This is a genomic window from Caballeronia sordidicola, assembly GCF_000729995.1.
Lineage (GTDB): Bacteria > Pseudomonadota > Gammaproteobacteria > Burkholderiales > Burkholderiaceae > Caballeronia > Caballeronia sordidicola_A.
Genome location: NZ_JNFG01000002.1, coordinates 115,343 through 228,862, shown reverse-complemented (window position 1 = coordinate 228,862; position 113,520 = coordinate 115,343). Strand labels below are relative to the sequence as shown.

Here is a 113,520-nt window from a genome sequence, read left to right as displayed (position 1 = left end):
CGGCCGGGTCGGCAAGGTACGCCTCATATTGCTCCTCGACATAAGGAGCATTGCCTCCAAACAGGAAGGAGGTATTCCGATTGCGCATCATCATGATGACTCTGTCCTCAGTCGGGCACATGCCCGGTATCTGCCACGAATTTACTCAAGGCAGCACGCATTGCTGCCCTGGTCAACCCAGTGCGTCCACAGGTACACGAAGACAAAATCCCACTGCGAAAGAAGGCAAGCTTCACTGCCATCCAGTCCGCGTCAACTTGTGCAAGACCCCGCAACTCTTGTCGCCAGGTCCCTGTGCCCACCAGGACCGGCAATCTTTTGACCACCGGTAAGAACAGTTTATGTTTTACGGGCGTTCGCTGATGCTCTAGCTGCGATGGTTCTGGGACATTTTTCGCTGCTTTCCGGCCATCACGTCAAAATTTCCAGGACTTCGTGTATGACGAGGCCGGTTACTTTTGCCACACGAAGGCACCGGCAACCGACTATGCTTCCACAATGACCACGTCATAGTTTTCGTCATCGAAAGCGACGAAAAACTCTTCGGGCATAAGCCACGAATCCACACTCACCGTCTTCGTGTCAACGTCGACGCTGACCTTCGCATCGCCGTCGACGCTCTTCATTGCAAGCTCGATCGCCGGAATATCGGCTGAGCGGATTTCATTTTTCACTGAGAATTTCATTTTCATTTCTCCATTCGATAACGCTTAATATTGACCGGCACCCCGGTCGATCAAACAGCGGCTACAGATGCAACCTGATCTCTGCCGCAAAGTCCCGAATAACTGCTTCATTGCGCGATAGAAACATCCACTGACCAACGCGGGTCGAAACAAGCAGTCCCGCCTCGATCAATGCCGCGACGTGCGCTGACACGGTCGATTGAGACAACCCGCTACGCGCGTGGATTGCATTTGACGGCACCCCGCAACCCAGGTCGATGCACCCTCGCGCAAAGAATTCGCCCGGCGTCTTTAACCACTTCAAGATCTCGCGCCGGAACGGGTTCGCGAGTGCCTTATAGATTAAGTTCTCGTCAGCCATTTTCAACAAGCACCACGATAGAAACTGAACAAACATGCGGGACCCAGCTACGACGCACAATGCGAATCGCGCCGCCCCTCCTTCGTGTCACGCTTTGCGACACCGGAACTCGATTTCGCTAGAACATATCCGCAGCACTCTTACGTCCTGCGCCCTGAGACTCCGTTTCCTGCGCGTTTCGAGAAGGGATAAAGGGACCGGTAATCATGTTCGCGTAGCTTTGGCCCGGGCCCACCATCGGGAATACGTTGGCGTTGTAGTCGATCATCACCTCGAGAAACGCAGGGCCGTCAAACTCCACAAACTCCCTCAGCGTGTCCTCAAGTTCGTCTATTGCCTGAACGCGACGGGCGAATTCAAAGCCATCCGCCTGTGCCGCCATCACAAAGTCCTTGCGATGCAGCGCCTTGTCGCTGGTAAACATACGCCCTTCATAGAAGAGACGCTGCCACTGCCGGATCATTCCATCACCGCGATTGTTGAGCAGCAATACCTTGACAGGGACGCCATATGTGCTTGCCGTCTCCAGTTCGCCCATATTCATCCGGATGCTGCCGTCACCGTCGATGTCGACCACAAGGGCATCTGGCCGCGCCAGTTGCGCGCCGATCGCCGCGGGCAGCCCAAAACCCATCGTGCCCATACTCCCTGAGGTCAGGAAGCTTCGAGGCTCGACAAATTCAAAGAACTGCGCGGCCCACATCTGATGCTGGCCGACGCCCGTGGTGATGATTGCTCGTCCGCCAGTGATTTCACTAAGCTTTTCGACAACGAACTGCGGCTGGATCGCAGTGCTTTTCCGGTCGTAGTTCATCCCGAACGTCCGCTTCAGCTCCTTCACGTGCTCGATCCAGTCGGACGCCGGCGGCCTCGCTGGGCTGTGCTCTATCAAGGACAATAAGGCATCCTTTGCATCTCCAACGTGACTCCACTGTACCCGTTTGACCTTGTTGATCTCCGCCTCGTCTATATCGATATGAGCGACATGGCGGGCGCCGCGGGCGAATGATTCAGGGCGGCCACCGGCAACCCGGTCGTCGAATCGGGCACCCACCGCGATGAGGAAGTCGCAGTCTTCAACCGCGTAGTTCGCGCAGGCGGCGCCATGCATGCCGAGCATGCCAAGACACAACTCATGTTTCGCCGGGATGGCGCCGAGACCCATGAGCGTCGTCACGATCGGAATTGCGTTGCGCTCGGAAAACTCACGCAGTTCCGCGGTCGCGCGTGCAGTGATCACGCCGCCGCCAACATAAAGCAGCGGCCGCTTGCTCTGTTGCAAAAGATCGAAGAAGGCGTCGACCTTCTCTCCGTCAAGACGCGCGCTTTTCGCCACCATCCGCAGACGATCGGAGTAACCGCGAAAATGCAGCGTGCCTTGCCCATGATAGGGACCGGTCCAGTTCTGGATATCTTTCGGCACGTCCACGACGACCGGGCCCGGCCGGCCGCTGCGGGCAATTTCAAATGCGGCTCGCAGCGTTTGTTCGAGCTTCGTGGGGTCGGTCACCAGAAACACGTGCTTCGCGCACGCCGACATGATGTTGAAGACGGGCGCTTCCTGGAACGCGTCGCTGCCAATCGCGGCACGCGGCACTTGTCCGCAGATGAGGACGACGGGGATCGAATCGCCATAACAGTCGGCGATCGGCGTCAAGGCGTTAGTCGCGCCCGGCCCCGACGTGACCATGAAGACGCCGACTTTGCCGCTGGCGCGTGCATAACCGGCGGCCATGAAACCCGCCGCCTGTTCATTGGCGGGCACCACAAACTTGATTTGACGCTCGGCGTGCGCCGCGTTCATTTCGTTATAGCGAAACACGGCGTCGTAGGTCGGCAGGATCGCGCCGCCGCTGTATCCGAACACCGTGTCGACGCCTTGCTCGGCGAGTACGCGCAGGATGATGTCGGCGCCCGACAGCGTTTCGCCCGGATTCGTTGGGCTCAGGTCGGGTGGTGAAGCAATGATCGGATTTCGGGTCATGATGGGCTCAAGTTGGCTATAGGCCAGATCGGCGCTGAGAAGAACAGCGGCCAGGATCAAAGGATGATTTCCCTTCCAACTCAAGAACAGCGTATGTTCGACTTCAGCTCATGGACAGTTGCTCAGACGGGTTCTCCGCACTGCGCCTCTTCCATCCAGCACGCTCGTGAGGTGCTTTTGCTTCGGCAAGAATGGTGAGGAATGACACAATCATTGTGCCAACGATTGAACCGGCACGGTCTCTTCTGATGGTCGTGCCTGAGCCAAAATTGGCTACATCTGGGCCATGAGCCGGGATTCAGCCGGATGCCGCCGCGTTGCGACGAGCGGCATCTTGACCGACTGGCGGGCTTGGCGTTGTGCTTACCCAAGCTGCCTCGACAATGACTTTTTAATGCTTCTGGCAAACTCTTCGCCAAGATCCTCCCTGACCAGAGCCAAGGCCACCTGCATACCGTCACTTACCCCGCACGACGAGTAAAGGTTGCCATCCTTCACATACCGTTGATTGCTCATGACGTGGACCAAGGGATACTCGGCGGAGAGCCGTTGCGCATCGCGCCAATGCGTGGTCAACGCGCGATGGTCGGCAAGGCCGGAGCGCGCGACTAAAAAAGCGCCATTGGACACCGACGCGAGCCTTCGCACGCTGCGTCCGGCATCGCTAAGCCAGTCCACCAGTTCGCGATGCTCACGCCCCGGGCTGATGACCGGCGAACCTGGCACGACGACAATGTCGAATGAAGTGTCCAGATCCAGCAGGGATTCCGTCGTGCCTACCGCTACGCCATTCGAGCACAGGACCGGTCCCGGCAACGGCCCCACGAGATGCTGCTCGTAAAGCGTTGCGCCGCATAGACGGTTCGCTTCGTGGAAAACGTCCATCGGCCCTGTCACTTCGAGCAACCGGAATCCTGCGTACAGCATCATCGCAACATGCATGCGCCGTTGCTCCTCAAATTCACTGCATACGAGCGCCCCGCATCAACGATGTGCGCGACGTTTGAAGAGGCGGCCGTGGCCGCATCCATGGAAACTCAAGTCTAATCAGCCGACATGGGAGAGGAAACACGTGGATGTCGCCATGACGGGCCAATCAACGTGAGATTTGGGCCAACGGCGCCGCTGCGATAACGTCATACGTTTAGTTGCGCTGCGTCGAGAAAGCTAATGTCCGTCGCGCACCGCTCCAGTCCAGTTTTATTACCCACACGCAAAAGACTCTTACCGGTTAGCCCATCACCGTTTTCGGGCTATTGCGGTAACCTCGCGTATCGCTCGTGAATACAGGTTGGTCGGCTTGGGTCCAGTCGTTTGGGTGAAGCCAATCAAATCGCCGGTATCGGAAACGGGCTTACCCACTCCAAGAAGGTCACGGCATGAAAGTCGCCATTGTCATGTTCGATGGTGTGCAGGCGCTCGATGTTGCGGGCCCCCTCGACGTGTTCGCTGAAGCAAACACGATGCTTCCCGAGCATCAAAAATATAAAGTCTCCCTTGTAGGACTTCGGGCCGGCACCGTGACCTGCTCGAACGGGATGGGTCTTTCCGTTCCGTTCGGGTATGCGGATCTCGATACGCAATGGGACCTGATCCTGGTCGCAGGCGGCCCACAGTTGCCCGATGATCATCAATCAACTGACTTTCTGACGTGGCTGCAAAATCAGGCTAAAGGCGCGACCCGGTTCGGCTCGGTTTGCAATGGGGCATTCGTGCTTGCGCATGCGGGACTGCTTGACGGCAAGGAAGTGACAACCCACTGGGCGAACGCGGACCGCCTCGCCCGCGAATTTCCGCAGGCACGTGTGCAGCCCGACAAGATCTTCGTTCGTGATGGACGCCTCTTTACCTCGGCAGGCGTGACGGCTGGCATCGATCTGTGCCTGTCGCTCGTTGCCGAAGACTGGGGACACGAATTGGCGGTGCATGTTGCAAAGCGTCTTGTGGTCTACATCCAGCGGGAAGGCGGCCAGTCGCAGTACAGCCCGTATGTTGGGTCAGGGAAGGAAGAAGATCCGGTTATCCGCAAAGTGCATCGCTATGTGACCGAGCATATAACCGATGCACTATCGATCGAACAGCTGGCGGGCGCGGTAGCAGTGAGCCGACGGACCTTCTCCAGATTATTTGCGAAGTATGCAAAGGTGACGCCGTCTGTGTTTGTTGAGCAGGTTCGCGTCGATAGCGCGAGGAAGCTGCTCGAAGACACGGATGCACCGCTGAAGACCGTGGCATTTAAATGCGGTTTCCGCAGTGCCACGCATATGCGCACGACTTTCTCGCGACGGCTGGACGTAACACCCAAACAATACCGCCAACGATTCCGCGGCGAGGCAGGCAAAGAGTCATGGGCGGGGAACAGCGCCGGCAAGCAAGTCTCTTTTCAAGGGCTGGGTGGTCTGTCGGCCGGAGTGGGGGCTTGACGGCCTTACTCCGTTCCCGTGCAAGGGGGTTGCTATGAGTGAGGTCGTTTTCCCACCGTCCCTTCCCGATCTGCTTGAACCGGGCTTGTCGCTGATATTCTGCGGAATCAATCCCGGTTTGCGCGCGGCAGCGACAGGTCATCACTTCGAGGGCAGAGGCAACCGGTTCTGGCGAGTCATGCATCTGGCGGGCTTTACTCCCGAACAGATTCGTCCCGAAGACGACCGCACGGTGCTTCAGTACGGCTGCGGTCTCACCACGGTCGTTCCACGAGCCACAGCGCAGGCCGCGGAACTGTCGCGCTCGGAGATTGAACTGGCCGGGGATGATTTCCGGCGGAAGATCGAGCACTACTCACCACGGAACATTGCCTTCCTTGGAAAGATGGCGCTCTCGGCAATCTCGGGCACGAGCAATATCGATTGGGGTTTGCAAACCGAACCGTTCGGCGGCGCACGCGCGTGGGTCTTGCCCAATCCAAGCGGACTGAACCGGGCCTTCGATCTCGCTTCGCTGGTGACCGCCTATCGGGAAGTTCGCATTGCAGTAGCGTCCACGCCCTGAAGGTGCGCATTCTTGCGTAGCGTCTCGGTAACGAATTCGACGAAAGCGCGAATCTTGCCGCTCGTGCTTCGCCGCTCCACATGCAGCAGGCTCACCGGGACCGACTCGGGCTCGAATGAGGTGAGGATGGCCTGAAGCCTGCCATCGTCTACCTCAGGCGCGGCCTGATACGACAGAAACTGCGTTATCCCCACACCGTCGACAGCGGCGAGAACGGCAGCGGGACCCAGGTCGACAATCATCCGAGGCCGAAGCCTGACCGGCAACCTCGCACCGTTCTCGTTGAACACCCACTCGAGCGGCGGCGAGACCCCCGTGAAGGACACACAGTGGTGACTGGCCAGATCCCTGGGGTGAAGGGGTTCCCCATGCTCGGCGAGATACGACGGAGCCGCGTAGGTCCGACGCCGCACGAAACCCAATGGAATCGCGAATGTGGAAGAGTCGCCAAGGTGGCCGACACGGATGGCGATATCCACCCCTTCCTCCAGAAGCCGCGTGGTTCGATCGGCATACACCGCATTGATGCTGACGTCCGGGTAACGCAGCGCGAACGCGTTGACCAGCGGCGCAACATATCGCTGGCCAAACAAGACCGGTGCGGAAATGGTCAACGTACCGACGGGATTGAGTTGATCCGCCGCAATGTTCGCTTCCGCGTCCGTGATGGCGTCCAACACCGTCCTGCAGGCTTCGAGGTAGGTCATGCCTGCATCGGTCGGACGAACCGATCGAGTCGTCCGGGCAAGAAGCGGTGTGCCAAGGCGCGCTTCCAGAGAACTGACCGCCCGTGAAACGGCGGCGGATGACATGCCAACTTTGTCGGCCGCGGCAGTAAAGCTGCCTCGGTCGACGATGGCTACAAAAATCTCCATCTCACGCAATTTGTCCATTTCGTTTCCCCGGGTCCCCGCGTTCATATGTCGTGATTTTATGCGTTGTGATCCGCATGGTCACGATTCGCGCCATGGGGTCCCTCAAAGAAAAACGTTAAATAGCCAGGGCTCAACTCTTTCGACATGGCGAGAGATGGCTATTTATCTTTTGTTCGTATCAGGGGAGTTTGCCTTATCGGCTTGCAAAGGACTCTTTCAGACCGTGATGGGTATCAGGAGATCGGGGAACCGGTTGGCAAGATTCATCCACTCTTTGGCCTAATACCTGACTAGCTTGGACGCCTGTGGACGGGCCTATCTCCGACAATTACAGCACGTTGTAAAGCCCAACCAACCCGAGAGAGGCGCCCATGTTTACCGCAATGCTTGAAGTCCACCCCATCCCTGAACAGTTCGATGCCTATCTCGGCATGGCCAAGATGCTGCGTCCTGAACTCGAGAAAATCGACGGGTTTATCGACAACAATCGCTATGCAAGTCTTACACGTGACGGCTGGCTTCTTTCGCTGTCGAGCTGGCGCGACGAGAAGTCGCTCATCCGCTGGCGTAGCCAGGAGACCCACCACAAGATCATGCAAGCTGCGCGTGACCGGGTGTTTTCCGACTATCGCTTGCGCATTGGCCAGACCGTCAGCGACACCCACCTGCCCGCCGGGCAGGTGTTGCGTGAGCAGCGCCTGGACGTCACCGAGACGGGTCAAGGTTCAACCGTGTCCCTCCATGATGGGGAATTTTCGGCGGAGTGGGTCAAGGAGGCAGGCGCCGCAGCAGTGGCGTCAGCACTTGGCGTGGATACCAGCGCGCCTGGCCTCGTTTCCTGGGACGTCTTCGATCACCTGGTGACACCGGGGGTCGTGATCGCGGTCGTGACGTGGCGCGACCATGCGGCATTTGAAGCGTTCGAACGCGATGCGGCGAGCTCGGAGCGCTCGCGCCTGCGCAATATCCGCATTATCCGGGAGTACGGCATGTTCGATCGCCGGGAAGCACCGCAATACTTTAAAGAGGTGCAAGCGAAGGCATAAAGCGGTCGCGTTGCGTTATAGGTGTGGGAGGTTCTTCGTTTGCCGTGTGACCTCCCACTGAAACTATTTAGATACCCTATCTAACCAGAATAACAACGGGAGTTCCATGAGTACAGGCAACTCTTTGATCGGTGAAACGGAAACGCCGACCGTCGCACAGCTGCCGGCATCCGTTTCAGTGCCAGGGACAAAGGCTCCTGCGCAGCCGACGCCCACACAATCCGCGCTTTCGCTTCGTCTTGCGGTTGGCCTCGTCGGGATGTTGCTTGCGTCTCTCCTGGCCATTCTCAACGAACAGGTCACCGCAGTGTCGCTGGCGGACATTCAGGGTGCATTCTCAATTGGGCATGACGATGGAACCTGGCTGACCGCTTTGTTCGAAGCGGCTAACGTGGCGACGATGGTGTTTGCCCCATGGTTCGGGATCACGTTCACGCTCAAGCGGTTCACGATCGGCGCCGTGATCGCGACGATGCTCTTCGGCATCCTTTGCCCCTTCGCACCGAACCTGCTTACGCTCTACGTGTTGCGCGTCTTGCAGGGGATTGCCGGTGGATGTCTTCCCCCCATGCTGATCATTGTGGCGTTGCGTTATCTTCCGCCCAAAGTGAAGCTATACGGGCTCGCAGGCTACGCGCTCACAGCAACCTTTGGGCCGGCGCTCGGTACACCCCTCGCCGCTTTGTGGACCGAGTATGTCGGTTGGCAAATGGCCTTCTGGCAAATCGTGCCACTTGGTATTGCATGCTGTGTGGCGATCCAGCAGGGACTTCCGCCCGATCCGCTGAAACTCGAACGACTCAAGGCATTCAACTGGACCGGGTTTCTGACAGGATTTCCGGCTGTCGCCATGCTCGTGACGGGCCTTCTGCAAGGGGACCGTCTCGACTGGCTCAATTCCGATTTCATTCGCTTGATGTTTATTGGCGGGACGCTCCTGCTAGCGACATTCCTCGCCAACGAGTGGTTTCACCCGCTGCCCTTTTTCAAGTTGCAGTTGCTGTCACGCAGAAACTTTACGCACGGACTGATGACACTCGTGGGCGCGGTCATTCTGCTGGTTGGCGTGGCGGCCATACCCGGCCAATATCTCGCCAGGGTTCACGGCTACCGGCCGCTGCAGACTGCGCCTTTGTCGTTGCTGGTGGCAATCCCTCTGTTGATCGCGCTGCCTTTGACGGCTGCTCTGTTGAACCTGCGACGCGTCGACCACCGGTGGGTCATGGCGATTGGATTGTGCCTCATGACCAGCACGTGCCTGATGGGCAGCTTCATCACGTCCGAGTGGATCCGCAACAACTTCTACTGGCTTCAGTCCATACAGATCGTCGCGCAGCCGATGGTGATCCTGGGAATCCTGATGGGCGTGACGACGGGCCTGGCCCCGACAGACGGTCCGTTTGCTTCAGCGATGTTCAACTCGATCAAAACATTTTCCGCGGCCTTGGCGACGGGTCTTATCGAAGGCTTGGGTACCGATCGCGAACGTCTTCATTCGAACACGCTCGTGGACCACTTGGGCAATCACGCGCTGGTGACGAGCCAAAGCATCAACGCGGCTCATGGTCTCGGCGAACTTGCACACCGGATCCACGAGCAGGCTGTGGTGCTGACCTCGGCTGATCTTTATTGCGTCATGGCAGGTGTTGCCATCGCCGTTCTCTTCCTCGTGCCAGTGTTGCCCGTGCGTATTTATCCGCCGTGGTGCACCCCGGCTCCTCTTCCCACCAAGGGACGGTAATCATGTCATCCGCTACTCAATCTCCCCTCAAGATTATTCGTGTTGCCGCTTTGGTTGTCGCAGTCGGTGTTGGCGCATTGGCATGCTCGGGCCTGTTAAGCCACTCGAATAGCGAATCCACGAACGATGCCTATGTGGAGGCCGATTTCACCCTCGTGGCGCCGCGGGTCGCCGGCCAGATATCCGACGTATTCGTCGATGACAACCAATCCGTCAAAGCCGGGCAATTGCTGGTGCGGATTGATGACCGGGACTTCAAGGCTGCATTGATGAGTGCGGAAGCGGACGTCACTGCGGCAAGGGCGTCGGTTGCGAACTACGATGCCGAGATCGCGCGGCAGCCCTCGCTCGTCGAGCAGGCGCGCGCGACGCTTAAGTCCGACGATGCGTCGATCCAGTTTGCACGAGCGAACGCCGCGCGGTATCAGAATCTCTCGGACGCCGGTGCAGGAACGGCTCAGGAGCAACAGCACGCGTCCAGCACGCTTGCCGAGCTGCTCGCGCAGCAGGCCCGCAACCAGGCCGCGCTGGCATCGACCGAGCAGAACCTGGGCGTATTGAACACCCAGCGCGATAAGGCAGCCGGCGCGCAGGCACGCGCCGAGGCGGCGCTCGAGCAGGCAAAGCTCAACCTGTCTTACACGGAAATTCACGCGCCGGTCGACGGCAAGGTCGGGCGACGTTCTGCGCGAGTTGGCGCATTCGTGACGCCCGGTGCGCCGGTTCTCGCGATCGTGCCGCTTTCCGATGCCTATATCGTCGCGAACTTTCAGGAAAACCAGATCACCCGCATGCGGCCGGGCGAAAGCGTGCGGATCAAGGTCGACAGCTTTCCTGGCACGGTGATTCACGGCCGCGTCGATAGTCTCGCTCCGGCAACCGGCGTGAGCTTTGCGCCTATCGCGCCCGACAATGCGACGGGCAACTTCACGAAGGTCGTCCAGCGCGTACCCGTCAAGATCACCATTGACCGCGGTCAGGAAGCGGCGTCTGCGTTGAGCGTGGGGCTGTCTGTGGAAACAGAGGTGGCTGTCGGTCAGCATGGCGACAAGCCGGCCGAAGGGGGAGATGCAAAATGAACGCGAAAGACTTTTCCCTCAGCACCTTAGTGTTGGAGATATTGGCGTGCCTTGTGATAGCAGGCTGCACCGTGGGGCCGAATTTCGAAGCGCCAACAACTTCCGCGCCGCCGCAAGTCTTTGATCGTACCCAAGCTGCGCAAGCGCCCAGCAAAGCCGTCGAAGCCGGCTTCAATACAGAGTGGTGGACACTGTTTAACGACCCCACGTTGAACTCGCTTGAACAGCAACTCGCCGATGCGAACCTCGACGTGGCCGCGGCGTCGGCGCGCCTTCGGCAAAGCCGGGCCGAACAGCGCGTGGCCGGCGCGGCGGAATATCCCACGCTGGACGGCGCTGCGTCGTACGACCGCGAGCGCGGAAGTCCGAACGGCATCCTGTCGTTGCTCGGGGTCAGCCCAACCGAAACCCAGTCGCAATCCGCTTCGGGCGCCACGCCGCTTGGCGTGGCGCCGTTGCCGGGCTCCAAGGGTTCGCCGGCTTACAACCTCTATCAAGCAGGCTTCGATGCATCCTGGGAACTCGATATCTGGGGCCGGAATCGACGCGGTGTCGAAGCCGCATCCGCCCTGGCCGATGCTTCTTACGAAGACCGGAACGCGGTCTTGTTGTCTGCCCGTGCGGAACTTGCGCGAGACTATATCGAGTTACGCGACACACAGTCGTTGCTTCGGATAGCGAATCAAAACCTTGAGCTTGCCCGCAATACCACGAAGCTCACGCAGGTACGGGTGCATGAAGGCGTGACGACGGATCTGGATGTGGCCAACGCATCCGCGCAGGCGGAGTCAATCGAAAGCCTGCTTCCGACGCTCGAATCGCGATGCGAGACCACGATCAACGCGATTGGCGTATTGCTCGCCGAGGAGCCGGGCGCGCTTAAGCAAACACTCGACGAAGCGCTCGACGTGCCCGAGTTGCCTGCACAGGTGCCTATCGGCTTTCCGTCGGAGTTGGTGCAGCGCAGGCCCGATATAAGGCGAGCGGAAGCGCAGTTGCACGCGGCCACGGCGTCGATCGGCATGGCGAAAGCAGACTTTTATCCGCGCATTTCGCTGAACGGCAGCGCGGGTTTCCAGACGCTTCAGCTCTCGAGCCTCGCGAACTGGGCGTCGGGACAGTTTGTTGTCGGACCGTCCATTACCATGCCGATCTTCGAAGGCGGACGCCTCAAGGGGACACTGCACCTGCGCGAGGCGCAACAACAGGAGGCCGCGATCGTCTACAAACACACGGTACTCGACGCCTGGCGCGAGGTGGACGATGCACTTGTTGTCTACGATGCCGAGCAGCGGCGCCGCGATCGGCTGACGGAGGTGGTTGCGCTGAACCAGCGCGCACTGTCGGTCGCGCAGCAGCGCTATAAGGCCGGGGCGGTTGACTATATCGACGTGCTGAACGTGCAGAAGCAATTGCTCGACGGCCAGAGCAACCTCGAACAAAGCAAGGCGACCGCTGCTGCGAATCTCATCACTCTGTGCAAGGCGCTCGGCGGCGGCTGGGAATCGACTTACGCCTCGCGTTAACGAGGCACTGAATGCAGTGCTTTCGTGGGGTTCGCTGGCAAGCCGCGGTCCCCTCTTCAATACGATCGCATCCGGGTTGACGAAGCCGGATGTCATCGCCTAGCATCCGGATTAGCGGTGCAGGCCGCTTCCGGGTCCGCGGAAAGGGTTGAACCCACCTGTAAGCAGCGCGTCAGAAATCACACCATCCTTTGTGCTGGCGGTATTGCGGACCTTCGGCCATCAAACGCACGAGGATCCGTCATGAAAAAGCTGCCCCTCAAGGCCAATCTCGACCATCTGAAGAAGCAGGCGAAGGAGTTGTTGCGTCTCTACCGCAACGGCGACGCAACAGCGATTGCCCGCTTCGCCCATCACCTTCCCGCCGCCGCGCACCGCTCAGAGAGTGAAATCACAACGCTTGAATTTCGCCTCCACGATGCACATTCCTGTATCGCGCGCGAGTATGGCTTTTCCTCCTGGGCGGATCTCGCCCTCTATGTTGAGACAAGCGCCTTCGCGCATCAGGATCTCGCGGGGCTGAAGCGGCGCTGGCTTGGAATAGTCTATGGCGGCGATGTTACCGGCACCTATGACGCGGCACGGCCACGCGTCGCGGTCCAGCTTCTGCAGGAACATCCCGACCTTCTCGCAACGGACGCTTACGCCTCCTGCGCGGCTGGCCAGCTCGACGTGGTGTCTCGGACAATCACAGCCGATCCCGATTGGACCCACCGCGCGGGGGGAATGCTAAACCTCCCGCCGCTTGTCGCGGTGACCCACTCGCGCCTGGGACAACTGCCGGAGTTCATTGGACGGCTACGCGAATGTGCGCAGCATCTCCTTCAGGCCGGTGCCGATCCCAACCAACATATTGGTAACCGCTTTCCACCGGCGTCTCTTGCAGCCCCCGACGAAACGGGTCCACTGTCCGCCCTTTACGGTGCGGCTGGCGTTATCCGCGATCCGGCGCTCACGGAAATGCTTCTGAAAGCCGGCGCCAATCCTGATGACGGTGAATCGCTCTATCACTCGCTGGAAAACCTCGACTGCACCCGTCTGTTGCTTCGATACGGCGCGCGCGTCGCCGGCACGAATGCGTTGCGGCGAGCGCTCGACATGCCCGACCCGGCAGCGCTCGAACTGCTGCTGGCTCATGGCGGCGACGCTAACGAACCGGCCGGAGAAGGACCCACGAAAACCTGGGGGGCTCCGCTACTGCGCGCGATTGCGGTGAGCAGATCGCCTCGCCATATCGCCGCATTGCTTGCGGCCGGTGCCGATCCCACGGCGCAGACGGCCGCGGGTGTCAGTGCTTATCGGTTGGCGGCGCAGGTCGGTCTGACGGAGGTCGTGCAGCTCTTGCGCACCTACGGGGTGGCCGAAAATCTAAGCGCGGAAGATGATTTCGTGGCGGCCTGTGCCCGCGCTGACGCGATCGAGGCGCGCCGCATTCAGGCACGGCATCCTGAACTGCCAGGCTCGCTGCCGGAAGACCGCTTTCGGTTGCTGCCCGACGCCGCAGCATGGGGATCCAGCGCGGCGGTCAAGGTCATGGTCGAACTCGGCTGGCCAGTAGCCGTGCGTGGCGGAGACTGGGACGCGTCAGCGCTGAACCACGCGGTATTTCGTGGCGACGCGGAGCTCACGGACTTTCTGCTCGCTAGCGGAGCCAGCTGGCGTGAGATACAAGGCTTCGGAGACGACGTGCTCGGCACACTGTCCTGGGCCTCGGTCAACGAGCCGACAGTGCCCGTGAACCCCGACTGGATCGGCTGCGCCCGCGCGCTCATGGCTCACGGACTTCCCAACGTAGAGCGGGATCCATCAAACCTGGAACGGCTACTCATCGAAGGTCGGCCCAGACGGTTCTCCGAGGGAGTAACGGAGGTTTTGCTGGAACGTGGAGGCGCAAGCCCTGAATCGAGCTGACCTGTGTCGTTGCTTGGCTTTTGAATGCGAAGTTACGGACTGGGATCGCCAAGACTGGCTGCACGCAATCGATCGAAATCCAGAATGGCGATTTCCCCGGACTTCAGGCTCACTATCCGTTGATTTTCGAGGTTCCTGAGCAACTGGTTCGTGGTTTGCCGCGACAACGACACCATTGAAGCGAGGCTGTCTTGCGACAGCCTTATTCTGTTCTGCGTGGCGTTGAGTCCGCCATACCCTCCGGCGATCACCAACAGCCGGCTCGCCACGCGCTGCGCCGCGGGCAACAGCGCAACCGCCTCGGTGTTTTCGAACAAAACCCGCAGTCTTTGCGCCATCAGCAGCGCAAAATCGCGCCAATAGCGGGGCGTGGAGTCAAGCAGGCTTCGCAGCGCGGACTCGGGCACGTGCAGCAAAAGCGTCCTGCTGACGGCAGTGGCATCGTTCGGACGCGGCAGCCCATCGAACAGCGAGATTTCCCCTATCCATGCAGTCGGTCCGAGCACCGCGAGCAGCGCCTCTTTCCCCTCCGCACCAACGGTGCCAATAGCAAGTGCCCCGCCGAGTACAGCGTACAGACCATCAGACAGTTCGTCGCGCCGATACAGGGATTGGCCCTTTTCCAGTGTGAGAAGGTTGGCATGACCGATCAGATAGTCCTGCAACTCGACAGGCAGGCCCCGGAACCACGAGGTCGTTTCGAGCTGTGACCGGTAGCGGTGCTGACTGGATTCCATTGGCATGTCGACTTGTCGTGTATCTGACAGATTTTAGGCAGGTTCGCGAACATCATGGGGACTCGCATCTGACCCGCTCGCTATGCCGCCGCGACCGAATGCGCGATTTCGCAGGGCGCTGTCCCGGGTTATTCCGTCGCTTGAATTATCGAACAAGTCATCGAACAAGGAGTGTCGACATGGTCTCATCTGATCTCAGTCTGAAAAACGACGTATCACCTGCCGAATGGGAAGCGCGAGTCAATCTCGCAGCCGCGTACCGTCTCACTGCGCTGTTCGGATGGGATGACCTGGTGTTTACCCACATCTCGGCGCGCGTGCCCGGTCCGGAGCACCATTTCCTGATCAACCCATACGGCATGATGTTCGAAGAAATCACCGCGTCGTCGCTGGTCAAGATCGACCTACATGGCCGCAAGGTTTCCGAGTCGCCGTACGACGTCAATCCAGCCGGCTTCACGATCCACAGCGCCGTGCATGCAGCACGCGAAGACGCTCATTGCGTGATGCACACTCACTCGGTCAACGGCGTTGCCGTGTCGGCGCAGGTGGCGGGGTTACTGCCGCTTTCGCAGCAGTCACTGGGTGTGCTGGCGTCGCTCAGTTATCACGATTACGAGGGCATCGCCCTCAACGAAGGCGAGAAGCCTCGTCTCGTTCAGGACCTTGGCAGCAACAATTATCTGATGCTGCGCAACCACGGCCTGTTGACGGTCGGCGCTACGGCTGCAGACGCCTTCGTCGCCATGTATTTCTTTGAAGCGTCCTGCATGATTCAGGTACGCGCCCAGTCGGGTGGTGGACAGCTGACAGACATCCCTCAGCCGATTCTCGCCGGTATCAAGGAGCAGATTCGCGCGGTGACGAGCGGCTCTCCGGGAAAGCTGGTGTGGCCTGGATTGCTGCGTCGGCTGGACCGCCGCAACCCTGGATATGCTGACTAGGGCTGAGCGAACGGCGTAAGCATCACGGACCGCGTTTGCCGATTCAACGCATCGCGGATGTGTGGGTGGGTTACTGAGAACCTGTATGGCAAAGATCTTTATCTACGGCGCCGGCTCGATTGGCTGCTATGTCGGCGGACGGCTTCTTGCGGGCGGCAACGACGTCACTTTCATCGGGCGGGCGCGCGTGGCCGACCAGTTGCGCCGCCAGGGCATCACGCTGTCGAGGCACGACGATAGCCGCTGGCATGTGCCGCCGGAGCACATCAACGTGTCGACGGACGCGGCCAGCGCCGCCGCAGCCGATCTCGTGCTCGTCACCGTGAAGTCTGCTGCGACACCCACGGCCGCGGCAGAACTGGCGGCTGTGCTTCGGCCCGGCGCGATCGTGGTGAGCTTCCAGAACGGCATTGGCAATGCAGACGTCCTGCGCGCCGCCCTGCCGCATCACATAGTGCTGGAGGGGATGGTGCCATTCAATGTTGTCGAACGCGGGCCTGGCGGATTCCACCAGGGTTCAGCGGGCGAACTGGAGATCCGGCATACGCCGGCCATGCAGCCGTTCATCGACGCGTTCAGGCAAGCGGGTCTGCCTTTGCACCAGCACGTCGACATGTTGCCGGTGCAGTGGGCGAAGCTGTTGCTCAATCTCAACAATGCCATCAACGCGCTGGCGAACCGGCCGTTGAAGGAGGAGCTCTCGCTACGCGCCTACCGGCGCTGCCTGGCCATGGCGCAGAAGGAAGCGCTCGCGCTGCTGAAGCGGGCTGGCATACGGCCAGCCAAAGTAACGCCGCTTCCCACCTCCTGGATACCGCACGTTCTCGGCGTACCCGATGCGTTGTTCGAACGGCTGGGCCGCACCATGCTGACGATCGATCCGCTCGCGCGTTCGTCGATGTCCGACGACCTGGCAATGGGGCGCGCGACCGAAATCGACTGGATCAACGGCGAGGTCGTGCGCCTCGCTCGGCGCCTTGGGCAAAGGGCACCGGTGAACGAACGGTTATGCGAGCTCGTTCGGGAAGCCGAGCGAAGCGAGGTGCGCCCTTCATGGTCGGGCGAAGCGCTGCTGGCCGAGCTACGGGCTGCAGCAAGCGCCTTATCGCCTGTGCACGCAAGGATCTGATCACCGCATAGATCGCCGTGGCAGGCATCACGATCGACACTCCTCGCTTCATCAGATGTCCAGACACGCGCGCAACGTCCGCGCGAGACGGCCTGCTTCATCCGCATCAGCAATGTTGGCGAAGCCCATCACGAGGCCGCGCCGCGTGCGCCGCGCGCGGCTATTCGCGTACCAGATCGAAAGCGGCAGCACCGCGAGCCCGGCCTCGCGGGCGCGCGAAGCGACGGCGACGTCGTCGACCGGACCATCAGGGCCTTCGGTGAACTGCACCGCGAACTGGATTCCGCCTGGCGGCAAGTCGACAATCAGTCTTTCGCCAAACGCCCGCTCGAGCGCATGCACGATCAGCATGCGCCGCTCGCCGTACAACGCACGCATCCGCTTCAGATGCCGCGCAAAATGCCCCTGCTCAATGAAATCCGCCACGGCCGCCTGCAATAGCGTCGGCGATCCGGCGTTCATGCTATGCGCCACCCGCCCGACGCGCTCGACGGCCCGCTCCGGCACCACCGCATACGCGAGCCTCAAACCGGGAAACAGCACCTTGCTGAATGTGCCGCAATAGATCACGCGATCGCGCCGGTCGAGGCTCTTCAAAGCAGGTAGTGGCCGGCCCAGATAACGGAACTCGCTGTCGTAGTCGTCCTCGATGATCCAGCTGGACGCTTTCTCGGCCCACTCCAGCAGCGCCACGCGTCTTGCGAGCGACAGCGTGTGCCCGAGCGGGCTCTGATGCGACGGCGTGACCACTGCGAAGCGCGCCTGGGCATCCAGCAGCATGCCTCGCTCCACGTCGATCCCCTCGCCGTCCACTGGCACCGGCACGAGCTGCACGCCAGTCTCTGCCAGAAAACCGCGCGCGAGCAGATAGCCGGGATCCTCGTACCACACGCGATCGTCCGGACAGGCAAGACTGCGCAACACGAGTTCGAGCGTCGCACGATAGCCGCCGGTGACGAACACCTGTTCCGGCCGGCAGGTCACGCCGCGCGACAGCCCCAGATAGGTGGCGATATGTTCCCGCAGCGGCCGGTAGCCAGCCGGATCCGGGTACGCGAACATTTCACGTTCGCCGCTGCGGGCGCGATGAGCAACGAGCCTGTTCCACACCTTGCCCGGAAACGCGTCGAGCGCGGGCATGCCTGGTTGCAACGGCCGCGGCGCGCCGCTCATAGCGACGGCTACGGCCAACTGGCGCAGCGCCGGTTGAGCGCCGCACGATTCGCCTGGCGTCTCCCGCGTGCCGGTTCCAGCAGTGCTCCGGCTGCCGCTCGCGTCCTCAACCCCTTGCGCACGCGGCAAGCGCATCACCGATGCCGGCAGCGACGGTGATACGACCGTGCCCGCCGCGCCGCGCATCTGCAGGTAGCCCTCGTCGACGAGGATCGTGTAGGCCAGCTCGACCGTGCCGCGCGCCGTGCTCAGCTGCGTGGCGAGGCTGCGCAGCGCGGGCACGCGCTCGCCGGGACGCAGATGCCCCGCGGCGATCGCGGTCCTGAAACGCTCGCAGATTTGCAGGTAGATCGGCAACTGCTGCCGCCGATCGATTTCGATGGTCAAAGCGGGGTTCAGCGCGGTCATGACGGTCTCGCGGGCAAGAGGAGCGGAACGACTTGGACTAGTCAGATCGACTGTTCTTGTCACTTTTCGATAGAACATGATTCTTCCACACTAGCCCCACGCGATGTAACGGCGGCGAACACTTTCACTCGATACAACAACCGCCGTTTGCCCCGCGCGTTCACTCACTATCATCTGGAGAATCTGTCATGAAGATCATCGTAATTGGAGGTTCCGGCCTGATCGGGTCGCGGGTCGTCACGCTGCTCAACGAAGCGGGTCATGAGGCGATCGCGGCGTCGCCGCGTAACGGCGTGAACACCGTTACCGGCGAAGGCCTGAGCAATGCGCTCGGCGACGCGGACGTCGTAGTGGATGCGACCAACGCGCCGTCATGGGAGCCGCAGGCCGTGCTCGACTTCTTCCGCACTTCGGCGCGCAACCTTGGCAAGGCCGAAGTGGCCGCAGGGGTGCGCCATCACGTTGCGCTATCAATCGTCGGATGCGACCGCACGCCAGAGAACGCGTATTTCGTTGCCAAGGTCGCGCAGGAAGATGTGATCGAAGCGGCGGGCGTGCCGTACACGATCGTGCGTGCGACCCAGTTCATGGAGTTCATTGGCGGTATCGCGGATTTCAGCACGGTGGACGGCACGGTGCGTATCGGCGAAGGACTGTTTCAGCCGATCGCCGTGGACGATGTCGCGGCGATCCTCGCGCAGACCGCGCTCGCCGCGCCGCTGAACGGCAGGGTCGACATCGCCGGACCGGACCGCGCGCCCTTTGCGGATATCGTCACGCGTTATCTGAAATCGGTCGGCGACGCGCGCCCGGTGGTGACGGATCGCGATGCGCAGTACTACGGCGGCCGTGTCGAAGAACAATCACTCGTGCCGCTCGGCGACGCGCGGATCGGCCGCGTCAGTCTCGACCAGTGGCTGGCGCAAGCTAAAAAGGGTTGATTGTGGGTTGATGTGAAACCCGAATCAACGCGTCTACATTTGCCTTGATCGCCGTCGAAGCCAAATAAAAATTTCGGAGTAAAGCATGAGCACGTCACAAAAGGTCGTCATCGTTACCGGCGCGTCGCAAGGCATTGGGGCCGAAGTTGTCAGAGCGTTTCGCAAGCTCGATTACCGCGTAGTGGCTACCTCACGTTCGATCAAGCCATCGGAAGATCCGAACATTCTCACGGTAGCGGGTGACATTGGGGACCCCACAACCGCCCGGCGTGTCATCTCTGAAGGTGTAGCGCGATTTGGCCGGATCGATACGCTGGTGAACAACGCCGGCATTTACATCGGCAAGCCTTTCACCGAACACACCGCGGAAGATTACGCCGCGGTGATGAATGTGAATATGGCGGGTTTCTATTACGTCACGCAACTCGCCATTGCCGAAATGGAAAGGCATTCGAGCGGCCACGTGGTTAGCGTGACCTCCAGCACCGCCGACAATGCGATCAGCGGCGGGTATTCGGTACTGGCCGCCCTGACGAAGGGTGGTCTGAACGCCGCCACGAAGTCGCTGGCGATTGAGTACGCAAGGAAAGGTATTCGCGTGAATGCCGTGGCGCCGGGGATCATCAAGACGCCGATGCACGCGCCAGAAACCCATGAAGCGCTGGGCGCTTTCCATCCGCTCGGGCGCATGGGCGAGATGAGCGATATAGCCGACGCAATTCTGTTCCTTGATTCCGCACCGTTCATCACGGGAGAAATCCTGCACGTTGACGGTGGCCAGAGCGCCGGTCGTTAAGATTCATCGGGCGCCGCAAACTGGTGCTCCCTCCCATTCCCACAGCAATTAAATCAAGGAAAAGCTGGATGCAGTTTCATGTAATAACGCTCAGACATCTTGCCAGCTAACATCGAAGTCGGGTAGAACGCTATAAGTCCCTCACCCAAGGAGATCGAACTGCCAACCATGAGTTCCATAGCATTCTTCTAAAAACCTCGATTAACCTTTCAACGACAGGTGAATACATGTACTTGAAAAATCTGGTGATTGTCCTGGCAGCAACGGCCCTGCTTTCTTCCGTTAGTTATGCGCAAACCGCGGCATCAGACTCGGCTACCAACGCCGCGGCATCAGATCAAGCGCCCTCGTCGAAAAAAGCCGATCGTGCAGCGAATCGGGCCCTCGCGAAGCGGATCAAGCAAACGCTCAACAAAACCAAAGGTCTGGAGAACACAGACATCGTAGTCTTCGCGATGACAAAGACGGGCCAGGTCACGCTGGCGGGATTCATCCAGAGTGAGGACCAGGATCAGATTGCCCAGGCTGCCGCCGGCAAGGTTCAAGGTGTCACCTCGGTGACGAGCAAGCTGACGCTGCAGGAAGAAGGTCGCTAAGCGGGCCAATAGCCAATACCCCGCCTGTCGTCCTCAACCACAACAGGCGGGTTCGTTCGCGGATTCCATGAAACTCCCCCGTGGCCGGGATCGGTGGCGCTGTCGGCCACCGATAGACCCGATGAACGTGTCTCCCAGGCGCGCGTGTGCCGATGATCTGACGACACGCGCACCCCTTACTGCTGCGGCAAAGCATAGGCAATGACATAGTCGCCGAGCTTTGTGCCGAACGAGCCATGGCCGCCCGCCGCGATCACGACGTACTGACGGCCGTTGATCGAATAGCTCATCGGTGTGGCCTGCCCCCCTGCGGGGAGGCGGCCCTGCCAGAGCTGCTTGCCATTGTTCACATCGAACGCGCGGATGTAGTTGTCCGCCGTCGCGCCAATGAACACGACACCGCCCGCAGTAACAATCGGACCGCCCAGCATCGGCATGCCCATCTTGAACGGCAGCGGAATCGGCGAACTGTCGCGCACAGTGCCAATGCGCTTCTTCCACACGATCTCATTGGTCTTGAGATCAATCGCCGATATGTAGCCCCACGCCGGTTGCTTGCACGGCAAGCCCAGCGGTGAGAGGAACGCGTTGATCGTCACCCCGTACGGCACGCCGTATTGCGGCTGGATGCCTGACTCCGTGCCGCTGCCCTTGGCGCCAGGGACCGGCTGCAACGGGTTACCCGGTCCGCGCGGAATCAGACGCGAGACGAACGGCAAGCCGATCGGGTTCGCAACCGCGATCTGGCGGTCGGTGTCGATGGCAAGACCGCCCCACTCAAACACGCCCAGGTTGCCCGGGAACACGAGCGTGCCCTGTAGCGACGGCGGCGTGAACGTGCCCTCGTAGCGCAGCTGGTGGAACATCACGCGGCACACAAGCTGGTCGAACATCGTCGCGCCCCACATGTCGGCGTCGGTCAGGTTCTTCGACGGACGATACGTGAGCTGTGAGAACGGCTGTGTCGGCGCAACGTGGTCGCCGGGCGCCGCGCCCTGCGGCACGGGAGTTTCAGGCGCCGGCACGACCGGCACGCCGGTGCGGCGGTCGAGCACGAACAGGTTGCCGGTCTTGGCCGGCGCGTACACGACCGGCACGGTCTGACCATCCTTGCCGGTGATGTCGGCGATCGTGGGCTGCGACGGCTGGTCCATGTCCCACAGATCGTGGTGCACGCTCTGGTAGAACCAGGCGAGCTTGCCGGTCGAGGCGTTGAGTGCGAGCAGCCCGGTGGCGTACTTCTCCATCTCCGGCGTGCGGTCGCCGCCCCAGATATCCGGCGTCTTCACACCCATCGGCAGATAGACAATGTCGAGCTTCGCGTCATAGGCGGCGGGTGCCCACGAGTTGGGCGAATTCCATGTGTAGTGTTCGCCCGGGCCCGGAATGTGATTCGGGTCCTTCGCGCCCGGATCGAACGCCCAGAGCAATTCGCCCGTGCGTACGTCGAAGCCGCGGATGACACCCGACGGCTCGCGGTTTGAGAAGTTGTCCTCCACTGCGCCCGCCACGACGATCACCTTGCTGGTGATGATCGACGGCGAGGTAGGCTCGTACATGCCCGGCGTTGTGATCGGTTGGGCATGTTGAAGGTCGAGGTCGCCCTTGTTGCCGAAGCCCTCGCAACGTTGGCCCGTCAGCGCGTCGAGCGCGTAGAGGTGGCCGTCGTTGACCGGCAGGTAGATGCGGCGCGTACAGGCGCTGTTGGCGGACGATGCCACCGTTGCTGCCGGGGCGGCGTCGCTCGCGGGCGCGGCCGTCGCGGCTGTTGCGGCTGTTGCTGCGCTTGCCGAGAGATCGACATACGACACACCGCGGCAAGTCACGTGCTGGAACGACGGATCGGCTTGCAGTTTCGGATCGAACTTCCACTTCTGCTCGCCCGTCTTTGCATCGAGCGCGAACAGGATCTGATGCGGCGAGCACAGGTAAAGCAGGTCGCCGATCTTGATCGGCGTGACTTCATTGGTGAGCTCGACCGGATCGTTCGGACCTTTCATGTCGCCCGTGCGGAAAGTCCAGGCCACCTGCAGGTTCTTCGCGTTTTCCGGCGTGATCTGCTGCAGCGGTGAATAGCGCGTGCCTTCCTGGGTGCGGCCATAGGCGGGCCAGTCGGCAGGATCGATGCCGTCGGGGTTCGCCACGGGCGCTCCGGCCGCAACGCTCAGCGCGCCGTTGATCGTTTGCGGATCGTTGAAGCCCGCATAGACCAGCACGCCCGCCCAGATCACGAGCGCGCCGATGAGCGACGTCACCCCGAGTTTGCGCGGCGCGTCGAGGCGCCAGCTCACCAGCAGCAACCACACGCCGAAGATGACGAGCACACCGGAGCGCGGCGCGAGCGCCCAGAAGTCGGGACCCGACTCCCACAGCGCCCAGATCGCCGTGCCGACGAGCACGAGCGCGTAGAGCACGAGTGCCGCCGGACTGCGGCGGTACAGCAGCCAGGACACGCCGAGCAGCACGACGCCGGTCACGACGTAATACGCCGATCCGCCGAGCGAGAGCAGCCATGCGCCGCCTATCAGCAGATAGAGGGCGGTTAGCGCGGTGAACAGCAGTGTGATGACGCCGATGAAACCCGGTGATGCCGATTGTCTGGACATGATGATCTCAACCTTCCTTGGAAGACGTTGCTCGCACCGCCTGTCGCGCGGTGCCCGCAGCACGGGCATACCTGGAATGCGGGGAAACTGGTCACGTCAGAACAAGTGCATCACTCCGACGTACGCGCCGGTCTGCGATTCGCCAGCAATCGGGCTCGTCGGCGAGCTCGAATCACGCGGCGTCGCGAACACCGAAAACGTGCCGTTCTTGCTGTTGTTCACGTACGCGACGGTGCCGTACAGGAACGTGCGCGCGCTCAGGTTGTAGGTGGTCCCGAGCGCATAGAGCATGGCGTGGCTGCCCGGATCATGCGAGACGTCGCCGCCGCCGTCGCCCACGCGAATGTAGAAGCCCGCCGCCGTCACGGCCCAATGGGTTGTGGCCTGATACGTGGCGCCTAGCCAGTAGTAGTCGGCGCTGTCGGCCACGCCCACGGGTGAATCCGGCGCCGCCAGGTGCGTGTAGGCGGCCTGGAACTTGAACTTCTGCACGGGCACGTTCGCGCCCACGAAGTACTCGCGCGAGGCCGTGAAGATGTTGGAGAGGCGGCCATTCGAATCGCGCAGCTCGTCGTAGATGCCACGCAGCTCGAAGAGCGTCGAGTGATAGCTCAGCATGATGCCGTCCGAGCGGCCAAACTGGCCTTCGGCGCCATTGTTGAAACCGTTCGTCTGGTTGCCGAACGCATACTGCCCCTGCACGTCGACGCCATGCCAGACGGGGCTGTGATATTCGACGTTGTTGCTGGTCTGCTGCCAGTTGCGCCCGCGCACGAGCGAGGCTGACGAGACCGCCTGCTGCACGAACGGATCGTATGCCCACACGCCGTCACTGTCGATGAAGAGATTGCGGCCCGCCTGCAACTGGCCCCACGTGTCATTCTTCAAACCGACGTACGCGCGGCGCGAGAACATCAGGCCGCCGCTTGTGGTGCCGTTCATGATCTGCAGCGCGGTTTCGAGGTCGAACAGCGCGCTGGTGCCGCCGCCCAGATCCTCGGTCCCCTTGAAGCCGAGCATGCTCGTGCCCCAGTCGCCCCCTTCAGCGTTCCAGCGGCTCAAGTTGCCCCCCGTGCCGTTGGAGATGTGATTGATGTATTCGATACCGCCGTCCATACGGCCATAGATCGTCACGCTCGACTGTGCCGATGCGGCCGTGCTGGCTGCGAGCAGTACGAGCGCGCTCAATTGATATTTCATGTTGTCTCCCAGGCGGATTATTCTTTCGTTCTCCTTTCCGTCCACGCCCCCGCTGCGTTGGTAGATAGCGTTGTCAGGGACGAGTCAAACTTGGAGCACCGCTCAATTGCCAGCTCCAGCTCTCGTTGTCATTCGCGCAGATCACGGAACACTACCATGACGTTCCGGAACATGGAATGCACCCTGACCAAGCATATTAGGAGGCGCAGCGGCCACCTGGTATGACATGTTTGTTGTAGTCGAATACGCTGCCTCGCTTGCAGGTCTGCAGGAACCCCGACGCCCACGGTAATTTAGAATAGCCCTAAAATCGCGATTTCGCTCTAATGCGAAAGAACCTATTCGACTCCCTCGCGGCAACCGTCATGGAATCTCAGTGAAAACGCTGTCGCGCCGCTGTTCGAACATGTCGAGGAGATAGCGCTCCAGTGGCTTTTCCGAGGCGGTCTTGGGAATCTCGGGCACGACTTGCAAGAAGGAGATCACCGAACTCGCTTCGAGCTTCGCGCGGCAGAGGCGGAACACCTGCTGCGGGTCGAAGCCCGACGCACGTTTCAGCACGACGGCAGCGACCACATCCTTCTCACCCGGCGCACCGGATGACGCCTTGACGCCGTAGACATAGACGTCCTCGACTGCGCCCGACTCGGCAATCACCTTCTCGATTGGCGCGGGATTGATGAATTCACCGTTATGCCGGATCCCGCCTCCTTTCCGGTATTCGAAGAAGAGCCAGCCGTTCTCGTCTTCACGCACAACGTCGCCCATATGCAGCCAGCCGTCCTTGCTTTTCTTCGCTGATGCGTCCGGGTTGCCAAAATATTCGATCTTGAACGGCGATCCGTCCGCCGGCCGGAAAAGCAATTCGCCAGGCAGCCCAGGTGCGCAGTCGCGGCCGTCGTCGTCGACTATGCGATGCTTGAGCGTAGGCACCGGCTTGCCAATACTGCCGACTGGCCCGACCCCGACGGGCTTGACCGTGAGCCCGCCCTCCGCCGCGCCGTAGAACTCGACGATCCGCACGTTGAAGCGCTGCTCGAACTCGGTCCAGATCGCCGCCGGCATCCCCGCGGATATCACGAAGCGCACGGGGTTGTCTGAGTCGTCCGGCTTGGCCGGCTCGCTGTAGATCGCCGTCGTCATGCCGCCGAGCAGCGTGAAGGTGGTGCACTGATACTTGCGCGTGATGTCCCACAGCCGCGACTTCGTGAAGCGGCGCGACAGCACGGCCCGCATTCCGGTGGCGAGCGATGCACCAAGCGTAATGACCTGGGCGTTGGCGTGGGTCAGCGACAGCCCTGAATAGGGCCGATCGCCGGCTGCGTAGCCGAACATCGCCGGCACCACTGCCGACGTTGCGCAGTAGCGCAGATGCGTCATGACGATGCCTTTCGGATCGCCGGTCGTGCCGGACGTGAAGATCAACTGCATCGCGCTTTCGGGGTCGCGAGTGAGAATGGGCAACTCGGGTACCTGCTCCGGCCGTGCCACGCGGTAAGACAGCACATCGGGAAAGTCAGAGAGTGGCCTCGCGCCTTCGTCCGTTTCAAGCCCGATCACCCACGACAGTTGCTTAAGCGTTCCGCGCACGGCGGCGAGATTGTCAAGCGCGTAGTCGGCGACGATGGCGCCTCTGCACTGCGCGTTGTCGAGCATATAGGCGAGCTTGTCGCCCTTGGTGCGCGGATCGATCGGCACGAATACGGTTCCCGAGATCGATGCCGCCACCATGGCTTCGATGAACTCGGCATGGTTAGCCATCAGCAATGCGAAGTGCTCTCCGGGACGCAGGCCTCGATCAATCAGCACTTGAGCGAGACGCTGGCCGTTTTCCCAGAGTTGCCGGTAGGTGCGCACCTCGTCGGGCCGCACGCCGGCCCCCTCGATCGTGAGTACGTCCCGATCCGGCATGGTCTCGACGCGATTGGCAATCAGCGCGGCCAGGATGGTGTCTGGTCTGGTGCTCATGGCACTGTGTCTCCTGATGATGTTAGATGTCGTGTTCATGCCGAATCTCTGCCGAGCGCCTCGGTCTCGCCGCTAACGTCCCAGAATCGTGATGCTGGCCACGGCTTCTTCCACGCCGCACAAACCGCCGCCGTTCTCGGCAAGCGCGATACGCGCGCCCGCGACCTGGCGCGGTCCTGCTTCACCGCGTAGCTGGGTAACGAGTTCATAGATCTGGCCGAGCCCAGTTGCACCGATTGGATGGCCTTTCGATTCCAGGCCGCCCGATGGATTGATCGGAATCCGCCCGCCGATCGAGGTGTCTCCGCGCTCCGCAGCCACGCCGCCCTTGCCCTGTTCGCACAGCCCAAGTACTTCAGACTGGATGATTTCGCCGATCGCAGTCGCATCGTGTACTTCGGCTACTGATACGTCCTGCGGCGCCACGCCAGCCTGTTCATAGGCCTTGATGGAGCCAAGCCGGACCAGGTGCTGCTCGAACGCAGCAGCAGGCCGGTCGCTGCCGGTCTGGAGCACGGAAGCCAGCACCCGAATTGCTCGTGAACGCCGGCCTTTGAGCAGCTCCAGACCCGCTTCGCTGCATACGATCGCGGCGGCCGCACCGTCGCTGATCGGCGAGCACATCGGCAGCGTCAGCGGATACGTGATGGGAGGCGCGCTGAGTACTTCTTCCACGGAGTAGGCCCGCCGATACTGGGCGAGCGGATTGTGTACCGAGTGCCCGTGATTCTTGGAGGACACCGCGGCAATCTGCCTTTGAGTCGTGCCGAATTCGCGCATGTGCAGGCGCCCCATCGACGCATAGATATCCATGAACACGCTATACGGCTTATCCGACACGCTTCCTTCGGGCGGTTCAATACCCTTGCCCATGTCGAGCAACCTGCGCTTGCCGTTCTCGGTATCGTGTACGTCCCACGCACCGTCGAAAGCACTGAACGTACGCGCCTTGTCCGTCGAGAACATCTTTTCAGCGCCCACGGCGAGCACAATGTCCGCAGCGCCCGCCTTCACGTAGTTCACCGCCAGATGAAACGCCGTACTCGCGCTCGCGCATGCGTTCTCGACGTTGATCACCGGCAACCCGTGCACGCCCATCGCCCGCAAGGCAAGCTCGCCGCGGATCATGTGCTGGCCGTCCATGTGCCCCTGCGTCGAGTTGCCAAAGAACGCGCCCTGCAGTTGCCCTTTGTCGCAACCGGCATCGACGAGCGCTTCCTCCACTGCCTTGCACGTCATCTGCTTCACGCTGGTGTCCAGATGTTTGCCAAAGGGCGTCATCCCGATGCCCGCGACGTACACTTCCTTGCTCATGATCACTTCTCCCTCGCTCGTTGGCTGCGCGACGATGCAACGTCGCGCGTTCCGGTCCACACCCGTTCAAACGCTCTTCACTTCGTAGCTCAGGTAGCCTTCTTCAGCCTGAGCCGCGAGGAGATTGCGCGCGCCAAACGCCCTCGCCGGCGAGACGAAGCCGACCGCATGCAGCTGTCCTCGCAGGATTCGACGTACTGCTTCCGCACCGAGCACGCCGGTTTGCGCGTAGGGGGAATTGCCGCGCAGGATCACGCTGACGGAATTCACGTTTCCTCGTCCTTGACATGACAGCGTGCAACGGTTGACGTCGGGATTCTCGCGAGCAGGCTCGGTTTGGGTCACGGCCTTGCCCCATTCGTTGGTGATCTCTTCCTGTTTGGCTGGATCGAGATGCCGGCACTCCCCCTCGAACTTCTTCAGCAAGCCGACGACCGCATTGAAACGCTCCTGATTTCTGAACGACACCAGCGTCTGGCAATTGCGCACGCGCGGATCGCCCTCGTACCAGATTGGTTCGCCACCGCCGCCCCAGGGCAGCGCGTTCAGCAGCACATGTTCACCGGGCACATAAACCTGATATGGCGTCGCACAGGGCCATTGCACGAGCTCTTTATTGCGCAGGAAGAACTGCGGCTGCGTACACATCCGCAGAAACGACATCGTGGACGCGACGCTGACTTCCGAGTCCCCGAGGTAGATCACGTCGAGCGTGTCGATGCCCGGGGTCTCCAGCGCGATCTCGGCCGCCAGATTGCCTTCGGTCCACATGTAGGAATTGCCGGGACACAAGGCCAGATCTTTTGCGGCAAACGCCTCGCCATACGTGCGCTTCAACAAGGACATCCAGTCGGTTTCTCCCGTCGTGTCGATATAGTGGCAACCCGCCGCAAGGCTGGCCTCGACCACGGGGCGTCCAAGCTGCATGAATGGCCCGACGATGTTGATGACCGCCTTCTTGCCTTTGAAAAGTTCGGTTAGCGCGTTCGTTTCGTGCTCGACCGCGACGCATTGGTAGTAATGTCCGGCAAGTTCCGGCACCTTGGACATCTCCTCTTGCAGCCGCTCCTTGTTGCGCCCCGCGGCAATGAACGGAATCCCGCGCTCGGCGAGCTTCCACGCCGTGAGCTTGCCTGTGTAGCCACTCGCTCCATAGAGCACCACTTCGTATGTCGTTGCCATTCGTCATCTCCTTGAGGTTACTTGTCGGATTGCTTTGCCACCGAGCGCGATTCAAAGCAGATCGGGGTCGATCAGGTAATAGCCGCCCTTGATCGCGAGGACTTCGTTGCAGCCGTCCTCGATCAGGGACGCACGCGCGTCACGCCAGATCTTTTCGATCGGATACTCACGCGTAAGTCCGTTGCCGCAAAAGATCTGAAGTGCATCGTTGGCAACTTCGAATGCGGTTTGGGTCGCGGTGATCTTGGACGTCATTGCTGCATGCAGCGACGGATTCGGCGACGAGAAGTTGTAGTGCACGACACGGCGCGCGAGAGCACGGGCCGCTTCCACCTTCCTGAACATGTGGAAGAGCCGAGACGCCACCGACTGATGGCGGATGATCGGCAAGCCGCCCTGCTTACGTTCATGCGCGTAGGCCAGAGCGTGTTCGAAGGCAGCGCGTGCGGCGCCGGTGAACACGGCGCCCATGATCGCGTTGGCAAACGTGTGAACTGCATAGACGGCGTCAGCGTATTGATCCGGGCCGGCGAGGATGTGATCCCTGGAGAGCTTGACGTTTTCAAAGAAGATCTCCCCCTGGTTGAGGGCGCGCTGGCCGATCTTGTCGAGTGGCTTGCCACGCGATACGCCTTCCGCGTCCATCGGTACGATGATCACGGCCCCGCGCTTCGTCTCCACACCAGCGCCACTATCAGCCGCGCAGTAGAGAAGGCAGACATCCGCTACGATGCCGTTCGACACCCATGCCGACTTCTGCCCATTGATGATCACCTCGTCACCGCGCAGCGTGGCAATGCAGTTGGGCCGCCCGTAGGTTCCCTGCGGGTGCAGGATCATGCCGTTCGCGTCCAGCATGTCGGAGCCGTGATCGGGTTCCGTGATGGCCCAGCAGCCAAGCTTCGAATCTGGCGCAAGCGCCCGGCAAAACGGGTTGCCCAACACCGTGCTCATCAGCGCCGGGAGCAACCCGGCACCGTACGAAATGGCGAGTCCGGAGTCGCCCCAGCCGAGCTCCTCGAACAGGATGCACATGGTCTGGGCCCGTTCGGCGGGTTCGAGCTCAAGCAGCCCGTCGACGCCAAACCCCAGTTCGACATATTTTTGGCGGGCCTCCCAGTAAGGCGACCCCGGCGCGATGGCCTCCTCCGGCGTCATGCGATCAAGTTTGACGCCGACGGGGCGCATGACCTCCTCGGCAAAGCGATGGACCGTCTGCTGGACCATCTGGCCCATCTCCGACAACTCAGGCTCGGCGCCTAGAGGGCCGAGTTTGTGCGTTGCAACGTGGTTCGATGCGGTTGTCATGTCTCATCCTTGGAGGTTGTCAGGTGTATTGTTTATAGGAATACTTAATTATTAATGGCATGCTCGACCGACCATTGCGCGACAGCCGATCACCGCTGCAGGCTGGTCACGCTGCTTTTCGATGTCCTCTATGTAAGTCATGGTGTCCGCGCGAAGCGCTGCGCAACATCCCCCTTACAGGGGAGCGTGATTGCATGGTCGGAGGCATTAGGGACGACCCGAATACGCGACGCTGACCGTCGGCGTGGCCGACATGTCTGGCTTGGCGGCATCGACGAAGCATGTGCTGCCGTCGGGTGTCACGGGCACCAAGGCCGCTAATGGTTCGGGACTGCGGTGGAATACCGAATGCAATCTTGTGATGGCGTGGGGACTGACATTGCCAGCGTCGATCGCGCTGGCGGTGGTGCGCTACTGTTTGTTCCGCAAACTTCGTGTGGTTGTCCTAACCTTTCTCTCTCATCGCACCCGAACGAACGGGCGCTTATTGTCAGGCCCGCGATAGCGCAATGCTGGCGACATAGCAGGCCAAGGAAATGCTGACGCCCGTGAAAGGCACATTGAACCAATAAACCTTGCCGAGCACAACAAAACCACCAAGCATTAATAGCCCCACAACGAGCAGGAACGGTGACCGAAAGAGCAGTTGGCCGTGAGCCAATGCGAGAAAGCCGAAAACCAGACCGAACAACATAGCCCCCATGCTGTGGCTGACATTGAAGCCCACCCAGGCCCGCCACATTGTTGTTTCTTTCGTAATGACAGGCGAAATCTGGCTCATGCTGATTTGCAGCGCGGGGTCACGGGGCGTGAGCTTTGGCCCCCAGAACGTATAGACGAGGTGGACGACTCCGAGCGTAAACATAATGCTCGCACTGAGAACCATGAGAATTTTCGCGGCCAAGATGTTCTCCCTGTTTTCGAGGTTGAATCCTGAGTCAAGCGGCGTGTAGCAAAGCATCAAGCGCCCCGAATACACTACGCCTCGTCAGGAGGACCAGGGGGCATTTTGCAAAACGATCCGGTATCCATCGAGATCCTGGAAGGTTCGACCCGATATGTCCCAATAGGGATTGAATGACGTCACGCAAACGAATCCGTTCTCGATCAGGCGCTCACACGTCGACTGCCAGGTTTCTCGATCCGGAACGTAAAACACCAGCAAATCGTCGGGCGTCGGAGTTGGCGATAGCGGGTGTTCGCGACATTGGGTGAACTCGAAGTGATAGTCCATTCCAGCACGCCCTAGCATCACCCCATCGAAGCCCTGGTGATCTTGAAATCGTGCCAGCACGATCAGGTTTAGCGCTACGCAATACATGCTCTCTGACCGGCGGAGATCGCTGACGGGTCTGGCAATTCTGAGTTGTGCTTGCATTGGATGGTGTGGTCGCGATCGTGGTTAAAGGTGCGCGCCGGAGGAAGCACCGGTCATCGCCTGCTTTCAAGCTCCAGTCCACTCTTTCCGTTCGGACGCCATACCTCGCCTTTGTCAGAGCTGGCATTGAAGAACGCAATGATATGCCTCGCCGCGAGCGAAAACATCGTGTTATAGGCATCCTCGGCTACGGACCTCTTGACCGCTGTCAGCGACCTATGTCTCAGCAACTCTGGTGCTTTGTCGGAACGGAAGGACGCAACCTGGCGAGCAGGCCCGAAACTTGCGCATTCCAGGCACCCTAGTGAAATGAGAAATCGATATGAAAATTTGGCAAAGCGTGACGATTGCAACCCTGCTTGGCGCGGCAAGTATGGGCGCGCAAGCACAAGTGGCCGGCACCCAGCCGCTGTCCGTGACGGTCCAACAGTCGCAAGCATTGCTGCAGGGCTGGAGCGCTAAAAAGAGCATCCTTGGGAAAGCGGTCTACAACGACAAGAACGAGAAAATCGGTTCGATCCTCGATCTGGTAATTTCACCGGATACGACAGTGTCGGCGGCCGTGATCTCCACCGGCGGCTTCCTTGGCGTCGCCACGCACGACGTCGCAGTACCCATTGCCTCGCTCGACATCCGCAACGGGAACTTCTATCTGGCAGGTGCAACGAAGGAGGCGCTCAAAGACACACCTGAATTCCAGTACAGCAAAGTGGAGACGCCTGCGAAGCCGAGAAAGATTCAAGCGCAATAACTACGAAGTACACGCTTCTCGCGAGACTTATGAAAAAACCGCGTTGAGCAATCAGCGCGGTTTTTTTTTGGTAGTGCAAGCGATCTTTTGCGGCGAACGTGACGATTCGATCCACAACTGACCTTCAAGCTTCTCGAAAGCGGCCACTCGGGGAAATACATAGGTCGCGTTGGCGACATGTATTTGGCGATGTCCAACAGCGTTTAACGACTGCGAGCGTGCGTCAATTCCTTGCGACCATCACCTTGTTCTCGTGTTTGATACCGCCAAGTTCAAAGTACGCGACCCCTTCCTGCGTTAACCCACGGGAATGATAGAAGGAGATCGCCTTTTCGTTTCGCGAGTTAACGATAAGCCAGATTGCACGATTTCCAGTTCTTGCCTCTGCAATCCCTGTGGCATAAGCCAGCAATGCCGATCCAATCCCACGACCAGAAAAAGAGTCTTGAATGTAGAGTGTTTCGATCTCGATGGGAACGTCCGCATGGTACGAACCAAAGCGCATGACAATATAGCCGGCAAGATTTCCTTCCGCCTCGGCAACCAACAGAACGGCGCCCGGATCGTTCACGAGAGTCAGGATTTTTTCAGGCGTAAATGTCGCCAGGACATATTGCGCGATGACCTCGGACACGCCCGCCGCTGCATAGGTATGCACCCACACATGTGCGCCAAGCACCGCGATACGCGCTGAGTCTTCCGGCCTAGCTTTTCTTATCGAATGAGTGGCTTCCATCTTACTCTTTTTTCAGAGCCCGTTGGCAAAGGTGGATTCGATGTGCTGACAAGCACCTATTGTCGGCGATGTAGGCCATATGGTCGAACGTCCCTTCATGGCCGGACCCAGTCCGACGTTGAGCTTGCGGATTTGGCCGCCATTGATCTGTCCGCGTCGAGCAGAAGTCGACCCTATATAGATGATCCGTTCCGCTTTCGCTGATGCTGGTTGCACTGCCAGGGAATTGACTCAGGCGATGACCTTCTGCTCGCCGGCAGCCTGCTCGCGCATGCGACGGGCTTCGTCGCGCAGGAACTGCTGGTAATCGTCCAAATCGCCGTCGAAGGGCTCAACGCCACCCTTGGTGACGAGCCAGAACTCGTCACATACCGCGCGCAGCAGGGACCGGTCGTGACTGACCAGCAGCACTGTGCCTTCGAATTCGTTGAGTGCCATGCCTAGCGCTTCACGTGTGGCCAGATCGAGGTGGTTGGTAGGCTCGTCGAGCAGCAGCAGGTTGGGACGCTGCCACACGATCATGCACAACACGAGCCGCGCCTTTTCGCCGCCGCTCATCGTGCCGACCTTCTGATGGACCATGTCACCACTGAAGTTGAAGGTGCCGAGGAAGGTGCGAAGCGATTGTTCGGTGCCACTCTGGCCGGGGGCACGCATGTTCGCCGGCGTGTCTTTGGCCAGGCGGATCATGTGTTCCATCGGCGTGTCGAGCGGACGCAGCACGTCGAGTTCCTGCTGTGCGAAGTAGCCAATGTTCAGGCCTTTGCCTTCGCTGATTTCGCCGGCAATCGGCGCCAATTCGTGCGCCACCGTCTTCACCAGCGTGGACTTGCCTTGCCCGTTGGCACCCAGAATGCCGATGCGCTGCCCGGCCATCACGGATCGGCTGATACCCCGCACGATGACCGTGGGCGGCGTGCCCGGCAGTGCGTCGGTCGGCGCCGGGTAGCCGAAGCTCGCGTCCAGCATCGACAACAGCGGGTTCGGGACGTTGAGCGGCTCCTTGAACTCGAAGGTGAACTCAGCGTCGGCAAGCACGGGTGCGATTTTCTCCATGCGTTCGAGCGCCTTGACGCGGCTTTGCGCCTGCTTCGCCTTCGAGGCCGTGGCCTTGAAACGGTCGATGAATTTCTGCAGGTGGGCGATCTTCTCCACCTGCTTGGCCATCGACGCTTGCTGCAACAGCAGTTGCTCAGCGCGCATGTCTTCGAACTTGCTGTAGTTGCCGCCGTAACGCACAAGCTTGGCGTTGTCGACGTGCACCGTCACCTGCGTCACCGCGTCGAGGAATTCGCGATCGTGGCTGATCATGACCAAGGTTCCTTGATAGCGCTTGAGCCACGCTTCCAGCCAGACCAGCGCGTCGAGGTCGAGGTGATTGGTCGGTTCGTCGAGCAACAGCAAATCGGACGGGCACATGAGCGCGCGCGCCAGTTGCAGCCGCATGCGCCAGCCGCCGGAGAAACTGTTGACCGGCTGGCTAAGCTGCGCATCACTGAAGCCCAGGCCCAGGATCAGCGCCTGGGCGCGTGCGGGGGCATCGTGCGCACCGGCGTCGTGCAGTTCCATGTAGGCGTGCGCCATGCGCATGCCATCGTCACTGGCCTCAGCGGCGGCTACTTCGGCCTGCGCGGCCAGCAGTGCGGTATCACCCTCGACGACGAAGTCGGTCGCACTCTGCTCGGTCTCCGGCATGTCCTGCGCGACCTGGCCCATCTTCCATGCAGCGGGAATCGAGAACTCGCCGCTATCCTCGTGCAGCGTGCCGTTGAGAAGGCCGAAGAAAGACGACTTGCCGGCGCCATTGCGGCCGACAAGGCCAATCTTTTCGCCGGGGGTGAAGGTGACGGACGCGCTGTCGAGTACGACATTGACGCCGCGGCGCAGGGTGACATTACGGACGGAAATCATAAGGAGCTACTTCGAAGAGGATAGGCATGATAGCCGACCGGACGTACAGGGATGTCTCTTTTCTGGCCGCACGAGTTAAGAGCTGCTTGCGCTTTGCGGCGCCCACCGGCCACAAAGCGAGGCGGGTACTGGCGCACCGGGCGTTCCGGCTGCGGGACCAGGAACAGACAGTGAGTGACGTCCGGTGGCCGAACCCGGTCTGCCCCTGATTGAGCGGAGTCGGCCGCCGTTCATCGACGTGGGTGTCGGGCAGAAGTCGTCCCTGAGCAACCGCTAGGGTTGGTGAAGCATTAATGGTGGGTTCCAGAACCGTTTCGGACATCGGCCCCGCTATTCGCTGCAGGTTGTAGCCGGTGGTGTGCAGAGCGTTCGTGCGACGTGACAGGGCGCGCTTGCCGTCTTGCTCATTCCTTGCTCTCAGGAAACATACATCCGCCATTACGGACGAGCGCCTTCACCTCTTCGCTCACCTGCATCGGGTTTTGACTTAATCGAGCGGCGAACGCTTTGCTGCGCCGCACGTACGACTTCGAATCGTGCTTCGCGCTCCAAAGGACGATGCTAAGCACGATGGGAATTAGGTCCAGGCCCTTCTCGGTCAGCGTGTAGAAGTCGCGGCGCCCATCGTCGGGGCTGGGCGCCCTCGAGAGAATGCCTTGCGCCTCAAGAAACGCGAGGCGGGAAGCAAGGACATTGGTCGCGATTCCCTCTTCCGACTTCAGGAACTCGCCATACGTCTTCTTGCCAACAAAAACGATGTCTCGAATGATCAAAAGCGACCACCGGTCGCCGAAGATCTCTACGCCGTAGTTCACTGCGCAATGGGACCGAAGGTCTTCTTTAGATGTCGTCTTCATCGCTAGATCATAACATCACTTGCACGGTGCAAGTAAAATCCATTGTTTACTTGTTTTTTGCAAGTAATGTGAATAGGATGGTTGCTAGTGATTACGAGCACCACCCAACTCACCAGGAGACTGCACATGAGCACTATCAGCATCATCGGCGCAGGTGGCATGGCCGCAGCGATCGGCGGCCTTGCCGCCAAGGCCGGACACACCGTCGAGGTGATCAATCGCGACGCCGCCAAGGCGCGGGCGCTGGCCGGGCAGGTCGGAGCCGGCGCGACGACAGGAACGTTCGGCGCCGCCCCGGCCGGGGACATTGTCATCCTGGCGGTTCCCTACGCCGCAGTTCTCGACGTGGTGAAGCAGTACGGCGAAGCGCTGGCAGGCAAGCTTCTTGTCGACATCACCAATCCCATCAACTCCGACTTCACGGGCTTCGTGACCCCTGTCGACAGTTTCGGCGCGCAGGAGATCGCCAGGGCCGCCCCTGCCAATACGGATGTCGTCAAGGCGTTCAACACCCAGTTCTCCCACGTCCTGGCTGCTGGTCCCGCCGAGGGCCACCCGTTGGACGTGTTCATCGCCGGGGACGACGCGCAGGCGAAGGCACGCGTTTCGGCGTTCATCGAGAGCCTCGGACTGCGCCCGATGGATACCGGGCCGCTGCCCATGGCGCGGACGCTGGAGAACGTCGCCCTGCTGTCGCTGGGCCTCCTCATCCACTCCGTCAAGCACACCAACTTCTCAATCGGCGTCAGCCTTCTCGGCTGAGTGCACCGGTACCACCGCTTCTCGCATCACATCACTCATAAGGATGACTAACATGCATGTTTTCGTCACTGGCGGGACCGGCCATATCGGTTCGTACATCATCCGCGAGCTCATCGCCGCCGGCCACGAGGTAACCGGCCTGGCTAGGTCGGACAAGTCCGCGGCGGCGGTGTCCGCGCTCGGCGCCAAGGTGCGTCGCGGGGATATCTCCGACCTCGATGGGCTCAAGGCAGCGGCGACAGAGTCCGACGGCGTCATCCACGTCGCGCATAGGCAAGACCTGCTTCCCTCCGGCGGGCTTGACGCCGTGGCCGCTGCGGAGCTCCAGATCATGCTCGCGTACGGCGAGGCACTGGCCGGAACCGGAAAGCCGCTGGTCGTGTCGGGGAGCATTGGCTCGCCCGGGTGGGAAAACCTGGGCCGGCCAGCCACCGAGGAGGACCCGGCCCTACCCGGCGGCGATGCGTACAAGGGGACCCTGCGGGTTCGCAACGTCGTGGAGCTCACCGTAGTCGGCCTCGCGCAGCGGGGCGTGCGGTCTTCGGTCGTGCGGATTCCTCCCATCGCGCACAGCACGACCGATGCCGGCTTCCTCCCGCTGCTGATCGGACTCGCGAAGGAGAAAGGCGTCATCGGCTACCCCGGAGACGGCGCGAACCTGTGGCCGGCCGTGCACAGCCGCGACCTCGCCTCCTTGTTCCGCCTGGCGCTGGAGAAGGGTCCGGCTGGCAAAAGCTGGCACGGGATCGAGGGCGAGGGCATCCGGTTCCGCGAGATCGCCGAGGCCATTGGCAGCCGTCTGGGCCTACCGGCCGTGAGCATTCCCGTGGACGTACTGATGCTGCCCGGATACTTTGGGTTCCTCACGAATATGGTCACGCTGGACCTACCGGCGTCCAACCTCATCACCCGCCAGACCCTCGGCTGGGAGCCTGCTCAGCACGGCCTGCTGAAGGACCTCGACAACGGTCACTACTTCCCTGCCCTCTGAGTTGAGCTGAGGCAGGAAGCCGAGTCGCAACGAGCTTGGCAGACAGCAATGTCGCGACGCCGTGATTCATCCGTGCAAAGACTCTGTTCACCCGGAGATGGCATGAGGGATGACCCACGCGGCTCGGCACACACGGAACATTTACCGGGGGATGCCCCGTTTAGAAAGTACGAGCACCACTCAACTCACCAGGAGACTACACATGAGCACTATCAGCATCATCGGCACAGGTGGCATGGCCACGGCGATCGGCGGCCGCATCGCCAAGGCTGGATACACCGTCGAGGTGGTGGGCCGCGACCCCGCCAAGGCCCGGGCGCTGGCCGACAAGCTCGCAGCCGGAGCGACCACAGGGACGTACGGCGTCGCGCCGGCGGGCGACATCGTCATCCTCGCCGTGCCGCAGTGCAGCGGCGGTGGTGACCGAGTTCGGGGATGCGCTCGACGGCAAGGTGATCATCGACATCACCAACCCGGTCTCCCCCGACCTCACGGGCCTCGTCACACCCCACGGCAGTTCTGGTGCGCAGGAGATCGCCAAGGCCGCCCCCGCCGGCGCGCATGTCGTGAAGGCGTTCAACACCCTCTTCGGCCCTGTACTTGCTCGGAGTGGACGCCTCGACGCGTTCATCGCCGCTGACGATCCTAAGGCCAAGGCGCGCGTCTCAACCTTCCTCGAGAGTCTCGGGCTGCGTCCGTTCGATGTCGGCGGCCTCCACATGGCCTCGACGCTCGAGTCGCTCGGCCTGATGCTCATCGGCCTGGCCAAAAACGGCGCCGGCACCTTCGATATCGCCTTGAACGTCGATGACGGCTAAATCACCGACACCCCGTGCTCACTAGCAGACCCACAGCCGCCTTCCCACGAATGCGCAGTGTCGTCCGGCTCAGCATTTCTTCAGCATCCTGCTAAAGCAAACGGTCGCGCTCAGCGAGCATGCTCACCATTTCTGCCATGTTCTCGGTTCCCCAGGTGCACAGCGGGACAATCTTGTCGGCCAGACTGCGCCCGAGCGGGGTCAGCGCGTAGTCCACGCGGGGTGGCACCTCCTTGTAGTCGGTCCGCGCCAGCACGTGATCGGCCTCCAGTTCCTTCAATTGCTGGATCAGCACTTTGGCGCTGACGCCGTGGACGTTGCGCTTGAGCTCGCCGTAGCGCTTCGGGCCGTCGAGCAGGAAGTACAGGATCAGCGGCTTCCACTTGCCCGCGATGATGCTGAGCGTGGCGGCGAGCCCGTAGGAGTAGCGGCCACCGCAGTTTTGATTTTGAGAGCAGTCAGTCATTTTTCATGGTTACCAAAAGGTGCATACTTGTCCTTAGGTTATCAGAACTGCATACTTGTCTCAAGCAAGCAGTTCCCTGCTTCCGTACTACTCCAAAGAAGGATGCAGCACATGACCAGATTGAATGGAAAGACCGCAGTGATCACCGGTGGCGCTACTGGCATCGGCCGCTCCGCAGCAAAGCGCTTTATCGAGGAAGGCGCCTTCGTCTTCATCTTCGGCCGCCGGCAGGAAACGATCGACGCCGCTGTGGCCGAGCTCGGGCCCAATGCCCGCGCGGTGAAGGGCTCGGTCTCGAATGAGGCCGATCTCGACCGACTCTACGCAGCGGTGAAGGCCGAGCGCGGAACCCTCGATATCGTCTTCGCCAATGCCGGCGCGGGAAGCCAGGCTGCGCTCGGCAAGATCACCGCCGAGCACATTGACGAAACCTTCGACACCAATGTGAAGGGTACGATCTTCACGGTCCAGAAGGCGCTGCCTCTGATGGGCGAAGGCGGTTCGATCATCCTGACCGGATCGAGCGCCGGCACCACGGGCGCCCCGGGAATGAGCGCCTACAGCGCGAGCAAGGCGGCAGTGCGCAACCTCGCACGGACCTGGGCGGAGGACCTGAAGGGCACCGGCATCCGGGTGAACGTGCTGTCGCCCGGCGCGACGGCGACCGAACTCGCGAAGGAAGCGCTCGGCGAGGAGGGCCAGAAGGTCTACGCCGCGATGACTCCGCTGCAGCGCATGGCCGATCCGGCGGAGATCGGGGCCGTGGCCGCCTTTCTCGCGTCGTCGGACAGCAGCTTCATGACCGCCAGCGAAGTCGCCGTTGACGGCGGCCTGGCGCAACTCTGACACGCTACGCCCGGCCGGCCGCTCCATTCGATATTCGGAGCGCCGTAGGGCGTGGCACACCAAAGGAGAACCTATGAGCTACGCAATTATTGGCTTCGGCAAGATCGGCCAGGCGCTTGCTAAGGCGTTTGCCCGAACCGGCATCGAAGTATCCGTTGCATCCACTCGCGATCCGGAAAGCTTTGCATCCGCTGCGGCCGCGATCGGACCCGGGATCATTCCCAAAAAACTGGCGGAAGCGGTCAAGGCGGACATCGTCTTTTTGGCTGTACGTTTCGAGTCGCACCGGGATGTCGCAAAGGCGCTGTCCACCTGGCAGGGGAAGACCATCGTCGATGTGACCAATGCCTACGGCGTGTCCCCTGAAGAACTGGGAGGACAGCCTTCTTCCAAGGTCGTCGCGCAGGCCTTCACCGGTGCAAGACTGGTTAAGGGCTTCAACCATTTGGGCGCTGCCGTCCTTGACCAGGATCCGGCCGTACAGGGTGGCAGGAGAGTCGTGTTTCTAGCGAGCGACGATGACGGCGCCGCAGCGGAGATTGGTGCGCTTGCGGAAAATCTTGGTTTCTCGCCGATCAAACTTGGCGGGCTTTCGGAAGGTGGACTGCTTGTGCAGGCGCGCGGGAATAGCTGGGGTCAACTGATCTTTAAGGAACTGGTCAAGTTCGACTGATGAACATGGAGAGATTTCGATGAGCACGCAAGAGAATGTCCAGATTGTGAAGGATTTTTTTGCAGCAATGGGCCGTGACGATAAGCAAGGACTGCTGGCGATTTCTGCAGAAGACATTGAGTGGATCATTCCGGGCGAGTGGGCGCTGGCCGGCACGCACCGCAGACACGCGGGATTGGCGGATTTGCTTCAGAAGGCTTCAGAAATGGTGGAAACGTCATACCCGGAGCCCCCCGAATTCGTAGCGCAGGGCGACCGGGTTCTGGTCGTCGGCTTCGCCACGGGCAGAGTCAAAGCGACGAATAGGACGTTCGAGGACAATTGGGTCTTCGCCATTACCGTTCGAAATGGCAAAGTGACGAACATCCGGGAGTACATCGACACGCTTGCACTGGCGCGGGCTTCGGAACTTTAAGGCTGAAGCTAGCGATGCATCTAACAACAATAGTCGATCAGTTAAGTCGAACTGAGTATGTGGAAGTCGCAGGCAGTAGCGGCAATTGACCCGACGAACAAAATCATGGACTGAGCGTCGCTTAGCTGCGAGCAGCGGACCTTCGAATGTCCGACTCCTTCTCCGGTCGACTGACCGGAACCGGGCCGGCCTCTGCCTGCCGTTGCAACGGGCGAGTCTCCGACTGATCAACCTCGCTTAGATAGCTTCCGCCACACGCACGATCAACAGTGCCGCTGGAATCAGCATCGCCTGCGCCAGAATAGTGCCGACGACACGAGCCCCGATCAACGTCGTAATCGCCCGGCGGAACCGATTCTCCGTGACTCGACCTTCAATAACGTCATCGGTCATGACCGATATTTGCGGATCGATGATGACCGTCAGGACAATGGTCGCGAACCCGTTGATCACCGAGGATAGATTCGCGCAGGTCACACGTAACTCGGGTTTTAGATAACCGGCGTACAACGAAGCAAAGACACCCACGGTCCAGAGTGCCATTGCGAAAACATTCAAGGCAATGACCTTCCAGGACACGCCGGCGCCCGTCGCCAATTGGGTGACGTTAGCCCGCGACGGAAGACGAGCGCCCCCGCGAATATAAGAAATCCCCCCTCGGCTGAAGACGTGCAACGCGAGGCGAGGAAGGGATCGATGTATCTGAAAGTGAATCACCGCGCGGCTGAAGTAGCGCTGGAACGTGGGAATGAGGAGCGCCCCTATCACCGTGGCAACGGTTGCCGCGAGGAGGAAAAGCCGGAAATCGGCAAGCATGCCCTGCTGGACGTGGTGAGCCAGGTCTTCTTCAACGCGCTTTGCGAGGAACGGGCCTTGAAAGGAATTTGCCGTGCGCGAAACGAGCGCGATGATACCGAAAAGCGCGAACGATACGGCAATTCGCCGAGTGCGAACGCCTGCGATCCGAACCGCGTATGCCAGCGTCGCGATCACGTGGATAACAAACGTGAGCGCGCAAATTATCAACAGTTGAGTGTCCATGGTTCAGGCAGTAGTCGCGGCCGGAGCAGTCTACACGCCATAGCGTCTCAGACGATCGCACGGTTCAACGCGCCGACAATCCCCCGCTTCGAGCCCACGCGCCGCGGCTGTAGTCAGCATGTCGATCGGAATAGCGCCGCACTTGTTACTCCCAAGGTTCGATTTCCGGTGCCAAACTCACTCATAGCCAATAACGAACAACGAGCGATGAGCAGCAAATGGAGTCGCGCTTCACAGCCAAGAGGCGCGAGAATTTGTCCCAACCAGGAGATTGCAAAAGCCATGACACCATCATCCGAGAACGGACGGAAAGGCGGACAGCCTGCCATGCACACACCACCGATCGTGTCGTCGCAGGCGTGGGAGGAGGCCCGCGAGCAACTGCTCGTGAAGGAAAAGGCCAACACCCGCGCCCGTGACGCACTAGCCGCCGAGCGTCGGCGCATGCCGTGGATGGCTGTAGAGAAGGCATACGCGTTCGACGGGCTTGCCGGTAAGGCCAATTTGCCCGACCTCTTCGATGGCCGGCGCCAGTTGATCGTCTACCGCGCCTTCTTCGAGCCGGGCGTGTTCGGCTGGCCCGAGCACGCCTGCCGGGGCTGCTCCATGGTGGCGGATCAGGTCGCTCACCTCGCCCACCTGAACGCCCGTGACACTACCCTCGTCTTCGTCTCGCGTGCGCCTCAGGCTGACATCGCACGGCTGATGGAACGGATGGGTTGGGAGATCCCGTGGTTCACCCTCACGGACAGCTTCGACGTCGACTTCGGCGTGGACGAGTGGCACGGCACGAATGTGTTTTATCGCGATGGCGACCGCGTCTTCCGCACCTACTTCATCAACAACCGCGGCGACGAGCAGATGGGGGGCACCTGGAACTATCTCGACATCACGCCGCTGGGCCGTCAGGAGGCCTGGGAGGACTCGCCCGAGGGATACCCTCAAAGCTCAACCTACAAGTGGTGGAACTGGCACGACAGCTACGTCGCAGACGCGGTGCCCGATAAGAAGTGGGTAGAGGTCTCGGACGCCGGAGAGGCGGCGTTCCGGAACCAGGACGCGATCGCGAAGCCATGAACCAGAGATGTTCCGTTCGATCCGAAGGGCGGCGACGCTCAGTCTGAGGAGGCGCTTACGGCCGTAGAGCGAAAATCCGCCTCATCACGCAGAGTCGACACGATCGCGCACAGCGCCAGACCGCCCCGTCTGCCCCTGCTGCTCGCCGAACTGCAGGGCAGCAAGCTGCGCATAGAGCGGCGAGCTCAGAAGGAGCTCGGCGTGACGGCCTTGCGCAACAATGCGGCCTTGTTCCATCACGACAATGCGGTCCGCTTGCTGCACCGTAGCCAAACGATGCGCGATGACCAGCGTAGTGCGGTTCTGCGCGGCATTGTCCAGCGCCTTTTGCACGAGCCGTTCGCTTGCTGCATCGAGCGCGCTGGTGGCCTCGTCCAGCAGCAGGATGGGCGGATTCTTCAGGATCGCACGGGCGATCGCAATGCGCTGCCGCTGTCCGCCGGACAGTCGCACACCGCGCTCGCCCAGGAACGTGTCGTAACCTTGCGGCAACTCTTCGATGAAGCCGGCCGCAGCGGCCATGTCGGCAGCACGCTGCACCTCCTCGAGCGTGGCTTCGGGCGCGCCGTAGCGGATGTTGTCGAGCACGCTGCCGGAAAAGATCACCGATTCCTGTAGCACTACCCCGATTTCCCTGCGCAACTCGACAAGCGGCACTTGCCGCGTGGGCACGCCGTTGATCAGGATGACTCCGACCTGCGGATCGTAAAAACGCAGCAGCAGTTGGAACAGGGTGGTCTTGCCTGCCCCGGACGGTCCAACCAACGCGACATGCTCACCCGAGCGAACATCGAGTGACAGGTTGGAAAGCGCGGCGACACCCGGGCGGGACGGATACGAGAAGCTGACGTTATCAAAGCGGATGCCCTCCCCGCGCGTGGGCAGCGGCACGGTCGGCTCGGCCTCTACCACCGGCGAGCGCGCCGACAGCAATTGCAGTAGCCGCTCGGTGGCGCCGGCGGCCCGCTGCAGGTCGCCCCACACCTCGGCGACCGCTCCCACAGCGCCAGCCGTGAACACCGCGTAGAGGATGAACTGGGACAACTGGCCAGCAGTCATTCTCCCGGCCAGCACGGCCTGTGCCCCAAGCCAAAGCACGAACACGATGGCAGTGAACACCAGCACGATGACCACGGCGGTCAACCACGCGCGCGCCCGGATGCGCGTGAGCGCTGTTTCAAAAGCCAGCTCTACCGCGCCGCCGAACCGCCGCGCCTCAAAGGGCTCCTGCGTGTACGACTGCACGGTCGGCATGGCATTGAGCACCTCGCCCGCGACCGCGCTCGCGTTCGCTACCTTGTCCTGGCTCGCGCGCGAAAGGCGCCGCACGCGCCGGCCAAAGATCACAATCGGCGCGATCACCACAACCAGCGTAGCGATAATGTAAGCCGATAGCACCGGACTGGTCACCGCCAGCATCGCTACGCCGCCGGTAAGCAGGAAGAAGTTACGCAACCCCAACGACAGGCTGGTGCCCACCACCGTCTGGATCAATGTGGTGTCGGCGGTGAGCCGCGACAGCACCTCTCCGGTCTGCGTAGTCTCGAAGAACTGCGGGCTCATCTCCAGCACGTGGTCGTAGACCGCACGCCGCAGGTCAGCCGTGACCCGCTCGCCCAGCCAGGATACGAGGTAGAAACGCAGCGCTGTGGCGCCGGCGAGTATCAGCGAGACAACGAAGAGTGCGAGGAAATAACGATCGATGTGTGCCCGGTCGCCGCTGGCAAAACCACGGTCGATGAGGTACTTGAACGCCACCGGCAACGCCAGCGTGGCCCCCGCCGATGTCACCAGCGCCAGGAACGCAAGCGCCCACCGCCCGGCATAGGGGCGCAGGAAGGGAAACAGCGCAAACAGGGGGCCTATGGCCCGCGAAGGCGAAGGCGGCGAAGACGACGGCGGCGGGACAGCGTCAGGCATTGAGATTCCAGGTGGATCGAAGGTCTCCCCGATTGTGCCAGTGCTGCAGGTTCAAAGACGCACTACATGCAACCGCGGCGCCGATTCATGCGTGCCTCGGCATTCGCCACGTCTTGTTCCAGACCGCGCACCGGCGGATACGCCGCTTGCCGCAACTGTCCATCTGTATCAAGATCAAACCGACTCATCCGGAACGAGCCATTCTCATGACAGACAATCCCGATCCCGACAAACTGAAGGGTCCCGGCGGCCTGACCTTACGCCAGATCCATGAACAGGTTCAGAAGAGCGTCGAGCGCGACCGCAACGAGCAGGCAACGCGCAGCACCCTCGCTCCACCGAAGAGCCGGTGGCAACGTTGGGTGCGCTACGTTTGGGGCCGCAGCGGCCGTCGCTAGCGCTGGTTCGATGCCCGACGGGACCACAGCGGGTCCGCGCCGGGCGCGATCATCCGTCCAAAGATCAGCGCATGCCGCCGCTCGCGACAACGTGTTCGCCCGTCATCCAGCGGGAGTCGTCCGACGCAAGAAACACTGCGATCGACGCGATGTCATCTGGCTGACCCAGCCGGCCGAGCGGAGTCTGGGCTAACGCCCACGCGTCAAGATCGGACCCGATTATCCCCCCGCTCTGGGTACCCTCGGTCACCACTACGCCGGGATTAATCGAGTTCACGCGGATTTTCCTGGGGCCCAGTTCGCGCGCCAGCACGCCGGTAATCGCATCGACTGCGCCTTTCGTGCCGCTGTAGACGGCACTTGCCGGCGGCGTAATACTGCTGACGACCGAACTGACATTGATGATGCTGCCGCCCTCGCCCAGATGACCCACAGCGGCCTGCGTGGTCAGCAGCACGCCTAGTACGTTGATGTTGAACTGTTTGTGGAAGTGTTCTTCGGTGATCTCTTCGATCGTCGAGAATTCGTAGACCCCCGAGTTGTTGACCAGGATGTCGAGGCGTCCGAACGTTTCGATAGCCGCATTGACAATGCCTTTCGCGTCCGCTGCCTTCGACACATCGCCGCCGACGGCAACTGCCCGGCCGTCGGCCGCTGTAATTGCTGCAACAACGGCATCGGCGCCCGCCTTGCTGCTTGCATAGTTGACGACTACCGAAGCGCCTTCTGCTGCGAGCGCCTTGGCGATTGCGGCTCCAATACCCTTGGACGCACCTGTGACGACGGCCACCTTACCTGTGAGCTTGCTCATGATCGTTTCCTTGAAGAGATTGGTTACCGTGGACAATGACTGGCTGTTTCTGGGACCAATCGATTTGCGTTGATGCAATGTAGACATCTCCTCGGCCGCGATAAAGCGGCGCAAAACGAATTGACTGGAAGGATTTCACGAACAATTGAAGGTCAGTAGATTTTGACCGAGAGTTCCGTACCACCCTTGATGGGCAACTTGACGGACAAAAAGCCGTTTGAACGATCGCGAATGAAATCGACATAGTCCGGCTCGCCGTTATCGTTCATCAGTCAATCCTCGGGTGAAAAACTGGAAATGTCATATCTGAAAAAATGGGGCCGCTGCAAGATCAAAAGACTCAGGCGATACATCTGTGCAGGTCTCTGAAGTGGAGACGTTTCAAGCGCCGGAATATTGTGGACAACGAGGAATAATTGACTGGAGGTTCGCGCGGCCTGCGTTGCAGCTAAGGCCTTACGAGTGCCGCAAATTCGGTGCACACTGACGGTCCGGGCTGGACTAGCCGGCTCCCGCCGACAAACCAGCGGGGTTCAAGTACAACGCAAGTCAACCTGCTTGTTGGGAGAAGGCAAAAATGATCCCTCCTCTGCTGGCGAAATGTGGACTGATGCGTCCTGCAATGGCGCTACTGTCCTGCTGCGTGGCCACGTGGTCGGCGATGACGTTCGCGCAAACCATACAGCCCGAAACTCTGTATCCGGTCGGGATGAAACAGCTCGAATATGTGGATGCGGCACAGGGTGACCGGCATCTCGCGCTCACTCTTTTTTACCCAGCTGTACTGAACAAAACCGACGTGCCGGCACGCATGGTTTTCTTCACCAACCTGCACCTCTACAAGAACGCGCAGGTGGTCTCGGACTCTGTAAAACGTCCGCTCATCATGTTCTCGCACGGTCATGGCAGCAACGGGCTCTACTACGCCTGGTTTGCCGAGTTCATGGCGTCGCGCGGATATATCGTGGCTACGCTCTATCACTATCGCGCGAACACTTACGACGCGACGATCATGTACACGAGGAGCAAGCTTTGGCAACGCCCTGTCGACATCAGCAAGGACATCACGTTCCTTCTGAACGATAAAACCTGGGGACCGCATATCGATCCGAATCGGATTGGCGTGGCTGGCCATTCACAGGGAGGCTTCACCGCACTCTGGATTGGCGGCGCAATGGTGAACCCGGACAAGTACCTCGCCTACCAACGCGCCTGGAAGAACAACGAGTTGGTGCCGGCATCACTGCGCAAGGAGCTGCCGCTCGATGCCAAACCAGCGCTCAAGGTATCCGACAGCCGCGTGAAGGCCGTTTTCGCCATGGCGCCGGGTGACTTGCCGGGTTTCGGAATGGACGAGGAAGGGGTGGCTCAACTGAAGCTGCCCACCTATATCATTGTTGGCGCGAGGGACACACAGGCGCCACCTAAAGAGAATGCCGAATTCGCGGCCAAGTACGCGCCCCACGCGCAACTGGATGTGATGCCTGGCCTGGTCGATCATGAAATCTTCGCCAACGAATGCGACCAGGACGGAAGGGACACGTGGCCGGAAGCGTGTATCGATGCGCCGGGCGTAGACAGGACCAGCCTGCACGGATACATCGGCAATGCCGCGCTGAAGTTCTTCGATACCAACCTGAATGTCCAGCGAGGCCCGCAGGATTAGCCGGTCTACGACATGTTCCCCCCAAGCCGCCGCATCCTATCCCGCGACCTCTCTGTGGGGTGACCGGAAAATCCGGACCGGCACGGACTTATACGAAGGCGTGCCGCTTTCTTCATCGATGTATTCGAGCGGGACCAACACGTTCGCCTCGGGGTAGTACGCACCGATTGCACCTCGGGCGATCTTGTATGCGATCACGGTGAACCCCGAAAGCCGGAATGTACGGTCGTAGGCCAGCGCCGTTTCCACGTCGACCAGATCGCCATGCTCCAGATTGTGCAGGGCCATGTCGTCTTCGTTCATGAAAATGACGTCCCGACGCCCGAACACACCACGATAGCGGTCGTCCAGACCGTAGATCGTCGTGTTGTATTGATCGTGGCTGCGCAGCGTGGTCAGCGTGAGAATATCGGCGGACATTTGCTCCGGCCCTTCGTTCAGCCCGACAAACGGTATGAATTCCGCCTTCCCGGACAATGTCGGCCACACGCGCTCCGTTGGCGGCAGCGGGAGCCGGAAACCACCCGGCTGGCGAATACGCTCGTTGAACGCGGCAAAATCAGGGAATACGGCTTCGATCCCGTCCCGAATCAGGTCGTAATCGTCGATCAACTTCGGCCACGGTACCGTGCTGTTCGTCAGCGTCGCTTGCGCGATACCGGCGACAATCGCAGGCTCGGAGCGCAGATGCTCGGACGCAGGCGGAAGTTTGCCCCGTGACGCGTGAACCATCGACATCGAATCCTCGACCGTCACCGCCTGCACGCCACCGGATTGCTCGTCCAGTTCGGTGCGACCCAGGCACGGCAGCACGATCGACTCCTTGCCGACCAGAAGATGGTTGCGGTTCAGTTTCGTATTGATGTGTATCGCCAGATCGAGTTTGCGCATAGCCGCAAACGATGCGCCGGAATCCGGAAGCGCCACCGAAAAATTGCCGCCCAGGCACATCAGCACTTTCGATTTCCCACTGGCAATCGCCTGAATCGCACGCACTGCGTCGTGACCATGTGTCTTCGGAGGCACGAATCCGTAAGTGCGCTCGATGCGCTCGAGCATGTCCTTGGACGGTTTCTCCGTGATGCCGACCGTTCGATTACCCTGAACATTCGAATGACCACGCAGAGGGCAGATCCCCGCGCCCGGCTTCCCGAAGTTGCCGCGCAAGAGGAGCAGATTGGCAATTTGGTGGACGTTCGACGTTCCCTTGTTGTGCTGGGTAATGCCCATGCCGTAGGTGACAATGGTCGCGTTCGACTTGATGTATGCCTTCGCGACCGCCTCCAGCGCATCGCGCGGCAGGCCGCTCATTGTCTCGATGTCTTCCCAGGCCGTCGCCTTGATATCCACGACGACTGCATCGTAACCGTTCGTATGCTGGTTGATAAATTCGTGATCGATGACCGATCCGTCTGCTCCGGCGGCGTCGTCGAGCGCGATGATGGCTTTCTGAATGCCCTTCAATGCGGCGGCATCGCCGCCCACCTTGACCTGATAATACGAAGACGCAATGTCGGTCGAGCCGAACGTCACCATCTCCATCGCGCTCTGAGGATCGGCGAATCTCTCAAGCGCCCGTTCCCGCAACGGATTGAACACGATGATCGGCACGCCGCGGCGAGCGATTTCGTGCAGCGTTCCCATCATTCGCGGATGGTTCGTGCCGGGATTGTGTCCCATCGCGATGAGCAATTCGCAGTGCTCGAAATCGTCGAGTGACACCGTTCCTTTCCCGATCCCGATTGACTGAGGCAAGCCGACGCTGGTCGCCTCGTGGCACATGTTCGAACAGTCGGGAAAGTTGTTCGTACCGAATTCGCGCGCAAAAAGTTGATAGAGAAACGCGGCTTCGTTCGATGCCCGGCCCGATGTGTAGAACTCAGCCATGTTGGGATCCGGCAGCGAACGCAGCACCTGCCCGATACGTGAGAACGCCGCCTCCCAGGTGATCGGCACATAGGTATCCGTGGCATGGTCATACGCCATCGGGTGAGTCAGGCGCCCCTCATCTTCCAGCTGGTGATCGGACCAGTCGAGCAACGACGTCACCGTGTGCGCCGCAAAAAATTCGGGCGTCACGCGCTTTTTGGTGGCTTCCCATGTCACGGCTTTCGCACCGTTCTCGCAAAACTGGAAGGTCGATCTGTGCTCTTTGTCCGGCCATGCGCAACCGGGGCAGTCAAAACCATCGGGTTGGTTCGTGCGCAGCAAAGTCAGTGGCGCGACAGTGGCGTCCATTTGCTGCCTCACCGCTCTCGCCGTGGCGTTCAACGCCCCCCATCCACCTGCAGGACTGTCATATCGCTTGATGCCAGCAACTTCCCGACGCTCAGCCATTTCCGATCTCCCGTGTCAATCCACCATTTAGGCATGACATGCCAATACGGTACCGATGGTCACCGCGTGATCAAAAAAACAGTGGTGCGGCAACAGTTCTCTTTTCCGCATCCAAACTGGCCGAAGTGCGGAAGCCCGGACGTCCCGACTCTATCGGCGCTGGAAAACAGCATACGCGTAAAAAGCTTGCGATGAATGGTGATCCGCGCTGACCGTCAAGCGAATGCCAGGCTCAACCGTAGACGAGAGCGTGCAAAATCTATGGCCCCCCCCATTTTTGCGACCCTCCGATTGCGAAGACGCTGAGTGCGCCCAGTGCGCACGCTGCGGCGACCATGCAAGTCGGATTGAAGCGGTCCATCAGCATGCCGCAAAGCACCGTCCCGGCACCACCAAGCGGGAGGAGCGCAGAAAGCAGTGCGGCGCAATGCGGACGCGCATTCGCGCGGATATCGCGACCGTCGCTCCTGACGTGTCCGGTACTCCAGTTTTATGTAATAGGCGACGCTCCACAAGCTTCCTGGCATTAACATCAAGGTCCGCTAGTCGGCTCTCCGACGCGAAAGTTCGCCAATCACCGTGTTGTCCAGGCAATTACCCCTTGACGATGATGGTAATGATGTCAGGAGCGAAACCCCGCCGCTTGATGAGCGTGTCTAAGAATCGAAAAGGAAGCTTCGATGACAACTCGTTGCGCGTCGTTCGATGCGTCGTTGTTCTTTGCATGAAGCGGCGGACCGTGCGTTATCGAGAGATTTGCATCCGATTGAAAGCATTCAAGGACCGTTCGTTTCACAATGCCATTGCCGATTAGTGTGAACTGGAAAAAAGCGATGAAACGATTTCTCGACGGTAGGCGTTGTATCCGGATACGTCCTTGTTAGGCGCTACTTACCTCATCAGGAAGGTGACGGGCCGGGTCGAGCGGAGCGCACGGATGTGGGCCATCCTCAGCGTCTTCACCACGATGGCGTGCGCACTGCTGCTTTCCCTCGGCACCCGCTCCCTTAACGAAGTCGGCTCAGCCAGATGGACCGAGCCGGGCATCCTTCATGTCCTTCTCGTCTTTGCCTTCATCGCTGCAATGTCGGGTTTCCATATCGTCCTCACCACTGCAACAAATGGAGTTGTGGCGCCATTCGTAGGCGCCACGGCTCTCTTGATCAGTTCGTTCATCGGGCTGGCGATGACGCACGGACGTTGGCATGCCCCAACACTTTGGCGCCGGGCATGGCGCATCTCAGGCTCCAGGGCAGCTTGCGATTCGATATGTTCATGATTGCCCCACTCGGCGTTGCCGCTATCAGTTTCCATTCAATAATGGCCCGCAGCGCCCCCTCTTGCCGGGCGCGAGTGCCTCGCGGTAGGTCGCTGCTGTCTGGGGCTCAGTACGGCGTGCGGCTCGAACGCCTGCGATATCGCGCAACCCCAGTGATTGCCGTCTGCTCGGGCTCAATCGCGGCCTTGATAGCGGCGACATGCGTTTGTGCCTCCCCATAGAATGACGAGAGGTCTGCCCTCATCGCAGTTCTCGATGCATTGTCAAGATAGACCATATGGCCCGACGGATAATTGTGGACCGTCAGGTTGCTTTCAATCTGCGCGCTGCCCAGCGGCATGTTCTGGAAATTGATCAAAGTCTGGAAGAATGGCGTCACAGAGTCGTAGTACCCGTTTGCCGAAAACACCCTCAGGTAGGGATTGACGGACATCGCGGCAGCCAGGTCTCCTGCCGTGTAGAGACTTCCGCCGCCCCCTCTTTGGGCTCCCGTTGGATCGATATGGCTGAAATCCCAATTGTCGAAGGCCAGGTCGTTGAGGTCCATGAACGGCGATATTGAGGTGTACTGCAATTCCTCGTTGAGGTAAACATTCCACATGGCTGTATAGACGCCGCCCACGGCAGCCATCGTGGGATCGTTGCCGCCCGAATCCGGCGCGACGAATTCGGCAATGCCCGTGTCTACCCCGGTAACACGGCCGTCATATGCGCCTACAGCGAGCCCGGCGTCCAGCAGCAGACTCGTCAGGAACACCGAACCATTTCCCAGTGAGGGATTGAGTTGCCAGTACTTGAGGACCATGGGCGGGATGCCGAGAATGTCACTCAGATACTGCAGAACCCCCGCATCGACGTTGGGAAAGGCGGCTAATGCATTCGCATACGGATCGCCTGCGAACGCTGCCACCTTCTCCATGAACTCTGGCAGATCGGTCGGCACCGGGGACAACGATACTTTCTGGTGGAACCAGGCGTCAGCGGCAAACGTTGGGAGAACTCCAATCGGGTTGCCCGCCTGCGAATAATCGAGAATCGACGACTGTAGAACGATCCCGTTCAAATCCACCCCGTCTTCGTGCAACATCCAGGTGAGCACACAGGTGCGCGGTGTTCCATAAGATTCCCCAAACAGATACTTAGGAGAGTTCCATCGATTGAAAACGGTTAGGTAACGTTTTATGAACTGCTTGATGCAGCTTGCATCCTCGTCAACACCCCAGAAATCCTTGTTGATGCCTGGTTCAACCGCTGTCGAATATCCCGTCCCCACGGGGTCGATAAACACCAGGTCGGTCTGATCGAGCAAACTGTCCTGGTTGTCTTCGAGCGCATAGGGAGCCGGCGGCGTGAAGCTCGGCATACTCGTCTTTATCCGCCTCGGTCCGAACGACCCTAGAAGCAGGAAAACCGACGACGAGCCTGGACCGCCGTTATAGAAAAAGGTGACAGGACGCGTGGACGGAGTCGAGCCATCGACGGTGAATGCCACGTAGAACAATTTAGCTCCTGGCCGTGAGCTATAGATATCGGTTGTCACAAGATGACCCGCTCGCGCCGTATAGGCAATCGACTTTCCGTCGAGCTGCAGCGTGTGATGAGTGATCGCAGCATTTTCGGTGACGTCGCTGATTGAATCGCCCGGACCGTATCCGTATGGTGTTGTGTCGAGAAGCGGTTGATCAGGTGGAGCGCTATTCCTTGCAGTTGCATTCATTGCAGATCTCCGTTTTCAGTTGGCCGCACACCCCCGGGGTTTCGACGTCGTCCTGTCCACGGTCTTGTGCGTCAATAGCGACAGGAAATGCATTGGGCGATGCGAGGATGAGCGCAAACATTCGATGCATCATGAACGCGGCGCGCACGCTGGCATAGGTGGAAAGTTCTGCTTTCCCGCTAACGAAAATCAATGGACTACCGGAAGCCGTGTCCACGTCGCCAGCCCTGCACCGTGATGAACATCGCTTCGATCTTGTGCATGTTGCAAAGTATAGGAAATTGCCGGTTGTTTCCAAGGAGCTTTCCCATGATCCGTGGTCTTCATCGAACAGACGGACAACGAGTCTCGAAAGCGGATTGTCGCCAGGGAGTAGCTTTCACGTAAATTGTTGTTTCATGTACTGCCCAGTCTTAGCGGTGCTTTATTGACACTCGCCCCTCAAGCCTCCGAAAACATTGCGCGCAGTACTTTTGATCGGCGCCACGCTGGTCGTCCTGCTCGATGTCCTTCCATAAGGGGTGGGTTTTGATGTCTAGATGCTTCAGGCCTGCTATCTTGACTTCGATACCTCTGTGTCCTAGCTTGAAGAAAGTCAATTGCCGTTACAGCACTGGATCCCGCTTCGTGATCGCGTTTCATCTGACGCCCTCAACGCGCTAACCTTCGTCAGGATCGCGTTGTCGAGTTTTTCAGATCAGGAGCCCGCGATGAGTCTGAACGGAGAGTCTCCCGATGCCGCAGCTAGAAAAGATTGCAGAAAACATCTGGATCGCATCGACAAGTCATGCCTTTCTCGGGCTACGCCTGGGCACACGGATGACTGTCGTTCGCCTGGCGGGCGGAGGATTGTGGCTGCATTCGCCGGTGACGATGACTGCTGAGCTGCGCAACGAACTGGACGCCATAGGCCCGGTCATTCACATCGTGTGCCCCAATCTGTATCATCATGTCTATGCTGGGGAAGCGGTTGTTGCCTATCCCCGGGCAATGCTGCATGGCCCGCGCGCCTTGCGACGAAAGCGCAAGGATTTGCCATTCGCCGCCGACCTTTCGGATACCCCGCATCCGGATTGGGCGCGCGACTTCATCCCCCTGACCATCCTTGGCTGCAAGCTCACGGAGACGGTGTTTTTTCACATACCGACCCGCACGCTCATCACCTCGGATCTCGTCGAAAATTTCCACTCATCGCCACATTGGCTGACCCGGGCATATCTCAAACTGTCCGGACTGCAAGGAAATATCACGTGGAGTCCGCCACTTCGCTTCCTCTACGACGATCGTAAATTGGCCCGTGATTCCATAGACCTCATATTGGAATGGCCGTTTGAGCGGATAGTGATCGCTCACGGGAACATAATCGTTGAGAATGCGCGCGAATCTGTCAAACGTGGCTTTGCGTGGCTGCAACCGCCCTGATAGTCGTTGGCGGGTGCTCCTTCATAATTTTGCGGTGTTCAATGGCTACGTCGCACATACAGACAATTGCAATCAAATCCATCCTTCGCATACCTAACGCAAGCCATTTTATCGACAGATTTCGCTCGCCCGAAATGGCAACCAACTCAACCGCCTTGTTCAACGAGCGTCAGAAAACGCGATCCACGGCCCTCTCCTCGTGGACAAGCGAAAGGCGAGTCACACCATCTTGAGGGCGCCCCCGGCGCGCCGAGGGGGGGTTGAAGTTTGAGGGAGCCCGCAGGCTCATCCAAGCCAGCCCTTGATGGTATTGGCCATGACGTTGGTCGAGATGCCATAGCGGTCATGCAAGGTCGGCAGCGCGCCCGCAGCGAGAAACTCATCGGGCAATGCGATCTGACGATACATCGGCGTGACGCCAGCTGTGAGCAACGTGGCCGCGACCGCTTCGCCAAGACCGCCGATCACGGAATGATTCTCGGCGACCACGACCATGCGGTCCGTGCGCCGCGCTTCACGCAGGATCGTCTCGGTATCGAGCGGCTTGATGGTCGGCACATGCAGCACGCCAACTCCGACGTTATCCTCTTGCAGCGCCTTCGCGACCTCCAGCGAACGCATGGTCATGATGCCCGACGAGATGATCAGCACCTCGGCGCCGTCACGCAGCAGCTTGGCTCGGCCAAGCTCGAACTGGTAGTCGTATTCGTCGAGCACGGCTGGGACATTGCCGCGCAGCAGGCGCGCATAGACCGGGCCGTTATGCGCGGCGATCGCGGGCACCATCTGCTCGGTATCGAGCGCGTCGCACGGATCGATGACCGTCATGTTCGGCATGGCACGCATGAGCGCAAGATCCTCGGCCGCCTGATGGCTCGGGCCGTAGCCGGTCGTTAAGCCCGGCAGTGCGCAGATGATCTTCACGTCGAGGTTGTCCTCGGCGATGGCCTGGTGCATGAAGTCATACGCGCGACGGGTTGCGAATACCGCATACGTCGTCACGAACGGCTGGGCGCCTTCATGCGCCAAACCGGCGGCCGCGCCCATCAGCAGTTGCTCGGCCATGCCCATCTGATAGTAGCGTTCAGGAAATTCCTTGCCGAAAATGTGCAGGTCGGTGTACTTGCCAAGGTCGGCAGTCATGCCGATCACGTTCTTCTTTTCGCGAGCGAGTTGGGCCAGCGCATGACCGAACGGCGCGGAGCGCGTGACTTGTCCTTCGCTCGCAATAGAGGCGATCATTGCCGAGGTCTTCAGACGCGGCTTCGTGGTGGTAGTGGTATTGCTCATGCTTGCCTCCCGGCTTCGAGTGCCGCAAGCGCCAGTTGCCACTCGTGGGCATCGACGCGGATAAAATGGTTCTTTTCCCGTTCTTCGAGGAACGGCACACCGCAGCCCATACGGGTATCGCACACAATGATTCGCGGCTGCGCCAACGGACAATTGCGCGCGGCATCGAAGGCCGCTTTCACGGCATCAATGTCGTTGCCGTCCACGCGTTGCGTGAACCAGCCAAATGCTTCAAGCTTCTGGACCAGCGGCTCGAACGCCATGATCTGCGACGAAGGACCATCGGCTTGCTGGTTGTTGACGTCGACCATCGCGATCAGGTTGTCGAGCTTCCAGTGAGCGGCCGACATAAGACCTTCCCAGATCGCGCCTTCATCGAGTTCGCCATCGGAGAAGAGCGTGTAGACGAAGGCGTCCGAACCCTTGCGCTTCAGTCCGAGGCAGCGGCCGACCGCAATCGTGAGACCGTGGCCGAGCGAGCCGCCGGACATCTCCATACCGGGCGTGTAGCTCGCCATGCCGGACATCGGCAAGCGGCTGTCGTCGCTGCCATAGGTCTCGAGTTCTTCCGGTGGCAGGAAACCGGCTTCGAACAGCGCCGCGTAAAGCGCGATCGCATAGTGGCCGTTGGACAAGAGGAAGCGGTCGCGGCCTTCCCACTCGGGGTTATCGGGCTGGTAGCGCATCGCGCCGAAGTAGGCAACCGCGAGTACATCGGCTATGTCGAGCGCCTGGCCGATGTAGCCCTGCCCCTGCACTTCGCCCATCAGCAAGGCGTTTCTGCGAATCCGATAGGCGCGCTCGGCGAGCGTCACCGCATCTGATGAAGGACTGTTCATGGTGTCTCCTTGATTTAAAAAGTGAGTCTTTGCAGCGGACGGTGTCAGCGATTGACGGATTTGGCCGGCACGAGGAAAACAAGCCCGGCGCCGATGACGATAGCGACGGAGATAAAGATGAGCCCCGCCGTCGACTTGCCGGTCAGGTCGTTCAACCAACCGACAATGGCCGGCGAGAAGAAGCCCGCGAGATTGGCGAAACAGTTCACCGCGGCGATACCCGCCGCGGCGGACATGCCGCCGAGGAGCGCGGTCGGCAGTGACCAGAACTGCGACGATGAAGCGAGAATGCCGGCGGCGGCCACACTGACACACACCAGCGACGCCCCCACTCCACCCAGCATCGGAAGCGTGGCAAAGCCTGCCGCCGATACGAGCATCGGGATCGCAAGATGCAAGCGCCGTTCACGATGACGGTCAGCGCTTGCGCCCACCAGCGGCAACGCGATGATCGCGCAGAGGTACGGGATGGCCGTGAAGATACCTACCCACAGCGGGTCGGCGACGCCCGACTTGCGGATGATCGTCGGCAGCCAGAACGTCAGGCCATACTGGCCGAGCACCACGCAGAAGTAGATGGCAGCCATCAACCACAGGCGACGGTCGCCGATGAAAGACCGGATGGATACATGAGCGATTTTGTGGGCGTTGTCGTTCGCCACGTTACGCGCAAGGAGCGCCTTCTCTTCTGCGGTGAGCCACTTGGCGGCTGCGATACCGTTATCGAGGTAGAGCAGGATGGCGATGCCAAGGAGCAACGAAGGCAGTGCTTCGAGCATGAACAGCCACTTCCAGCCGGCCAGGCCATGTACACCCTGGAATGCATGCAGGATGTAGCCGGACAACGGGCCGCCTACAATGCCGGCAAGCGGAATCGCCATGAAGAATAGGGACAGTGCCTTTGCGCGCCGCGCCGCGGGAAACCAGTAAGTCAGATACAGGATGACGCCTGGCGCGAACCCTGCCTCCGCCACACCCAGTAGAAAGCGGAGAATATAGAACGTCGTAGGCGACTTGACGAAGACGAAGCAGGCGGAAATAACCGCCCACGTCAGCATGATGCGAGCGAGCCAGTTTCGTGCGCCCACTTTATGCAACATGAGATTGCTCGGTATCTCGAAGAGGAAATAGCCGAGAAAGAAAATGCCGGCGCCCAAGCCATACACGGTTTCGCTGAATCGCAGGTCATTGAGCATTTGCAGTTTCGCGAAGCCCACGTTGACGCGGTCGAGATAAGCGCCCAGATAGCACAGCATCAGGAACGGTATCAATCGCCTTCCTACTTTCGCATACGTGTTTGATTCAAAGCTCGCCGAGTTGACGAACGACGCGACCTCGCCTGTCACTGACGGCGCAGTGGACTTCGCTTTCATGGGTTGTCTCCTGTCGGCCCGAGTTAGCGCGTGAGCGCTGCCTGCGGCCCTGTCGCCCCGGGGTTTTCCGCCGGGTGCATTGACTCATCTGCCGCGATCGCGGCGGATGTCCATCCTAGTGAATCAACATGCCGCCGTTGACGTCGAGCGTGATGCCGGTGAGGTACGCCGACAGATCGCTCGTTAGGAAGAGGCACGCGTTCGCGACGTCGGCTGCATCGCCGAGCCGGCCTAGTGGAATGCCTTTGATGATGTCGGTACGCATCTCGGGCGTGAGCTTGTCGCCCGTTATATCCGTCTGGATCAGCCCTGGCGTGATCGAGTTGACGCGGATGTTGTCAGCGCCGAGTTCACGTGCCATTGCGCGAGCGAGGCCGAGTACGCCTGCTTTGGCGGCGCTGTAATGAGGACCGCCGAAGATGCCGCCGCCGCGTTGCGCGGAAACCGACGACATGCAGACAATGCTGCCGCTCTTTTGCTCTCTCATTTGCGGAATGACCGCTTGCGACATGTAGAGCGTACCGCGCAGATTCACGCTGATGACCGCATCGAAATTGGCCGCTTGAATGTCCATTGTCTTCAACGGCTGGGTAATGCCCGCGTTGTTGATCAATCCATCGACACGGCCGTATTTTTCGATGACCGCCTTGGCTGCAGCAACGCATGCGTCCTTGTCGGTCACGTCGCAGGCGAGACCAAGGTGTTCTTCGCCGAGGTCACGCGCGGCGCTCTCCGCGTCCTCTTGGCGCAGGTCCAGAATCACCACTCGCGCGCCCTGTGCGGTAAGCGCTTTTGCGGTCGCTTTACCGATGCCACGCGGCGAGGCTGCACCGGTTACGATTACTACTTTGCTGTCGAGCAACATCTTTGTCTCCATTGATCGTGTTAGTTGGTAGACGCAGTGTCAGCGCTTCAACCATCTCGATCAATGCAGTCAAGCTCAGCTATTGCTGAAAAATTTTCAGGTGTCGGAATTGAGCTCTTGGGCATAACGCCGGGTGACGCCCCCAGTCTGGCGCGCCCTAGCGCTCCGCTGCGCCACGGCTGATCTCATGCTCGACCCAGGCCAGGAATTTAGCCACGCGCGGTAAATCCGCGTTCTGGGTTGGGTAAACCATATGATGAGCATCGACCTCCACCGCAAAGCTGCGATCGAAAACAGGCACGAGTGACCCTTTGCCGAGATGGACGGATGCAAGCATCGTGCTTTCGAGCGCGATGCCGTGTCCCAAAGCGGCGGCCTCAAGGGACATGTATGAGCGATCGAAGGAGAAGTCGAATGCCTGCCGGGACCCGGCGACGCCGAACTTGCCGAACCATTGCTTCCACTGCACGAGTGGAGTCTCCGAGAAAATCAGGCGCCGCTCGAGCAGGTCTTCGGGGGTGTGCACCGGAAATCTTCTCAGGTATTCCGGCGATGCCAGAGGCGCGATGAATTCATTGCGAAGCGTTTTAATCTCTCCATCGGTCCAATGCGCGTAGCCATGCCGTACATCGAGGTCATAGTAGCCCGAGGTAAACGACACATCTTCGTACGAGCACGCCAAATTCAATTGAATGTCGCCATTAGCTTCCTGGAACGACGCTAGCCGTGGCAGGAGCCACATCAGCCCGAAGCTTGGACTTGAGTGGATGCGAAGAATCTCGACGCCCGTCTGGCTCGATGCGCGCTCCGTCGCGCGGCTCAGATCGGCGAGCGATCCGGTGACCTCCGCCAAATATTGCTGACCGGTTGGCGTCATGACCAGCCCGCGGCCCAGTCTCGTGAACAAGGGTCTTCCAACCACGGATTCGAGGTTGGAGATCTGATGGCTAACCGCCGAGGGTGTTAACCCTAATTCATCAGCCGCCCGATTGACGCTTTTTGTCCGGGCGACACTCTCGAATGCGATGATCGCTTTTAGTGGTGGGATGCGCATTGTTCCTGGACGCTCTGATTGCGAACCGTGTTGCTTACCGGTGTACAACTTCGCTACGGGCTATTCGATATTTGTAGCACTAAAGCTGAGCTTCAATAGCCGCCTTATCTATCACTGACCATACCTGTTCGATCTTTCCTTCCTGAAACTGATAGAACACATTCTCTGTAAAGGAAACTTTCTTCCCGTTGACAGGCAGGCCAAGGAATTTTCCCTTTGGTGTACAGATGAAGCCCAGGCGGCTGGCTACGCAAGGCGGGTCGGAAATCAGTAGATGAATGTTGAAATAAAGGTCAGGGATTTCACTGAAGTCTCTCTCCAGCATGCCGCGATAACCTGATAAGCCGATCCGCTGATCGTTGTAGTACACGTCGTCATGAACGAACTGTCCCAGCTGCGGCCAGTCCTGCTTATTCAGGCAAGCAATGTAGCCTCGATAGACATTGGAGAGGTCGATCTTGTTCATGGCAATTGTCCTGTCCTTTTAGCTGAAATTCGCCACCGGCCGTTCACATCGTCATGCTAAGACGACCTGTACCGCAACGCTTCGATTAACACAGCCAGGGCTCGCGAAGACTGGCGGCGGCTCGGGTAATACAGGTGATAGCCTGGAAAGACCGGGCACCAGTCCTTGAGAACCGGCTTGAGCCGACCATCGGCAACATAGGGTTGCGACAGATCTTCCGGAATATACGCAAGGCCGCCGCCGGCAACCGCAGCATTGAGCATCTGGTTCGTTCCGTTGAAAACCCACTGACCGTCCACGCGCACCTTCACTTCGTGCCCTGCTTTTTTAAACTCCCAGGCGTACAAACCACCATAGGTTGGCAGCCGCAGATTGATGCAGTTGTGTCCCGTCAGGTCATGAGGCGTTTTCGGCCGCGTTCGTTTTGCAAAGTAGGCAGGCGCGCCGACGACCGCCATGCGCATGTCGGGTGAAATGCGCACAGCGATCATGTCCTTCGCCACCTGATCGCCGAGACGAACGCCAACGTCATACCGCTGCGCGACGATATCCGTCAACCCGAAGTCAACGATGATCTCCACCTTGATATCCGGATAGTCGAGCAGCAGTTCAACCAGCTTTGGCTGAAGTATGGTTGCCGCAGCATGTTCGTCCGTCGTGATGCGAATGGTGCCGGCGGGTTTATCCCGAAGCTCGCTCAACGCCGCCAGTTCCTCATCGATCTCGTCAAACCGCGGCCCCACGGTCGCAAGCAGTCGCTCGCCCGCAGGCGTGGGCGAGACGCTGCGCGTCGTCCGCGTGAGGAGGCGAAGCCCTAGCCTGGACTCGAGCCCGCGGATGGTGTGGCTCAGCGCCGATTGCGACACGCCAAGCTTGGCCGCCGCCCTGGTAAAGCTCTGCTCGCGCGCCACGGCGACGAACGCCAGCAAGTCGTTGAGGTTTTCGCGGGCCATTCATGAATCTCGCTCATAGCAGTTTGCCGATTCTACAGTCTAGTCACGTGCTCACGGAGCCAGTAAATTTAGTGCCGTAAGCAAATCGAAGCGGCATGAGGCGTGACCCGGATCGAATCTGCTACGGTTCCTGGCTCTTCACCCAGTCGCGCACGGCTTGCGCGAACAACCTGAGTGCTGCGGGCGGATGGCGGTTTGCAGGGTAGTAAAGGCACAGGCCAGGAAAGGCAGGACTCCACTCAGGAAGCAACTGGACCAGCCGGCCCGATGCCAGATGGTCGGCCACCTGGTAGTCCGGCACCCACGCAATGCCGATCCCGGCAAGCGCCGCCTCAACCATCAGATTGATATTGCCAAGCGTCATTGGACCATCGACGTCGATGCTGGCGGACTTGCCGCGATGTTCAAGGTCCCAGCGGTAGAGCGCGCCGCTTTCGAACCGGAAGCGGATGCAACGATGCTGCGCCAGATCGTCCGGCGTTTTGGGCGGCTCGTGGCGCGATAGATAGTCCGGCGATGCAACCGCGGCAAAGCGCATGTCGGGGCCGAACCGGATGGCGATCATGTCGCGCGGTACATCCTGAAGGACGCGGATGCCGGCATCGAAACCATCGGCCACGATATCAACGAGCCGCGTATCCACGACGAACTCCACGTGGATGCCAAGATATGAAGCGAGAAAGCCTGGAAGAACATGGCGGACGATGGGTTTCGCCGCCGACTCGGATGCGCTGATCCGGATCGAGCCCGAAGGCTGGTCGCGTGCAGACGCCACCTCGTTCACCGCACTCTCGAGCTCGGCCATGGCAGGTCCAACTCGCTGCAGGAGCTGCTCGCCGGCCTCGGTCAAGGCAACGGATCGCGTGGTGCGATTAAACAGGCGAACACCCAGCCGCCCCTCGAGACCGCGCATCGAATGGCTGAGCGCCGATGGCGACACGCCCAGCGTGCGCGCCGCCGCCCGGAAGCTTCGCTGCTCTGCAATTGCGACGAAAGCGGTGAGTTCGGATAGACCAGCACGTGACATAGATGAATTTTCCTCAACAGCCCGTGCAAGTCTAGCCGGATTGTTGAGCCTCATACAACAGCCTAAGCTTCGTGCCTATCGCGTCGTGTCTATCGAACGGCGGCTCGCGGCATTCTGAAAGGAGAAACACCATGCAAAAACGCAAACTGGGAAACAGCGGTCTTGAAGTGTCGGCAATCGGTCTTGGATGCATGGGCCTGAGCTTCGGCTATGGGCCGGCCACTGAAAAGTCGGATGGCATCAAACTGATCCGGACGGCCTTCGAGCACGGCGTCACATTCTTCGACACCGCCGAATGCTACGGTCCGTTCATCAACGAGGAACTGGTCGGCGAGGCACTGGCGCCATTTCGCGACCAGGTCGTGATCGCTACCAAGTTCGGCTTCCAGGACGGCGACTCGAAGAACCCCCTCGACAGCCGCCCTGAACGCATCCGTGCCGTCGCCGAGGCCTCGCTCAGGCGTTTGAAGACCGATCGTATCGACCTGTTCTATCAGCATCGTGTCGATCCGGGCGTGCCGGTTGAAGACGTAGCAGGCACGGTCAAGGACCTGATCCAGGAAGGCAAGGTCAAACACTTCGGCATGTCAGAAGCGAGCGCACAGTCGATCCGTCGCGCCCATGCCGTGCAGCCGGTGGCGGCGTTGCAGAGCGAGTATTCGCTGTGGTGGCGTGAGCCGGAAACCACCGTGCTGCCGACACTCGAGGAACTGGGTATTGGCTTCGTGCCATTCAGCCCGCTCGGCAAGGGCTTCCTGACCGGCGCCATCGACCAGAACACTACGTTCGACAAGACGGACTTCCGCAATGTCGTGCCGCGTTTCTCCGAGGAAAACCGCAAGGCCAACGCCGGCCTGGTCGATGTGCTCGGCCGGATTGCCGACGGCCGTGGCGCGACGCGGGCGCAGATCGCGATTGCGTGGCTTCTCGCGCAAAAGCCGTGGATAGCGCCTATCCCGGGTACGACCAAACTGCACCGGCTGGAAGAGAACGTCGGCGCGGCCGCTGTCGAACTGTCGGCCGGTGATTTGGCCGCGATTGAAGCGGCGCTGCAGCAGATCACCGTGGTGGGCGATCGTTACCCGGCGCATCTGCAAAAGCGCGTCGATCGCTGATTCAACCTTCGCTGCAATCCGCCGGGCGCACGAAGCTACGCTTCGTCGCGCCTTAGGAACAAGACCTCTACACATGTCATCTGATGATCAACCCTTTGCTCGTAGACCCGCGTCCGCCGCGGTGGTGACAGAACGCGCGGCACCACTCGGCGCCAGCCCTGCCGTGCAGCAAGACGCGGCTGAGCATCGCCTGCGGATCCTCGCGATCCTCAGCGTATTGATGGCCTTCGCTTCGATCTCGACGGACCTCTACCTGCCCGCACTTCCCGCGATGGCTATCGCCCTGCGCGCCAATGCCGGGACTGTTGAACTGACGATTTCAGGCTATCTCGTCGGTTTCAGCCTGGGCCAGCTTCTGTGGGGCCCTCTCAGCGATCGTTACGGACGCCGCTTGCCCATTGCCATCGGGCTTGTGCTGTTCATTGCCGGTTCCGCCGGCTGCGCGATATCGACGAATGCGCCGATGCTGGTTGGCTGGCGCGCGCTGCAAGCCGTGGGTGCGTGCGCGAGCGTGGTGCTCGCCCGCGCGATGGTGCGCGATCTCTACGCCGGACACCGGGCCGCGCAAATGATGTCGACCCTGATGACGGTGATGGCGATTGCGCCACTCGTTGGACCAAGCGCGGGCGGGCTGATCCTTCACGTCGCATCGTGGCGCGCCATTTTCTGGACGCTGGTGGGCGTGGGACTCGCCACACTCGCCGCGCTCCATGTCCTTCCTGAGACCTTGCCGCCTGAGCGGCGCAACCGTCAACCGCTGCACCGCGCGGCGGCGGGCTATGCCGAACTGCTCGGGCATCGACGCGTGCTCGGCTACGCGGGCGCGGGCGGGTTTTTCTATGGCGGCATCTATGCGTATATCGCCGGCACGCCGTCCGCCTACATCACCTACTACCATGTCTCGCCACAGTTCTACGGCCTGCTGTTCGGCGCGGGCATCGTAGGCATCATGCTGACGAACCAGATCAATTCAAGGCTCGTGATGAAGCTCGGCAGCGATCGCCTGATGCGGGCGGGCACCGTGGGCGCGGCGATAGCAGGCATCCTCCTTGCACTCGATGGATGGACCGGCCTGGGCGGGCTGAGCGGACTCGTCATTCCGCTCTTCCTGTTCATCTCCGCCACGGGGTTCATCGTCGCGAATTCGATTGCCGGTGCACTCGGCAGCTTCCCTGAGCGCGCGGGTGCAATGTCGGCGCTGATCGGCGCGATCCAGTACGGCACCGGCATCACGGGCTCGGCGCTCGTCGGGCTCTTCGCCGATGGCACCCCGTGGCCAATGGGCTGCGTCATCGCGCTGATGAGCATCGGCAGTCTGCTGTGCGCAATGCTTCTCGTACCGGTTGCCGCGGCCTCCTCTGGCGAAGCAAAGGCGACCGGCCAGGAAAATCACGCGGCCTTGAACAAGACCGCACCAATTGAGGGAATGACACCATGAGCAATAACATCGAAGGAAAAGTTGTGGTGATTACCGGCGCGAGCAGCGGACTGGGCGAAGCGACCGCCCGGCATCTAAGCGCGCAGGGCGCACATGTCGTGCTCGGCGCACGGCGCGTGGAGCGCATTCAGTCGCTCGCCGATGAACTGAGCCGTGGCGGCGCAAAAGCCGTCGCGGTGGCAACCGACGTAACCCGCTTCGACGACGTCAAGCAACTGGTCGATACCGCCGTGCAAACCTTCGGGCGCATCGACGTCATGATCAACAACGCAGGGCTGATGCCTCACTCGCCGCTCGAACGCGTGAAGGTCGACGACTGGAACCGCACGATCGATGTCAATCTCAAGGGCGTGCTGTATGGCATTGGCGCGGCTTTGCCGTATATGAAGCAACAGAAGAGCGGCCAGATCATCAACGTGTCGTCCGTGGCCGGTCACAAGGTCCGGCCCGGCAGCGCGGTTTATGCCGCCACCAAAGCTGCGGTGCTGATGCTGTCTGAAGGCTTGCGTCAGGAGGTGAAGGCCTACGACATTCGCACGACCGTGATCTCGCCGGGCGCGGTGGATACGGAACTGCCGAACAGCATCACCGAGCCGGATGTGGCCGACAACGTCAGCAAGTTCTACGAACAAAACGCGATCCCTGCTGAGTCATTTGCGAGGGCGGTCGCCTTCGCGATCAGCCAGCCGCCGGAAGTCGATGTGAACGAGATCCTGTTCCGGCCGACGCGTCAGGAGCTTTGATCGTCGAGCCAGCGAGCATGCGGAGGAAAACGCATTGCTCGACTTTGGGCATAACCTTGTGAACGCGGCTGAGCGTGTCGTCGACCTGCTGCCGAAGCAGGATTTTCAGGTAAGCGAAAATTTCGTTGCGACGCCAGGCGGCAAAGCGTTCACCGAGCCATCAGGTAAAATAACTGATCAGTTATACGAATCGATTAACTGCGACGCGAGACACGGAGGATCGCTATGGCGGCTAATCGACCCTTCTCCGCCGCTCGCGTTTCCTGATGCAGAACGGCAGCTCTCCGAGCTCAAGTGGTCATCTGAGTAGGGCGGCCGAAGCGGGGGGCAGCACGGCATGCTGTTAGCGTCACTCACACGCCGTGCCGCGCTCCCTACTTCCACTTCGAGCCAAGCGTTTCAAGTCCAGCTTTCTTGAGGTCTTCTGCCACCATCACCACGCGAAACTCGCAGTCGGCGTTGAACGTAAGAAACCACGGTTCCGCGAATTTTGGAATCTGCGACGGCTCCTCAAGGTTCACGACGAAGATTGCTCCGCGTGTTCCGTTCTGCTCGGTAAAGTAGGCGGCTTCCGGTTTCATCTCTGCGAGAATCCTCTCGATTAACTCTCCGATGGAGCCATCGCGCACAAAAGCGTTGAATGGCTCGTGAGGTATTCGTATGTTGAGAAGCATGCGCATAGTCTTCCTCCTTGATTGTGTCCGAATGGACTCTTCAAGAATAGGAGTTTGTCGCGTTATTAACTGTGGCTATTCAACAAACCAGCAAAGAGCAATTTGGGGCGTTCACATGCGTTGCTGAGCGGCCCACGCACCAGCGTTCCCCGGAGAGATGCAAGTTTTGTTCACCGCTGCGCACTCAGGTGTTGTCCCGGTTACGAAGCGCCGGTTTGTGGTGTGACAATCGATCAGCGACTCAGCATCCCAATGGGTGCCGTTGCGCTTCCCATCAATCGCCGGCTCAACCGAAATGGAACAGAACATGCATCGCCACATCTATCTTGCGGCTATTCCCGCTGCCTTTGTTGCCGGCCTGTTTGTGTCTCACCTGAGCACGCCGGCTCAAGCCCAGACGCCAAATGGCAAGCTCACGGCGCAAATCATAGACCTGATGGCGCTGACCGATGCTGATATTGGCGCACAGGTTCCGAACATGGGGACCTTGCGTTCAAAGGGCCTGGTAGTAACATCTAACGGAACCATTGCGGTGCAGACAGGCAACGTGCCGAAGCATACGCATATGGGCTCCGACGAAATCCAGTACGTGATCTCGGGAAGTGGCACTTTCTGGCTGGGAGACGAGCAGCGCCAGATTCACCCCGGGGACCTGATCATTATCCCAAAGGGGACGGCACATGCCGGGTCCGAGCCTACCAGTGGGGAGTTCAAGGTTCTATCGATCAAATTGCCGCCGCAAGCCTCGGGCGACATGCAAATGGTACCGTGAGACGCGAGGCAGATCCCGGACTTGGCCGCGGTACTAAAAACTGACACGATTGCTTCGCGGCAAAGCTCACCAACGCACGTCTCCAAAGCGGTCGTTCGGGGGCCTCACTCAGAGTTCGTGCGCCAAGCTTCGTGAAGGTTATTCATGGCCGCACGTCAGACTTACGGTTCGTCTTCCCAGTAATCAAGGGAATTACCTTTTCGCTGAACAACGCGCAGGGGTACTTCCTCCTTGCCGCGAACGATCGCCTGATACTTCCCTGAGTCCGGGTATTCGACGACTTCCGGGTCCTGTCGTGTGCTGATCGAGAGGTATTTGAGCGGCGCTTCCGATGAATTAATGATCTGATGCGGATATTCAGGGCCTGGAGGAATGAAAATTACATCGCCGGCTCTGATCGGAATCAGCTCGTCCGCAACCCGCAGCGTTCCATCCCCTTCGAGGACAACGAACATTTCCTCTTGCGCATGGTGAAAGTGATACGGACATGACCGCTTTCCCGCAGCGACAATATCAACTGATGCGCCGAGGTGTTTCGCCGCTGTATCCGTTCCGAGCCGCGCACTGAGCGTCTCATATAGAGGCAAGCGAACTTCCGCCGTCTTCTCAATGTCGTTAAAATTTCGTACGAGCTTCCTAACAAGTTCATCGGCCTTCGCGCTCATGCACTCTCCATAACAACATTGATCGGCTTGGTTCGAATACCGCATCAAGAATTATTTCGGGCCGGCCCTCCGTCAAGACGAAAGACTGCTTTCCGCCGACCGGCTTTCCATTCCTTCGTTGCGGGTTTTCAATATCTAGCGATTGTCGGCGATCCAAGCGCTGGTGTCCAAGGACCGAAGCTGGCCGGTCTCAACCTGACGGCGATCGGCAGTACTCGACCCTCCACTGCGGTTCGCCTTTCTCGAAAGCAGTCATTCAGATTATGCAAAACAGCGTACGGTGCACTCTTTTGCAGTGTAGCCACCGCGGAGCCACCGAGATCATGCATATGCCGCGGCGCGATGTCTTCGCCACCGCGCCAGACAGGCCATCGACGCTAGCTTAATGGGCAATCTCACCGAATTTACCGCTATTCAAGTCCGCGTTAGCTTCGACGACTTCGGCCTCTGTATTCATCACGAATGGTCCGTGCTCGACGATCGGCTCGTTGATCGGCTCGTTGATCGGTTTGCCGCTGGGCAGCAAGAGGGCCGCAATGCGCATGCGCCCCTACTCCCTTTTGCGGCGGTACCAGAACCCGCCTCACGTTTTCAGCGCGTGCGCATTTCCTCAAGAGCGGCGGCAAGCTCCAGGAGATCCCGCCGCAACCGCGATACTCTCGATTTGCCAAGCTTCGCGAGAGCAACGGACTGCAGTTCCCGTCTCACCTCCGCAGACGCCGCGTGTAAGGCGACCCCGCGCTTTGTCAGGCGCACGATCTTGGCGCGTGTGTCGGTTGAGTCAGGTACCTGCTCGACATAGCCGCGTGTTTCCAGTTCCCGAACCAGCTGACTCATAGCCTGTTTGGTGATTCCGGCTCGCTGCGCCAGGGTGCTGGGACGGGCGCCGGTCGCATCCAACAGCGGCATGAGGCTCGAGAAGGCGGGCGTCACGTCGTTGAATCCACAACTAGCAACCTTGGCCATCATGGTGGCGGTCAAGGCGCGGCCGGCGGCAGCCAGGGCCGGTGCAAAGTTGTCTTCCTTTTCTTCCTTTGAGTTACTCACGAGCGTCTATGCCGTCACAGATTAAATTATCATCAAGATTCTTGACTATATAGTCAATGTACTTTACCTTCTGTCGTCAAGGTAGTTTACCAGATCGCGGCCGCGATGGCGCCGTCGCGGCCGCGCGCTTGCTTTGAAGATTGCCAAAACCTTTTGACAGGAGTCAAACATGACAGCCTCCGATCCACATCCAAGAAAGCGTGTAGCAGTCCTTGACACTGAGATAAGCTATGTAGACGTGGGCGAAGGCGAGCCCATAGTTTTCCTGCACGGCAATCCGACGTCTTCGTACCTTTGGCGGAACATCATTGCGCACGTCAGCGACATTGGACGGTGTCTTGCTCCAGACTTGGTCGGCATGGGCCAATCGGGCAAGTCGCCTACCTACTCCTACCGCTTCGTCGATCATGCCCGCTACCTCGACGCCTGGTTCGACGCCATGAACTTGAGCAAGGCCATCCTGGTCGTCCATGACTGGGGCTCCGCGCTCGGTTTTCACCGCGCTTACCGCCATCCGGATCAAATCGCGGCGATCGCTTACATGGAAGCACTTGTCCAGCCGTTCGGCTGGGATAATTTCGGCGAAGCAGCAGGCATTTTTCGCGCGCTTCGATCGAGCGAAGGCGAACACCTCGTTCTGGACCAGAACTTCTTCGTCGAAAAGGTACTGCCAGGGGCGATCATTCGGACCCTTGGCGAGGAGGAGATGGAGGCCTATCGCGCTCCTTTCGCCGAGCGCGAAGCACGGCTACCGACGTTGATTTGGCCGCGACAAGCCTCCATCGACGGCGAACCCGAGGACGTGACGTCGATCATCCGGGCATATGCCACATGGCTTAGCCAAAGCGAGATGCCGAAACTGTTCGTCGCCGGCGAACCCGGAGCGGTCATCTCGGCGGGCAGCGCAAACCAGCGGTTCTGCCGGACCTTGAAAAACCAGCGCGAGGTCACCGTAAAGGGACGCCACTTCCTGCAGGAGGATTCGCCCAACGAGATCGGTGCCGCACTGAGACAGTTCGTCGTCGAAACGCGCCACCAGGCGCATGGCCAAGCCAGCTAACTTTTAACAATATCGGAGAAAAACATGAGTGTTTTAGTCACGGGCGCCACCGGCAACGTCGGCTCGGTTGTTGTCAACCAACGGGGACGGCCCCGTATCGAACGCCGCCGGACTTGAGCGTTTGCGCCAACGTCTTGGCCGCAGCCCGAGCTCGTCTAGTGACTTCGTGCTTGAGTGCGCCAAGCTGTGGAGCGCGGATTCCAACTAACGAGGCTGAGGCGCTGTACGTCCGCATCTGTGCCTCGCTTGCCAACCCCCAAGCCTAGGTTGTGAGGATAACAAAATGAGAATCACACGCCATCGATACAAGGTGAAGCCGGAGTACGTTGCGCAGAACAGGCAAAACCTTGACGAGTTCATCGCAGCGCTGACGGCGGCTTCGGTGCCTGGCCTTTCCTATCGGATATTCCTTGAAGAGGACGGGCAAACCTTTCTTCACCTGGTGACCTCTCAAGACGATCCGTCTGCAGTCGTCACCGGCCTTCCATCGTTCAAGAAGTTTCGATCGGAATTGTTGGCGAGCGCCCCTGTCGTAAGTCCAGACCAGGTGGGCATGTCGCTCGTGGCGACAAGTGGAGATTCGTATAGGCAGGCGCCTGACCGGTCACCGTCTTCAGTCTTCTGATCGGAGATCTCTTGCGGTGTTCCGACACGCTTCCCTCAGTACATTCAAGAAGGTATGAAATCGATGTCTAATGAAAACGTGGTGCTTGTTACTGGTGGAACCGGCAGTCAGGGCGGTGCGACCGTCACTCATTTGTTGGCGGCGAAAAAGCTTCGCGTGAGGGTTCTGACGCGAAACTTGGAATCGCCGAAGGCCAAGAGCCTGGCCGCGCGTGGCGTGGAGCTAGTCAAGGGTGACTTCGACGACGAGGCTTCGCTTATGACGGCGTTGGCAGGCGTCTCCGCTGCGTTTTCGGTGCAGCAATGGACGGAAAAGGGTGGAACCGCGGCGGAGGAGCTACACGGGAAGCGGTTTGCCGATGCGGTAAAGGCATCGGGCAGCCCTCATCTCGTCTACTCATCGGCGGAGGGGGTCGAGCGTAAAAGCGGCCTCCACCACTACGAGAGCAAATGGGCTATCGAGCAACACATCCGTAATCTAAAACTCCCGGCGACGATTCTGCGTCCGGTCGGTTTCATGGATGCGTTTGGCGCCCCAGCGATGCAGCGCGGAATGTTCCTCGGAATGTTCAGAGCGAACTTTGGACTTTCACACCGCGTCCAATTCGTGGCCACCTATGACATCGGTTGGTTTGCCGCGCGTGCGCTCGAAGAGCCAGAGCGCTACGCCGGACGCGTTATCCCGCTCGCCGGGGACGAGTTGAGCGTCGGCGACATAATCAAGACCTTCAAGACCGTCACCGGGCACAAGGCTTGGGTGGCGCCGATTCCCACCTTTCTGGCCAAGAAGATGATGCCAAAGGAGTTCTTGGACATGTTCACCTGGATTCGCGAACAGGGCTTCAAAGCGAACATTGCCCAGGTGCGGCAAGAATATCCGCAGCTACTAACATTTGCCAGTTGGGTAAAGAAATACTCTGACGAACACTGACCGACGACCGTGTTTTAGGCTTGCCGCGCGGCAGCGCATGACCATCACGGCAGCTAGCGCGGGCTTTCGCGCATTAGTATGTTTCAACGTTCGGAGGAGAGTTTGACGAAGCCCGCACGAACTCCAGACCCGCGTATCACTTGGCCCGCCGAGCACGCACCCGCGTCGGCGATGGTGTTCGCGCAAAATATCGTCGATATTGAAGCTTCTCCTGAAACGGTCTGGTCGCAGCTCGTCGATTGCGTTGCGTGGCCGCAGTGGTACAAGCATTGCTCGGACGTCTCCACACTCCGCGGAGGCTCGCGATTGAACCCCGGATCGAAGTTTCGATTTAAGACGCTAGGCTTTTATTTTGAGCCTGAAGTCGTCACGTTCGAACCGCATCGAATGCTCGTTTGGTCGGCGAAGGGGCCCGCTGGAACGAGCGGCTCACACGCTTGGTACATCGAGCCGAGTCCGCGCGGCTGTCGCGTCATCACAGAAGAGTCACAGATCGGCTTGTTTCTTTTCTTTCTGCGTGCGCGTACGCGCGACCGGCTTCTTACGTCGCACGAAGAATGGCTTCGTTCTCTAAAGGAACGTGCGGAAGCTCGAAGAGATTAGACCCTATCGCCAACTTCAATCGTTGAGCTTGGTCGAGATGAAGAATGAAGAACGGGCGAAATCGGACCAGGAGCATCTTCAGTTCCGCGCTCGTCGCGGACCGAATGAAGGTGTCCACAGCTTTGACCAACTGCTGAAGGTAGGTGACCTCGCGATCAAGGTACGCTTCGTCGAATCCGCGCGTTTCGACTTCGTTGAGTCTCGCCAGATCGTCAACGCTCTGATTCGTTAGTGCGTCGCTCGTCGCACTTCGTTGCAGGGTTGCTGCCAGTCTCTGCGTGAGTGCGATGATCTCCTGATTGACCTGCCCATGCTCCGCCACTATCCGCCTTGCTAAGGCCTGCACGCTCCTGGACTGGGTTCTGCGCAACGCTGACTCTCCTGCTGCAATTTCCGCCTGATTCGCCACGAAAACGACGCCAGCAATTTGTGCATCGGTCAGATGCTCCCCCTGCCCATACGCGTGACTCATCCATGCGAGAACGAACAGCAGCACCGTGGCAGTGCGTTTGGCTTGCACTCTCCCCTCCATGTGACGTCGTCCTTGAGCGTTCGCCAGTGCGCGTAATGCGGATGGTGCAGCGCTCGTCGCATTCGACGCTGTCCAATTTACTCCAAAGCCCGTTGAGGTCTTGACTGGCAAATCGATTCGCCCGACCGCTTCCACAAAGCACATACACAGTAGGCGATAGTTCGTGACTGCCGCAACCCGACCCGTTTCCGGCATTCAGTCCGACCTTGCCGCAGTGGCCGTTTTCGCGTGTACGAAGGTCGGCTAAACGCCTTGTTCGAGCACCTGCGGTCGAATCGGCGACTCGTGTAAACTGTGTCAATGACCCGCGAAATCGATTACCTGAACCCCGCCCTTCCTCCTGGCCTCCGACGCGTGTCGATGCCCGTGGTCGACGCGACCCCTACAACACTTGATGGATATGGCCGGCTTGTGACAGACCCGAGCGAGTGCTCCATCGAGATCGTGCAATGGCCGGCGGTGGGGACAAGGCCCATCGATCCTGGAACCGGTGATGAGGCAGGCACAACCGAAGGGACATTTGTGAGCGAATGGCGCGGGGATATTCTCTACGGTCGAAACGAGGCCGTGGGCGGTAACTACATCCTTGCGTACGCAAGGGAGCCTGAAGCAGCCCGCGACGACAACGCCAATGCCCCGGAACGCATGTTGCTTTGGCATGCGAACTATCACCCAGACGGCGGACAACTGTTCTTTCCACTCGACCATCTTCCGTTCTACATTCCACTGGCATTGCCCGGGGACGACATTGCACCGGAGAAGTTCGTGTGCTTTCGCTTCGATGGACAGCAGGGCCTCTACATCCACCCAAACGTCTGGCATGAAGGTGTGTTCACTCTTAGAGGGACGCAGCGGTTCTTTGACAAGCAGGGCGCAGTCCATGCGCGCGTCTCGGTCGACTTTGCCCGCGAGTTTGGCTGTCTTCTTGAGGCGCCGATCGCCAGTGCTGCCTAACCGTTTGGTCGAGGCGGCGATCCTCGCGGGAGCTTTGTTACCCAGGTCGAGCGGACATTCGAATGTCCGCCAGAGAGCTACGTCGAATGGCCGTAGATGGCCGGGTGTCGCCTCATGCAATGAGGCTACGCACTCGAACCTCGCAGGGCCTGCGATCGGCAGCACGCGACCCTCAAGCGACCGTCGATTTTCTCGATAGCGGACGGTCGCGGACAACCGCCCGGATCGTTGATCAAGCGCCAGAACCTACGCTGTGGGATAGATGGGGCGTTCAACCTTGATCAAGGAAAAAAGACGAACGTCGTGAAATGCGTCTTTCCAGTACCCCCACTGTCGCATGATGCCTTCCTCTATAAATCCCAAGCTGCGCAGAAGCCCTATAGACGCGTGGTTGTCGAGGTCGGTCGTTGCCTGAATTCGATTGATGTCCCAGCGATCGTAGGCATGGTCGACAATTGAGCTAAGAGCTTCGCGCATGAGACCTTGTCCCCAAAAGCGTCTCTCCAACTCGAAACCGATGCTCGCCGACCGGAAGGCCCCATTGATGGCGAGTCCGCAGGTACCAATAAGGCACATCTTGCCGGCAAACGGCAGGCTTGCTCAATCATGAGTAACTCATCCTCCATCCTATCCAGAACGAAGAACGTATGGCGTCTCGCTGTGCGACGAAATCTTCGGCAAGGATGGAATGTGAGGTGTTCGAGCAAGCAATACCAACCATGTTTCAGAGGACCTGGACCGTGTTCGTGCTCTGCTTCTTGAGCTTTCATGGCTCGCGCGATCAATAGGAAGTCCGCTTGACTGATCCGAAAGCCCCCTCCGCTATCGTCGACCATTTTTCCTAAGTTCGGGCGACTAAATACGCCGCGGTATAGCCTCAGCGAAAAAAATCGGTGGCTTGTCGCACACGCGCCGGTACAAACCGGCGTCTTGGCCAGATGAGGCTTATGTCTCTGGCGTCGCCTATAAATTCGTCGAGAACGGTGATGACGTCCGGATGTCGGAGATCATCGGCAAGAGAGATCTTGGCAAACAGGCCGATTCCCACACCGGCTAGAACACCAGCCCGGATCGCTTCGATACTGTTGGACGTGAGATTTCCGTGCACGGACACGCTAAATCGACCTTCTGGCCCTACAAAAGGCCAATGCGTTGACTCCGTCAAGCCGCGATATAAAAGGCAATTGTGATCAACGAGCTCGACAGGAGTCTTTGGCATTCCGCGTTGCTCGAAGTAGCGACGGGATCCGACGCAGACGAGAGGAGTGCTGGCCACGCGCCTGACGATCGCGTCAGGATCGTTCACGGGCCCCACTCGGATTGCCAGATCAATCCCATCTTCCACCATATCTCGCACGAAGTCCGAGAGAATGAGATCCACCTGAAGGCCAGGATTGAGTGATAGCAGGTCGGGAATAAGCGGCAAAATATGAAGACGGCCAAAAGTACCTGAGGCAGCGATCCTGATCAGACCCGAGACATTATGCGTGCTGCTGGTCAGCTCGCTGTCGGCATCATCCATCTCGTCAAGCAGCGGTTTTGCCCGATCGTAGTATCTCTGCCCCTGATCCGTCAGGGTCACGCGGCGCGTACTTCGGTTAAATAACACCACGCCGAGGCGCCTCTCGAGCGCGCCGATAGCCTTACTGATTGCCGACTGTGAATCGCCGGTTCGATGCGCGGCAGCTGTAAAACCGCCTGCTTCAACCACGGCTATGAAGGCGTTTAATTCGTGGAATCGATCCACTTCCATTCCTCCTGGGAATTAATATTATGGCAAATTAAGCTATTATCATTGGTTCCGACATCACTCACAATCCAGCTCTCTCCACAGCTGAAGGAATGGCGTCATGAATATTGATCTCACTGGCCGCAAGGCCGTCGTTACTGGGTCCACAGCGGGTATCGGCCGAGCCATTGCAGAAGGGCTGGGGCGCGCAGGCGCCGCGGTCGTGATCAACGGCCGCACAGAGAAGCGCGTCTCCACGGCGCTTCGGGAGCTTCGCGAACTCTTGCCAAAGGCGGAGTTTACCGGCGTCATCGCAGATCTTGCGACCCCGAAAGGCGCGGCGGACTTGTTCGCGCAGGCGCCGGATGCGGACATTCTCGTCAACAATGTGGGTACTGGGCGTCCGAAGTCCTTCTTCGAAATTGAGGATAGCGAATGGATCGATCTCTTTGAACTTAACGTCATGAGCGGTATTCGCGCCTCCCGCCACTATGTGCCAAACATGACGAAGCGCGGCTGGGGGCGCGTCGTCTTCATCAGTAGCGAGTCCGCGCTTGCCATCCCCAAGGACATGATCGACTACGCCACGACCAAGACCGCTCAGCTCGCCATTGCGAGGGGCTTGGCCGAGGTGGTCGGCGGAACGGGCGTCACCGTTAATTCGGTTCTCCCTGGTCCGACGAATTCGGAGATCATGGGTGGTTGGGCGCAGGCGAACGCAGATGCGCAAGGCATTACGCGTGAGGAAGCCGAGCAGCAGTTCCTGAAAACGAATCGCCCGACCACGCTCCTCAATCGCTTCGCGACAACCGAAGAAGTCGCAAACCTGGTCGTCTATGTCTGCTCGGAGCAGGCGTCGGCGACAACAGGCACTTCCTTGCGTGTCGACGGCGGTGTCGTTCGGACAATTGCATAGGGCACCCGCTTTTCACTCGCTCAACGCGGCCTCGGGAAGGGCCAAACCATCGGTTCCTTCCCGGAGTAGACGACAGCCCAAGTTAAATGTGCCTGCATTCGTACGAGTATTTCCACTCAAAAATAGCCACCCAGAGTTGCCTTAACCGCGCCGACCGGTTGGTCCATGGTGACACGATTCATGACGCGCTTCAGGTTGTAGGCCAATACCTGAAGACTCATTTCGGTGCTTACCCGTCCGAGCGTCCGGGTCAGAAAGTGTGTGGCACCCATCCACTGCTTGAGCGTACCGAATACATGCTCAACGGTACTTCTGCGGATGGTCATTGCATCAGGCTTCCGGTCGAGCCGGCGCTGCATGGCTTCCAGAATATGTTCGTGCTCCCATCGTCGGATTCGGCGATAGTCGCTGGTCGAACATCGCTCCTTGAGATGGCAACGCGGGCATGCACTGGGCCAGTACACCTGCAGATTCATGTCATGCTCAACCGTCGTAAATCGATGAATTGCACGCTCGCCTGCTGGGCATCGATACTCATCGTTCCTTGCAACGTAGACGAAGTCGCGCTTGGTAAAGAGTCCTTTCTTCCTTGATGCCGAGGTAAGTGGCTTCGGGACATACGCTTTGATTCCGGCCAGTTCGCACGCGCGGATATCCGGACCGCTGAAGTAGCCCCGGTCAGCCAGCACCTTCAGCTTCGGCTTGCCCATCGCGTTCTTCGCCGACAAAGCTATCCTGCTGAGTTGGCCTTGATCGCTTCCGACATTCGTCACGTCGTGTTCGACGATCAGATGATGCTTCGTGTCCACAGCGGCCTGAACGTTGTAGCCAACCGTTCCGGTTCTTTTGCCACCACTGGTCATGGAACGGGAGTCCGGATCCGTAAGCGACAACTGTCCGTCCGGTTGCTTCTTCAACTGCCTTTTGATTTGTTCGAGCTCACGCATCCGCTGGCGCAAGAGCGCGATCTTCTCGTACAGGCGCACGGTCTTCACATCGAAACCTATCGGACTGGTCCGATCCGCGGTTTCAATCATGTCGAGATATCGCTGAACGCTTTCCTCAATCTGCTGCTGACGCTTATCGATCTTGCCGGCCGTGTAGTTCCTGTCACGGCTGTTCACAGCCTTGAACTTGCTGCCATCGATGGCCACCATGTCGCTGGATAGTAGCTTCAGTCCGCGACACAGTTCGACGAAACGACGGCATACATGGCGAATGGCCGGGCCGTTGTCGCGGCGAAAGTCAGCGATCGTCTTGAAGTCTGGTGCCAGACGTCCTGTCAGCCACATCAGCTCGACATTGCGTTGGCATTCGCGCTCAAGACGCCGGCTGGAGGGTACACGGTTCAGATACCCATAGATATAGATCTTGATCTCACGCCCGGATGATAGGACGGGCGGCCCGTGAGCGCCGGCATGGTACCGTTGAAACCAAGTTCCGCCAGGTCCAACTCGTCGATGAAGGCATCTACGACCCTGACTGGATTGTCCTGTTCGATGTAGTCATCAACACATTCGGGAAGTAGTGCAACCTGGTTGCGGTCATCGCCTTCAACGAATCGCTTCATGAGTCACCCGGTCTCAATGCGTTGATTCAGTTTAGGCGATCAATGCGTTTTCACACAGCCTCGGTCGGTCTCGGTAGGGTTCGCCGACACGGTGCAGCGCAATCTCGATCTCGCCCGCCTTTAGCACCACCCATTCACCTTCAATCTCTTCCGTGACGGGAAGGTCAAAGTGCGTCTGATAAAACGACTTCAGCAATGCAACATCGCGGACATACAGTATCAACCTCGTCATTGAGACAGACATTTAGTTTTCCGAACGTGTTTTACGACCGGTGTGAGGCAACCGAAACCATTGCTATATAGAGTCGATTGTCAGTGATCTAGACATCGATGTCGACTGACCGATCCCGCCCGAACCCAGTCCGATGGCGCCGTGCGCTGCCTCAAGTGGCTTCCTCGGGCGCCACTGCAATGACGCCCGGCGTAGGGAATACGTCTGAGCATCTCTGGTGTCTCAGCGCACCGGTTCGATCTTGAAAGCATCGACAGCTACACCAAGGTCTACGCCTTCACCGCTGCCGCTCAACGCCATCGAGGTCGTTCCCTTGGTCAGCACTTGGGCAGTACCGCTACTCCCCGCGCCGGCCGAAACACCGGCCTGCGCATAACTTCCGTACACATCCCTGATGCTGTAGACATTGCTGATATCGCCGTGGCCGTTGACGTGGAACTTGCCAGCCGTCAGGCCGCCGCCGTGCACGCTGATCGTGACAGCGGCCCTTTGCCCATTATCGCAAGTTACTCTGCCGCGTCCTTCGGCATGCTGATAAATCGCCGACCATCCGGACATGCTGAAGGTCAGATGGCATTTCACCCGCGCGCCGCCTGCTTGAGCCGGGGTGGCGGTCAAGCCCGTCAGGGCACCCACGCACAGCAACGTGGCGACAGTCCGTACAAGGGTATGCTTGCTCATAGAAGTCTCCTGGCACATGAAGATGGGGTATCCAGTGTAACTATCATTCGTAGTTTGTCCGCTGACCGACGTCCAAATATCCATGCGGCAGTGCGGGCGAACGGAGGTTCATGGCCAATCCGGTCCCGCGCCGAAATTCCGTGAGCGACCCGTTTCAGTCATCCGAGATCGCCGAGACCGGACGTTTCGGACGGCACGGCGGTCGCCACTTGGTCTTGGCCGCGAACGGGCTACTCTCCGCTTGGAATAATGCTCCCTTTCTCATTCAGATAGTGTCCCCACGCTGCATGGTTGCACCCGCAACCAACCGGTGGCCCGTAGCCTGCACGAGAAAGCCGCGGCCAGACGTAACGGCCCGCGTTCGAGTGGCCATCCCTGTTCAGGGCAGGGCACGACACGACGGGCGCTGGGCGAGACCACGCGCGATCGCCGGTCCCGCAAGCTTAACAATGTTCTGTCAACCGCTGGAGATCGGCAATCATCTTTTCGGCTTCCAGATGACGGCGTTCCACGGGGTATAAAGTGTCGAGGAGGTACCCGCGACCTGGCCGCGACTGTTGATTGCGCTAGCCGAACCGCCGTTGCCACCGGGGAGCGTGCCCAGGTCGGTCATCACTCCGTGTTCATACAGAAAGGCGTGAAAGTTCCCGCTTGCATCGGTCGACGAGCCGACCACCTGGCCTCGATCGTTGATTCCGGACGCAGCACTGATATTGCCACCGGGGAGTGTGCCTAGGTCGGTCATCACCCCTTTTTCATACAGGAAGGCATGCTCGTACCCGCCTGGAGTGGCCGCCTGGCCGACCACCTCACCGCGATTGTTGATCGCGAAAGCGTCAGCGCTGTTGCCGCCGGGGAGCATGCCCAGGTCAGTCATCACGCCGTTGTCATACAGAAAGGCGTGATCGTTGCCGTCGGTTGCGGTAGTGGACCCGCCGACCACCTGGCCGCGATCGTTGATCCCAAAAGCCCAGCAGAAGTAGCCACCGAGCGAGCCCAGCTCGGTCACCACACCTTTTTCAAACCGAACGGCTTTGGCATCCGTGAGTGCATCGGTCGACCAACCGACCACCTGGCCGCGATTGTTGATGGCTGTGGCGATACTGGCGTTGCCACCGGGGAGCGTGCCCAGATCGGTCATCACCCCGTTTTCAAACAGAAAGGCGCGCTCGTTGTTCCCGTTTGCAGTGGACCAGCCGACCACTTGGCCGCGATCGTTGATCCCGTCTGCGGCAGCATTGTTGTCACCGGGGAGCGTGCCCAGGTCGATCACCTTCCCGTCTTCAAACAGGGTAGCGTGCTGGTCCCCGCTCACGATGTTCGAGAAACCGACCGCCTGGCCGCGCTCGTTGATTCCGCTAGCCTGGCTCGCATTGCCAGGGAGCGTGCCGAGATTCCTGATGACAAAACTTTGACCTGCGGCGGGCTGGAATGCGGCAGCCGTGAGCAGGCTGAAAACAATCAGGGCACGGTGAACGGAGTGCACACTGCAAATTGGCCTGCATGCGGTTTGCATAATAATTCCCTTTCCTGGGGCATGAACTGGATCGCCATCGGCAACCGGGCAGTAGGCATACCGAATGCGCTTTGACAAGGACGCAACCGATTAGGCACGGACTTCAGCACGACTTCGGTTCATGTGCGGCACAAGGCGGTACACCTTGTGTCTCAATGTCGGGAGAGGTCGACAGGAAGTAGAGTTTTTTTGTATTTAGAAGATGGGCGCAGACAGAAGTTATCGAGCAGTCTAGTACACGAAGTGGTTTCTTCAACTTATTAATTGTGAGGCAGATTAATGACAATGAAAAATTGTGATTACTTGCCTTTGCTCGACAGTGGGTTAAACAATAGCTTAGGTTCGAGCGCTCGATCCTCTGGACCTCGTCGAATGCGGGGCGGGTGATGCCCTATCCATTAGTAACGTGGAACTCGACCACAATATTGACGATCTTTGCAACACCGTCGACCGGCCGGTGTTGGCCGGCTGCCCTCCAATGCAATCGGCAGACACATCTCGAGACCTGCGCGCCAGCGATCGGTGGATCGCTATCCAATTCACCCGGTCAACCTTCTACAAAACGGCGATTCGTTCGTCGTGGTATGCGAAAGGCTACTGTCCCAGCGAGAACGAACCGAAGCGGCAAATGGCAATTCCTACGCCAATCGCAGATCCCACAACACATCGAGTACGTGTTGCGTGGAACGCTCGACGTGCCCCGCACGATGCGCAATGCCGAGCCGACGCCACAACGCCGGGCGCAGCGGACGCATGACAATGCGCCTGTCGGGTAATGGTGTAGTGGCCTCATGGGGCAACAGCGCTGCACCGTAACCTGCCGCTACCAGACTCTTGATCGCGTCGTTGTAATTGAGTTGAATGCGCGGCGCAGGATGGTGCCCTCCGGTCGCGAACCACTCCGCAGTCAGACGCGAGAGACGCGTGGTCGCGTCATTGAGAATGAGAGGTTGAGTGGCGAGCCACTCAGGCGTGATGCGAGCCGGACACCGCCAATGCGCCGGCACAAAGGCCATCACGGGGTCGCGGCGCCACGGCTTTATCACGAGTCCAGGCACCGGCGGCTGAGGCAGTGCGACCAGGCCAACATCCAGCGTTCCATCCGCCAGTCGGGACAGCGTTTCCTGCGAAGTGAGTACTGCAATCTGAATATCGATAGCAGGATGGTGTTGGCGCAGCACCTCAAGCGCTTGCGGCAACAGGTGCGCGATCGCGCCAGTCGACGCACCGAGCCGCGCGCGCCCTTCGAGGCCCTGCACCTGACGTTGAATATCGTCTAACGCCTGCTCTGCATCGGCCAGCAGTCGACGCGCGCGCTCCACCAGCACCTCTCCTATTACCGACGGCCTTACATGCCCGCGCTTGCGTGACAGGAGCGGAGCCCCAATACGCTCTTCGAGTTCAGCAATGTGGAGGCTGACCGTTGGCGGCGCCAGGTGCAACGCGCGGGCCGCATCGGCAAATGAGCCACGGTCGGCAATGGCGACCAGGGTGCGCAAGCGGTCCAGGCTGATCTCTCGCATGTCGGCGTCCAGATTCAGAAAAACTGAATGTTCACGTTATGAAATTCAACTTTCTCTATTCTAGCGGTGCGCGGAAGATAGCGGGCTCGTTCTACTTGTTATTACCCATGACCGGAGTATTCCTCGCATGAGCTCTCCCCTTGTTTTCATCGACGGCGACCAAGGCACCACCGGGCTGCAAATTCACGAACGGCTGCGCAACCGGACCGACCTTAGACTGGTCACGCTTGCCGCTGCAGAACGCAAAGATCCGCGGCGGCGTGCCGAAGCCATCAACGCGTGCGACATCGCCATCCTCTGTCTGCCCGATGCCGCCGCGCGCGAGGCAGTGGACGCCATTGTTAATCCTGCCGTCAGAGTAATCGACGCAAGTTCCGCCCACCGCACACAGCCGGACTGGACATACGGCTTTCCGGAAATGACTCTGGGACAGGCTGAGCGTATTGCGAACGCTCGTCGGGTCACCAATCCAGGTTGCTATCCGACCGGTGCAATTGGCTTGCTGCGTCCCCTGCTGCACGCCGGGCTCATACCAGGCAACTACCCGGTCAGCATTTACGCGGTGTCCGGCTACTCCGGACGCGGTCGTGCCGGCGTGGAGGAACACGAGGGGCACGATGCCGTCAACGCACCGTCATACCAGGTATATGGTCTGGAGCTCGCGCACAAGCACACCCCGGAGATCCGGCAGCACGCCGGGCTCGCGCAGCGTCCGATCTTCGTCCCTGCGTATGGTGCGTTCCGCCAGGGCATCGTGCTGACGGTACCCCTGGAGTTGCGGCTGCTGGCACCCGACGTGGACGGCGCCACGTTACACACATGCCTCGCACGCCACTATGCCGAGGCGGCCCACGTACATGTCTTGCCGCTGCACGAATCGTGCGTCTTGAAGCACCTGGATCCGCAAGTGCTGAACGGTACGAACGATATGCGCTTGAGCGTATTTCCTAACATGGAACACGGGCACGTCCTGCTATCCGCGGTTTTCGATAATCTCGGCAAAGGCGCATCCGGCGCTGCTGTTCAGAACCTGAACCTGATGCTCACGCAGCAGTAGTGGCCGATGGATTAAGCTGGCGTTCGACGGCACACCCCTATATCCACGATTATTGCCATCCTGGTCGCGGTCATCGAATGTCTTAAGCCGGTCGCACCGGGTTCCATGACGAGCTGCCGAAGTCGACCCTCAACAGCCCGTCGGGTCCACTTACCTTAAATGGCCGTTTGAGCGGTACAACGGCCGATGTTTTTGGGTTCGTCCAGCATATCGTCGGCAAAGGGAGCGGTTCCCCGGAGTGTCAGTTTGCATCGGCGCATGCGACCGCGTTGGAGGAACGTCGGCGGCCTCACCCATTTGGTCGAAACCCGGGGCTGGCTACACTTGCCCGACCGATGCGGCAACCTTTTTAAACACGTCGCGCAGGCGCGGGGCGGCAAAGTCAAGAAAGCGGCGCATCTTGAGCGGCATCTGTCCGCGCGAGGCATGGACGAGGTTCACAGGCACCGGGTCCGGTTCGAACGCATCGAGGATGATGCGCAGCGCGTCCGCCTCGACCGCTTCGGCGACCTGATAGTGCAGTAGCCGCGTTATCCCGACGCTGCGGATCGCGGCTTGTGCTGCCGCCTCCGTCGTCGTCACGGACAGACGCGGCACAACAGGAACCTCAAAGGTGGCGCCCGATCCTGGCGCCTTGAAGCGCCAATCGGGCGAAGGCAACGGCGTATCGACGGTGACGCACGGCAATTTCAGCAGATCGTCCGGGGTCCGAGGCACGCCGGACCCGTCCATGAGCGCGGGGCTTGCGCACACCACCGTCCGCATAAGGCCAACCTGTGTGGCCACCATCGAGCTATCGGGGAGCTTTCCGATCCGCACGGCCATATCAACGTGAGCATCGATCAAATCGATGTTGCGATCAGCCAGCATCAGGCGAACGTTGATTTCGGAAAACAGGGCAAGGAAGTCCGCCACCACAGGCAGGATGTGCAGCCGGCCTAGTTGAATTGGCGCGGTAATGACAAGTTCGCCCTTTGGCGTAGTGAATTCGCCAGCAGCCGCCTGTTCGGCTTCCTCAACTTGTTCGAGAATGCGCCGCGCAGCGGCGACATAGGCAACACCTGCATCCGTCAGCATGAGCTTGCGCGTTGTGCGGATTAGCAGGCGCGTGCCCAGAAGTGTTTCGAGGTCAGTGATTTTCCGGCTTAGCGTTGCCAAGGGCACCTTCAAAGCACGTCCCGCTGCCGAAAGGCTTCCGGTCTCGGTCACGGTCACCAGCATCGACATGGCCTCAAAGCGGTCCATCCACCCTCCCATTTTTCGGTGAAATGATTCCCAAGATTACCGGATTATCTATGGAAGTGAAAAGCCGCATGATGTTTCCCAGACGAGCCAATTCCGGTTCGCACATCTCAAAGGAGACTCCATCATGTCCCGCCTCTCGATCCCGGTCCTTGACGCCGCCCCGGAAGCCTCCAAGCCCGCGCTTGATGCCGTTCACAAGCAGCTCGGCGTCGTGCCGAACCTGTTCCGTCTGATCGGCAGCAGCCCCGCCGCGCTCACCGCCTTTACCGGCTTTCAGGGCGCGCTCTCGAAAACCCTCGACCTGAAGACCCGCGAACGGATCGCGCTGGCCGTCGCCCAGGTCAACGGCTGCGACTACTGCCTGTCCGCTCACACCTATCTTGGCCTCAATCTGGCGAAGATCAGCCCGGAAGAAATCGCGCTGAACCGTAAGGGCGAGTCCGGAGACGCGAAGGCGAACGCGGCCGTCCAGTTCGCCGCCAAGGTGGCGAAGGAGCGCGGTCACGTCAGCGACGGCGACATCAAGGCTGTCCGCGATGCCGGTTTCACCGACGCTCAGGTTGTGGAGATCGTCGCGTTGGTCGCGGAAAACAGCTTCACGAACTACCTCAACGAAGTCGCCAAGACAGAAATCGACTTTCCCGTTGTGCGAGCTGCAGAAGCCGCGTGACGCCAATCGGGCCGGGGCGGTGCAGCCCCCGGCCCGCACTATTTCCAGCAGCGGAGCCTCGTCATGTCCTATGGCTTTCTCGATGTTGCCGTGACACCCAGCGTCCGGGCCGTGCAGGCCAAGATGGGCGCCGATCGCATTTGGCAGGACTTCAAGGGACACCGCGAGTTCGACCGCTTCACGGAGAACGAAGCCGCCTTCATCGCCGATCGCGACAGTTTCTACATGGCGACGGTTTCGGAGACGGGTTGGCCCTATGTCCAGCATCGAGGCGGTCCGCGCGGTTTCCTGAAACTCGTCGATGAACGCACGCTTGCCTTTGCCGACTATCGTGGCAATCGCCAATACATCAGCACTGGCAACCTCGCGGCTAATGATCGGGCCAGCCTGTTCCTGATGGACTACGCCCATCGCGCGCGGCTCAAGGTCTACGCGCATGTGGAAACCCTTGCGCTCGATGACGACCCTGCACTGACCGAACTTGTCACTGTGCCCGACTACCCGGCTAAGCTCGAACGCATCTTCCTGCTGCGCCTGGAAACGTTCGACTGGAATTGCCCGCAGCACATGACACCACGCTTCACCGAGCAGGAAATCGCCGAGGCTGTTGGCCCACTTCGCGACCGCTTGGCTCAACTCAAAACTGAAAACGCGGAGCTACGCGCTCGCCTCGCCAAGCTGGGACATTCCCAATGAACAGTCAGCGTCCAACACTCCCGCAGCTGACGGCCGAGACCGGGGTTGAAAGGTTCGCAGAGCAGATTAGTTTTTCGAGGGTTTGGAGTGGCGTAATCGTCGCAATCTCAATGACTGATTTTTGATTCAAGCAAACGGCTGAATGGCCCGCAAGCTGCACGATCGATTGTCGTTTTCCGGCCGGCCCCTGCCCGTTGACGATCGGCTGCACACAACATTTCGCAACGAACAGTTGCCCGGTCCTTCCAAACACAGCGCTATGTGGCTTGACCCAGTCTTCCTGAGCGAGCCGGATTCACAACACCATGGCCTTCTTGGCCATTTTCCGGCCCTTCAAAAAGGTGTTGTGCTCTAGCGCCAACCAAGGCCAGGGGCGACATGCGTGATTATCGATTCGATTACGTGCGCGCAGTACTCAACGCCCAGTTGATTAGGCACGGTGAGCAGCAGCGTATCGGCGGCTGCGATCGCCTCGTCCTTTGCCAGCTCTGCGATGAGGACTTCAGGTTCCGCGGCGTAGTTGCGTCCGAAGATCTTTTGGACATCGTCGTCCAGAAATCCGACCGAGTCCCGGCTCTGAGCGTCGCGCCCAAAATACATCCTGTCCTGGTCGTTCATGAGCGCGAAGATGCTCCGGCTGACCGACACCCGCGGCTCTCGCGTATGTCCCGCCTCTTTCCAGGCGTCACGGTAGGCGCGGATCTGCTCTGCTTGCTGGACATGAAGGGGGCGGCCCGTTTCGTCGTTCTTCAATGTCGAGGTCTGAAGGTTCATGCCCATCTTCGCCGCCCACACTGCGGTTGCGTCGGAGCCCGAACCCCACCAGATGCGATCGCGAAGACCTTCGGAATGCGGCTCGACCCGCAGAAGGCCGGGCGGGTTCGCAAACATGGGCCTTGCATTCGGCTGCGCAAAGCCCTTGCCCCGCAGCACCTCATAAAAGACTTCCGTGTGGTGACGCGCCAGATCGGCATGCGTTTCGCCCTCGCCAGGTGCGTACCCGAAGTACCGCCATCCATCGATAACCTGTTCACCCGAGCCTCGGCTAATGCCGAGTTGCAGCCGTCCGCCGGCAATCAGATCGGCTGCGCCCGCCTCTTCCGCCATGTAGAGCGGATTCTCGTAACGCATGTCGATAACACCCGTGCCGATTTCGATCCTGCTAGTTTTTGCGCCAACGGCTGCAAGCAATGGAAAAGGTGATGCCAATTGTTGAGCGAAATGATGGACGCGGAAGAACGCTCCATCTGCGCCGAGCTCTTCGGCGGCGACTGCCAGGTCGATGGATTGCAGAAGCACATCTGCTGCCGAGCGTGCCCGCGAATGCGGAGAATTGGCCCAGTGGCCAAAAGAAAGAAAGCCAATTTTTTTCATGGAAACTTCAACCGAAGAAGAGCAAATGCAGGATCGCAGGGAGGTAGCCGAATAAGCATGCTTCGGCTTTGCGACGATCTTACTGGAACCGCGTAGACGTCGCAGAATCCAGCTCTTGCGAGTCGCTGCGAAACGCTCCTTTGGGCCACTTCTCAAAGGCATCTCTCACGATTGGGAGTGCCGTAAAGGCGCTACGCCAGTTGCGCCTGGGTCAACCCGTTGTCCATTGCCCGGTTTGCGTAACTGTCCATCTGTTGGCAGCCACCGTACTGAGCGTCAGCGGCGCCCGAAAGTCTTAGTGCTTAGCGGCCGGCACTTTGGCCGCCGTCGACGTGCAGGATTTCTCCCGTAATGAACGGAGCCGAATCCAGGAACAGAATCGCGTCGGTGATATCGCTCGTCTCGCCCATGCGACCCAGCGGATGCAATGCATCGAGCATCTCGTGATATTCCACCGGGTGCATTGGCGTCTTGATGACTCCCGGCGCAACGGCGTTCACGCGAATCCCTTTCTTGGCGTACTCAATCGCCAGTGACTTCGTGGCGGCGTTCAGACCGCCCTTGGTCAGCGCTGCCAGTACCGAATACACACCGCTGATCGCAACGTCACCGATGCTAGCCGTCACGCTAACCACGTGGCCGCTCGAATGCTTTTCCATTTCGGCAATGGCGAGTTGCGTGATGTAATAGAAGCCCGCCATATTCACGTTCATCACAGCGGCGTAGTCTTCCTTGGTGTTTTCCGTGAAAGGCTTACCAATGTATATGCCGGCGTTATTCACCAGCGTGTCGATCCGGCCAAACTTTGCGACGCCTTCGGAGATGACGCGTTGAGCGGTTGCGGGGTCCCCAATATCACCGGCGACCGTCAGGATGTCCGGATCTTCCGACGGTTTGATCGAACGTGCCGTCGCTACGACGCGGTAATCGAGTTTGCGAAATGCCTTGACGACGTCGGCACCAATGCCTTGCGATGCGCCGGTAACGACGACAACCTTTTGTGACGTGCTCATGCTTAACTCCAGAAAGACCTAATTGTTTGGCTTGACGCCGATTGAGCCGGCGGCTCCGATAAGCCTGAATGTGGGTGCATTGCGCTAACTTGCGAATACCCGGGCCGGACAAACAGTCTTGCGTAGCGAGAACGAATGGCGCATCGACTGCGATACTTGCCATAACGCTTTGTGTAGTTGTAGTGACTTGCCGCAACGGTCTGGCCGTCGTCGCGCGGGAGATTTTCTCTACTCCCGTGAGGGCAACCCTGCCCTAAAATCGGCCTTGCACTGACTGGCTTGCTTCAAAAATTGATTTCGAAATCCAGTCAGTTTTATCGCCTCATCCTCGCGTGAAGTGAATAGTGATTCATTTGCCCCGATGGCGGTAGAATGCCGAGATGACTTTCAGTTATTCTCCGCGCGAATGAATGACAAACTATCGACCCTCCAGCTGTTCGTACGGGTTGCCTATACATCGAGTTTCACCAAAGCTGGCCGGGAATTGGGCTTAAGCCAACCGTCGGCATCGCGGCGCATTTCGGAACTTGAGGAGGAAGTCGGCGCTGCGCTATTCGTGAGAAGCACGCGAGCCGTCACGCTGACGGAAGCAGGTACCGATTACCTCGCCCGCGTTGAAGCTATTCTCTCCGCCCTGAATGAAGCAGACCACGCTGCGCGAGGAACCGCGGAGCTGCGAGGCCATCTACGCGTTGCCCTGTCGACCAGTTTCGGGGTCCGCGAGGTTATCCCGAGGATAGGACGGTTCATGAGCGCGCATCCGGCTTTGCACGTTGACTTGCGAATGGTCGACGAGCGGCAGGATCTGATCATTGAAGGCGTGGATGTGGCGCTTCGCTTCGGACAGTTGAAGGACTCGAATGCCACCTCAACAATGCTTGGGCGCTGCCCCCGCATGCTAGTCGCCTCACCGGACTATCTGGCCAACAAGGGAATGCCGGTCGAGCCAGACGATCTGGCCGACCATACCTTCATCATGACCCCATCGGGCGCCGGGGTGCGAGGATGGACCTTCGAGAAGGATGGACACCGGGCCATGGTCCACGGAAAGGGACGTCTGACCATCTCCCTGAACGAAGGGACCACAGCCGCGGCCGTTGCCGGCCTCGGGATTCTGGCAACGGGGTTCTGGGGGTGCCGTGCCGAGCTGTCCGATGGCCGGCTCATCCCCTTGTTGCCGGACTGGGCGGTCGAGCCACTTGAAGTCAACGCTGTTTATCCCGCTGCCCGGGCTGCTCCGCCGGCCGCCCGCGCATTTGTTGCCTATCTTGCAGACGAACTGAAAGCGATCTCGGTCTAGTGGTCGTTTTACCGCCAAACCCGTGCTTTGCTTGCCAGCTCGCGAGAGATCAGCAAGTATCGCTTTGGTTCATAGCGTCGACCACGGCGTTACCGGCCATGCCGCCGACTCGAACAAAAGTCGGAGTCGAGCAAGAATACGCGAGCCGCAGAACCTGCATCTCGCTCGGCTTCACACGTTCAAAGCGGAGGACGGTTCAATTCAATCCATCGCTGCACGGAGGGTCGCTCCCACTGACGCGTAGCGTAATCGATCAACTCACTCGGTACCGGATCGCCATTCAGAATGAGGCGATTTAGCATTAACGTCAGATCGGTATCGGCGATGCACCACGTTCCAAACAGATCCGCTGTATCAGCCGAAAGCAAAGCCGTAGCCGCTGAAAACAACTTCTGCGCCGCCGCGTTTGCTGCAGGGGTGAGCGGTGCTCCGCGATATCCGTAGAACACTACCTCCGTCGGGCGTTCCTGTCGGATAGGCATCAGGTCGCTACGGAGCCACGCTTGCACCTGACGTGCTCTCGCTCGAAGATGGTGATCGCGTGGATAGACGATTGTCTCCGGGAATGCATCGTCGAGATATTCGGTTATTGCTGAGGACTCCGATAAACTGAAATCTCCATGCGTCAGCGTGGGTACGCGCTGCGTCAACGACTTGGCAGCGTAGCTTGCTTCGCGATTCGCATGACCGCCGAGATCCACAGTCGAAAGGTCGAACGGCAATTTCTTTTCGTGAAGAGCCACGAAAACCGACATGGCGTAGGGGCTCGCAAACTGAGCATCGGCATATAGGCGAAGACGACTCTTTTCCAAAGCTTTCTCCTTGGCTGTTACTTTCGTACGGGGGCTTGATGATATACGGCGATTGAGCGCATTCGGCTGACATGTATTAGTCTCTGGACAATCAGGGGCTTGTGCCTGACACAAATCGACCCACCAGGGACAGTTTCAGACCGTATTGTCGACGAGTCGTCCAAATCAAAGAATAGGTCAGGTGCTTGAAACCGAGCCTCGCCACGGACACAGTCGGCTAGATAGACTGCCGCCCCGCGATACCCTGTCCATAGGGAGTAACGGAGTTGCGAATTGCTACGCTTATCGTAGACAAATACAAATAAATCGAACGTAGTTTTGCGATACGGATATTCTCTGCGATAAACAGGCCGGGTTTCTGCGCGCTCGCAGTGCTGAGTGTTTGCAGGCGTGTCGTTTGACAAGCCGGACGTATTAACGAACTACGTCGAGCCTCCGTTTTGAACACAAGTGCCCCTTTCAGGATTGCGTCTGTCTTACGATGCAACCGATGGCGGGTTGTAAGCGCTAGAGAAAGCGTGTCGGTCTCGGTGCCCGTGCGAATGGCGCGTAAGACGAACTGGACGAAAAACAAATGAGACAAGCCCAACCGACACTCTACTTGCGCGTGCTTTCAGCACTGTTGGTAACCATTGCCTTGATCGGATGTGCCGAGTTGTCGCCTAGTGACCCAGATGCGCAGAAACAGAGCACGGCGCTTCAGCAGCAGCAAGATGCGCAGGCCGTGCAGGCCACAACCCAGGCGACAGGTCGACGCGTGTGGTTTGCCGGCTTCGCCATGAACTCAACCTCCACCGCCTTTCAGAATGACATGGAGCTGGTTTCGCGCCGACTCTCCGAACTGAGCGGACCAGTGCTGAAGTACGAAGACAGCAATGGGCAGCAGACAGATAAGTTGCGTTTCCCGTTTGCGACTCCGGCGACGCTTGCCGAAACAGTACAACAGATTTCCAGCCATGCCGGACCCGATGACATCGTGGTGGTTTTCATTTCCACCCACGGCAACCGGAAAATTCTCAGCGTGAATGTCGCGCACCACGAGTTCAAGCCCATGACCGCCACGCAACTGTCGGCCGCGCTCGCTCCTCTGGGTGATCGGCCGACGGTCGTGATACTTGCCGCCTGCTTTTCCGGGTCGTTCCTACCCGAACTGCAGGGTGAGCGGCGCATCGTGATCACGTCGGCCTCGGGCGAGCGAGCGTCCTTCGGATGCCAGGCTGACAGTCGCAACACCTTTTTCACCGAGGAACTGTTTGCGAACGCCTTCGATGTCTCGAAGTCGCTATCACAGATGATGGCTGAGGCCAAAGTGAGGGTCGGCCGACGTGAGCACGCGTTGAAGTTCCCGAACTCCGAGCCACAGATGTCGGTGGGACTGAAGGTGCGGTGGTTGGCGGAACGGCCTTTGAAAGACTGGTTTCAACCTGGCAAGGAAACCACTGACGTGCCCCCTGTCGCCCCTCTTTCCTTACTCGGCGATGCCGGTAAAAACGCCTATCACGCATACCAGTCCAAACCCTTTCCGCGTGCGTTCGTCATCTCGAGCGGAGGAGGCGGGCAATATGCTGTGGGTACAACACCGCAAGACGCTTCCCTACCTTCTGATCCTGCCGCGCGGGCGCTCGCGCTGTGCAACCGACACGGGCTTGCGGACTGCAGGCTTTACGCCGTGGATGATCGCGTGGTTTGGACCGGTAATTGACCCTGCCAGTATCCAGAAACGGAGGTTGATTGAACGCTCCTGGCCGACCTCTGCCTGACGCGCCAATATCCTGGTGTCGTCTTGTCAGTGACAATGGTCGTGCGGACGTCGCTCACGGAGCCTCCATTTTTAAGCGCTTTATCTAAGCAGTACCGACTCGCTATGGTTTTGGCCGCGCCACTCCCTGATCGCAACCTGACGGGCGCTATCTCCCCCCCCCGTTTGGCAAGAGCTTTACCCTCGATGTCCTTGGCGAACAGGGGTGTCTCCTCGGCATTGGGGAATGCGGCACTGCGGGCTGGATCCGAAGGCTGAAGGCGCCGTGACGATGAAGCATCGTCGAACCGGCGCGGTCATCGGCATCGATTGGCAACCCGAAGAAGCGGATCTGCCGTTTAGCTTTAGCCAGGTCGAGACTCGGGTAAATCCAGCATGGGCTGCCGAGCGTGCCGCTCGCGCGGAAGCCTTTGCGACAGGACGGCGCATTCAGGTTTCCAACCGCACGCCGCAAACAAAGCGTGCCGAGCTCGCGTTGAAAACGGCAAGAGAAAAGCGCGCTCCGCGAAAGCGCAGTTCTATTTCCGTGAAGGATTGACCTTTTATGCCGACCCGCTGGCTGTCGGGACGTAGAACGCCGGTGCCCCAATGAGATCGGACTGCCAAGTCCACGGCCGTTAAAACCGAGTCTCACGGAGATCCCATGCACATACCCAGCGATCGGGTGTTGAGGCCCCCAGTGCGTTTCATCGTCCCAATCCAGAGAGAACGTCCCCCGGGGCATCGCCGGTGAGGTTGATGTGCTCGCAGCCAAGAGGCGAAAGGTAGTCGTGTCTCGAGAGCGCCTGAGCGCAGATGCTTGAGCACGGTGCGGCGAGGGAAGAGCCCGGCGCCGCACCCTGTGGGTCACTTGCCGCCAGTGACATCGAGGAACGTGCCGGTGATGAAGGAAGCCTCGGCGCTTGCCAGCCATAGGATCGCCCGCGCAACCTCTTCAGGTTGACCACCTCTTCCCATGGGGATTGAGTCCTTGACGCGATCCACCCGTCCCGGCTCTCCGCCGCTGGCATGCATGTCAGTGTAGATGTGCCCAGGGCGAATGCAGTTGACGCGTATCCCATCCCGCGCGACTTCCTTGGCGAAGCCGGTAGTGAATGTCTCAACGGCACCCTTCGACGCAGCGTAGTCGACATATTCGTTAGGACTGCCGAGCCGTGCTGATGCCGATGAGATGTTGATCACGGAGCCGCCCCGCCCGTTGTGACGATACGACATGCGCTTAACCGCTTGCTGTGCACAGAGGATAGGGCCGATCGAGTTGACCGCGAAGATACGCCGCATCCGCTCGAATTCGAGATCCTCTAGCCGGGACTGCGGCGCAAGTACCGCGGCGTTGTTCACCAGAACGTCGATCCGGCCGAACTCCCGGTCGATCGCGGCGAATAGCTGAGCGACCTGCTCGGGATCCGCGCTATCTGCGCGCACGGCTAAAGCCCGGCGCCCAACAGCTTCTACATCAGCCGCCACAGCGAGGGCGGCAGACTCGTTGGAGACGAAGCTTATCGCTACATCGTAACCTTGTGCGGCAGCAAGCCGCGCAGTCGCCGCGCCTACGCCACGAGCTCCACCGGTTATCAGAATTAACGGGGCGTGGTCTGGAGTCTTTGGCATATTGATATTCCTCACGGAGATTGAGAATGGGCGAAGAAGGCACTCAAATACAAGCTACCGAAAAATTAGGAATGCGTGCGATTGGGGGTGCCCTCAAGAAAGGGGTTTTTTCCTACGTTAAGACTTCGCCTTGGTCGTCTTCGCTGCGCGCAACGGCCGGAATCGTCCTTTGACTAATCGCCTCACGCGGGGAGCATCAATCGACCCAGGCGTTGACATCAAGAACCGCGGCGGCGAACGCTTCTGGTGCCTCCTGCGGAAGATTGTGACCTGCATTCGGCACGACGCGGTTCTCATGGCGTCCCGTGAAGCGCTTGAAGTCTGCTTGTCTTCCCAGCGGCGCGACACCGTCCGTGTCCCCCTCGAGTGTGATCGTGGGCACGGTGATCGACGGCATGCTGGACAAGCGACTCTCCATATCGTCGAACTGAGGATCACCATCGACCAGTCCGAAGCGGTGCCGATACGAATGGACTACAACGTCGACGAAATCCGGATTGTCAAACGCAGCTGCCGAGCACGCGAAGGTGTCGTCGTCGAAGCGCCAGGTCGGCGACCATAATGACCATAAGAGTCGACAGAACGCACGCCGGTTTTCAGTCAGTCCGGCCCGGCCGCGTTCGCCATGAAGATAGTATTGGTACCACATGCGATGTTCTTTTTCGGGGCTGGCTGGCCGCATGGCGGTGGCTATATTCTGGATGTTGTAGCCGTTCACCGAAACCAGTCCACGCGCTCTCGACGGGTACAGCGCGGCCACGACGCATGCTGCCCTGCCTCCCCAGTCATATCCGCCCAGCACGGCCTGTTCAATCTGAAGCGCATCGAGCAGCGATAACAGGTCTGACCCCAGCGCTGCCTGCTGGCCCGAACGAAGCGTTGTCGATGCAAGGAAACGCGTTGGCCCATATCCCCGAAGAAAAGGTGTGATAACGCGGGCACCCTGGGATATCAGGCGTGGCGCCACGTCCTCGTACGCGTGGATATCGTAGGGGAAACCGTGTAGCAGAACGACTGGCCATCCGTCGGTTTCCCCCTGTTCGTCATAGGCGATGTCAAGCAGGTCGGTCGCGATCTTTTTAAGCATGAATCCATCCTTTAGGCAATGTCAAAGCCCCAGACAAACCGCCCCACCCGCGACGATCACGCACGCGAGCCAGCGTTTTCCACTGACCGCTTCCCGCAGAAACATTCGTCCGATCAGCACCGCAAACACCACACTGGTCTCGCGCAAAGCCGATACCGCGGCCATCGCGCCCGACTGCAACGCTCATATCACGATGCCATACGCCGCGATCGAGACCAGGCCGCCAACGAGCGATGACGAGCAGGGGCGACGAGTAGCACACTTGGATACGCTTGCGCCAGATCGTTGCGGCGGTACGACCGCACGAGGGCCACGTTGTAGACTATATGCACGAGTCCTGATGCGACGATTTACGGGCCATCCCGCGGCGCGACCAGGATCACGAGCGTTGCGACCGCCGCGATGGCGCTGCCCATTCATGTCATGGACAGGAACCGGTCGTCGTTGCCGTGCAGCATCGCGTTCCAGCCGGCGTGGAGCAGAGCGGCAAAGAGGACAAAACCGCCGGTACACCTCAGCATGCGGGTCAACGGAGAAAGTGTGTAGTAAGGAGGATATCTGTCGTGTGGCCTGCTGGCAAACCAGATAAATTGACTATCCGCGTTAGACAAACTCTTGCGAATGAAGTGGATATTGCTGCCACTCAATGCTTTGCGTGCCTTCGAGGCCGCCGGCCGACTCGCCAGCTTCACGCAAGCCGCTGTGGAATTGCAGGTGACTCACAGTGCGGTAAGTCAGCAGATGCGCAAGCTCGAAGAGCAAGTCGGTTACCCGTTCCATGGTTGCGCGTCCTTCCTCGATACCGGGAGCCTGTCGCCCCTGCTCAAGAAACGTTCGCTTCCAGACGGAAACGCGGTTGTATACCTTCGCTGTCGTCGCGGCGTCCTCCTATAATTGTGGCGCTCGGCTGAAGCCACGCCAATAGACGGGAGATCCGATCGTGCGGACACGAATAGCTCGCCTAATCTCGGGCCTTGCTGTGATGGCTTTCACGCTGACCGTGCCATGTAGTCCGGTCTTGGCGCAGACTCCCGGTTCAGCCGCGTCAGATACGGCAGCTTCTTCGGCGCCAATCAATGAAGCAACCACGAACGCGCAAGCCAATCAACCCAGTTCGTCGCCGGGTGCACCGGGATCCGCAACGGCCTCCGCCGTAGCCGCAAGCGGGCCGCCATCGTATTCGTTTTCGGTGTCACTACAGCCTGGAAGCCGAATAAACCTGGATCAGCCATTGCACGTCGATGTGGAGTCGGTTCCTGCAACTGCTGGAGATGTGGCCGTCTGGGCGAAATATACGTTCGCACTAGCTGCTTTGGTTATCGCCGTCATCGCTGCGATGATCACCATGCTGGTTGGCTTGAGAAACTGGCAAGCCGCTCGAATCAACCTGCTCAATACCTGTCACAAAACCTACGGAGAGATCTTCATTGAGCTCTACGATCTATCAGAGCGTCAGCGACTTGCACCATTCGTCGGCGCGCCTGATCCGAAGTGGGCTGCCGAAGCAATAACGGCAAAGAAGCTATTCATTCGTTTGTGGAATCTGCAGTATGAAGAGTTCGTCTACTTCTACCACGGCCAGCTCATCAAGCGGGTCTTCGAAAACTGGCTGACGTACCGCTTCAAGGACTTCCGTAACCCTGCTTTCGTGCTCGATTTCGGCGTGGAAAGGGTAAGTTACCTGACATCATGGAACGACCGGAAGAGGGATCTGGGTCCCGGCCATTTCGTTACCTTCATGGAGAAGGCCGCCGGATTCCCCCCAGTGGCGCTTCCAGCCGGCGAGGTAGTCCTCGCTCCTGCAGGAGATCCGGACGGCGAGTCCAAAGCAGCAACGTCAGTCGCTATGGTCTGGTTCCGCGAGAACAAGAATGCGATACGTGGCGGCTTCTGGTCCATCGTGGGGCAACTCTTCATTTTTTGAACTACATGCCTGAGGTCAATGTTGCCTCACGTGCGCGATGTGGAACCTGGGCGCTCGGTCGGCGCGAGGCATTGGTTCTCGGGTTGTAGTTTTCTCCTCGTTCGCCGCTGATGGGAGGCGTTGCGTCGCTCCCCGCCTATCCAGAGTCCGGTGCTTTCACATACCTCGCTTCAGGAGCAGGTTCAGGATGGAGTTGCTAACCTGACCGTCCGCTTTCGAAAAAAGAGGGCCCGCTCAGGGTCGGGCTAAGCCTATGGTGGGTATGCTGCACGCGTCCCACATTGAATCTTCAACGGCGGAAATACCCCTTTCACGGCATCGCAGCATCACGGATCCGCAACGGCGCTACACTAACGAGGCAAGCGCACGCCGGAGAAAGCCATGACAGACCTTGACCCTGATACCACCTTTCGCAGGTTGCCCCTCACCCCGGAGCAGGACGCGGAAGTGAGGCACTACATTAAATCGCAGAAGCAGCGCGGCCTGCCTTGGGACACGTCGGAGCTAAGCGCGATGCTCAAGGACATGCTGCAACCGCCGGGCGACGAAGACGACGAATTCGACGCCTCGGCAGACGAGACGAAAGGGGCCGCCGAGCGCGCAATGGGTTCCGTGGAAGAAGAGATGGATGCCATCGAGGCGAGCGAGGAGCGGAATGCCGCGATGGAGTCCGAAATTATGAAAGGGCCCAAGCGTTAGGGCACGCGGCATCGATCACGAAGTTGCCCTCATCGCTGCCGTGCGTGCGCTTTGTACGCTTGAACGCAAGACGTCGTCCCATCGAGACCCAGGGCCGCGATAAGTTTATTGGGCACTCACGCGGCTAAAGATGCGCTTGATCGAACCGGATGAATCAAAGGCGTTTCTCGCGACCTTGGAGCGCATTGAGCTGGCAAGCGATGCTTTCAGTGTTAAGCAGACGGATTTGCCGGTGTTACCCCGATCAGAGCGCGGATCCGCTCCTGATCGGCCGGTGTCGCCGGGTTGTAGACGATCATCTGCAGATCCGGCCGCCCATCGACCGCGAAGGAAGAGTATTCCAGCGAGATCGGCCCTAGCACCGGATGGCGCAAATGCTTGACCCCTTCGCCGTAGGTCTGCACCTCATTGTCCCGCCACATGGCGGCGAACTCGGGACTTGACCGGCATAGTTCATCGACGAGCGGCGCCACCTCGGCGTCGGCGCCTGCGCGTGCGGCATCGATCCGGAATGCGCTCACCACGAAGCGGGCCACGCTTGCCCAATCGAACTGCGCAGCACGGACGCGGGGGTCGCAGAAGATCATGCGCAGGATGTTGCGTTGTTCGGGTGGCAGGGAGCCGTAGTCGGTAAGCACGGCCGCAGCCGCACGGTTCCAGGCGACCACGTCCCACGTCGCCGTCCTGACAATCGCCGGGCTATAGGGCAACGCCTCGAGCAGGCGTTGCAGCCGCGGCGTGATCGCGTCACCGCCGCGATAGCGGACTTCGGGCGGATGCCCGAGGCCGAGCAGGAACACGTGTTCGCGCTCGACCTCGGTCAGCATCAGTGCCTTCGCGATACGGTCCAGCACGTCCGCTGATGGATTGCCACCGCGCCCCTGCTCCAGCCACGTGTACCAGGCCGCACTGATATTGGCGCGCTGCGCCACCTCTTCCCGGCGAAGTCCTGCCGTGCGCCGCCGGCTTCCGGAAAAGCCGAAGGTCGCGGGATCGAGCTTCGTCCGCCGGTTCTTCAGATAATTGCCGAGCCGGTTGTCGTTCGCGCTCGCACTCTCGTTCAAGTTTTCGTGAGGCATGTGCAACCTGTCAGGAGGTATACCTGAATAACGTCATTACTTTAACAGGATGATCTTACCTCGTACATTGCCCCCTCGATCACTCGAGAAAGCATCACCTGCCCGACTTTGTCCGCCGACACCAAACAGAAAATCTGTCCTCAAGCTCGCGCCGATCCCCGGAATTGACTAACCTTGTCAAAACATCCCGCAACGGAGTCTTGGCATCGATAAAGCGCGCCCTCGGTCGCCGGACTCTCTGACAAATCGAGACTATTCATCCGATGCCCACCGACATTCCAGAGCCTCAAGCTGTTTGCGATTCCATCTCCCGTAGCGCGATCTTCATGGTCGCCACGCTTAAAGCCGGTCCCGAAAGCGCAAGCACAGTGCGCGCGTTATGCGCTGACGTCGCCGGCCTGGTTCGCGCGGTGGGCACGCGCGCGCCTCCGGCCAACCTCTCGTGCGTGTGCGGTTTCAGCTCTGACGGTTGGGATACGCTTTTCGGCGCGCCGCGCCCCGCGAACCTTCATGCGTTCCGCGAGTTTGGCGAGGGCGGACGCCGCGCGATTGGCACGCCGGGGGACCTCCTGCTGCACATCCGCGCGGACCATATGGATCTCTGCTTTGAACTTGCCGCTTTATTGATGGAGCGCATGGGCGACGCGGTTTCTGTCGTCGATGAAGTCCATGGCTTTCGCTATTTCGACCTGCGCGACATGGTGGGTTTTGTCGACGGCACCGAGAATCCGAGGGGCCGCGAGGCGGTCGAGTTTGCCCTGATCAGCGATCAGGATCCGGCATTTGCGGGCGGCAGTTATGTGATGGTGCAGAAGTACCTGCACGACATGGCTGGCTGGGACGCACTTCCAGTCGAGGCGCAGGAACGCATTATCGGCCGCAAGAAATTATCCGATGTTGAGCTTGCCGACGGAGTCAAGCCGTCGTCTTCGCACAGCTCGCTGACGACGATCGAAAAGGACGGTCAGGAAGTGAAAATCCTGCGTCACAACATGGCATTCGGCCGCCCGGGCGCGGGCGAGTTTGGAACCTACTTTATCGGTTATGCGAGTTCGCCCGAGCCAATCGAGCAAATGCTGGAGAACATGTTTGTCGGACGCCCGCCAGGCAACTACGACCGGCTTCTCGACTACAGCCGCGCGGTCACCGGTGGCCTGTTCTTTGTTCCATCGGCTTCCCTGCTCGAGGATCTTGCGGATCGTGATCCGCAGGCTTCGGCGAATGAATCGGCCTCGGCTGGATGATTGCTGGAACCGGTAACACGCGCTCGCGTTGCTACGCCAAGAATCTTGGCTGGCAACGCGGCTCCGTTAAAGCGAAACGCTATGGATAACTTACAAACTGAAAGCGCTGTCTTACTCCGCCCCGCACAAAAGGTGGCTCGCGGAGAATCCATACAAATAGATTAACCCGATAAATACCTCCCAACAGAAGCGCATTTAAAGCCGCACGCGAACGCACAGACGTTTTCGTCGACGACGAAGCCGCGAACGCATCGGCCTTCCTTCCTCACTGGCCCCAAGCTTACAAACCTTAGCAGGCCCTCGACCTGCTCTTGTCATCCGCACGACACCTGCCCCCGTCACGATGGAAATCTGGCATCGCACATTCTCGGCGAAAGATTCGCTTCGACAATCGAACGAGACGTGTTGCATCAGCCAGCAATAACCAGATCCGCGTGCCGCAAAAGGCACGCTCGACGAGGCGAAGACGCTCGCGGGGAACTGCTCTCCAGCGTTTAATCGCCATCGCAATAGCCGCAATTGCACCAGGAGCGAGTTATGCATGATGTGGCAGAGTCCGACAGGTTACAGAGCAACGGTGTGAAATCGGTCCAGCAGTACATCGACGAGCACCCGATGTGGCCCGATGGAACTCATCTCGCGTCGGTACCCATGACCGCGATGCAATGGCGCATCTGGGCGTTGGCCGCAGCGGGAAAGTTCTTCGAAGGATTCGTCGTTTTCATGACGGGTGTGGCGCTCCCGCTCATCTCCCGCGAGTTCGGCATCAGTGCGGCACAGAACGGCTTCATCAGCGCCGCGAGCCTGATGGGCATCCTGGTCGGCGCGGTGGGTCTCGGCGGCATGTCCGACTACTTCGGGCGTAAGCGGATGTTCATCGTGGAGATGATCATTTTCGTGGCGTTCCTGGTGCTGCTCGTTCTTTGCACCAACTTCACCTCGCTCGTGATCTGCCTGTTTGGACTCGGCGTGGCGCTCGGTTGCGACTACCCGACCGCGCACATGATCATCTCTGAAAGCATCCCCAGCAGCAGCCGGGGCAAGCTTGTGCTCGCCGCGTTCGGCTTTCAGGCCCTCGGCGCGCTCGGCGGCACGGCGGTGGGCTTCCTGGTCCTGTCCACAATTCCCACCCTCGATTCCTGGCGCTGGATGTACGGCACCGCGATCATACCGGCGCTGGCGGTGACCGTCGGCCGCTTCTACATCACCGAAAGCCCAAGCTGGCTGCATATTCGTGGTGCGGTCGACCGCGCGGAAGCCGCTGCGCAGCGCTTGCTGGTGCGCAGCCCGCAGTACCCGACGAACATTGCGTTGTCGCGCGAAATGGATAGGGCCGCCACCGGTCACGGCGGCGAAAAGAGCTTTTTGGCGCTGTTCGCGCGGCGCAACCTGCGAGCCACGATCCTGGCCTCGGTACCCTGGTTCCTGCAGGATCTCGGCACGTACGGGATCGGCATCTTCACGCCGACCATTCTCGCAGCGGCGTTCGGCAGCAAGCCCGATCATGTTCGCAGCGTCAGTGACCTGATACTGAACGACATACTCGCAGCCAAGGGCTCCGCCCTCATCACCATGCTGTTGATTGTCGGCATTATTTTCGCGGTCATCCTCGCGGACCGGGTTGGACGAATCTGGCTGCAAGTCGTTGGCTTCATCGGCTGCGCGGCAGGCTTGCTGATTGCTTCGTTCTCCGATGGTTTTGAAGGCTCGACCAAGACCGTGGTGATTTTCGCCGGCTTCATGCTCTTCAATTTCATGACCAACCTGGGTCCGAACGCACAGACCTACCTGCTGGCAGGCGAAGTGTTTCCGACGGCCATTCGCGGCACCGGCGCCGGGTTCGCGGCAGCCGTCGGCAAGATCGGCGCGGTCGCGACCGCATTCCTTTTCCCCATTTTGCTCACGGGCATAGGCACCGGTCCGCTTCTTTACATTCTCGTGGCCACATCGATTCTCGGCGCCGTGGTGACGTGGATATTTCGCATCGAGACAAACGGCGTGAGCCTTGACGACATTGGAAAATAAGCGCGCGTTCACGCACCGCCATGAAATTCCATTTGCAAGAGTTGGTTCCAGTATCGCGACGGAGACCTGCATGACCAAGCTCTATAAAAACCCGGCACGGCGGTTGCGCCCGCACCGGTTCGCAGCCCTGCCGCTGTGCGTGGCTGCGTTCAGCCTGATGACGAGCGCAGTGGCCAATGCGCAGGACCTCACATTGAGCGAAACCGGCTCGACCTTGATGTATCCGCTCTTTACAACCTGGGTGGCCGAGTACACGAAGTCGCATCCCGGCGTCCACATTACGGTGGGCGAGACCGGCTCCGAGGCCGGTATCCAGCAGGTGCTGGCCGCCAAGGTTCACATCGGCGCATCCGACGCGTATATGTCCGATGCCGAGATGCGGCAACACCCGCAGATCATCAACGTCCCGCTGGCAATTGCCGCGCAGACGGTCAACTACAACCTGCCCGGCCTCAACGCGACGCACCTCAAGCTGGACGGGCCGGTGCTCGCCGCAATCTATACCGGCGAGATCCGCAACTGGGATGCACCGCAGATCGCCGCGCTCAACCGGGGCGTGGCGTTGCCGCATAATCCGATCGTGCCGATCCATCGGGCTGAAGGCTCTGGAGACACCTTCGTGTTCACCCAGTTCCTGTCGTTCTCGACGCCGAGCTGGGAAAGCAGCCAGGGATACGGCACGTCCATCTCATGGCCAACCGTGTCGGGCAGTACGACCGCAACGGGGAACGCGGGCATGCTGCAGGCGCTGCAAGCGACGCCCTACTCGATCGGTTATGTGGGCGTCAGTTTTACTGACAAGCTGGCCGCCGCGCATCTGGGCACCGCCGCCCTCAAGAATGGAGCAGGCGAGTTTGTTACGCCGAGCAAAGACACGATCACGGCGGGCGCCGCTTCGCTCGGTCCGCGCACGCCGGCTGACGAACGCCTGAGCCTTGTGTTCGCGCCGGCATCGGGCGCTTACCCGCTCGTCAATTACGAGTACGCGGTCGTTTCGACGAAACAGCCTGACGCCACGACCGCTGCCGCGCTGCGCAGGTTCCTGCTTTGGTCGATCGTGCCGTCCGAGACCAATGAGGCATACCTCGATACCGTGCACTTTATTCCGCTCCCACCGCATACGTGGGAATTGAGCCAGGCGCAGGTCCAGTCGATCAAGTAAGCGCCGTTCAAGCGGAAACTTCCAGCGGGCGCGGCAACGCGGTTCGTTGTCGTGTGCCGCCTTCGCTGCGGGATCGGTGCAACAGCGCTGCACAATGTGCGCAACCATCCATCACAAGAAAAGTGCCGGCATCCGGACAACGCACTAGGATCTAGTGCGTTGTCCGAAACAACCGGGTCAAACTAAATCAATCAGTGGCCGCTGTGCAGGTGCGCTGCTTTCTTGGCCGCGTGTTCAGCATGCTCGCCCGCGTGCAACCCGTGACCATGCGCCAGGTGGGCATGGTGGCTCGCACTCTCGTGGTCGCCGGCTTCGGCGTGCTTGGCTGCTTCGCGATGATGCTTCGCGGCCGAATCAAGGTGCTTGGCTGCTTCGTGATGATGGTGATGAACTTCGTGTTGATCGCTCATGGAAGTCTCCAGTATCTGCAACGGGGCTCAATCCACAATAGGAGTGAGCGTCACCACGATAGTGAAATGCGGTGTCACTTGCGTGAACCCGATCGGGCAATCGCCAAGGCGCTGTAACTGGAGATTACGAGCCGTGCGTTCGATCCGACGAAAACCGCACGCGTTACGCGCGTCGCGCACCCATCATGCGTAGCGTGCAAGAAACATATCGGCGGCGGATTCCGCTACTTGCTTTTGTTCAGCCTTGCCGAGGGGGCGCTGCCCCATTGTCACCTGTGGCCAGAAAGCAAACGCCTTGACGAGAGCCTGCAACTGCTGCGAGGCGAACACGGGATCCGATGTCTTGAGCCGGCCATCAGCAGTGGCTGCACGTATCCACACGGTCAGGTCTTCTTCGCGCTCACCCATGCGGGCCACCATGTCGCGTGCACGCTCCGGCGAATGAATGCCTGCCGCGATCGCCACGCGCGCGAGTGACAGGAACGCTTCGTTGTTCAGAAGACTCAGCTTTTTCAACAGCAACTGGAGCAACTGCGCGCGCAACGGCTCAGAGCCGGTATAAGCGGGCGCCTCTCCCGAGTCGCTCGAGTCCCACAGCTGCCGCATGATGGCGGCGAACAGCGCTTCCTTGCTGGGGAAATGGTTGTAGACCGTGCGCTTCGATACCCCCGCGCGAGCTGCGATGCGGTCCATACTGGTTGCATCGAAACCCGCCGCGAGAAATTCTTCGATAGCCGCAGCGATCACGGCAGCGCGCTTGCGATCGGTCAGGCGGAGCTGGTTCGAAGTGAGGTTGACAGTGAGATTAGCAGTAGCGTTCATCGATAAATTTTACACCAGGCAGTTTACTTTTTTATAGGATAAACTACACTCCACAGTCTACTTTCCGCATCGGGACGTCACACCATGACATCGTTCACCGGTTCTATCCGCCGTGCTTTGGGGCTGACTGCAGCGCAACGCGGTCGCGAATCATTCGACTCCTCAACTCAGCACGACGGCGAGCGCTTCCGTAACGTCAAGCCTCGTCCCGTGGAAGGAATCGGCAAGACCCTGAGCATCGTGTGGAATATCCTGCTGCACAAACCGGCCGGCACCGTGCCTGCAAGCCCCTTGCCCGTCGATGCACTGACGCGCGAACAGCTTGACGCGGCGCCTGACCGAAGCTTGTTTCGCCTCGGTCATTCAACCATGCTGCTCAAGCTGCGCGGTGAGTTCTGGCTGACCGACCCAGTCTTCGCCGAACGGGCATCGCCGTTCCGGCGGTTTGGTCCCAAACGCTTTCATGCACCGCCCATCGCGCTCGCCGATTTGCCGCCGCTGCGCGGCGTGATTCTGTCCCATGACCACTACGACCATCTGGACCGCGAGACGGTGCTTGCGCTTGCGAATTCCACGAGCGTGTTCCTGACGCCGCTAGGCGTGGGCGACCGGCTGATCGAGTGGGGTATCGACGCGTCGAAGGTTCGTCAGTTCGACTGGTGGCAGGGTGTGGAGATCGACGGTCTCGCGTTCACGGCGACACCTTCGCAGCATTTCTCCGGCCGCAGTCTTTTCGATGGCAACAGTACGTTGTGGGCCTCGTGGGTCATCGTCGACGGCGATCTGCGCGTGTTCTTCAGCGGCGACACAGGCTACTTCGACGGCTTCAAGACGATTGGAGAACGGCTCGGTCCGTTCGATATAACGCTGCTCGAAACGGGCGCCTACGACGCCCAATGGCCGTACGTACACATGCAGCCCGATGAAACCGTGCAGGCCCACCTCGATCTGCGCGGCCAGTGGCTGATGCCGATCCACAACGGCACCTTCGACCTGGCGATGCATCGCTGGCAGGAACCGTTCGAGCGCGTGATGGGGCTCGCCGGTGCGCATGGCATTCCGCTCGCGACGCCGCGCATGGGAGAACGGCTGGATCTGGCCACGCCGCACCGCGGTCAGCGGTGGTGGCGCGAGGTGCCGGAGGTCGCGCAAGTGCCTGGGACGCTACGGCGCTGGTTCTCGTGCCGCAGTACGAGAGAAGCAAATTCGCAGGGCTAACTATTGGCGCTCTTGACGATCTCCCCGCCTGACGCTATGACCCCGGCGTCCATCGATAAACAATGATGCTGGACTCGTTGTAGTTGTCCTTCGTGACCACGTACTCACCGGTCGATCGCAGGTATGACCTCAGGCCGTACATCGAATCAACGTTGTTGCCTACGTCCACTGTAGCGGGGCTGCTATTGATGAATGTAGTGTCAAGGCTACCCGTGGCGAGATTGAAGGCGTCGATGTTGGGCACGGTGTTGACGTATCCGACGAACAGGTAGTTGCCGGCGGCCGTGAGCGATTTTGGATTGGCGCTGGTGAGGTTGATCACCGGATTCGGCGAGCTCTGGTTTCCCGCAAGCCAGCCGTGATAGACCTCGATCCTAGTTCCTATCGACGTCCAGTCTGTGCTCCCGACTATGCCTTGCGCGAGGATCATGGTGTCGCTCTCCGGCAGGTAGATGATCCGCGTCAATGGCAGGATGGTCCTCGGCGTGGCATACGCAATGCCTGCTCCCCAACTCGGCTTACCGTTGGCATCGAAGCCAGTCAACGGATAGTAGTAGATGCGGTTCGTTCGGTCCGGGCCGGCCCAGACGTTGCCATTGCTGTCGAGACAAAACCCGCCCGTGATCAGTGCAGTGGCATTGAACGCCGTGCCAGGCAGCGACCCGTCGGGTATGGCGATGTAGCCATTGGCCGCGTTGAAGTGGAAGAAGTAAAAGATCCCTGGATTCTGGCCGGCTGCCACAAGGATCCGGTTTGCGCCGACCGTGGCGATTTGCGCGAAGTGCTGACCGCGCTGGGTGTCGTTGATGTTGATGCGTGGATCGGACGGATAGTCGATCGGATCGACCGTATTCGCCACGAACGTGCCGCCCGCGGTGCCCGTGTAGACATTGAAACCTTCGTAGAAGTTTGCGCCGTCTGTCCCGGGGTCCGGTGCGCCGTTGCCTTCAAAATTGAGTGCCTGAAGCGTCCATTGCAGGGTGCCCGAGCTGCTGTAGGCGTGGATATCGGTATTGCCGTTGCGGCCGAGGTCCCAGGTTCCGCCCCACGGGTTGTTGAGGACATACAGGGTGCCCGCGGCGTCCTTGCCAATGCCCGCAACGCGGGTGAAGCGCTTGTCCCCGACCTGGCCTTTGATTCCACTCGTGGTGTCGAGATATCCACCCTGAATGCCGAACGTGCCGACCTGGGTTGGCGGAGTTGAAACGCCCGCGGTCTGGTAGATCTTGATGTTCATGTCGGGCCCCTCGTCGCCGACCAAAAGCTGACCGGCCGTCGCGTCGAAATACAGCCCGCTCGGGCGGGACGTGGGTGACATCTGGATCGTGTTCAAAGCCGCGCCTGCCGGACTGAATTCCACAACCGTGCCGGTGTTCTCTTGCGCGACCCAGACATTGTCGGCGCTGTCCAACGCGAGCGCCCCGGGAGCTGCTACGTTGATATCGCTCTGCCAGACGCCGTCGGTGGTGAAGACCCGGACGCGATTTCCGGGGAAGTCGCTCGCGTAAAGGAGAGAGCCTGATGTCGCGAGTCCGGTAACAACGTCACCACGCGTCTGGGTTGTTGTCGCGCTGACGGAGATGGAGAGATCGCGTGTTTTACTGGTTCGGTTATATCGCCCTACCCAGCCACTGCCATTAGTCCTGTCATATTGCAAGGCTGCAAAGATTGAAGTCGCATTGCCCGTAATGGCACTGCCCTGGAACTCGTTATGAATTCCGATGGAACCCATGTTCTGGCGGTTGCCGTATATGGCGACGCCGCCTTCGTTTTCGTCCCACAGGGAAGCCGTATAAATAATTCCCTCGGGCGCAACCCATATGGAACGAGCACCATTACCCACATACGTGGAATTCGTTCCGTATGTGTTCGCGAGCCAGTCGGTCGTGTATTGCGCCTGACACTCTGGCGCAATTGCCGCGATCAGCACAGCGGCAGCAAATAAAGCATGAACGCGTTTTTTTAACATGAAGAAGGTCTCTGAATGGTCGTCTAGCGGCGATGCAGGATGCGCGGGCATAAAATCCCCTTGGCCGGCTTCACACGGGTTCATCGCTTGATTGTGCTGGGCGCGGGCATTAAACAGCGTCCGTATAGAGGAAAGAAAATAGGCGCTTGCGTCCAGCGGACGTTTTACCGCTTACGGTCAATACAATTCTGGAGGCATAAGCCATGTGCCCTTTGCACATTACGCATTACAAAGGGCCAATTCCCCCGAAACTGTCCAGTCGTATTTTTGTACTCACCTTAAGGAAATACCGCGATGAGTGATCGTAAATCTAAAACAGTCGGAAAGTCGCCAATAAAAAATTAAAAAATATATAGCGCGCCTTAAAGTAAGGTCATCGGTAAGAATAATGAATACGCTACGGCCGACCGAAACGGCAAACTGATGAATTGACCGATTTAGTTTCTCGCCGGAGATATGTTCGGAAGTCCAACGCATTCAGTGCCGAGCAATCGGATCAACATAAGAGGTTCGAACGACAGGAAATGGAGGCCGGAATACCCTGGGCCACACTTAGCGACGCGTTGATCTCCCAACCCGCAAAAGGGGTAGTTACAGGCCGTGGGTTACGGGTGCAACCTGGATGTGTCCGACCCTGAACCGATGACGAAACCGGTCCGTAGCGAAGCGATCGCATCGACGGTTTCCTGCAGGAGCGTTGCGACCAGTTCCGCTGCGGGCATCGCTCGCGACAACCGAACTGCTTCGCCGGCCCACTGTGCGGCGAAAGCTGAACTGCCATGGGCCTTCGCCGCGGCATTCAACGCGCGGGCGGCGCCAAACGCAATTGGGTAGTCGGGGATCGAGGGACAGCCCGGATCTCGCCCAATGTCCGTGAAGGCGTTTTCGATGCTGCGGGCGAGCCTGCCGGAGATTGCCTTCGTGAATGCAGTGCGGCTTTGAGGGTTTAGCAGTGCAGCCCGGTCGGCCGCATCGGCTGCCGACTCGGGGGTAACGAGAAACGCGGTACCCAGTTGCGCGGCCTGAGCGCCGAGCGCAAGCACGCCGGCAATGCTCGCGCCGTCCATGATTCCGCCAGCGGCGATGATCGGCAATGGTGTCTCGCGCCTGAGTAACCGAACGAGCGTCATGGTCCCAAGCAATTCGTCTGACGCGGCGGGATCGAATGTGCCGCGGTGGCCTCCGGCTTCGGCGCCTTGCGCCACGATCGCGTCGATTTGCGCGTCGGCCACCTGCCCCGCTTCGTCCGCGTTGGTTGCGGTCGCGAACAACACGATACCGGCGTCGCGCAGCGCGCCGATCGCGGCCAGTGCCGGCAGTCCAAAATGAAAGCTGACGACGGCCGGGCGCTCCTCGAGCAGCATCGCCAGGACAGCGTCGTCATCGATGAAGCTTGAAGCGTCATGACTCAACGCAGCGGGCGGTGAGGCTTGAAAGCGGGCAAAGTACGGCTCGAGGAATGTAAGCCAGCGCGCTTCCCGGAATGCGTCGGCGGCGGCATGCCGATGGCAGAACACGTTCACGTTGAACGGCTTGTCTGTGAGCGAGCGTGTCTTGCGGATAACGGCGCGAGCATCCTCCGCTTTCATCCCGCCAATGCCGAGCGACCCAAGCGCACCCGAGTTGGACACCGCTGCAGCGAGGGCAGGTGTTGCCCAACCGGCCATCGGCGCCTGAATGATCGGCACGGAAACCCCGAGCTTCGCAAGCGGGCTTGCGGGATCGAAAGAGAAGTTCATTGCTTTCCCTCCTGACGAAATCTCGCGCGCTCAAGGGTAGTATGCGGGCCAACGAAAGCTACGTGCTCCCATCAAGACGCCGCTAACGCCCGCAACGCAAACCGCTTCAGCTTGCCCGTCTCGGTGCGAGGCAAGGCACTGATAAATTCAATCGCGCGCGGATACTTGTACGGCGCGATCTGTTCCTTCACGAAGGTTTGCAGTTGCACCACCAACGCGTCGCTCGCGACAAATCCCGCACTCAGAACAACGAACGCCTTGGCAATTTGCCCGCGCTCGTCGTCGGCCACGCTGACCACCCCGCACTCCGCAACCGCTTCATGCAGCAGCAGCGCGCTTTCTACTTCCGGACCGGAAATGTTATAGCCGGCCGAGATGATCATGTCGTCAGCACGGGACTGATAAAAGACGTAACCATCGGCATCGATACAAACCGAATCGCCCGGGAGGTTCCATCCGTCGCGGACAAAACTACGCTGGCGCGGGTCGCTTAGATAGCGGCACCCGGTCGGCCCTTTGACCGCGAGCATGCCTATCTCGCCCACAGGAACGCTCTGCATGTTGTTGTCCACTGCCTGCACCACGTAGCCCGGCACCGCGCGCCCGATCGCCCGGTCGCGCGTCTGTCCTTCGGCGCTCGACACAAAGATGTGGATCATTTCAGTGCTGCCAATTCCATCGATCATTTGCAAACCCGTGGCCTGTCGCCAGAGCTTGCGTGTGGCATCCGGTAAAGGTTCGCCGGCCGAGACGCTCTTTCCAAGGCTCGATAAATCAAAGCGCGAAGCAAGACCCGCCATTTGCCGATAGAACGTCGGCGCCGTGAACATGATGGTTGCGCGAAAACGCTCGACCACTTGCAGCAGCGTCTCCGGCGTCAACTTCTCGATCAATACCGACGATGCCCCCGCGCGCAACGGAAAACACAGCAAGCCGCCCAGCCCGAAGGTGAACGCTAGCGGAGGCGTGCCGCAGAATATATCGTCGGCGGTGGGCTTGAGAATATGGCGCGGAAACAGGTCGCACATTGCAAGCACATCGCGATGAAAATGCATGCAACCCTTCGGCATTCCTGTCGTGCCGCTGGTAAATGCGATCAGGCAGACGTCGTCGGCAGCGGTGTCAACCGCCGTGTATTCGGCAGGTTGAAGCAAGGCGATCGTATCGACGGAATCGGGACCATTATCATGAAAGAGCCTTGTTTGCAGCAGGCTTTCGCAAAAGTACGCGTTGGCGGGATCGTTGCATTGCGCGAGTTCATCGACCAGTCGCGCGTCGCATAGGGCCGCGGACACTTGAGCCTTATCGATGATCTGCTTCAGTTCTTTCGCCCGCAAAAGCGGCATGGTAGGCACCACCACGAGACCCGCCTTCAAGGACGCAAGCCACGCGATTGCCATGTGCAACGTGTTCGGCCCACGCAGCAAGATGCGGTTGCCCGGCACCAGTCCCATCACTCCGGTTAGCACATGCGCCGCCTGGTTCACGCGCGTACGCAATTCGCTGTACGTGGTCGCGTGCGGTGCACCATCGACGTCCGACCAGATCGCGGGTTTTGCACCCTGCCCGCGTGCCTGATGGTCATCGATTATCCGGTCGAGCAATTCGACCGCGCAATTCAGGCGCGCCGGATAGGAGACGTCGGGGTTGTCGAGCAGAAACTGCGGCCACTCGCCAGGCGGCGGCAGGTTGTCGCGGGAAAACGTATCGACGTGAGCCGAAGGTTCCATGGTGAGCTCCGAGAACAACGAAATAAGCGACGAAACAAGCGACGGTAGTTAATCCGGAATAACGGCGGTGGCTTCGATCTCCACCTTGGCTTCGTCTTCAATGAGCGCGGCCACCTGCACGGCGCTCATTGCAATGTCGTAGTTGCCGATCAGTTCTCGAAACGCGCTGCCCACGTCCCTCAGTGCGGCGACGTACTCACGCTTGTCGGTCACGTACCAGGTCAAGCGTACGAGATGCTCCGGACGCCCCCCTGCAGCATCGAGCACGGCGACTATGTTCAACAGAGCCTGACGCGCTTGCGCCGCGAAGTCGCTGCTATGGAAATGGCCTTGCGCGTCCCAGCCAATCTGTCCTGCTATGAAAACCTGCGTGCCGCGCGCGGCAACACCGTTCGCGTATCCGCGTGGCTTGACCCAACCAGCCGGGAGTAATGCATTTTTCACGACAGAGTCTCCTTTAGTTGTGCGAGCGCCGCAGGATTAAAGCGCGTCAGCGCCGCACGGATGTCATTGGGAATCTCGATCGACACCCCGGATTCGAGCGACGTTGTCACGAGCACCTGACGCGCGAGAAAGCGCGTTTCGCCCTGCGACTGTGCGTCAATCACAATGCCAACGGAACGAGCACTTATGCGTTCAAGCGTCAGCGACAACACGAGCGTGTCGCCCATCTGGCTTGGCTTTGAAAACGTGCAATCGAGCTTCACGATCGGCAAGCCGACGCGACGCTTGCTGATCATCGCGGCGTAGTCGATACCGAGTGCATCGTTAAACCAGTCCTCTACCAGCGCGTTGGTCATCACGAGATACTGCGGAAAAAATACGATACCCGCGGGATCGCAATGCGAAAAACGAATGCGCACCGGCCGTTCGAAATGGGTCGATGATTCCATCATGCGTTCCTCGCGGCATGAGCCTTGAGCAGATCGCGCCCGACAATCAACTGCTGCACTTCGGTCGCGCCTTCATAGATGCGCAGTGCGCGAATCTCCCGATACAGTTGCTCGACCACCGCACCGCTTTGCACGCCGCTGCCGCCCCACAATTGCACGGCGGCATCAATCACCTGCTGAGCACCCTCGCTCGCATGCCACTTCGCTAGTGCAGCTTCACGCGTGACCGACTTGCCCTGATCGCGCAACCAAGCCGCCCGATAGACGAGCAACGCAGAGCTGTCGATGGTGAGCGCCATTTGCGCGAGTTTCGCTTGCGTCAGTTGGAAGTCACCCAGCGTCTGCCCGAACATCCTGCGTGACGCAGCGCGTTCGATCCCTTCGCTCATCGCCCGCCGCGCGAAGCCGAGCGATGCCGCTGCGACCGACGTGCGAAAGATATCGAGCGTACGCATGGCAAGCTTGAAACCTTCGCCGCGATTGCCGAGCAAAGCGGAACGTGGCACGCGTGCATTTTCGAACGAAAGGCGCGCCAGCGGATGCGGCGCGATCACATCGAGCCGTTCGGCAATGCGCAGTCCCGGCGTATCCGCATCGACGATAAACGCGCTAATGCCACGCGCCCCCGCCGCCTCGCCGGTACGGCCGAACACCACGTAAAAGTCCGCGATGCCACCGTTCGAGATCCAGGTCTTCTCGCCATCGAGTACATAGAAATCGCCGTCTTCGCGCGCGCTGAGCGCAAGCGCCGCGACGTCCGAGCCTGCATCGGGTTCCGTCAACGCAAACGCCGCGATTGCCTCGCCGCTTGCCACACGCGGCAGATAACGCTGCTTTTGCGCCTCGTTGCCGCCAAGCGAAATCGCGCCCGATCCGAGTCCCTGCATCGCGAGCACGAAGTCGGCAAGACCGCTGTGGCGAGCAAGCGTTTCGCGCAACAGGCAAACGGCGCGCGTGTCGATGGTATCGCCGTGACCACCATAAGCCGTGCCGCCTATGCCATAGCGCAACCATCCGGCCGCGCCAAGTTCACGCACGAGACGGCGACAGATTGAGTCGACGTTCGCATGAGTCGCATGCGTATCGCCCAGATGTTCTGCTGCCCACGTGTCGATACGCACACCCAGCTCGCGATGCCGTTCTTCGAAGAACGGCCATGCGAGGGCATCGTGAAAAGCGTCGGAAGTTGTTTGAGGATTGGCCACCTCAATCTCCCTCGAACACGGGCCGCGTCTTGGCGGCGAATGCGCGATACGCGCGGCCGAAATCGTTGGTCGCCATGCAGATTGCCTGCGCCTGCGCTTCGGATTCGATGGCATCGTCTATGCTCATGCTCCACTCCTGATGCAGCATCTTCTTCGTAATGCCATGCGCGAAGGTCGGTCCCGATGCGAGATCAGAGGCGAGCGATTGCGCTTCGCGCAGAACGTCGTCGGGCTCGCATAGGCGGTTATAGAAACCCCACGCGAAGCCTTCGTCGCCACTGGCGGAGCGTCCGGTGAAAAGCAGTTCAGCCGCCCGTCCCTGACCGATGATGCGCGGCAGGATCGCACATGCGCCCATGTCACACCCCGCCAGTCCCACACGGGTGAAGAGAAACGCGAGCTTGCTTCGCGCGGTGCCTAGCCTCATATCCGAAGCCATCGCCAGGATCGCTCCAGCGCCGGCGCAAATGCCATCGACGGCTGCAACGATCGGCTGCGGGCAATGGCGCATCGCCTTGACGAGGTCTCCCGTCATGCGCGTGAACATGAGCAACTCGGGCATGGGCAAGTCGACAAGTGGCGCGATGATGTCGTGCACGTCGCCACCGGAACAGAAGTTGCCTCCGGCGCCGTGGATCACGATGCTTTTTACGTCGGTGGCGTAAGCGAGCTGACGGAACAGGTCGCGCAACTCGGCATACGATTCGAACGTCAGCGGATTCTTGCGCTCGGGCCTGTCAAGGGTGACCGTGCCAACGCCCTGCTCGACTGTCCAGCCAAAGTGCTTCGCGCGATAGTCGCCGAGGGTCTTGCG

At 59.8% G+C, this 113,520-nt stretch carries 105 protein-coding genes and 8 pseudogenes (2 of these 113 only partly in view); 50 read left to right on the top strand and 63 right to left on the bottom strand.

Annotated elements, in window-relative coordinates:
• The 5 genes and pseudogenes from FH08_RS48110 to FH08_RS0102040 all read right to left on the bottom strand — a co-directional run.
• Positions 1-94 (bottom strand): annotated as a pseudogene (locus FH08_RS48110) (2-oxoglutarate dehydrogenase E1 component); it reaches 2,731 nt to the left of the window's first position.
• A 391-nt stretch (positions 95-485) separates the two neighbouring features.
• A complete protein-coding gene (locus tag FH08_RS0102055; RefSeq protein ID WP_031356716.1) occupies positions 486-686 on the bottom strand; it encodes a hypothetical protein in 201 nt (66 codons plus the stop codon).
• Positions 687-747: 61 nt separating this feature from the next.
• A complete protein-coding gene (locus FH08_RS0102050; protein ID WP_031356715.1) occupies positions 748-1,047 on the bottom strand; it encodes an ArsR/SmtB family transcription factor in 300 nt (99 codons plus the stop codon).
• A gap of 118 nt (positions 1,048-1,165) precedes the next feature.
• Positions 1,166-3,031 carry a biosynthetic-type acetolactate synthase large subunit gene (gene ilvB, locus FH08_RS0102045; protein ID WP_031356714.1) on the bottom strand — a complete coding sequence of 622 codons (1,866 nt, stop codon included), beginning with the start codon at positions 3,029-3,031 and terminating at the stop codon, positions 1,166-1,168.
• 363 nt (positions 3,032-3,394) lie between these two features.
• Positions 3,395-3,973, bottom strand: coding sequence for an AraC family transcriptional regulator (locus FH08_RS0102040; RefSeq protein ID WP_031356713.1), 579 nt, complete (start codon positions 3,971-3,973; stop codon positions 3,395-3,397).
• A gap of 437 nt (positions 3,974-4,410) precedes the next feature.
• Between FH08_RS0102040 and FH08_RS0102030 the strand changes: the two genes are divergently transcribed.
• Together FH08_RS0102030 and mug are read left to right on the top strand one after the other, a co-directional pair.
• On the top strand, positions 4,411-5,454 hold the full coding sequence (locus tag FH08_RS0102030) for a GlxA family transcriptional regulator (RefSeq protein WP_051887646.1): 1,044 nt from the start codon (positions 4,411-4,413) through the stop codon (positions 5,452-5,454).
• Between the two features lie 34 nt (positions 5,455-5,488).
• The gene (gene mug / locus FH08_RS0102025; RefSeq protein WP_031356711.1) at positions 5,489-6,019 is read left to right on the top strand and encodes a G/U mismatch-specific DNA glycosylase; all 531 of its coding nucleotides are present in this window, start codon (positions 5,489-5,491) and stop codon (positions 6,017-6,019) included.
• Here mug and FH08_RS0102020 read toward each other — a convergent pair.
• Entirely contained in the window at positions 5,980-6,912 is a 933-nt protein-coding gene (locus FH08_RS0102020) for a LysR family transcriptional regulator (protein WP_031356710.1), read from the bottom strand. The two genes, mug and FH08_RS0102020, sit on opposite strands and share 40 nt — an antisense overlap.
• A 353-nt stretch (positions 6,913-7,265) precedes the next feature.
• On the opposite strand from FH08_RS0102020, the gene FH08_RS0102015 reads away from it, so the two are divergent.
• The 5 genes from FH08_RS0102015 to FH08_RS0101995 all read left to right on the top strand — a co-directional run bounded on the left by FH08_RS0102015 (position 7,266) and on the right by FH08_RS0101995 (position 14,197).
• The gene (locus FH08_RS0102015; protein ID WP_031356709.1) at positions 7,266-7,940 is read left to right on the top strand and encodes an antibiotic biosynthesis monooxygenase family protein; all 675 of its coding nucleotides are present in this window, start codon (positions 7,266-7,268) and stop codon (positions 7,938-7,940) included.
• Between the two features lie 106 nt (positions 7,941-8,046).
• Positions 8,047-9,681, top strand: coding sequence for an MFS transporter (locus tag FH08_RS0102010; protein ID WP_031356708.1), 1,635 nt, complete (start codon positions 8,047-8,049; stop codon positions 9,679-9,681).
• A gap of 2 nt (positions 9,682-9,683) precedes the next feature.
• Positions 9,684-10,760 (top strand): HlyD family secretion protein, encoded by a 1,077-nt coding sequence (locus FH08_RS0102005; RefSeq protein ID WP_031356707.1) that lies wholly within the window; start codon positions 9,684-9,686, stop codon positions 10,758-10,760.
• Positions 10,757-12,286, top strand: a complete 1,530-nt coding sequence (locus FH08_RS0102000) for an efflux transporter outer membrane subunit (protein ID WP_031356706.1) — start codon at positions 10,757-10,759, stop codon at positions 12,284-12,286. The genes FH08_RS0102005 and FH08_RS0102000 overlap by 4 nt, the downstream gene beginning before the upstream one ends.
• Positions 12,287-12,529: 243 nt before the next feature.
• Positions 12,530-14,197, top strand: coding sequence for an ankyrin repeat domain-containing protein (locus FH08_RS0101995; protein WP_031356705.1), 1,668 nt, complete (start codon positions 12,530-12,532; stop codon positions 14,195-14,197).
• Positions 14,198-14,229: 32 nt separating this feature from the next.
• On the opposite strand, the gene FH08_RS0101990 is transcribed toward FH08_RS0101995, so the two are convergent.
• The gene (locus tag FH08_RS0101990; RefSeq protein ID WP_031356704.1) at positions 14,230-14,934 is read right to left on the bottom strand and encodes a Crp/Fnr family transcriptional regulator; all 705 of its coding nucleotides are present in this window, start codon (positions 14,932-14,934) and stop codon (positions 14,230-14,232) included.
• Between the two features lie 179 nt (positions 14,935-15,113).
• Here FH08_RS0101990 and FH08_RS0101985 point away from each other — a divergent pair, with 179 nt between their 5' ends.
• Both FH08_RS0101985 and FH08_RS0101980 read left to right on the top strand, forming a co-directional pair.
• Positions 15,114-15,878, top strand: coding sequence for a class II aldolase/adducin family protein (locus FH08_RS0101985; protein WP_031356703.1), 765 nt, complete (start codon positions 15,114-15,116; stop codon positions 15,876-15,878).
• Between the two features lie 85 nt (positions 15,879-15,963).
• Positions 15,964-17,007 (top strand): 2-dehydropantoate 2-reductase, encoded by a 1,044-nt coding sequence (locus tag FH08_RS0101980; protein ID WP_031356702.1) that lies wholly within the window; start codon positions 15,964-15,966, stop codon positions 17,005-17,007.
• A 51-nt stretch (positions 17,008-17,058) separates the two neighbouring features.
• On the opposite strand, the gene FH08_RS0101975 is transcribed toward FH08_RS0101980, so the two are convergent.
• A complete protein-coding gene (locus FH08_RS0101975; RefSeq protein ID WP_031356701.1) occupies positions 17,059-18,588 on the bottom strand; it encodes a PLP-dependent aminotransferase family protein in 1,530 nt (509 codons plus the stop codon).
• A gap of 188 nt (positions 18,589-18,776) precedes the next feature.
• Here FH08_RS0101975 and FH08_RS0101970 point away from each other — a divergent pair, with 188 nt between their 5' ends.
• The 3 genes from FH08_RS0101970 to FH08_RS0101960 all read left to right on the top strand — a co-directional run bounded on the left by FH08_RS0101970 (position 18,777) and on the right by FH08_RS0101960 (position 20,921).
• Positions 18,777-19,529, top strand: a complete 753-nt coding sequence (locus FH08_RS0101970) for an SDR family oxidoreductase (RefSeq protein ID WP_031356700.1) — start codon at positions 18,777-18,779, stop codon at positions 19,527-19,529.
• An 85-nt stretch (positions 19,530-19,614) separates the two neighbouring features.
• Positions 19,615-20,325 (top strand): SDR family NAD(P)-dependent oxidoreductase, encoded by a 711-nt coding sequence (locus tag FH08_RS0101965; protein ID WP_031356699.1) that lies wholly within the window; start codon positions 19,615-19,617, stop codon positions 20,323-20,325.
• A 227-nt stretch (positions 20,326-20,552) separates the two neighbouring features.
• A complete protein-coding gene (locus tag FH08_RS0101960; RefSeq protein ID WP_031356698.1) occupies positions 20,553-20,921 on the top strand; it encodes a BON domain-containing protein in 369 nt (122 codons plus the stop codon).
• A gap of 176 nt (positions 20,922-21,097) precedes the next feature.
• On the opposite strand, the gene FH08_RS0101955 is transcribed toward FH08_RS0101960, so the two are convergent.
• From FH08_RS0101955 to FH08_RS0101930, 6 genes are all read right to left on the bottom strand, one after another.
• Positions 21,098-23,527, bottom strand: a complete 2,430-nt coding sequence (locus tag FH08_RS0101955) for a glucose/quinate/shikimate family membrane-bound PQQ-dependent dehydrogenase (protein ID WP_031356697.1) — start codon at positions 23,525-23,527, stop codon at positions 21,098-21,100.
• A gap of 96 nt (positions 23,528-23,623) precedes the next feature.
• The gene (locus FH08_RS0101950; protein ID WP_031356696.1) at positions 23,624-24,727 is read right to left on the bottom strand and encodes a porin; all 1,104 of its coding nucleotides are present in this window, start codon (positions 24,725-24,727) and stop codon (positions 23,624-23,626) included.
• Between the two features lie 363 nt (positions 24,728-25,090).
• On the bottom strand, positions 25,091-26,695 hold the full coding sequence (locus FH08_RS0101945; RefSeq protein WP_031356695.1) for an AMP-binding protein: 1,605 nt from the start codon (positions 26,693-26,695) through the stop codon (positions 25,091-25,093).
• Between the two features lie 72 nt (positions 26,696-26,767).
• On the bottom strand, positions 26,768-28,009 hold the full coding sequence (locus FH08_RS0101940) for a thiolase family protein (RefSeq protein ID WP_031356694.1): 1,242 nt from the start codon (positions 28,007-28,009) through the stop codon (positions 26,768-26,770).
• A 66-nt stretch (positions 28,010-28,075) separates the two neighbouring features.
• A complete protein-coding gene (locus FH08_RS0101935) occupies positions 28,076-29,191 on the bottom strand; it encodes a saccharopine dehydrogenase family protein (protein ID WP_031356693.1) in 1,116 nt (371 codons plus the stop codon).
• A gap of 51 nt (positions 29,192-29,242) precedes the next feature.
• Entirely contained in the window at positions 29,243-30,499 is a 1,257-nt protein-coding gene (locus FH08_RS0101930) for an acyl-CoA dehydrogenase family protein (RefSeq protein ID WP_031356692.1), read from the bottom strand.
• A gap of 226 nt (positions 30,500-30,725) precedes the next feature.
• On the opposite strand from FH08_RS0101930, the pseudogene FH08_RS0101925 reads away from it, so the two are divergent.
• Positions 30,726-30,932, top strand: a pseudogene (locus FH08_RS0101925) (inorganic phosphate transporter); the annotation flags it as partial.
• Positions 30,933-30,989: 57 nt separating this feature from the next.
• Here the strand turns inward: FH08_RS0101925 and FH08_RS0101920 are convergent.
• Together FH08_RS0101920 and FH08_RS53185 are read right to left on the bottom strand one after the other, a co-directional pair.
• Positions 30,990-31,403, bottom strand: a complete 414-nt coding sequence (locus FH08_RS0101920) for an LIC_13387 family protein (protein ID WP_031356690.1) — start codon at positions 31,401-31,403, stop codon at positions 30,990-30,992.
• 84 nt (positions 31,404-31,487) lie between these two features.
• Positions 31,488-31,877: a VOC family protein gene (locus FH08_RS53185; protein WP_031356689.1), complete on the bottom strand. Its 390-nt coding sequence runs from the start codon at positions 31,875-31,877 to the stop codon at positions 31,488-31,490.
• A gap of 322 nt (positions 31,878-32,199) precedes the next feature.
• On the opposite strand from FH08_RS53185, the gene FH08_RS0101910 reads away from it, so the two are divergent.
• Positions 32,200-32,628: a PRC-barrel domain-containing protein gene (locus FH08_RS0101910; protein WP_031356688.1), complete on the top strand. Its 429-nt coding sequence runs from the start codon at positions 32,200-32,202 to the stop codon at positions 32,626-32,628.
• A 223-nt stretch (positions 32,629-32,851) separates the two neighbouring features.
• On the opposite strand, the gene FH08_RS0101905 is transcribed toward FH08_RS0101910, so the two are convergent.
• From FH08_RS0101905 to FH08_RS0101895, 3 genes are all read right to left on the bottom strand, one after another.
• On the bottom strand, positions 32,852-33,364 hold the full coding sequence (locus tag FH08_RS0101905) for a GNAT family N-acetyltransferase (RefSeq protein ID WP_051887644.1): 513 nt from the start codon (positions 33,362-33,364) through the stop codon (positions 32,852-32,854).
• A 231-nt stretch (positions 33,365-33,595) separates the two neighbouring features.
• Complete coding sequence (locus FH08_RS0101900; RefSeq protein ID WP_031356686.1) at positions 33,596-35,275, bottom strand: ABC-F family ATP-binding cassette domain-containing protein; 1,680 nt, start codon at positions 35,273-35,275, stop codon at positions 33,596-33,598.
• Between the two features lie 404 nt (positions 35,276-35,679).
• Positions 35,680-36,132, bottom strand: coding sequence for a winged helix-turn-helix transcriptional regulator (locus tag FH08_RS0101895; RefSeq protein WP_031356685.1), 453 nt, complete (start codon positions 36,130-36,132; stop codon positions 35,680-35,682).
• 120 nt (positions 36,133-36,252) lie between these two features.
• Between FH08_RS0101895 and FH08_RS0101890 the strand changes: the two genes are divergently transcribed.
• The 3 genes and pseudogenes from FH08_RS0101890 to FH08_RS48105 all read left to right on the top strand — a co-directional run bounded on the left by FH08_RS0101890 (position 36,253) and on the right by FH08_RS48105 (position 38,703).
• A complete protein-coding gene (locus tag FH08_RS0101890; protein WP_268810815.1) occupies positions 36,253-36,894 on the top strand; it encodes an NADPH-dependent F420 reductase in 642 nt (213 codons plus the stop codon).
• A 52-nt stretch (positions 36,895-36,946) separates the two neighbouring features.
• Positions 36,947-37,885 carry an SDR family oxidoreductase gene (locus tag FH08_RS0101885; protein WP_031356683.1) on the top strand — a complete coding sequence of 313 codons (939 nt, stop codon included), beginning with the start codon at positions 36,947-36,949 and terminating at the stop codon, positions 37,883-37,885.
• 202 nt (positions 37,886-38,087) lie between these two features.
• Positions 38,088-38,703, top strand: a pseudogene (locus FH08_RS48105) (NADPH-dependent F420 reductase).
• A 91-nt stretch (positions 38,704-38,794) separates the two neighbouring features.
• Here the strand turns inward: FH08_RS48105 and FH08_RS0101875 are convergent.
• A complete protein-coding gene (locus FH08_RS0101875) occupies positions 38,795-39,169 on the bottom strand; it encodes a winged helix-turn-helix transcriptional regulator (RefSeq protein ID WP_031356682.1) in 375 nt (124 codons plus the stop codon).
• Between the two features lie 111 nt (positions 39,170-39,280).
• Here FH08_RS0101875 and FH08_RS0101870 point away from each other — a divergent pair, with 111 nt between their 5' ends.
• The 3 genes from FH08_RS0101870 (at position 39,281) to FH08_RS0101860 (ending at position 41,103) form a co-directional block, all read left to right on the top strand.
• Positions 39,281-40,015, top strand: coding sequence for an SDR family NAD(P)-dependent oxidoreductase (locus FH08_RS0101870; RefSeq protein ID WP_031356681.1), 735 nt, complete (start codon positions 39,281-39,283; stop codon positions 40,013-40,015).
• A gap of 73 nt (positions 40,016-40,088) precedes the next feature.
• Positions 40,089-40,688: an NADPH-dependent F420 reductase gene (locus FH08_RS0101865; protein ID WP_031356680.1), complete on the top strand. Its 600-nt coding sequence runs from the start codon at positions 40,089-40,091 to the stop codon at positions 40,686-40,688.
• A 19-nt stretch (positions 40,689-40,707) separates the two neighbouring features.
• Complete coding sequence (locus FH08_RS0101860; RefSeq protein WP_031356679.1) at positions 40,708-41,103, top strand: nuclear transport factor 2 family protein; 396 nt, start codon at positions 40,708-40,710, stop codon at positions 41,101-41,103.
• 237 nt (positions 41,104-41,340) lie between these two features.
• Here FH08_RS0101860 and FH08_RS0101855 read toward each other — a convergent pair whose 3' ends face one another.
• Positions 41,341-42,144, bottom strand: coding sequence for a lipid II flippase Amj family protein (locus FH08_RS0101855; RefSeq protein ID WP_031356678.1), 804 nt, complete (start codon positions 42,142-42,144; stop codon positions 41,341-41,343).
• Between the two features lie 282 nt (positions 42,145-42,426).
• Here FH08_RS0101855 and FH08_RS0101850 point away from each other — a divergent pair, with 282 nt between their 5' ends.
• Positions 42,427-43,221, top strand: coding sequence for a DUF899 domain-containing protein (locus FH08_RS0101850; RefSeq protein ID WP_051887642.1), 795 nt, complete (start codon positions 42,427-42,429; stop codon positions 43,219-43,221).
• Positions 43,222-43,305: 84 nt separating this feature from the next.
• Here the strand turns inward: FH08_RS0101850 and FH08_RS0101845 are convergent, their stop codons facing one another.
• On the bottom strand, positions 43,306-45,141 hold the full coding sequence (locus FH08_RS0101845) for an ABC transporter transmembrane domain-containing protein (protein ID WP_051887640.1): 1,836 nt from the start codon (positions 45,139-45,141) through the stop codon (positions 43,306-43,308).
• 206 nt (positions 45,142-45,347) lie between these two features.
• Between FH08_RS0101845 and FH08_RS0101835 the strand changes: the two genes are divergently transcribed.
• Positions 45,348-45,539 carry a hypothetical protein gene (locus tag FH08_RS0101835; protein ID WP_031356675.1) on the top strand — a complete coding sequence of 64 codons (192 nt, stop codon included), beginning with the start codon at positions 45,348-45,350 and terminating at the stop codon, positions 45,537-45,539.
• 64 nt (positions 45,540-45,603) lie between these two features.
• Here the strand turns inward: FH08_RS0101835 and FH08_RS0101830 are convergent, their stop codons facing one another.
• Positions 45,604-46,350, bottom strand: coding sequence for a glucose 1-dehydrogenase (locus FH08_RS0101830; RefSeq protein WP_031356674.1), 747 nt, complete (start codon positions 46,348-46,350; stop codon positions 45,604-45,606).
• A 577-nt stretch (positions 46,351-46,927) separates the two neighbouring features.
• Here FH08_RS0101830 and FH08_RS0101820 point away from each other — a divergent pair.
• Positions 46,928-48,016, top strand: a complete 1,089-nt coding sequence (locus FH08_RS0101820; RefSeq protein ID WP_200878698.1) for an alpha/beta hydrolase family protein — start codon at positions 46,928-46,930, stop codon at positions 48,014-48,016.
• 36 nt (positions 48,017-48,052) lie between these two features.
• Here the strand turns inward: FH08_RS0101820 and FH08_RS0101815 are convergent, their stop codons facing one another.
• Positions 48,053-50,353, bottom strand: a complete 2,301-nt coding sequence (locus FH08_RS0101815) for an FdhF/YdeP family oxidoreductase (RefSeq protein ID WP_031356672.1) — start codon at positions 50,351-50,353, stop codon at positions 48,053-48,055.
• A 937-nt stretch (positions 50,354-51,290) separates the two neighbouring features.
• Between FH08_RS0101815 and FH08_RS0101805 the strand changes: the two genes are divergently transcribed.
• Positions 51,291-51,632: a hypothetical protein gene (locus FH08_RS0101805; RefSeq protein ID WP_152602708.1), complete on the top strand. Its 342-nt coding sequence runs from the start codon at positions 51,291-51,293 to the stop codon at positions 51,630-51,632.
• Positions 51,633-51,738: 106 nt separating this feature from the next.
• Here FH08_RS0101805 and FH08_RS0101800 read toward each other — a convergent pair whose 3' ends face one another.
• Together FH08_RS0101800 and FH08_RS52895 are read right to left on the bottom strand one after the other, a co-directional pair.
• Positions 51,739-53,349, bottom strand: a complete 1,611-nt coding sequence (locus tag FH08_RS0101800) for a S10 family peptidase (RefSeq protein WP_035565043.1) — start codon at positions 53,347-53,349, stop codon at positions 51,739-51,741.
• Positions 53,327-53,566, bottom strand: a complete 240-nt coding sequence (locus FH08_RS52895) for a hypothetical protein (protein WP_200878701.1) — start codon at positions 53,564-53,566, stop codon at positions 53,327-53,329. Before FH08_RS52895 ends, FH08_RS0101800 begins: the two co-directional genes overlap by 23 nt.
• 518 nt (positions 53,567-54,084) lie before the next feature.
• Here FH08_RS52895 and FH08_RS0101785 point away from each other — a divergent pair.
• Positions 54,085-54,771, top strand: coding sequence for a DUF4336 domain-containing protein (locus FH08_RS0101785; RefSeq protein ID WP_031356667.1), 687 nt, complete (start codon positions 54,085-54,087; stop codon positions 54,769-54,771).
• Positions 54,772-55,056: 285 nt separating this feature from the next.
• Here the strand turns inward: FH08_RS0101785 and FH08_RS0101780 are convergent, their stop codons facing one another.
• The 8 genes from FH08_RS0101780 to FH08_RS0101745 all read right to left on the bottom strand — a co-directional run bounded on the left by FH08_RS0101780 (position 55,057) and on the right by FH08_RS0101745 (position 62,638).
• Positions 55,057-56,061, bottom strand: coding sequence for a transketolase family protein (locus FH08_RS0101780; protein WP_031356666.1), 1,005 nt, complete (start codon positions 56,059-56,061; stop codon positions 55,057-55,059).
• Positions 56,058-56,900: a transketolase gene (locus tag FH08_RS0101775; RefSeq protein ID WP_031356665.1), complete on the bottom strand. Its 843-nt coding sequence runs from the start codon at positions 56,898-56,900 to the stop codon at positions 56,058-56,060. Before FH08_RS0101775 ends, FH08_RS0101780 begins: the two co-directional genes overlap by 4 nt.
• Positions 56,901-56,944: 44 nt before the next feature.
• Positions 56,945-58,273, bottom strand: a complete 1,329-nt coding sequence (locus FH08_RS0101770) for an MFS transporter (RefSeq protein ID WP_031356664.1) — start codon at positions 58,271-58,273, stop codon at positions 56,945-56,947.
• 115 nt (positions 58,274-58,388) lie between these two features.
• The gene (locus tag FH08_RS0101765; protein WP_031356663.1) at positions 58,389-59,138 is read right to left on the bottom strand and encodes an SDR family NAD(P)-dependent oxidoreductase; all 750 of its coding nucleotides are present in this window, start codon (positions 59,136-59,138) and stop codon (positions 58,389-58,391) included.
• A gap of 157 nt (positions 59,139-59,295) precedes the next feature.
• Positions 59,296-60,192: a LysR substrate-binding domain-containing protein gene (locus FH08_RS0101760; protein WP_031356662.1), complete on the bottom strand. Its 897-nt coding sequence runs from the start codon at positions 60,190-60,192 to the stop codon at positions 59,296-59,298.
• A 79-nt stretch (positions 60,193-60,271) separates the two neighbouring features.
• Entirely contained in the window at positions 60,272-60,658 is a 387-nt protein-coding gene (locus FH08_RS0101755; RefSeq protein WP_031356661.1) for an ester cyclase, read from the bottom strand.
• Between the two features lie 56 nt (positions 60,659-60,714).
• Positions 60,715-61,611: a LysR family transcriptional regulator gene (locus FH08_RS0101750; protein WP_031356660.1), complete on the bottom strand. Its 897-nt coding sequence runs from the start codon at positions 61,609-61,611 to the stop codon at positions 60,715-60,717.
• A 121-nt stretch (positions 61,612-61,732) separates the two neighbouring features.
• Complete coding sequence (locus FH08_RS0101745; protein ID WP_031356659.1) at positions 61,733-62,638, bottom strand: LysR family transcriptional regulator; 906 nt, start codon at positions 62,636-62,638, stop codon at positions 61,733-61,735.
• 131 nt (positions 62,639-62,769) lie between these two features.
• Between FH08_RS0101745 and FH08_RS0101740 the strand changes: the two genes are divergently transcribed.
• From FH08_RS0101740 to FH08_RS0101725, 4 genes are all read left to right on the top strand, one after another.
• Complete coding sequence (locus FH08_RS0101740; RefSeq protein ID WP_031356658.1) at positions 62,770-63,753, top strand: aldo/keto reductase; 984 nt, start codon at positions 62,770-62,772, stop codon at positions 63,751-63,753.
• Positions 63,754-63,949: 196 nt separating this feature from the next.
• Entirely contained in the window at positions 63,950-65,191 is a 1,242-nt protein-coding gene (locus FH08_RS0101735) for a multidrug effflux MFS transporter (protein WP_268810814.1), read from the top strand.
• Positions 65,188-65,934 carry an SDR family oxidoreductase gene (locus FH08_RS0101730; protein ID WP_031356656.1) on the top strand — a complete coding sequence of 249 codons (747 nt, stop codon included), beginning with the start codon at positions 65,188-65,190 and terminating at the stop codon, positions 65,932-65,934. Before FH08_RS0101735 ends, FH08_RS0101730 begins: the two co-directional genes overlap by 4 nt.
• A 34-nt stretch (positions 65,935-65,968) precedes the next feature.
• Positions 65,969-66,244, top strand: coding sequence for a hypothetical protein (locus tag FH08_RS0101725; RefSeq protein WP_031356655.1), 276 nt, complete (start codon positions 65,969-65,971; stop codon positions 66,242-66,244).
• Positions 66,245-66,308: 64 nt separating this feature from the next.
• Here the strand turns inward: FH08_RS0101725 and FH08_RS0101720 are convergent, their stop codons facing one another.
• Positions 66,309-66,614: a hypothetical protein gene (locus tag FH08_RS0101720; protein WP_031356654.1), complete on the bottom strand. Its 306-nt coding sequence runs from the start codon at positions 66,612-66,614 to the stop codon at positions 66,309-66,311.
• A 301-nt stretch (positions 66,615-66,915) separates the two neighbouring features.
• Between FH08_RS0101720 and FH08_RS0101715 the strand changes: the two genes are divergently transcribed.
• On the top strand, positions 66,916-67,380 hold the full coding sequence (locus FH08_RS0101715; protein WP_031356653.1) for a cupin domain-containing protein: 465 nt from the start codon (positions 66,916-66,918) through the stop codon (positions 67,378-67,380).
• A 161-nt stretch (positions 67,381-67,541) separates the two neighbouring features.
• Here the strand turns inward: FH08_RS0101715 and FH08_RS0101710 are convergent, their stop codons facing one another.
• From FH08_RS0101710 to FH08_RS0101700, 3 genes and pseudogenes are all read right to left on the bottom strand, one after another.
• Positions 67,542-68,045, bottom strand: coding sequence for a cupin domain-containing protein (locus FH08_RS0101710; protein WP_031356652.1), 504 nt, complete (start codon positions 68,043-68,045; stop codon positions 67,542-67,544).
• Positions 68,046-68,427: 382 nt separating this feature from the next.
• Positions 68,428-68,580: pseudogene (locus FH08_RS50200) on the bottom strand (pirin-like C-terminal cupin domain-containing protein); the annotation flags it as partial.
• A 56-nt stretch (positions 68,581-68,636) separates the two neighbouring features.
• The gene (locus tag FH08_RS0101700; protein WP_051887636.1) at positions 68,637-69,092 is read right to left on the bottom strand and encodes a MarR family winged helix-turn-helix transcriptional regulator; all 456 of its coding nucleotides are present in this window, start codon (positions 69,090-69,092) and stop codon (positions 68,637-68,639) included.
• Between the two features lie 169 nt (positions 69,093-69,261).
• Here FH08_RS0101700 and FH08_RS0101695 point away from each other — a divergent pair, with 169 nt between their 5' ends.
• The 4 genes from FH08_RS0101695 to FH08_RS54285 all read left to right on the top strand — a co-directional run bounded on the left by FH08_RS0101695 (position 69,262) and on the right by FH08_RS54285 (position 72,310).
• On the top strand, positions 69,262-70,152 hold the full coding sequence (locus FH08_RS0101695; protein WP_031356650.1) for a haloalkane dehalogenase: 891 nt from the start codon (positions 69,262-69,264) through the stop codon (positions 70,150-70,152).
• 283 nt (positions 70,153-70,435) lie between these two features.
• The gene (locus tag FH08_RS0101690; RefSeq protein ID WP_031356649.1) at positions 70,436-70,777 is read left to right on the top strand and encodes a hypothetical protein; all 342 of its coding nucleotides are present in this window, start codon (positions 70,436-70,438) and stop codon (positions 70,775-70,777) included.
• A 54-nt stretch (positions 70,778-70,831) separates the two neighbouring features.
• The gene (locus FH08_RS0101685) at positions 70,832-71,707 is read left to right on the top strand and encodes an NmrA/HSCARG family protein (protein ID WP_081889325.1); all 876 of its coding nucleotides are present in this window, start codon (positions 70,832-70,834) and stop codon (positions 71,705-71,707) included.
• Between the two features lie 78 nt (positions 71,708-71,785).
• Positions 71,786-72,310, top strand: coding sequence for an SRPBCC domain-containing protein (locus tag FH08_RS54285; protein WP_075583275.1), 525 nt, complete (start codon positions 71,786-71,788; stop codon positions 72,308-72,310).
• Here FH08_RS54285 and FH08_RS0101680 read toward each other — a convergent pair.
• On the bottom strand, positions 72,249-72,830 hold the full coding sequence (locus FH08_RS0101680; RefSeq protein WP_235210261.1) for a DUF4142 domain-containing protein: 582 nt from the start codon (positions 72,828-72,830) through the stop codon (positions 72,249-72,251). The genes FH08_RS54285 and FH08_RS0101680 overlap by 62 nt on opposite strands.
• Before the next feature lie 312 nt (positions 72,831-73,142).
• Here FH08_RS0101680 and FH08_RS0101675 point away from each other — a divergent pair, with 312 nt between their 5' ends.
• Positions 73,143-73,796: an ureidoglycolate lyase gene (locus tag FH08_RS0101675; RefSeq protein ID WP_031356646.1), complete on the top strand. Its 654-nt coding sequence runs from the start codon at positions 73,143-73,145 to the stop codon at positions 73,794-73,796.
• 246 nt (positions 73,797-74,042) lie between these two features.
• Here FH08_RS0101675 and FH08_RS0101670 read toward each other — a convergent pair whose 3' ends face one another.
• Positions 74,043-74,372, bottom strand: coding sequence for a GNAT family N-acetyltransferase (locus FH08_RS0101670; protein ID WP_051887632.1), 330 nt, complete (start codon positions 74,370-74,372; stop codon positions 74,043-74,045).
• Positions 74,373-74,673: 301 nt separating this feature from the next.
• Positions 74,674-75,549 (bottom strand): LysR family transcriptional regulator, encoded by an 876-nt coding sequence (locus FH08_RS0101665; protein ID WP_235210260.1) that lies wholly within the window; start codon positions 75,547-75,549, stop codon positions 74,674-74,676.
• A 97-nt stretch (positions 75,550-75,646) separates the two neighbouring features.
• On the opposite strand from FH08_RS0101665, the gene FH08_RS0101660 reads away from it, so the two are divergent.
• Entirely contained in the window at positions 75,647-76,441 is a 795-nt protein-coding gene (locus FH08_RS0101660) for an SDR family NAD(P)-dependent oxidoreductase (RefSeq protein ID WP_031356643.1), read from the top strand.
• A gap of 116 nt (positions 76,442-76,557) precedes the next feature.
• Here FH08_RS0101660 and FH08_RS48100 read toward each other — a convergent pair.
• From FH08_RS48100 to FH08_RS0101635, 5 genes and pseudogenes are all read right to left on the bottom strand, one after another.
• Positions 76,558-78,011, bottom strand: a pseudogene (locus tag FH08_RS48100) (IS1182 family transposase).
• 70 nt (positions 78,012-78,081) lie between these two features.
• A pseudogene (locus tag FH08_RS0101650) lies at positions 78,082-78,255 on the bottom strand (VOC family protein); the annotation flags it as partial.
• A 210-nt stretch (positions 78,256-78,465) separates the two neighbouring features.
• Positions 78,466-78,924 (bottom strand): hypothetical protein, encoded by a 459-nt coding sequence (locus tag FH08_RS0101645; RefSeq protein WP_031356641.1) that lies wholly within the window; start codon positions 78,922-78,924, stop codon positions 78,466-78,468.
• 478 nt (positions 78,925-79,402) lie between these two features.
• The gene (locus tag FH08_RS0101640) at positions 79,403-80,518 is read right to left on the bottom strand and encodes an HAF repeat-containing protein (RefSeq protein WP_235210259.1); all 1,116 of its coding nucleotides are present in this window, start codon (positions 80,516-80,518) and stop codon (positions 79,403-79,405) included.
• A gap of 560 nt (positions 80,519-81,078) precedes the next feature.
• Entirely contained in the window at positions 81,079-81,963 is an 885-nt protein-coding gene (locus FH08_RS0101635; protein ID WP_031356639.1) for a LysR family transcriptional regulator, read from the bottom strand.
• Between the two features lie 127 nt (positions 81,964-82,090).
• Here FH08_RS0101635 and argC point away from each other — a divergent pair, with 127 nt between their 5' ends.
• The gene (gene argC / locus FH08_RS0101630; protein WP_031356638.1) at positions 82,091-83,020 is read left to right on the top strand and encodes an N-acetyl-gamma-glutamyl-phosphate reductase; all 930 of its coding nucleotides are present in this window, start codon (positions 82,091-82,093) and stop codon (positions 83,018-83,020) included.
• A gap of 318 nt (positions 83,021-83,338) precedes the next feature.
• On the opposite strand, the gene FH08_RS0101625 is transcribed toward argC, so the two are convergent.
• Positions 83,339-84,265 carry a LysR family transcriptional regulator gene (locus tag FH08_RS0101625; protein ID WP_031356637.1) on the bottom strand — a complete coding sequence of 309 codons (927 nt, stop codon included), beginning with the start codon at positions 84,263-84,265 and terminating at the stop codon, positions 83,339-83,341.
• Between the two features lie 124 nt (positions 84,266-84,389).
• On the opposite strand from FH08_RS0101625, the gene FH08_RS0101620 reads away from it, so the two are divergent.
• The 3 genes from FH08_RS0101620 to FH08_RS0101610 all read left to right on the top strand — a co-directional run bounded on the left by FH08_RS0101620 (position 84,390) and on the right by FH08_RS0101610 (position 85,986).
• Entirely contained in the window at positions 84,390-84,935 is a 546-nt protein-coding gene (locus tag FH08_RS0101620; RefSeq protein WP_031356636.1) for a carboxymuconolactone decarboxylase family protein, read from the top strand.
• A gap of 63 nt (positions 84,936-84,998) precedes the next feature.
• Positions 84,999-85,631 carry a pyridoxamine 5'-phosphate oxidase family protein gene (locus FH08_RS0101615; protein ID WP_031356635.1) on the top strand — a complete coding sequence of 211 codons (633 nt, stop codon included), beginning with the start codon at positions 84,999-85,001 and terminating at the stop codon, positions 85,629-85,631.
• A 142-nt stretch (positions 85,632-85,773) separates the two neighbouring features.
• The gene (locus FH08_RS0101610) at positions 85,774-85,986 is read left to right on the top strand and encodes a hypothetical protein (RefSeq protein ID WP_031356634.1); all 213 of its coding nucleotides are present in this window, start codon (positions 85,774-85,776) and stop codon (positions 85,984-85,986) included.
• Here FH08_RS0101610 and FH08_RS0101605 read toward each other — a convergent pair.
• Positions 85,983-87,005, bottom strand: coding sequence for an LLM class flavin-dependent oxidoreductase (locus FH08_RS0101605; RefSeq protein WP_031356633.1), 1,023 nt, complete (start codon positions 87,003-87,005; stop codon positions 85,983-85,985). The genes FH08_RS0101610 and FH08_RS0101605 overlap by 4 nt on opposite strands.
• A gap of 302 nt (positions 87,006-87,307) precedes the next feature.
• The gene (locus tag FH08_RS0101600) at positions 87,308-88,018 is read right to left on the bottom strand and encodes an SDR family NAD(P)-dependent oxidoreductase (RefSeq protein WP_031356632.1); all 711 of its coding nucleotides are present in this window, start codon (positions 88,016-88,018) and stop codon (positions 87,308-87,310) included.
• A gap of 406 nt (positions 88,019-88,424) precedes the next feature.
• On the opposite strand from FH08_RS0101600, the gene FH08_RS0101595 reads away from it, so the two are divergent.
• Positions 88,425-89,318 carry a LysR family transcriptional regulator gene (locus tag FH08_RS0101595; RefSeq protein WP_031356631.1) on the top strand — a complete coding sequence of 298 codons (894 nt, stop codon included), beginning with the start codon at positions 88,425-88,427 and terminating at the stop codon, positions 89,316-89,318.
• A gap of 179 nt (positions 89,319-89,497) precedes the next feature.
• Here the strand turns inward: FH08_RS0101595 and yfcF are convergent, their stop codons facing one another.
• Entirely contained in the window at positions 89,498-90,130 is a 633-nt protein-coding gene (gene yfcF, locus FH08_RS0101590) for a glutathione transferase (RefSeq protein ID WP_031356630.1), read from the bottom strand.
• Positions 90,131-90,704: 574 nt separating this feature from the next.
• Here yfcF and FH08_RS0101585 point away from each other — a divergent pair.
• Positions 90,705-91,832 carry a C13 family peptidase gene (locus FH08_RS0101585; protein WP_031356629.1) on the top strand — a complete coding sequence of 376 codons (1,128 nt, stop codon included), beginning with the start codon at positions 90,705-90,707 and terminating at the stop codon, positions 91,830-91,832.
• A gap of 328 nt (positions 91,833-92,160) precedes the next feature.
• A complete protein-coding gene (locus tag FH08_RS52445; RefSeq protein WP_160172427.1) occupies positions 92,161-92,427 on the top strand; it encodes a hypothetical protein in 267 nt (88 codons plus the stop codon).
• A 308-nt stretch (positions 92,428-92,735) separates the two neighbouring features.
• Here FH08_RS52445 and FH08_RS0101575 read toward each other — a convergent pair whose 3' ends face one another.
• From FH08_RS0101575 to FH08_RS49995, 3 genes and pseudogenes are all read right to left on the bottom strand, one after another.
• Positions 92,736-93,500: a glucose 1-dehydrogenase gene (locus FH08_RS0101575; RefSeq protein WP_031356627.1), complete on the bottom strand. Its 765-nt coding sequence runs from the start codon at positions 93,498-93,500 to the stop codon at positions 92,736-92,738.
• Between the two features lie 196 nt (positions 93,501-93,696).
• On the bottom strand, positions 93,697-94,587 hold the full coding sequence (locus FH08_RS0101570; RefSeq protein ID WP_031356626.1) for an alpha/beta fold hydrolase: 891 nt from the start codon (positions 94,585-94,587) through the stop codon (positions 93,697-93,699).
• A 21-nt stretch (positions 94,588-94,608) separates the two neighbouring features.
• A pseudogene (locus FH08_RS49995) lies at positions 94,609-95,108 on the bottom strand (hypothetical protein).
• 100 nt (positions 95,109-95,208) lie between these two features.
• Between FH08_RS49995 and FH08_RS53175 the strand changes: the two are divergent.
• From FH08_RS53175 to FH08_RS0101550, 3 genes and pseudogenes are all read left to right on the top strand, one after another.
• Positions 95,209-95,355, top strand: a pseudogene (locus FH08_RS53175) (LysR family transcriptional regulator); the annotation flags it as partial.
• Between the two features lie 463 nt (positions 95,356-95,818).
• A complete protein-coding gene (locus FH08_RS0101555) occupies positions 95,819-96,511 on the top strand; it encodes a hypothetical protein (protein WP_152602707.1) in 693 nt (230 codons plus the stop codon).
• 381 nt (positions 96,512-96,892) lie between these two features.
• Positions 96,893-97,210, top strand: a complete 318-nt coding sequence (locus FH08_RS0101550) for a hypothetical protein (protein ID WP_031356624.1) — start codon at positions 96,893-96,895, stop codon at positions 97,208-97,210.
• A gap of 212 nt (positions 97,211-97,422) precedes the next feature.
• Here FH08_RS0101550 and FH08_RS0101545 read toward each other — a convergent pair whose 3' ends face one another.
• Positions 97,423-98,289: a helix-turn-helix transcriptional regulator gene (locus FH08_RS0101545; RefSeq protein ID WP_035565035.1), complete on the bottom strand. Its 867-nt coding sequence runs from the start codon at positions 98,287-98,289 to the stop codon at positions 97,423-97,425.
• Between the two features lie 263 nt (positions 98,290-98,552).
• On the opposite strand from FH08_RS0101545, the gene FH08_RS0101540 reads away from it, so the two are divergent.
• From FH08_RS0101540 to pstS, 3 genes are all read left to right on the top strand, one after another.
• Entirely contained in the window at positions 98,553-99,533 is a 981-nt protein-coding gene (locus tag FH08_RS0101540) for a Dyp-type peroxidase (protein ID WP_051887630.1), read from the top strand.
• 537 nt (positions 99,534-100,070) lie between these two features.
• Positions 100,071-101,558: an MFS transporter gene (locus FH08_RS0101535; protein WP_031356621.1), complete on the top strand. Its 1,488-nt coding sequence runs from the start codon at positions 100,071-100,073 to the stop codon at positions 101,556-101,558.
• A gap of 70 nt (positions 101,559-101,628) precedes the next feature.
• The gene (pstS, locus tag FH08_RS0101530) at positions 101,629-102,720 is read left to right on the top strand and encodes a phosphate ABC transporter substrate-binding protein PstS (RefSeq protein WP_051887628.1); all 1,092 of its coding nucleotides are present in this window, start codon (positions 101,629-101,631) and stop codon (positions 102,718-102,720) included.
• A gap of 191 nt (positions 102,721-102,911) precedes the next feature.
• On the opposite strand, the gene FH08_RS50180 is transcribed toward pstS, so the two are convergent.
• Positions 102,912-103,130: a hypothetical protein gene (locus FH08_RS50180; RefSeq protein ID WP_075583274.1), complete on the bottom strand. Its 219-nt coding sequence runs from the start codon at positions 103,128-103,130 to the stop codon at positions 102,912-102,914.
• A gap of 183 nt (positions 103,131-103,313) precedes the next feature.
• Positions 103,314-103,952 (bottom strand): TetR/AcrR family transcriptional regulator, encoded by a 639-nt coding sequence (locus tag FH08_RS0101520; RefSeq protein ID WP_051887626.1) that lies wholly within the window; start codon positions 103,950-103,952, stop codon positions 103,314-103,316.
• An 84-nt stretch (positions 103,953-104,036) separates the two neighbouring features.
• On the opposite strand from FH08_RS0101520, the gene FH08_RS0101515 reads away from it, so the two are divergent.
• Positions 104,037-105,170 (top strand): MBL fold metallo-hydrolase, encoded by a 1,134-nt coding sequence (locus FH08_RS0101515; protein WP_031356617.1) that lies wholly within the window; start codon positions 104,037-104,039, stop codon positions 105,168-105,170.
• 34 nt (positions 105,171-105,204) lie between these two features.
• Here FH08_RS0101515 and FH08_RS0101510 read toward each other — a convergent pair whose 3' ends face one another.
• From FH08_RS0101510 to FH08_RS0101480, 7 genes are all read right to left on the bottom strand, one after another.
• A complete protein-coding gene (locus FH08_RS0101510; protein WP_031356616.1) occupies positions 105,205-107,139 on the bottom strand; it encodes a hypothetical protein in 1,935 nt (644 codons plus the stop codon).
• Between the two features lie 605 nt (positions 107,140-107,744).
• Complete coding sequence (locus tag FH08_RS0101505; RefSeq protein ID WP_035565032.1) at positions 107,745-108,878, bottom strand: NAD(P)H-dependent flavin oxidoreductase; 1,134 nt, start codon at positions 108,876-108,878, stop codon at positions 107,745-107,747.
• 71 nt (positions 108,879-108,949) lie between these two features.
• Complete coding sequence (locus tag FH08_RS0101500) at positions 108,950-110,608, bottom strand: AMP-binding protein (protein ID WP_031356614.1); 1,659 nt, start codon at positions 110,606-110,608, stop codon at positions 108,950-108,952.
• 48 nt (positions 110,609-110,656) lie between these two features.
• Positions 110,657-111,052, bottom strand: coding sequence for a RidA family protein (locus tag FH08_RS0101495; protein WP_031356613.1), 396 nt, complete (start codon positions 111,050-111,052; stop codon positions 110,657-110,659).
• A complete protein-coding gene (locus FH08_RS0101490) occupies positions 111,049-111,501 on the bottom strand; it encodes an acyl-CoA thioesterase (RefSeq protein ID WP_031356612.1) in 453 nt (150 codons plus the stop codon). The genes FH08_RS0101495 and FH08_RS0101490 overlap by 4 nt, the downstream gene beginning before the upstream one ends.
• Positions 111,501-112,706 carry an acyl-CoA dehydrogenase family protein gene (locus tag FH08_RS0101485; protein WP_031356611.1) on the bottom strand — a complete coding sequence of 402 codons (1,206 nt, stop codon included), beginning with the start codon at positions 112,704-112,706 and terminating at the stop codon, positions 111,501-111,503. The genes FH08_RS0101490 and FH08_RS0101485 overlap by 1 nt, the downstream gene beginning before the upstream one ends.
• Position 112,707: 1 nt before the next feature.
• Positions 112,708-113,520, bottom strand: partial view of an enoyl-CoA hydratase family protein gene (locus tag FH08_RS0101480; protein ID WP_031356610.1) — the 3' portion only. The gene runs 36 nt beyond the window's last position; the window shows 813 of its 849 coding nt (coding positions 37-849); its start codon lies off the right edge, out of view — the gene reads right to left on this strand; its stop codon occupies positions 112,708-112,710.

Bases quoted from the DNA above. Each gene is read 5' to 3' on its own strand.
- FH08_RS0101540 (WP_051887630.1), top strand. From the start codon at position 98,553: ATGCCCACCGACATTCCAGAGCCTCAAGCTGTTTGCGATTCCATCTCC.
- FH08_RS0101910 (WP_031356688.1), top strand. From the start codon at position 32,200: ATGAAAATTTGGCAAAGCGTGACGATTGCAACCCTGCTTGGCGCGGCA.
- FH08_RS0101765 (WP_031356663.1), bottom strand. From the start codon at position 59,138: ATGTTGCTCGACAGCAAAGTAGTAATCGTAACCGGTGCAGCCTCGCCG.
- FH08_RS50180 (WP_075583274.1), bottom strand. From the start codon at position 103,130: ATGAGCGATCAACACGAAGTTCATCACCATCATCACGAAGCAGCCAAG.
- FH08_RS0101515 (WP_031356617.1), top strand. From the start codon at position 104,037: ATGACATCGTTCACCGGTTCTATCCGCCGTGCTTTGGGGCTGACTGCA.
- FH08_RS0101575 (WP_031356627.1), bottom strand. From the start codon at position 93,500: ATGCCAAAGACTCCAGACCACGCCCCGTTAATTCTGATAACCGGTGGA.
- argC (WP_031356638.1), top strand. From the start codon at position 82,091: ATGAGCTCTCCCCTTGTTTTCATCGACGGCGACCAAGGCACCACCGGG.
- FH08_RS0101775 (WP_031356665.1), bottom strand. From the start codon at position 56,900: ATGAACAGTCCTTCATCAGATGCGGTGACGCTCGCCGAGCGCGCCTAT.
- FH08_RS0101985 (WP_031356703.1), top strand. From the start codon at position 15,114: ATGGTCTCATCTGATCTCAGTCTGAAAAACGACGTATCACCTGCCGAA.
- FH08_RS0101500 (WP_031356614.1), bottom strand. From the start codon at position 110,608: ATGGAACCTTCGGCTCACGTCGATACGTTTTCCCGCGACAACCTGCCG.
- FH08_RS0101645 (WP_031356641.1), bottom strand. From the start codon at position 78,924: ATGAGCAAGCATACCCTTGTACGGACTGTCGCCACGTTGCTGTGCGTG.
- FH08_RS0101860 (WP_031356679.1), top strand. From the start codon at position 40,708: ATGAGCACGCAAGAGAATGTCCAGATTGTGAAGGATTTTTTTGCAGCA.
- FH08_RS0101535 (WP_031356621.1), top strand. From the start codon at position 100,071: ATGCATGATGTGGCAGAGTCCGACAGGTTACAGAGCAACGGTGTGAAA.
- FH08_RS0101625 (WP_031356637.1), bottom strand. From the start codon at position 84,265: ATGGACCGCTTTGAGGCCATGTCGATGCTGGTGACCGTGACCGAGACC.
- FH08_RS0102040 (WP_031356713.1), bottom strand. From the start codon at position 3,973: ATGCATGTTGCGATGATGCTGTACGCAGGATTCCGGTTGCTCGAAGTG.
- FH08_RS0101510 (WP_031356616.1), bottom strand. From the start codon at position 107,139: ATGTTAAAAAAACGCGTTCATGCTTTATTTGCTGCCGCTGTGCTGATC.
- FH08_RS0101755 (WP_031356661.1), bottom strand. From the start codon at position 60,658: ATGAACAAGATCGACCTCTCCAATGTCTATCGAGGCTACATTGCTTGC.
- FH08_RS0101685 (WP_081889325.1), top strand. From the start codon at position 70,832: ATGAAATCGATGTCTAATGAAAACGTGGTGCTTGTTACTGGTGGAACC.
- FH08_RS0101780 (WP_031356666.1), bottom strand. From the start codon at position 56,061: ATGAGCAATACCACTACCACCACGAAGCCGCGTCTGAAGACCTCGGCA.
- FH08_RS0101715 (WP_031356653.1), top strand. From the start codon at position 66,916: ATGCATCGCCACATCTATCTTGCGGCTATTCCCGCTGCCTTTGTTGCC.
- FH08_RS0101595 (WP_031356631.1), top strand. From the start codon at position 88,425: ATGAATGACAAACTATCGACCCTCCAGCTGTTCGTACGGGTTGCCTAT.
- FH08_RS0101620 (WP_031356636.1), top strand. From the start codon at position 84,390: ATGTCCCGCCTCTCGATCCCGGTCCTTGACGCCGCCCCGGAAGCCTCC.
- FH08_RS0101760 (WP_031356662.1), bottom strand. From the start codon at position 60,192: ATGCGCATCCCACCACTAAAAGCGATCATCGCATTCGAGAGTGTCGCC.
- FH08_RS0102030 (WP_051887646.1), top strand. From the start codon at position 4,411: ATGAAAGTCGCCATTGTCATGTTCGATGGTGTGCAGGCGCTCGATGTT.
- FH08_RS0101850 (WP_051887642.1), top strand. From the start codon at position 42,427: ATGACACCATCATCCGAGAACGGACGGAAAGGCGGACAGCCTGCCATG.
- FH08_RS0101885 (WP_031356683.1), top strand. From the start codon at position 36,947: ATGCATGTTTTCGTCACTGGCGGGACCGGCCATATCGGTTCGTACATC.
- FH08_RS0101875 (WP_031356682.1), bottom strand. From the start codon at position 39,169: ATGACTGACTGCTCTCAAAATCAAAACTGCGGTGGCCGCTACTCCTAC.
- FH08_RS0101950 (WP_031356696.1), bottom strand. From the start codon at position 24,727: ATGAAATATCAATTGAGCGCGCTCGTACTGCTCGCAGCCAGCACGGCC.
- FH08_RS0101960 (WP_031356698.1), top strand. From the start codon at position 20,553: ATGTACTTGAAAAATCTGGTGATTGTCCTGGCAGCAACGGCCCTGCTT.
- FH08_RS0101815 (WP_031356672.1), bottom strand. From the start codon at position 50,353: ATGGCTGAGCGTCGGGAAGTTGCTGGCATCAAGCGATATGACAGTCCT.
- FH08_RS0101675 (WP_031356646.1), top strand. From the start codon at position 73,143: ATGACCCGCGAAATCGATTACCTGAACCCCGCCCTTCCTCCTGGCCTC.
- FH08_RS0101695 (WP_031356650.1), top strand. From the start codon at position 69,262: ATGACAGCCTCCGATCCACATCCAAGAAAGCGTGTAGCAGTCCTTGAC.
- FH08_RS0101660 (WP_031356643.1), top strand. From the start codon at position 75,647: ATGAATATTGATCTCACTGGCCGCAAGGCCGTCGTTACTGGGTCCACA.
- FH08_RS0101930 (WP_031356692.1), bottom strand. From the start codon at position 30,499: ATGACAACCGCATCGAACCACGTTGCAACGCACAAACTCGGCCCTCTA.
- FH08_RS0101570 (WP_031356626.1), bottom strand. From the start codon at position 94,587: ATGCTTAAAAAGATCGCGACCGACCTGCTTGACATCGCCTATGACGAA.
- FH08_RS0101710 (WP_031356652.1), bottom strand. From the start codon at position 68,045: ATGAGCGCGAAGGCCGATGAACTTGTTAGGAAGCTCGTACGAAATTTT.
- FH08_RS0101975 (WP_031356701.1), bottom strand. From the start codon at position 18,588: ATGACCGCGCTGAACCCCGCTTTGACCATCGAAATCGATCGGCGGCAG.
- FH08_RS0101605 (WP_031356633.1), bottom strand. From the start codon at position 87,005: ATGAAAAAAATTGGCTTTCTTTCTTTTGGCCACTGGGCCAATTCTCCG.
- FH08_RS0101980 (WP_031356702.1), top strand. From the start codon at position 15,964: ATGGCAAAGATCTTTATCTACGGCGCCGGCTCGATTGGCTGCTATGTC.
- FH08_RS0101745 (WP_031356659.1), bottom strand. From the start codon at position 62,638: ATGTCACGTGCTGGTCTATCCGAACTCACCGCTTTCGTCGCAATTGCA.
- ilvB (WP_031356714.1), bottom strand. From the start codon at position 3,031: ATGACCCGAAATCCGATCATTGCTTCACCACCCGACCTGAGCCCAACG.
- mug (WP_031356711.1), top strand. From the start codon at position 5,489: ATGAGTGAGGTCGTTTTCCCACCGTCCCTTCCCGATCTGCTTGAACCG.
- FH08_RS0101990 (WP_031356704.1), bottom strand. From the start codon at position 14,934: ATGGAATCCAGTCAGCACCGCTACCGGTCACAGCTCGAAACGACCTCG.
- FH08_RS52445 (WP_160172427.1), top strand. From the start codon at position 92,161: ATGAAGCATCGTCGAACCGGCGCGGTCATCGGCATCGATTGGCAACCC.
- FH08_RS0101905 (WP_051887644.1), bottom strand. From the start codon at position 33,364: ATGGAAGCCACTCATTCGATAAGAAAAGCTAGGCCGGAAGACTCAGCG.
- FH08_RS0102015 (WP_031356709.1), top strand. From the start codon at position 7,266: ATGTTTACCGCAATGCTTGAAGTCCACCCCATCCCTGAACAGTTCGAT.
- FH08_RS0101545 (WP_035565035.1), bottom strand. From the start codon at position 98,289: ATGCCTCACGAAAACTTGAACGAGAGTGCGAGCGCGAACGACAACCGG.
- FH08_RS0101820 (WP_200878698.1), top strand. From the start codon at position 46,928: ATGATCCCTCCTCTGCTGGCGAAATGTGGACTGATGCGTCCTGCAATG.
- FH08_RS0101730 (WP_031356656.1), top strand. From the start codon at position 65,188: ATGAGCAATAACATCGAAGGAAAAGTTGTGGTGATTACCGGCGCGAGC.
- FH08_RS0101830 (WP_031356674.1), bottom strand. From the start codon at position 46,350: ATGAGCAAGCTCACAGGTAAGGTGGCCGTCGTCACAGGTGCGTCCAAG.
- FH08_RS0102020 (WP_031356710.1), bottom strand. From the start codon at position 6,912: ATGGACAAATTGCGTGAGATGGAGATTTTTGTAGCCATCGTCGACCGA.
- FH08_RS0102055 (WP_031356716.1), bottom strand. From the start codon at position 686: ATGAAATTCTCAGTGAAAAATGAAATCCGCTCAGCCGATATTCCGGCG.
- FH08_RS0101800 (WP_035565043.1), bottom strand. From the start codon at position 53,349: ATGAATGCAACTGCAAGGAATAGCGCTCCACCTGATCAACCGCTTCTC.
- FH08_RS0101750 (WP_031356660.1), bottom strand. From the start codon at position 61,611: ATGGCCCGCGAAAACCTCAACGACTTGCTGGCGTTCGTCGCCGTGGCG.
- FH08_RS0101490 (WP_031356612.1), bottom strand. From the start codon at position 111,501: ATGGAATCATCGACCCATTTCGAACGGCCGGTGCGCATTCGTTTTTCG.
- FH08_RS0101835 (WP_031356675.1), top strand. From the start codon at position 45,348: ATGACAGACAATCCCGATCCCGACAAACTGAAGGGTCCCGGCGGCCTG.
- FH08_RS0101940 (WP_031356694.1), bottom strand. From the start codon at position 28,009: ATGAGCAAGGAAGTGTACGTCGCGGGCATCGGGATGACGCCCTTTGGC.
- FH08_RS0101900 (WP_031356686.1), bottom strand. From the start codon at position 35,275: ATGATTTCCGTCCGTAATGTCACCCTGCGCCGCGGCGTCAATGTCGTA.
- FH08_RS0101770 (WP_031356664.1), bottom strand. From the start codon at position 58,273: ATGAAAGCGAAGTCCACTGCGCCGTCAGTGACAGGCGAGGTCGCGTCG.
- FH08_RS0101965 (WP_031356699.1), top strand. From the start codon at position 19,615: ATGAGCACGTCACAAAAGGTCGTCATCGTTACCGGCGCGTCGCAAGGC.
- FH08_RS0101955 (WP_031356697.1), bottom strand. From the start codon at position 23,527: ATGTCCAGACAATCGGCATCACCGGGTTTCATCGGCGTCATCACACTG.
- FH08_RS0101550 (WP_031356624.1), top strand. From the start codon at position 96,893: ATGACAGACCTTGACCCTGATACCACCTTTCGCAGGTTGCCCCTCACC.
- FH08_RS0101585 (WP_031356629.1), top strand. From the start codon at position 90,705: ATGAGACAAGCCCAACCGACACTCTACTTGCGCGTGCTTTCAGCACTG.
- FH08_RS0101505 (WP_035565032.1), bottom strand. From the start codon at position 108,878: ATGAACTTCTCTTTCGATCCCGCAAGCCCGCTTGCGAAGCTCGGGGTT.
- FH08_RS0101615 (WP_031356635.1), top strand. From the start codon at position 84,999: ATGTCCTATGGCTTTCTCGATGTTGCCGTGACACCCAGCGTCCGGGCC.
- FH08_RS0101945 (WP_031356695.1), bottom strand. From the start codon at position 26,695: ATGAGCACCAGACCAGACACCATCCTGGCCGCGCTGATTGCCAATCGC.
- FH08_RS0101740 (WP_031356658.1), top strand. From the start codon at position 62,770: ATGCAAAAACGCAAACTGGGAAACAGCGGTCTTGAAGTGTCGGCAATC.
- FH08_RS0102005 (WP_031356707.1), top strand. From the start codon at position 9,684: ATGTCATCCGCTACTCAATCTCCCCTCAAGATTATTCGTGTTGCCGCT.
- FH08_RS0101635 (WP_031356639.1), bottom strand. From the start codon at position 81,963: ATGCGAGAGATCAGCCTGGACCGCTTGCGCACCCTGGTCGCCATTGCC.
- pstS (WP_051887628.1), top strand. From the start codon at position 101,629: ATGACCAAGCTCTATAAAAACCCGGCACGGCGGTTGCGCCCGCACCGG.
- FH08_RS0101865 (WP_031356680.1), top strand. From the start codon at position 40,089: ATGAGCTACGCAATTATTGGCTTCGGCAAGATCGGCCAGGCGCTTGCT.
- FH08_RS0101995 (WP_031356705.1), top strand. From the start codon at position 12,530: ATGAAAAAGCTGCCCCTCAAGGCCAATCTCGACCATCTGAAGAAGCAG.
- FH08_RS0101690 (WP_031356649.1), top strand. From the start codon at position 70,436: ATGAGAATCACACGCCATCGATACAAGGTGAAGCCGGAGTACGTTGCG.
- FH08_RS53185 (WP_031356689.1), bottom strand. From the start codon at position 31,877: ATGCAAGCACAACTCAGAATTGCCAGACCCGTCAGCGATCTCCGCCGG.
- FH08_RS54285 (WP_075583275.1), top strand. From the start codon at position 71,786: ATGTTTCAACGTTCGGAGGAGAGTTTGACGAAGCCCGCACGAACTCCA.
- FH08_RS0101610 (WP_031356634.1), top strand. From the start codon at position 85,774: ATGGCCCGCAAGCTGCACGATCGATTGTCGTTTTCCGGCCGGCCCCTG.
- FH08_RS0101895 (WP_031356685.1), bottom strand. From the start codon at position 36,132: ATGAAGACGACATCTAAAGAAGACCTTCGGTCCCATTGCGCAGTGAAC.
- FH08_RS0101600 (WP_031356632.1), bottom strand. From the start codon at position 88,018: ATGAGCACGTCACAAAAGGTTGTCGTCGTTACCGGCGCATCGCAAGGC.
- FH08_RS0101870 (WP_031356681.1), top strand. From the start codon at position 39,281: ATGACCAGATTGAATGGAAAGACCGCAGTGATCACCGGTGGCGCTACT.
- FH08_RS0101665 (WP_235210260.1), bottom strand. From the start codon at position 75,549: ATGGAAGTGGATCGATTCCACGAATTAAACGCCTTCATAGCCGTGGTT.
- FH08_RS0102050 (WP_031356715.1), bottom strand. From the start codon at position 1,047: ATGGCTGACGAGAACTTAATCTATAAGGCACTCGCGAACCCGTTCCGG.
- FH08_RS0101670 (WP_051887632.1), bottom strand. From the start codon at position 74,372: ATGTGCCTTATTGGTACCTGCGGACTCGCCATCAATGGGGCCTTCCGG.
- FH08_RS0102000 (WP_031356706.1), top strand. From the start codon at position 10,757: ATGAACGCGAAAGACTTTTCCCTCAGCACCTTAGTGTTGGAGATATTG.
- FH08_RS0101935 (WP_031356693.1), bottom strand. From the start codon at position 29,191: ATGGCAACGACATACGAAGTGGTGCTCTATGGAGCGAGTGGCTACACA.
- FH08_RS0102010 (WP_031356708.1), top strand. From the start codon at position 8,047: ATGAGTACAGGCAACTCTTTGATCGGTGAAACGGAAACGCCGACCGTC.
- FH08_RS0101845 (WP_051887640.1), bottom strand. From the start codon at position 45,141: ATGCCTGACGCTGTCCCGCCGCCGTCGTCTTCGCCGCCTTCGCCTTCG.
- FH08_RS0101720 (WP_031356654.1), bottom strand. From the start codon at position 66,614: ATGCGCATGCTTCTCAACATACGAATACCTCACGAGCCATTCAACGCT.
- FH08_RS0101520 (WP_051887626.1), bottom strand. From the start codon at position 103,952: ATGAACGCTACTGCTAATCTCACTGTCAACCTCACTTCGAACCAGCTC.
- FH08_RS0101785 (WP_031356667.1), top strand. From the start codon at position 54,085: ATGCCGCAGCTAGAAAAGATTGCAGAAAACATCTGGATCGCATCGACA.
- FH08_RS0101855 (WP_031356678.1), bottom strand. From the start codon at position 42,144: ATGGACACTCAACTGTTGATAATTTGCGCGCTCACGTTTGTTATCCAC.
- FH08_RS0101805 (WP_152602708.1), top strand. From the start codon at position 51,291: ATGTGGGCCATCCTCAGCGTCTTCACCACGATGGCGTGCGCACTGCTG.
- FH08_RS0101970 (WP_031356700.1), top strand. From the start codon at position 18,777: ATGAAGATCATCGTAATTGGAGGTTCCGGCCTGATCGGGTCGCGGGTC.